Annotated in this window: 102 protein-coding genes, 2 pseudogenes and 1 riboswitch (1 of these 105 cut by a window edge); of the genes and pseudogenes, 21 read left to right on the forward strand and 83 right to left on the reverse strand. The window is 55.8% G+C overall.

Annotated features, from left to right (window positions below; translation table 11 throughout):
- Positions 1–23 precede the first annotated feature (23 nt).
- Both ADJ74_RS00885 and ADJ74_RS00890 read right to left on the reverse strand, forming a co-directional pair.
- Positions 24–1,475, reverse strand: coding sequence for a sucrose-6-phosphate hydrolase (locus ADJ74_RS00885; RefSeq protein ID WP_050341166.1), 1,452 nt, complete (start codon positions 1,473–1,475; stop codon positions 24–26).
- Positions 1,476–1,480: 5 nt separating this feature from the next.
- On the reverse strand, positions 1,481–3,346 hold the full coding sequence (locus ADJ74_RS00890; protein ID WP_050341168.1) for a glucose PTS transporter subunit IIA: 1,866 nt from the start codon (positions 3,344–3,346) through the stop codon (positions 1,481–1,483).
- Positions 3,347–3,566: 220 nt separating this feature from the next.
- On the opposite strand from ADJ74_RS00890, the gene ADJ74_RS00895 reads away from it, so the two are divergent.
- The 3 genes from ADJ74_RS00895 to ADJ74_RS00905 all read left to right on the forward strand — a co-directional run bounded on the left by ADJ74_RS00895 (position 3,567) and on the right by ADJ74_RS00905 (position 5,324).
- Positions 3,567–3,929 carry a PTS glucitol/sorbitol transporter subunit IIA gene (locus tag ADJ74_RS00895; protein WP_009754168.1) on the forward strand — a complete coding sequence of 121 codons (363 nt, stop codon included), beginning with the start codon at positions 3,567–3,569 and terminating at the stop codon, positions 3,927–3,929.
- Positions 3,930–4,008: 79 nt separating this feature from the next.
- Entirely contained in the window at positions 4,009–4,686 is a 678-nt protein-coding gene (locus ADJ74_RS00900) for a flavodoxin (protein ID WP_050341170.1), read from the forward strand.
- Positions 4,686–5,324: a DUF4405 domain-containing protein gene (locus tag ADJ74_RS00905; RefSeq protein WP_050341172.1), complete on the forward strand. Its 639-nt coding sequence runs from the start codon at positions 4,686–4,688 to the stop codon at positions 5,322–5,324. The genes ADJ74_RS00900 and ADJ74_RS00905 overlap by 1 nt, the downstream gene beginning before the upstream one ends.
- A 237-nt stretch (positions 5,325–5,561) precedes the next feature.
- Here ADJ74_RS00905 and ADJ74_RS00910 read toward each other — a convergent pair whose 3' ends face one another.
- The 5 genes from ADJ74_RS00910 to ADJ74_RS00930 are packed head-to-tail and all read right to left on the reverse strand — an operon-like array spanning position 5,562 to position 10,618.
- Positions 5,562–6,785 (reverse strand): type II secretion system F family protein, encoded by a 1,224-nt coding sequence (locus ADJ74_RS00910; protein WP_050341174.1) that lies wholly within the window; start codon positions 6,783–6,785, stop codon positions 5,562–5,564.
- Positions 6,782–7,777, reverse strand: coding sequence for a type IV pilus twitching motility protein PilT (locus ADJ74_RS00915; protein WP_050341176.1), 996 nt, complete (start codon positions 7,775–7,777; stop codon positions 6,782–6,784). The genes ADJ74_RS00910 and ADJ74_RS00915 overlap by 4 nt, the downstream gene beginning before the upstream one ends.
- The gene (locus ADJ74_RS00920; protein WP_050341178.1) at positions 7,770–9,011 is read right to left on the reverse strand and encodes a GspE/PulE family protein; all 1,242 of its coding nucleotides are present in this window, start codon (positions 9,009–9,011) and stop codon (positions 7,770–7,772) included. The genes ADJ74_RS00915 and ADJ74_RS00920 overlap by 8 nt, the downstream gene beginning before the upstream one ends.
- Positions 8,965–9,789, reverse strand: coding sequence for a tRNA pseudouridine(38-40) synthase TruA (gene truA / locus ADJ74_RS00925; protein ID WP_050344147.1), 825 nt, complete (start codon positions 9,787–9,789; stop codon positions 8,965–8,967). The genes ADJ74_RS00920 and truA overlap by 47 nt, the downstream gene beginning before the upstream one ends.
- Before the next feature lie 13 nt (positions 9,790–9,802).
- Complete coding sequence (locus ADJ74_RS00930) at positions 9,803–10,618, reverse strand: energy-coupling factor transporter transmembrane protein EcfT (RefSeq protein ID WP_039981456.1); 816 nt, start codon at positions 10,616–10,618, stop codon at positions 9,803–9,805.
- Positions 10,619–10,788: 170 nt separating this feature from the next.
- Here ADJ74_RS00930 and ADJ74_RS00935 point away from each other — a divergent pair, with 170 nt between their 5' ends.
- The gene (locus ADJ74_RS00935) at positions 10,789–12,012 is read left to right on the forward strand and encodes an EAL and HDOD domain-containing protein (RefSeq protein WP_050341180.1); all 1,224 of its coding nucleotides are present in this window, start codon (positions 10,789–10,791) and stop codon (positions 12,010–12,012) included.
- Positions 12,013–12,069: 57 nt separating this feature from the next.
- Here ADJ74_RS00935 and ADJ74_RS00940 read toward each other — a convergent pair whose 3' ends face one another.
- On the reverse strand, positions 12,070–13,089 hold the full coding sequence (locus ADJ74_RS00940) for an HD-GYP domain-containing protein (protein WP_009754159.1): 1,020 nt from the start codon (positions 13,087–13,089) through the stop codon (positions 12,070–12,072).
- Positions 13,090–13,314: 225 nt separating this feature from the next.
- Here ADJ74_RS00940 and ADJ74_RS00945 point away from each other — a divergent pair, with 225 nt between their 5' ends.
- From ADJ74_RS00945 to ADJ74_RS10705, 5 genes are all read left to right on the forward strand, one after another.
- The gene (locus tag ADJ74_RS00945) at positions 13,315–14,121 is read left to right on the forward strand and encodes an amino acid ABC transporter substrate-binding protein (RefSeq protein WP_050341182.1); all 807 of its coding nucleotides are present in this window, start codon (positions 13,315–13,317) and stop codon (positions 14,119–14,121) included.
- A gap of 103 nt (positions 14,122–14,224) precedes the next feature.
- A complete protein-coding gene (locus ADJ74_RS00950; protein WP_050341184.1) occupies positions 14,225–14,869 on the forward strand; it encodes an amino acid ABC transporter permease in 645 nt (214 codons plus the stop codon).
- Positions 14,850–15,632: an amino acid ABC transporter ATP-binding protein gene (locus tag ADJ74_RS00955; RefSeq protein WP_050341186.1), complete on the forward strand. Its 783-nt coding sequence runs from the start codon at positions 14,850–14,852 to the stop codon at positions 15,630–15,632. The genes ADJ74_RS00950 and ADJ74_RS00955 overlap by 20 nt, the downstream gene beginning before the upstream one ends.
- An 87-nt stretch (positions 15,633–15,719) precedes the next feature.
- Positions 15,720–15,992: a type II toxin-antitoxin system RelB/DinJ family antitoxin gene (locus ADJ74_RS00960; RefSeq protein ID WP_050341188.1), complete on the forward strand. Its 273-nt coding sequence runs from the start codon at positions 15,720–15,722 to the stop codon at positions 15,990–15,992.
- Positions 15,989–16,243, forward strand: a complete 255-nt coding sequence (locus ADJ74_RS10705) for a Txe/YoeB family addiction module toxin (RefSeq protein WP_071844272.1) — start codon at positions 15,989–15,991, stop codon at positions 16,241–16,243. Before ADJ74_RS00960 ends, ADJ74_RS10705 begins: the two co-directional genes overlap by 4 nt.
- A 92-nt stretch (positions 16,244–16,335) precedes the next feature.
- On the opposite strand, the gene ADJ74_RS00970 is transcribed toward ADJ74_RS10705, so the two are convergent.
- From ADJ74_RS00970 to ADJ74_RS01035, 14 genes are all read right to left on the reverse strand, one after another.
- Positions 16,336–17,481, reverse strand: coding sequence for a hypothetical protein (locus tag ADJ74_RS00970; RefSeq protein ID WP_050341192.1), 1,146 nt, complete (start codon positions 17,479–17,481; stop codon positions 16,336–16,338).
- 57 nt (positions 17,482–17,538) lie between these two features.
- Complete coding sequence (locus ADJ74_RS00975) at positions 17,539–18,651, reverse strand: hypothetical protein (RefSeq protein ID WP_050341194.1); 1,113 nt, start codon at positions 18,649–18,651, stop codon at positions 17,539–17,541.
- Positions 18,652–18,653: 2 nt separating this feature from the next.
- A complete protein-coding gene (locus ADJ74_RS00980; RefSeq protein ID WP_050341199.1) occupies positions 18,654–20,165 on the reverse strand; it encodes an AAA family ATPase in 1,512 nt (503 codons plus the stop codon).
- 29 nt (positions 20,166–20,194) lie between these two features.
- Positions 20,195–20,344 carry a hypothetical protein gene (locus ADJ74_RS11340; protein ID WP_172664495.1) on the reverse strand — a complete coding sequence of 50 codons (150 nt, stop codon included), beginning with the start codon at positions 20,342–20,344 and terminating at the stop codon, positions 20,195–20,197.
- Positions 20,345–20,588: 244 nt separating this feature from the next.
- On the reverse strand, positions 20,589–21,239 hold the full coding sequence (locus tag ADJ74_RS00990) for a class I SAM-dependent methyltransferase (RefSeq protein ID WP_050341201.1): 651 nt from the start codon (positions 21,237–21,239) through the stop codon (positions 20,589–20,591).
- Positions 21,240–21,449: 210 nt separating this feature from the next.
- A complete protein-coding gene (locus ADJ74_RS00995; protein WP_050341203.1) occupies positions 21,450–22,082 on the reverse strand; it encodes a hypothetical protein in 633 nt (210 codons plus the stop codon).
- Positions 22,079–24,865 carry a DNA methyltransferase gene (locus tag ADJ74_RS01000; protein WP_050341204.1) on the reverse strand — a complete coding sequence of 929 codons (2,787 nt, stop codon included), beginning with the start codon at positions 24,863–24,865 and terminating at the stop codon, positions 22,079–22,081. The genes ADJ74_RS00995 and ADJ74_RS01000 overlap by 4 nt, the downstream gene beginning before the upstream one ends.
- Positions 24,866–25,110: 245 nt before the next feature.
- Positions 25,111–25,599 carry a flavodoxin gene (locus ADJ74_RS01005; RefSeq protein ID WP_009754150.1) on the reverse strand — a complete coding sequence of 163 codons (489 nt, stop codon included), beginning with the start codon at positions 25,597–25,599 and terminating at the stop codon, positions 25,111–25,113.
- Position 25,600: 1 nt separating this feature from the next.
- The gene (locus tag ADJ74_RS01010) at positions 25,601–27,235 is read right to left on the reverse strand and encodes a DUF4127 family protein (RefSeq protein WP_050341206.1); all 1,635 of its coding nucleotides are present in this window, start codon (positions 27,233–27,235) and stop codon (positions 25,601–25,603) included.
- Positions 27,235–27,963 carry a hypothetical protein gene (locus ADJ74_RS01015; protein WP_050341213.1) on the reverse strand — a complete coding sequence of 243 codons (729 nt, stop codon included), beginning with the start codon at positions 27,961–27,963 and terminating at the stop codon, positions 27,235–27,237. Before ADJ74_RS01015 ends, ADJ74_RS01010 begins: the two co-directional genes overlap by 1 nt.
- Entirely contained in the window at positions 27,964–28,659 is a 696-nt protein-coding gene (locus ADJ74_RS01020; protein WP_050341215.1) for a DUF2225 domain-containing protein, read from the reverse strand.
- 134 nt (positions 28,660–28,793) lie between these two features.
- On the reverse strand, positions 28,794–29,609 hold the full coding sequence (locus ADJ74_RS01025) for an ABC transporter ATP-binding protein (protein WP_050341217.1): 816 nt from the start codon (positions 29,607–29,609) through the stop codon (positions 28,794–28,796).
- A gap of 11 nt (positions 29,610–29,620) precedes the next feature.
- Complete coding sequence (locus tag ADJ74_RS01030) at positions 29,621–30,634, reverse strand: iron ABC transporter permease (RefSeq protein WP_050341219.1); 1,014 nt, start codon at positions 30,632–30,634, stop codon at positions 29,621–29,623.
- Positions 30,631–31,692: an ABC transporter substrate-binding protein gene (locus ADJ74_RS01035; protein ID WP_253271707.1), complete on the reverse strand. Its 1,062-nt coding sequence runs from the start codon at positions 31,690–31,692 to the stop codon at positions 30,631–30,633. The genes ADJ74_RS01030 and ADJ74_RS01035 overlap by 4 nt, the downstream gene beginning before the upstream one ends.
- A 79-nt stretch (positions 31,693–31,771) precedes the next feature.
- Between ADJ74_RS01035 and ADJ74_RS01040 the strand changes: the two genes are divergently transcribed.
- The gene (locus tag ADJ74_RS01040; protein ID WP_050341222.1) at positions 31,772–32,557 is read left to right on the forward strand and encodes a Rossmann-like domain-containing protein; all 786 of its coding nucleotides are present in this window, start codon (positions 31,772–31,774) and stop codon (positions 32,555–32,557) included.
- Positions 32,558–32,638: 81 nt separating this feature from the next.
- On the opposite strand, the gene ADJ74_RS01045 is transcribed toward ADJ74_RS01040, so the two are convergent.
- From ADJ74_RS01045 to ADJ74_RS01075, 9 genes and pseudogenes are all read right to left on the reverse strand, one after another.
- Complete coding sequence (locus ADJ74_RS01045; protein ID WP_071844273.1) at positions 32,639–34,231, reverse strand: TonB-dependent receptor; 1,593 nt, start codon at positions 34,229–34,231, stop codon at positions 32,639–32,641.
- A gap of 27 nt (positions 34,232–34,258) precedes the next feature.
- Positions 34,259–34,348: pseudogene (locus tag ADJ74_RS11415) on the reverse strand (hypothetical protein); the annotation flags it as partial.
- Between the two features lie 16 nt (positions 34,349–34,364).
- Positions 34,365–34,640: a hypothetical protein gene (locus ADJ74_RS11420; protein ID WP_071844274.1), complete on the reverse strand. Its 276-nt coding sequence runs from the start codon at positions 34,638–34,640 to the stop codon at positions 34,365–34,367.
- Between the two features lie 87 nt (positions 34,641–34,727).
- Positions 34,728–34,877: riboswitch (molybdenum cofactor riboswitch) on the reverse strand.
- A 63-nt stretch (positions 34,878–34,940) separates the two neighbouring features.
- The gene (gene malQ, locus ADJ74_RS01050) at positions 34,941–38,390 is read right to left on the reverse strand and encodes a 4-alpha-glucanotransferase (RefSeq protein WP_050341224.1); all 3,450 of its coding nucleotides are present in this window, start codon (positions 38,388–38,390) and stop codon (positions 34,941–34,943) included.
- A gap of 117 nt (positions 38,391–38,507) precedes the next feature.
- Positions 38,508–39,953 (reverse strand): glycogen synthase GlgA, encoded by a 1,446-nt coding sequence (gene glgA / locus ADJ74_RS01055; protein WP_050341226.1) that lies wholly within the window; start codon positions 39,951–39,953, stop codon positions 38,508–38,510.
- Between the two features lie 89 nt (positions 39,954–40,042).
- Positions 40,043–42,490: a 1,4-alpha-glucan branching protein GlgB gene (glgB, locus tag ADJ74_RS01060; RefSeq protein WP_050341228.1), complete on the reverse strand. Its 2,448-nt coding sequence runs from the start codon at positions 42,488–42,490 to the stop codon at positions 40,043–40,045.
- A gap of 32 nt (positions 42,491–42,522) precedes the next feature.
- Positions 42,523–44,967 carry a glycogen/starch/alpha-glucan phosphorylase gene (locus ADJ74_RS01065; RefSeq protein ID WP_253271732.1) on the reverse strand — a complete coding sequence of 815 codons (2,445 nt, stop codon included), beginning with the start codon at positions 44,965–44,967 and terminating at the stop codon, positions 42,523–42,525.
- Between the two features lie 133 nt (positions 44,968–45,100).
- On the reverse strand, positions 45,101–46,207 hold the full coding sequence (gene glgD / locus ADJ74_RS01070) for a glucose-1-phosphate adenylyltransferase subunit GlgD (RefSeq protein WP_050341234.1): 1,107 nt from the start codon (positions 46,205–46,207) through the stop codon (positions 45,101–45,103).
- Positions 46,208–46,233: 26 nt separating this feature from the next.
- Entirely contained in the window at positions 46,234–47,388 is a 1,155-nt protein-coding gene (locus ADJ74_RS01075) for a glucose-1-phosphate adenylyltransferase (RefSeq protein WP_050341236.1), read from the reverse strand.
- A gap of 452 nt (positions 47,389–47,840) precedes the next feature.
- Between ADJ74_RS01075 and rpsT the strand changes: the two genes are divergently transcribed.
- Positions 47,841–48,107 carry a 30S ribosomal protein S20 gene (rpsT, locus tag ADJ74_RS01080; RefSeq protein WP_040572641.1) on the forward strand — a complete coding sequence of 89 codons (267 nt, stop codon included), beginning with the start codon at positions 47,841–47,843 and terminating at the stop codon, positions 48,105–48,107.
- 49 nt (positions 48,108–48,156) lie between these two features.
- On the opposite strand, the gene ADJ74_RS01085 is transcribed toward rpsT, so the two are convergent.
- A complete protein-coding gene (locus tag ADJ74_RS01085; RefSeq protein WP_172664496.1) occupies positions 48,157–49,320 on the reverse strand; it encodes an MFS transporter in 1,164 nt (387 codons plus the stop codon).
- Between the two features lie 135 nt (positions 49,321–49,455).
- Between ADJ74_RS01085 and ADJ74_RS01090 the strand changes: the two genes are divergently transcribed.
- Positions 49,456–50,634: an MFS transporter gene (locus tag ADJ74_RS01090; protein ID WP_050341241.1), complete on the forward strand. Its 1,179-nt coding sequence runs from the start codon at positions 49,456–49,458 to the stop codon at positions 50,632–50,634.
- 57 nt (positions 50,635–50,691) lie between these two features.
- On the opposite strand, the gene ADJ74_RS01095 is transcribed toward ADJ74_RS01090, so the two are convergent.
- Positions 50,692–52,479: a M48 family metallopeptidase gene (locus ADJ74_RS01095; protein WP_050341243.1), complete on the reverse strand. Its 1,788-nt coding sequence runs from the start codon at positions 52,477–52,479 to the stop codon at positions 50,692–50,694.
- 698 nt (positions 52,480–53,177) lie between these two features.
- On the opposite strand from ADJ74_RS01095, the gene ADJ74_RS01100 reads away from it, so the two are divergent.
- On the forward strand, positions 53,178–53,690 hold the full coding sequence (locus ADJ74_RS01100; protein WP_050341245.1) for a nitroreductase family protein: 513 nt from the start codon (positions 53,178–53,180) through the stop codon (positions 53,688–53,690).
- A 67-nt stretch (positions 53,691–53,757) separates the two neighbouring features.
- Here the strand turns inward: ADJ74_RS01100 and eno are convergent, their stop codons facing one another.
- The 8 genes from eno to ADJ74_RS01140 form a co-directional block, all read right to left on the reverse strand.
- On the reverse strand, positions 53,758–55,062 hold the full coding sequence (eno, locus tag ADJ74_RS01105; RefSeq protein WP_050341249.1) for a phosphopyruvate hydratase: 1,305 nt from the start codon (positions 55,060–55,062) through the stop codon (positions 53,758–53,760).
- Positions 55,063–55,547: 485 nt separating this feature from the next.
- Positions 55,548–56,327 (reverse strand): ZIP family metal transporter, encoded by a 780-nt coding sequence (locus ADJ74_RS01110; RefSeq protein ID WP_050341251.1) that lies wholly within the window; start codon positions 56,325–56,327, stop codon positions 55,548–55,550.
- 68 nt (positions 56,328–56,395) lie between these two features.
- Entirely contained in the window at positions 56,396–56,707 is a 312-nt protein-coding gene (locus tag ADJ74_RS01115; protein WP_006691009.1) for an immunity protein Tsi6 family protein, read from the reverse strand.
- Between the two features lie 67 nt (positions 56,708–56,774).
- Positions 56,775–57,446 carry a response regulator transcription factor gene (locus ADJ74_RS01120; protein WP_039981432.1) on the reverse strand — a complete coding sequence of 224 codons (672 nt, stop codon included), beginning with the start codon at positions 57,444–57,446 and terminating at the stop codon, positions 56,775–56,777.
- 29 nt (positions 57,447–57,475) lie between these two features.
- On the reverse strand, positions 57,476–58,762 hold the full coding sequence (locus ADJ74_RS01125; RefSeq protein WP_050341253.1) for a type II secretion system protein GspD: 1,287 nt from the start codon (positions 58,760–58,762) through the stop codon (positions 57,476–57,478).
- Positions 58,763–58,767: 5 nt separating this feature from the next.
- Positions 58,768–59,307 carry a hypothetical protein gene (locus tag ADJ74_RS01130; RefSeq protein ID WP_050341255.1) on the reverse strand — a complete coding sequence of 180 codons (540 nt, stop codon included), beginning with the start codon at positions 59,305–59,307 and terminating at the stop codon, positions 58,768–58,770.
- Positions 59,308–59,420: 113 nt separating this feature from the next.
- Entirely contained in the window at positions 59,421–60,875 is a 1,455-nt protein-coding gene (locus tag ADJ74_RS01135; RefSeq protein ID WP_050341258.1) for a glucose-6-phosphate isomerase, read from the reverse strand.
- A 17-nt stretch (positions 60,876–60,892) separates the two neighbouring features.
- Positions 60,893–62,248, reverse strand: coding sequence for a phosphomannomutase/phosphoglucomutase (locus ADJ74_RS01140; protein WP_050341260.1), 1,356 nt, complete (start codon positions 62,246–62,248; stop codon positions 60,893–60,895).
- 415 nt (positions 62,249–62,663) lie between these two features.
- On the opposite strand from ADJ74_RS01140, the gene ADJ74_RS01145 reads away from it, so the two are divergent.
- Both ADJ74_RS01145 and ADJ74_RS01150 read left to right on the forward strand, forming a co-directional pair.
- Positions 62,664–63,620, forward strand: coding sequence for an AEC family transporter (locus ADJ74_RS01145; RefSeq protein WP_050341262.1), 957 nt, complete (start codon positions 62,664–62,666; stop codon positions 63,618–63,620).
- 79 nt (positions 63,621–63,699) lie between these two features.
- A complete protein-coding gene (locus tag ADJ74_RS01150) occupies positions 63,700–64,653 on the forward strand; it encodes an AEC family transporter (RefSeq protein ID WP_050341265.1) in 954 nt (317 codons plus the stop codon).
- An 84-nt stretch (positions 64,654–64,737) separates the two neighbouring features.
- Here the strand turns inward: ADJ74_RS01150 and ADJ74_RS01155 are convergent, their stop codons facing one another.
- Positions 64,738–66,930, reverse strand: a complete 2,193-nt coding sequence (locus ADJ74_RS01155; protein ID WP_050344149.1) for a methyl-accepting chemotaxis protein — start codon at positions 66,928–66,930, stop codon at positions 64,738–64,740.
- Between the two features lie 421 nt (positions 66,931–67,351).
- Here ADJ74_RS01155 and ADJ74_RS01160 point away from each other — a divergent pair, with 421 nt between their 5' ends.
- Positions 67,352–68,863: a Na+/H+ antiporter NhaC family protein gene (locus ADJ74_RS01160; protein WP_050341267.1), complete on the forward strand. Its 1,512-nt coding sequence runs from the start codon at positions 67,352–67,354 to the stop codon at positions 68,861–68,863.
- Positions 68,864–68,950: 87 nt separating this feature from the next.
- Here the strand turns inward: ADJ74_RS01160 and ADJ74_RS01165 are convergent, their stop codons facing one another.
- From ADJ74_RS01165 to ADJ74_RS01220, 12 genes are all read right to left on the reverse strand, one after another.
- Complete coding sequence (locus ADJ74_RS01165; protein WP_050341268.1) at positions 68,951–69,760, reverse strand: SDR family oxidoreductase; 810 nt, start codon at positions 69,758–69,760, stop codon at positions 68,951–68,953.
- 41 nt (positions 69,761–69,801) lie between these two features.
- Positions 69,802–70,800, reverse strand: a complete 999-nt coding sequence (locus ADJ74_RS01170) for a PTS glucitol/sorbitol transporter subunit IIB (protein ID WP_006691021.1) — start codon at positions 70,798–70,800, stop codon at positions 69,802–69,804.
- A 19-nt stretch (positions 70,801–70,819) separates the two neighbouring features.
- On the reverse strand, positions 70,820–71,371 hold the full coding sequence (locus ADJ74_RS01175) for a PTS glucitol/sorbitol transporter subunit IIC (protein WP_009754110.1): 552 nt from the start codon (positions 71,369–71,371) through the stop codon (positions 70,820–70,822).
- A gap of 199 nt (positions 71,372–71,570) precedes the next feature.
- Positions 71,571–71,963, reverse strand: coding sequence for a transcriptional regulator GutM (locus tag ADJ74_RS01180; RefSeq protein ID WP_006691023.1), 393 nt, complete (start codon positions 71,961–71,963; stop codon positions 71,571–71,573).
- 16 nt (positions 71,964–71,979) lie between these two features.
- The gene (locus ADJ74_RS01185; RefSeq protein WP_050341270.1) at positions 71,980–72,918 is read right to left on the reverse strand and encodes a sugar-binding transcriptional regulator; all 939 of its coding nucleotides are present in this window, start codon (positions 72,916–72,918) and stop codon (positions 71,980–71,982) included.
- A gap of 197 nt (positions 72,919–73,115) precedes the next feature.
- Entirely contained in the window at positions 73,116–73,487 is a 372-nt protein-coding gene (locus tag ADJ74_RS01190) for a DUF488 domain-containing protein (protein ID WP_050341272.1), read from the reverse strand.
- 116 nt (positions 73,488–73,603) lie between these two features.
- Complete coding sequence (locus tag ADJ74_RS01195; protein ID WP_050341274.1) at positions 73,604–74,272, reverse strand: hypothetical protein; 669 nt, start codon at positions 74,270–74,272, stop codon at positions 73,604–73,606.
- Positions 74,273–74,557: 285 nt separating this feature from the next.
- Positions 74,558–75,754 carry a NupC/NupG family nucleoside CNT transporter gene (locus ADJ74_RS01200; protein ID WP_050341275.1) on the reverse strand — a complete coding sequence of 399 codons (1,197 nt, stop codon included), beginning with the start codon at positions 75,752–75,754 and terminating at the stop codon, positions 74,558–74,560.
- A gap of 25 nt (positions 75,755–75,779) precedes the next feature.
- The gene (locus ADJ74_RS01205) at positions 75,780–77,102 is read right to left on the reverse strand and encodes a pyrimidine-nucleoside phosphorylase (protein WP_050341277.1); all 1,323 of its coding nucleotides are present in this window, start codon (positions 77,100–77,102) and stop codon (positions 75,780–75,782) included.
- A 13-nt stretch (positions 77,103–77,115) separates the two neighbouring features.
- Positions 77,116–78,300 carry a phosphopentomutase gene (locus tag ADJ74_RS01210; RefSeq protein WP_050341280.1) on the reverse strand — a complete coding sequence of 395 codons (1,185 nt, stop codon included), beginning with the start codon at positions 78,298–78,300 and terminating at the stop codon, positions 77,116–77,118.
- 18 nt (positions 78,301–78,318) lie between these two features.
- Entirely contained in the window at positions 78,319–79,029 is a 711-nt protein-coding gene (deoD, locus tag ADJ74_RS01215) for a purine-nucleoside phosphorylase (RefSeq protein WP_050341281.1), read from the reverse strand.
- A gap of 63 nt (positions 79,030–79,092) precedes the next feature.
- A complete protein-coding gene (locus tag ADJ74_RS01220; protein WP_050341284.1) occupies positions 79,093–80,355 on the reverse strand; it encodes an NCS2 family permease in 1,263 nt (420 codons plus the stop codon).
- 142 nt (positions 80,356–80,497) lie between these two features.
- Between ADJ74_RS01220 and ADJ74_RS01225 the strand changes: the two genes are divergently transcribed.
- Positions 80,498–81,148, forward strand: coding sequence for a Crp/Fnr family transcriptional regulator (locus ADJ74_RS01225; protein ID WP_050341286.1), 651 nt, complete (start codon positions 80,498–80,500; stop codon positions 81,146–81,148).
- A gap of 248 nt (positions 81,149–81,396) precedes the next feature.
- Here the strand turns inward: ADJ74_RS01225 and ADJ74_RS01230 are convergent, their stop codons facing one another.
- From ADJ74_RS01230 to gap, 14 genes are all read right to left on the reverse strand, one after another.
- Complete coding sequence (locus ADJ74_RS01230; protein WP_050341288.1) at positions 81,397–82,752, reverse strand: amino acid permease; 1,356 nt, start codon at positions 82,750–82,752, stop codon at positions 81,397–81,399.
- Positions 82,753–82,775: 23 nt separating this feature from the next.
- A complete protein-coding gene (gene smpB, locus ADJ74_RS01235) occupies positions 82,776–83,249 on the reverse strand; it encodes an SsrA-binding protein SmpB (protein ID WP_050341290.1) in 474 nt (157 codons plus the stop codon).
- 9 nt (positions 83,250–83,258) lie between these two features.
- A complete protein-coding gene (gene rnr, locus ADJ74_RS01240; RefSeq protein WP_050341293.1) occupies positions 83,259–85,952 on the reverse strand; it encodes a ribonuclease R in 2,694 nt (897 codons plus the stop codon).
- A gap of 20 nt (positions 85,953–85,972) precedes the next feature.
- Complete coding sequence (locus ADJ74_RS01245) at positions 85,973–86,734, reverse strand: carboxylesterase (protein ID WP_050341295.1); 762 nt, start codon at positions 86,732–86,734, stop codon at positions 85,973–85,975.
- 90 nt (positions 86,735–86,824) lie between these two features.
- Positions 86,825–87,037: a preprotein translocase subunit SecG gene (gene secG, locus ADJ74_RS01250; protein WP_039981420.1), complete on the reverse strand. Its 213-nt coding sequence runs from the start codon at positions 87,035–87,037 to the stop codon at positions 86,825–86,827.
- 37 nt (positions 87,038–87,074) lie between these two features.
- Positions 87,075–87,200, reverse strand: coding sequence for a secretion protein HlyD (locus ADJ74_RS11435; RefSeq protein ID WP_253271734.1), 126 nt, complete (start codon positions 87,198–87,200; stop codon positions 87,075–87,077).
- Between the two features lie 123 nt (positions 87,201–87,323).
- A complete protein-coding gene (locus ADJ74_RS01255) occupies positions 87,324–88,667 on the reverse strand; it encodes a hemolysin family protein (protein WP_050341297.1) in 1,344 nt (447 codons plus the stop codon).
- A gap of 28 nt (positions 88,668–88,695) precedes the next feature.
- A complete protein-coding gene (locus ADJ74_RS01260) occupies positions 88,696–89,790 on the reverse strand; it encodes a DEAD/DEAH box helicase (RefSeq protein ID WP_050341298.1) in 1,095 nt (364 codons plus the stop codon).
- Between the two features lie 140 nt (positions 89,791–89,930).
- Positions 89,931–92,066, reverse strand: a complete 2,136-nt coding sequence (locus tag ADJ74_RS01265) for a DNA topoisomerase III (RefSeq protein ID WP_050341299.1) — start codon at positions 92,064–92,066, stop codon at positions 89,931–89,933.
- Positions 92,063–92,422: a YkvA family protein gene (locus ADJ74_RS01270; protein ID WP_050341301.1), complete on the reverse strand. Its 360-nt coding sequence runs from the start codon at positions 92,420–92,422 to the stop codon at positions 92,063–92,065. Before ADJ74_RS01270 ends, ADJ74_RS01265 begins: the two co-directional genes overlap by 4 nt.
- A 108-nt stretch (positions 92,423–92,530) precedes the next feature.
- Complete coding sequence (gene gpmI / locus ADJ74_RS01275; RefSeq protein WP_050341303.1) at positions 92,531–94,087, reverse strand: 2,3-bisphosphoglycerate-independent phosphoglycerate mutase; 1,557 nt, start codon at positions 94,085–94,087, stop codon at positions 92,531–92,533.
- 99 nt (positions 94,088–94,186) lie between these two features.
- The gene (gene tpiA / locus ADJ74_RS01280) at positions 94,187–94,936 is read right to left on the reverse strand and encodes a triose-phosphate isomerase (RefSeq protein WP_039981415.1); all 750 of its coding nucleotides are present in this window, start codon (positions 94,934–94,936) and stop codon (positions 94,187–94,189) included.
- A 33-nt stretch (positions 94,937–94,969) separates the two neighbouring features.
- On the reverse strand, positions 94,970–96,187 hold the full coding sequence (pgk, locus tag ADJ74_RS01285; protein ID WP_050341305.1) for a phosphoglycerate kinase: 1,218 nt from the start codon (positions 96,185–96,187) through the stop codon (positions 94,970–94,972).
- 150 nt (positions 96,188–96,337) lie between these two features.
- Positions 96,338–97,351, reverse strand: coding sequence for a type I glyceraldehyde-3-phosphate dehydrogenase (gene gap, locus ADJ74_RS01290; RefSeq protein WP_050341307.1), 1,014 nt, complete (start codon positions 97,349–97,351; stop codon positions 96,338–96,340).
- Positions 97,352–97,564: 213 nt separating this feature from the next.
- On the opposite strand from gap, the gene ADJ74_RS01295 reads away from it, so the two are divergent.
- Together ADJ74_RS01295 and mtnA (ADJ74_RS01300) are read left to right on the forward strand one after the other, a co-directional pair.
- Positions 97,565–98,209, forward strand: coding sequence for a class II aldolase/adducin family protein (locus ADJ74_RS01295; protein ID WP_050341309.1), 645 nt, complete (start codon positions 97,565–97,567; stop codon positions 98,207–98,209).
- A gap of 204 nt (positions 98,210–98,413) precedes the next feature.
- Positions 98,414–99,454 carry an S-methyl-5-thioribose-1-phosphate isomerase gene (gene mtnA, locus ADJ74_RS01300; protein ID WP_050341310.1) on the forward strand — a complete coding sequence of 347 codons (1,041 nt, stop codon included), beginning with the start codon at positions 98,414–98,416 and terminating at the stop codon, positions 99,452–99,454.
- Positions 99,455–99,582: 128 nt separating this feature from the next.
- Here mtnA (ADJ74_RS01300) and ADJ74_RS01305 read toward each other — a convergent pair whose 3' ends face one another.
- Positions 99,583–101,025 carry an ATP-binding protein gene (locus ADJ74_RS01305; RefSeq protein WP_050344151.1) on the reverse strand — a complete coding sequence of 481 codons (1,443 nt, stop codon included), beginning with the start codon at positions 101,023–101,025 and terminating at the stop codon, positions 99,583–99,585.
- A 67-nt stretch (positions 101,026–101,092) separates the two neighbouring features.
- Here ADJ74_RS01305 and mtnA (ADJ74_RS10740) point away from each other — a divergent pair.
- A pseudogene (gene mtnA / locus ADJ74_RS10740) lies at positions 101,093–101,290 on the forward strand (S-methyl-5-thioribose-1-phosphate isomerase); the annotation flags it as partial.
- A gap of 62 nt (positions 101,291–101,352) precedes the next feature.
- Here mtnA (ADJ74_RS10740) and ADJ74_RS01310 read toward each other — a convergent pair.
- From ADJ74_RS01310 to ADJ74_RS01325, 4 genes are all read right to left on the reverse strand, one after another.
- Positions 101,353–102,081 carry an HI0074 family nucleotidyltransferase substrate-binding subunit gene (locus ADJ74_RS01310; RefSeq protein ID WP_050341312.1) on the reverse strand — a complete coding sequence of 243 codons (729 nt, stop codon included), beginning with the start codon at positions 102,079–102,081 and terminating at the stop codon, positions 101,353–101,355.
- Positions 102,082–102,223: 142 nt separating this feature from the next.
- Entirely contained in the window at positions 102,224–103,198 is a 975-nt protein-coding gene (locus tag ADJ74_RS01315) for an SDR family oxidoreductase (RefSeq protein WP_050341314.1), read from the reverse strand.
- A gap of 79 nt (positions 103,199–103,277) precedes the next feature.
- A complete protein-coding gene (locus ADJ74_RS01320) occupies positions 103,278–103,922 on the reverse strand; it encodes a DUF4276 family protein (protein ID WP_050341316.1) in 645 nt (214 codons plus the stop codon).
- A gap of 11 nt (positions 103,923–103,933) precedes the next feature.
- Positions 103,934–105,166, reverse strand: coding sequence for an AAA family ATPase (locus tag ADJ74_RS01325; RefSeq protein ID WP_050341318.1), 1,233 nt, complete (start codon positions 105,164–105,166; stop codon positions 103,934–103,936).
- Between the two features lie 428 nt (positions 105,167–105,594).
- On the opposite strand from ADJ74_RS01325, the gene ADJ74_RS11650 reads away from it, so the two are divergent.
- Positions 105,595–105,912, forward strand: coding sequence for an ATP-binding protein (locus tag ADJ74_RS11650; protein ID WP_071844277.1), 318 nt, complete (start codon positions 105,595–105,597; stop codon positions 105,910–105,912).
- A gap of 199 nt (positions 105,913–106,111) precedes the next feature.
- On the opposite strand, the gene ADJ74_RS01330 is transcribed toward ADJ74_RS11650, so the two are convergent.
- The 10 genes from ADJ74_RS01330 to ADJ74_RS01370 all read right to left on the reverse strand — a co-directional run.
- On the reverse strand, positions 106,112–106,936 hold the full coding sequence (locus tag ADJ74_RS01330; protein WP_050341320.1) for a macro domain-containing protein: 825 nt from the start codon (positions 106,934–106,936) through the stop codon (positions 106,112–106,114).
- Positions 106,929–107,528 (reverse strand): hypothetical protein, encoded by a 600-nt coding sequence (locus ADJ74_RS10750; protein WP_216594520.1) that lies wholly within the window; start codon positions 107,526–107,528, stop codon positions 106,929–106,931. Before ADJ74_RS10750 ends, ADJ74_RS01330 begins: the two co-directional genes overlap by 8 nt.
- A gap of 338 nt (positions 107,529–107,866) precedes the next feature.
- Positions 107,867–109,183, reverse strand: a complete 1,317-nt coding sequence (locus tag ADJ74_RS01335) for a sugar phosphate nucleotidyltransferase (protein WP_050341322.1) — start codon at positions 109,181–109,183, stop codon at positions 107,867–107,869.
- A gap of 70 nt (positions 109,184–109,253) precedes the next feature.
- Positions 109,254–110,450, reverse strand: coding sequence for a DegT/DnrJ/EryC1/StrS aminotransferase family protein (locus ADJ74_RS01340; protein WP_050341324.1), 1,197 nt, complete (start codon positions 110,448–110,450; stop codon positions 109,254–109,256).
- 26 nt (positions 110,451–110,476) lie between these two features.
- Positions 110,477–110,980 (reverse strand): hypothetical protein, encoded by a 504-nt coding sequence (locus ADJ74_RS01345; RefSeq protein WP_050341326.1) that lies wholly within the window; start codon positions 110,978–110,980, stop codon positions 110,477–110,479.
- 23 nt (positions 110,981–111,003) lie between these two features.
- The gene (locus ADJ74_RS01350; protein ID WP_050341328.1) at positions 111,004–112,269 is read right to left on the reverse strand and encodes an HD domain-containing protein; all 1,266 of its coding nucleotides are present in this window, start codon (positions 112,267–112,269) and stop codon (positions 111,004–111,006) included.
- 27 nt (positions 112,270–112,296) lie between these two features.
- Entirely contained in the window at positions 112,297–113,232 is a 936-nt protein-coding gene (locus tag ADJ74_RS01355; protein WP_071844278.1) for a GDP-L-fucose synthase, read from the reverse strand.
- A 24-nt stretch (positions 113,233–113,256) separates the two neighbouring features.
- Complete coding sequence (locus ADJ74_RS01360) at positions 113,257–114,213, reverse strand: NAD-dependent epimerase/dehydratase family protein (protein ID WP_050341330.1); 957 nt, start codon at positions 114,211–114,213, stop codon at positions 113,257–113,259.
- A 49-nt stretch (positions 114,214–114,262) separates the two neighbouring features.
- Positions 114,263–115,093: a transketolase gene (locus tag ADJ74_RS01365; RefSeq protein ID WP_050341332.1), complete on the reverse strand. Its 831-nt coding sequence runs from the start codon at positions 115,091–115,093 to the stop codon at positions 114,263–114,265.
- A protein-coding gene (locus tag ADJ74_RS01370; protein ID WP_050341334.1) for a hypothetical protein crosses the window boundary here: on the reverse strand, positions 115,086–115,343 show its 3' portion. Its footprint extends 693 nt past the window's final position; 258 of the gene's 951 nt are visible here — the last part of the coding sequence; its start codon lies beyond the right edge, outside the window — the gene reads right to left on this strand; its stop codon occupies positions 115,086–115,088. Before ADJ74_RS01370 ends, ADJ74_RS01365 begins: the two co-directional genes overlap by 8 nt.

Raw genomic sequence — 115,343 nt, forward strand, 5'->3', positions numbered from 1 at the left:
CATTACTGCTCTCTTTTGTATTGTCAGCCTTGCTCGTAGTGGAACGGCTCAAGCTCCCAGAGAACGCCCGTCAGCTGCTCCACATCCACATCGGAGAAGACACGCAGCGTCGGACGCACATCCTCCTCGGGGAAGATCGCAACGGTCGCTGCCTCCTCGCCGTACTGGAAGAATGCCTCGACGGCACTGTGGTCAACGTAGATGCGCAGCGAAAGAGTACGATCGACGTAGAGCTTAAAGCTGCGCGTACCGCGTCCCCCCTGGCGCATTTTCGTGCGGTCGATGGTCATGACCTGTTCCAGACGATTGTAGCGGAACACCAATTTCTCCGCCCCATAGACCAACTCAAGCGCAACGGTGTAGGCATCCCCTACCTCGATGTCGAGCAGCAGCTCTGTGAGGTCAAAGAGCGCTGTCTCGAAATGGCTCGTTTGCTCCGCCTCCAGTGTGCGCTCTGTCTCACGGTGGCGCAGTGCCTTCAGTTCATGTACCGGCTCAGAAAAGATATGCCCCTGACGCAGTGTCAGCACGCGCGGCAGCGTGAGGCTGTGCATCCAGCCCTCCGCGCGCGTCGGGTAGTCGTCCTCACGGTCGGGCATCCCCATCCAGCCGATGAGAATATGCCTCCCCTCATGCGTCACGACCTGCGGTGCATAGAAGTCAAATCCGTGGTCGAGTTCCTTGAACCGCCCGTGCATGAGCATCTCCATCGCGTCCATGGACGCATGCCCTGCGATATAGCCAGACTGATAGAGATTCTGGCGGTCGTAGGCACGCGCGGGTACCCCCTGCGGGCAGAAGAGCAGGACGTCGTAATCCCCGAAGGAGAGGAGGTTCGGACACTCCCACATATAGCCAAAATCCTTCAGCTGTGTCTTCAGCTCGCCGCGGTAGACCCAGCCATCTGCCGTCTCGCGGTAGATGAGGACACAGCCGCGCTCTTCCTCCGTCTGCGCCCCGATGATGAGATAGCGTACGCCGTCGCGCTCAAACAGATAGGGATCACGAAAATGCGCCGTAAAGCCGGGCGGCGGCCCATCGATGATGATCTCCTCTTTTTTCACCATCCCCGTCGCCTTCGTATACGTGCCGAAGCGCTGTACGGAACTGCGATTGCCCTCCGCATCCTTCGCGTTGCAGGTGTAGAGGACGCGCAGCCGCCCGTCCTCCTCCGCAGCGCACCCCGAGTAACATCCGTCCTTATCAAGTGCGTCGCTCGGCCACAGGGCGAGCTGGGGCACGCTGTAGGTACAGAAGTCGCGCGTCTTCGTGTGTGCCCACGATTTATTTTTATGCGCACAGCCGAAGGGATTCCACTGATAGAAAATATGCCAGCCATTGTGGTAGGCGAGCCCGTTCGGATCGTTGATCAGTCCAAATGGCATTTCGAGATGAAAGCCATTGTGACGGCGATCAGTGAAGGGAAAGCCCTCCGCCAACCGTGTGTCAATGTCCCGCTTGTCAAAATTCTCCACAGCGCTCACTCCTCCGGGCGAAAGACGACAAAGGTCAGACCAAAGGCGACGGCAAAGCCGATCACGTTGACGAGGATGTAAGCGGGCAGATGATCAAGATAGAGCAGCGTCCCGGGCAGAACGGTAATACCCATGCCCGTCCCCGCGAGATGCAGGAAGCCCGCCACTGCGCCCGCGCATGCCCCGCCGACCAGACCGCAGATAAACGGGCGCATAAAGCGCAGGTTAATGCCGAAGATCGCAGGCTCTGTGATGCCGAGGAAAGCAGGAACAGCCGAGGAAATATAGAGGGCACGCTTTTTTGCATCACGCGTACGCGCTGCGACCGCAACGGCGGCACCGCCCTGTGCCACAATCGCACCGGTAATGATGGCGTTGAACGGGTCAACGCCTGTCGACGCGAGAAGCTGCACCTCAAGCGCGTTGAACACATGATGCACGCCGAACACGACGATCACCTGATGCAGACCGCCGACGACAAAACCGCCGATGCCGTACGGCAGCTCCAAAAAGGCACGTACTGCGCCGAAAACACCGATCTCGAGTGTGTGCATGATCGGTCCGATGATGAGGAGCCCGAGCAGCATAGAGACAAACAACGTAAGGAACGGCGTGACAATGAGGTCAATGATATCGGGCACAAAGGTCTTGAACCATTTCTGCAAACGCGCCGCAAAGATACCAAGTACGAGTGCGGGCAGAACCGAGCCCTGATAGCCGACCACGGGAATTGGAATCCCGAAGATCTCCATTGAGAGAGGAACGGCATCCCCCGCCGCGATCGCATAGGCGTTCGGCAGCTGCGGAGCGACAAGCATCAGACCAAGCACAATGCCGATGACGGGCGTTCCGCCGAAGCGGTTCATCGTCGACCAGCAGACGAGCGCGGGCAGGAAGGCAAAGGCCGTATCCGTCAGGATCTGACTCATGCGCAGGAGATTTTCGTTCATCTCGATGCCGAGACTCTGTGCCATCCCGCGCAGCCCCATGAAGAGTCCTGTCGCAACAAGCACGGGAATGACGGGGACAAAGACGTCGCCGAGGGTGCGTGAGACCTTCTGCAGCGGCGACATCTGCTCGTATGCCTCCTGCTTTCCGCTGCCCGCAGTCGAGCCGAGATTCGTCCCCGCGACGAAGGCGTCATAGACCTTGTCGACAAATCCCGTCCCGAGGATGATCTGATACTGGGCGGCGGCAAAGAACTGTCCCTTCACGCCGTCGATGTTCTCGATCGCCTTCTCGTCGATGATCGTCTTGTCGTTGACGATCAGTCGCAGACGCGTCGCGCAGTGCTCGGCACTACGAACATTCCCCGCTCCGCCGACATACTCCCAGATCAGCTTGGCGACGCGCTCTTCCTTTGGCAGATTCGGGTCAATGTCGTCCTCTGCCGCCTCCTCTGCCGCAGCCTGCGTCTCCGCCGTGGCTTCTGCATTGTGAGAGGAAATTTCTGCCCCATCCGACACCAGCGTGATCGTCCCATAGTCTGCCGCATTGGTCACAAGGATGGGCGTCGTCGTCTCATAGCCGGCCGCGCGGATGGCGGCGGGATCGAACTCGATCAGCAGCTGCCCCTTCTTCACCGTATCGCCCTGCGCCACATGCGCAGTAAAATGCATCCCCCCGAGCTTCACCGTATCCACGCCGACGTGGATGAGGATATCCACGCCATCTGTCCCGTGAATCCCAATGGCGTGCTTCGTCTCAAAGAGCACAGTTACCTCGCCATCCACGGGAGAGACCACACGGCCCTCCGGGTCGGCTACCGCCGCACCGCGCCCCATTGCCCCGCTCGCAAAGGCGGGATCCGACACCTCCGACAGCGGGATCAGCCGCCCCTGCAGAGGACTGTCCAAACGAATGTCCTTCATGTAAATTCCCCCTTATGGAAACGCCGATACATTCGGCACTTCCTTAGAACCCCGCGCCCCATGCGCATATCCTTCTAAAATTTTACTAATTTTTCTTTTCATTGTCAACGTAGACCGCCTATATCACGGCATAATCGGCAAAATCATTTTACAACCCAAAGCCCATGTGATAGAATAACTGTGGAAAGTTTTATTGTATACCATGGGGAGGGCATAAGAGATGGCCGTAAAGTATGAAGTCAGTGTGACTGCCATCGGCAAACTGGCGCGCAAATTCCTCGAGACCAACAGCAGCATTATCCTGCTGGACGAGGGAGCACACCCCAATCTCGCCGAGATGGTCATTGAGCACACATCAGGTGATCTGAAGAGCGACATCACCGTCGGAGATACGCTGACGTTTGGAAAGCAGAAATATAAGGTCACACGTGTCGGTGAGAACGCAAATGACACGATCCGCGACAGCGGGCACTGCACGCTGCTCTTTAACACAACAGGCTCTATGCCAGGGCAGATCGAACTGGAGGGCGGTCCCGTACCTCCGATCTCAGTGGGACTGAAGTTTTCCTTCTCCGGGAAATAAAACCAAAGAAACTGTGAGAGCCAGATCAACTGTAATGCACTCTGGCTCTTTTCTGTATGCACAATGAAGGAGAATATCCATGAAAAAAATTCTCGCCGTATTGCTTGCCGCGCTGCTTCTTCTCACGCTCGGCTGCAGGAGTAAAAATACGGCAGCCGACGACGCAGAGGAAGATCATGCTGCCCTCGACCTCTCTCAACCGCTGAAGCCCCCTGCTTCCTTTGAAGGAAAACGCGTGCTCGTCGCATTCTTCTCGCGCGCAGGGGAAAACCACGAAGTCGGCTACGTCGAAAAGGGAAACACGGCGCTCCTTGCTGAGCAGCTTGCAGAGCTTATCCATGCGGATGCCACGTTCGAGATACAGACTGTCATCCCCTACCCGATCGACCTCAAGGAGATGACAGAGGTGGCAAAAGAGGAGCAAGCCAAACAGGCGCGCCCTCTGCTCGCATCAAAATTCGATGATATGGCGCAGTACGACATCATCTTCCTCGGCTATCCGATCTGGTACCAGGATCTACCGATGCCGATCTACACCTTCCTTGAGAGCTATGACTTCGCAGATAAGGTCATCATCCCATTCTCCACCGGATCGGGCAATGCAATGAGCGGCAAAGAGGCGGATATACCGAACTATGCCAAGGGCGCGGCGGCGTTTCCGGGGATGTGCATCCGCGGCAAGACGGTGCGTGACAATGCGACAGAGACAAATAAGCGCATTGCCGTCTGGCTGGAGGGATTGGGGTACCACAACTGATGCGCACCCTGCTCTTTGTCCTCATCACGCTCCTCATGTTCTTTCTGCCAAACCGTTTGCTGACGACGGAGCCCGTGCATGAGTATCTGGGCTGTGCCCTTCTCATCCTCGGCGGCATCCACCTGTGGCTCGAGCGCGCCTATCTTCGCGCGCTCTTTTGGCGGCGCCTGCCGATGACGGCACTCAACACGGTGAACATCATCATGCTCCTGCTCCTTGCCGTGACCTTGGTATCTGGCATACTCATCTCCCTCTACGCTCTCCCCATTGTGCGTCTGCGCGGGCTCGCATCCATCTACGTCCACGCAGTCCACCTCTCTGCCGGTGTGCTGCTCTTTCTCGTCGTTGGCGTGCATGTCGGTCTGCATGCCCGCATGCTGTGGCGGGCTCTGCTGCGCCGTATCCCGCTGCATATCCCACAGGCGATGCCACGCGTTCTATATGTCGTCGGTATTCTTCTGACGGCAGCAGGCATTCACCGCTTTATCACGACGCGCATCTACGACAAGATCCTCTTTGAACATCTATCATTTGGCGGACTTACGGGAACATGGACATACCAGTGCGACCTGCTCCTCATGTTCCTTGCCTGCGCATGCCTCGCCATCTTCTATCAGTCATGGCGCATGCGGAAATAAAAACAAAGGAAGCACTGATAAATTCAGCCCGCCATCTTAGCGCATCTTTTTTGCCCGCTTTTTGTCGGCAAATCCTCCACATAGCTTTGGCTATGCGTCCAGTTTGCCTCCTCAATCGGACGAAAAATTCTACGCCAATCTGACGGACTTCATTTTATCAGCGATTCCTAAAAAGACGCTTTTCACTATACTGTGAGAAGCGTCTTTTTCGTAAGTATTGCGTATATCCCACCGCCATTACATCATCGCATCCATCGCGTCGAAGATCGGTAGGAGAAAGGAGAGTACGGCAAAGAAGATGAGCCCCGCGACAACGACGATCATCATCGGCTCGGCGAGTGCCGTCACACGTTGTCCAATGGTTTCCGCCCGGCGTGCGCAATACTCGGCTGCCTGCGGAAGAATGCGTTCCAATTCCCCCGCCTCCTCGCCTGCGGCTAGCATACCACGCACGAGAGACGGCAGATAGGGGTCATCTGCCATGATCTGTGTGAGGCTGCGGCCCTCGGTAAGTCGCTGTTCTATGCTGCTCAGCTGACGGCGAAGCGCACGATTTCCCGTTACCGTGCATGCCAGTGCAATGGCGCGGTCGAGGCGAATCCCACTGCGCAGGAGAACGGCGAGAACGCATAGGATCATCTGCCACACACGACAGCGGATGAATACGCCCACAACGGGCAGCCGCAGGATGCAGCGGTCACAGAGAAAGCGCGCCGTCGGAATGCGCAGGAGCAGCCCGATACCGAGGGGCACGGCGAAAAGGAGACATACCGTCGCCACAGGCGCATCGGCGATCTGTGCCGACACCGTGAGGAGCAGCTGTGTCGGCAGTGGAAGATCGGCATGCAGATCCGCGAGGAGTGCCGCGAAGATGGGCAGAATAAAGACGGTCATGAGGACGATGGAGAGCACGACTGCCGCCAGTAAAAAAAGCGGATAGAGGAGCGCGCTCCACAGTGCCTCGCGCATACGGTACTCCTCTGTGAGAAACGACGCTGCCGCTCCGAGCACGACATCGAGCGAGCCGCTCTCCTCCCCCGCGCGTACCATGCCGATGAGAACAGGGGAAAAGATCTGCCTCTTCGTCTCCATCGCCTGTGAAAGCGGCATCCCCTGCATGGCCGCATGATGCAGAGCATGGAGCAGCCGTCCCGACGATGATGTTTCTCCCACGCCGTCGCGCAGGCGTTCCAGTGCGCGGTGCAGGGGAAGTCCCACGGCGAGAAGGGCAGATAGCTCCTGAAAGAAGGCGATCCTCTCCTCGTCCGTCACACCGCCACGGCGCGACAGCCACTGCTGTATATGCTGCGGCAGGCGCAGCGTCCGTCGCTCCTCGATGCGCACGGCCGTCTCACCGCGCTCCATGAGCATCCGTGCCGCTGCCGGCGCGCTCTCGGCTTCAATGATGCCGTGTATCTTTCGCCCCTCTGCCGTGCACGCCGTATAAGAAAATATCGTCATGCGAGGACGCCCCGTGCACGAAGCTCGGCCTCTGCCATCTCCGCCGTCTGCATCCCCTGCGCAGCACCGCTCATCATGAGCGTCTCAAGCTGATCATAGCGTCCCTGCCGCAGGACATTTCGCACGGCGGAGGTACCAACCAGCGTCTCAAACACGGCAATACGGCCGCCGCCCCGCCGCGGCAGAAGGCGCTGAGCAAAGATGCCGCGGACGACATCGGCAAACTGTGCGCGCACCGCATCCCGCGCATCCGCCGGAAAGAAACTCTCCACGCGGCGCGCCGCCTGCGCGGCCGTCCCCGCGTGGATTGTCCCCACGACGAGCACGCCCGTCGCCGCCGCGAGGAGTGTCGCCTCAATGGTTGCACGGTCACGGATCTCACCCACGAGCAGGAGGTCGGGATCCTCACGCAGCGCACTGCGCACAGCATCGGGAAAGGAAGCAAAATCCCGCCCCTCTTCCCGCTGACTGAAAAAGGCACGATCTGCGGCAAAAACATATTCGACGGGATCCTCAAGTGTGAGGATATGGAGAGAACGCGTATGGTTGACCGCATCAATGAGCGCGGCAAGCGTTGTCGTCTTGCCTGCCCCCGTCGCTCCGCAGAGCAGCACGAGTCCATCCCTCATCTCAAGAGCCGTACGCACGGCAGACGGCATACCGATCTCATCGGGCGTCATGATGCGCTCAGGCAGGAGACGCAGGGAAAGAGCCATCCCCTCCTGCGTCCGATAAAAGTTTCCTCGAAACCGCCGTCCCTCCCAGTTCCACGCGGCATCGACATCCTGCACAGAAAGAAGAGCGCGCTGCGCATCCGAGAGCATTTGACAAGCACACGCCTCCATCAGTGCCGCTGTGGGAATGAGATCCTCCGCCATCAGCACGCCGTCACGGCGCAGCTGTATCTGCTGATGCGGTGCCGCATGGAGATCCGAGGCATTCACTGTCATCATGCGGCGCAGCAGTTCCTGCCACGCGTCCGTTTCATCCATAGAGTGCACGCTCCACCTCCTCTAACGTCGTCTCCCCTTCGATAGCCTTTGCCGCGCCGTCCTGCCAGAGAGAGCGCATCCCCTCCGCCCCTGCCGCGCGCCGCAGATCATCCCGCGATCTCGCTCCGAGGATCGCCGTGCGGATATGCTCGGAGATGGGCAGCATCTCATGTATCGCCATGCGTCCATGATAACCGCTCCCGCGACAGTGCGAGCAGCCGCGCCCGCGCACGAGCGTCATCCCTTCATGATAGAGCGATCCGAGGAGAAGAGCCTCATCTGAGCCTGCAGCGACGGTGTACGTCTCACGACAATGAACGCAAACACGGCGCACAAGCCGCTGGGCTACGACCCCCGAGAGCGTCGCTGCGAGCAGATAGGGCGGCGTCCCCATCTCGATCATGCGAAAAATCGCGGCGACACAGTCCTCCGTATGGAGCGTCGAGAACAGCGCGTGTCCCGTGAGGGCAATACGCACCGCCATCTCCGCCGTCTCACGGTCGCGGATCTCGCCCAAGAGGATCTTCTGGACATCCTGCCGCAGTGCTGCCCGCAGTCCCGCGACAAAGGTCAGCCCCGCCTCTGGACATACGGCAAACTGACTGATTCCGTCAATACGCCGCTCCACGGGATCTTCGAGCGTCATAATGTGACAGTTTGGGTCATTGAGCTCAGCGAGTGCCGCATAGAGCGTCGTCGTCTTGCCCGAGTTCATCGGTCCACAGACGAGGAGGAGCCCCGTCGGTCGATGGATGAGTCGTTCAAAAATCGCTTCGTTTTCCGGCGTGAAACCGAGCTCCCTGCAGTGAAGGAATCGCTCCGTCCCGTCCATAATGCGCACAACCATGCGCTCACCGCCCACGACAGGAAGAACCGCCACGCGCATATCGACGCTGCGCTCCCTGTGTGGATAGCGAATCTGCCCATCCTGCGGACGGTTGCGCTTCGCCGTGTCGATGCCCGCCATCACCTTTAGACGTGCAATAACTACCGGAGCGATTGCCACCGGCAGCAGGATCGGATACGCGCGCAGCAGCCCATCGACGCGGACGCGGATGCGCAGTCCTTCCTCCATCGGCTCAAGATGGATGTCCGTTGCCTCTTCATCCAGTGCTGCATCGAGGACGGCGTCCACGAGCGTCAGTACATGACTGCCGCGTCCCTCCGGACGAGACGGCAAGCGCATTTCACGTACGGCATTTGTCACAAGACGCTGCAGCATTTCCTGCTCCATCGGTATGGCTCCTTTCCGATGTGCCGTCATAATCCACCGCGAGTAGATACAGCCCGCCGGCCGGAGCCGTGGGCGGCGCGAGCCGACGATCCCGTGCCGCAAAGATCTCCGCAAAGCGATCCTTGGAGATACGCCCCGTACCGACCGCCACAGCCGTACTGACGATATTGCGCACCATGTGATAGAGAAAGCCCGTGCCGTGGATATAGAGCGAGAGACGCCCCGCCCCCTCCGCCGTCAGACGGATCGTATCGAGCGTACGGACGGGCGACATCGGCGCACCACCCGCCGCACGAAATGAGGAGTAGTCATGCGTCCCCTCAAGGAGATGCAGCGCCGCCCGCATCGCATTGTAATCGAGCGGCTGAAAAATCTGCCATGCATAGCTGCGTGTGAAGGGATCCGGCACGCGGCACTCCTTCATGCGATAGACGTATGCCTTGCCCGTTGCACTGTGCCGTGCGCTGAAATCCCGCGCTGCCTCCCACGCCTCCGACACGACAATATCCGGCGGCAGGAGGCCGTTCACCGCACGCGGCAGGCGCTCCGTCGGGATGCGTCCGTCCGTGAAGAAATTCACCACCTGACCATAGGCATGAACCCCCGCATCCGTGCGCCCCGCCGACGCAAGCTCCACCGTCTCACCGCAGACCTGGGCGAGAGCCGCCTCAAGGACATTCTGCACGGCACGGATGGGCGGCGTCTGCCGCTGAAAGCCGTGATAGTTCGTCCCATCGTAGGCGACCTTCAGCGCGATATTTCGCGCACGCGCCTTCATCATCGCCACATGCTCAGGGCGCAAAGCTCAGCCCTCCCACACTCACGGCACAGATGCCCGCCGCACCGAGGATAAAGACGGCGACAGCCGCATAGTCGACACGCCCGATGTACAGCTCCTTCATCTGCGTACGTCCTTCACCGCCGCGGTAGCAGCGCGCCTCCATCGCCATTGCAAGCTCATCGGCACGGCGAAACGCAGAGAGAAAGAGCGGCACGAGCACGGGTACAATGGCACGCATCCGCCGCACGATACTGCCATGCTCAAAATCCGCCCCACGTGCCTTCTGCGCCTTCATGATGCGATCCAGCTCCTCCAGCAGCGTTGGGATAAAGCGTAAGGCGATCGTCATCATCATCGACAGCTCATGCACGGGAACCCCCACATGGCGCAGCGGAGAGAGAAGTGCCTCCAGCCCGTCGGTCAGGCGCAGCGGACTCGTCGTTAGTGTCAGCAGCGTACTCAACAGGATGAGCAGGATTAGGCGCAGCCCGATATACACGCCGCGTGTCAGCCCCTCCCACGTCGCCGACAGGGGGCCGACGGCAAACAGTTCCGTCCCCGGCGTCATAAAGAGGTGCACGCCGAACGTAAAGAGTACGATCCAGAGAATCGGCCGAATCGAGCGCAGCTGCATCCCAAGCGGAACCTGAGAAACGATCATGAGCAGCGCAATGCTGATGCCAAGCGCAAGAAAGCCTGCCACGTTCTCGACGAAGAAAACGAGCAGCAGGTAGAAGAACAGGAGAACAATCTTGACGCGTGGATCCATGCGGTGCAGGAAGGAATCTCCGGGCATATAGCGTCCAATTTGTATGTCATTCAACAAATTACCACATCCATTTTTTCATTCTTCCTATTATATTATACCATCTGGTCTACTGTTTTTCATTTATTTTTCGAGAAAGCTATGATATAATTTCATAAAATGTCGATATAATATGTATACGAGAATGATAATTTACCGCGATCGTATACAAGATGAAGGAAGGTTCCCTTATGGAAGATGCATTCATCGGGCGTCAGGCGATTCTCGATCTGCAAAAGAATGTCTACGCATACGAGATTCTTTTTCGCAGTGGTCTGAAAAACGCCTTTGACCCCAATCTCGACGGAAATGTGGCAACACAGAGCGTCATGGTCAACGCCATGCTCAATTTCGGCATGAAAAAACTCGTCTCCAACCGAAAGGCTTTCATCAACTTCACAGAGAAGAATCTCCTGTCGCGTGCACCGAAACTCCTGCCCTCCGACAGCATCGTCGTGGAGGTACTCGAGACGGTGCAGCCGACTCCTGAAATTCTCGAAGCCGTACGTGATCTAAAGGATGCAGGCTACAAGATCGCTCTCGACGACTTTGTCCTGCTCCCGGGCTACGAGCCGCTCATCAACATGGCGGACATCATCAAGGTGGACTTTCGCATCACGACAGCTCCCGAGGAGCGTGCCAACCTGCGCAAGGTGCTCCCCCCGCAGGTGCGGCTTCTCGCCGAGAAAATTGAGACAGAGGACGAATTCCGTCAGGCAGTGGAGGATGGCTATGTCCTCTTCCAGGGCTATTTTTTCTGCAAACCCGTCGTCCTGCACCAAAAGAGACTCACCAACAACGAGCTATCGCGTATTCGCCTTCTCAAGGAGGTCAACCGTCCGAACGTTGACTTTAACGCCATCACGGAAGTGATCGGGGCGGATACGAATCTCGTGTACAAACTCCTCACCTATATCAACTCGGTCGGCATCGGACTGACCAACCACGTCTCCAACCTACGGCAGGCTACTGTGCTCCTTGGCTTCAGCGGGATCCGCAGCTGGGTGACACTCATCAGTCTCCAAACCTTCTCCGAGGACAAACCGAGCGAACTCTTCACCCTCTCGCTCCTGCGTGCAAAATTCTGCGAGCTGATTGCCCGCAGTCTGAACCGGCATGACCTCACGCCGGACACGGGCTTCCTGCTTGGCATGTTCTCCCTAATTGACGTACTGCTCAACCAGCCGATGGCGGAGATACTCAAGGAGCTCACTCTCTCCGACGAGTTGAATGCTGCTCTGCTTGGTGAGGACAACGCTCTGCGCCGTCTGCTCGACCTCGTCATCTCCTACGAACAGGGCAACTGGTCGTCAGTTGTTGCGTGCTGTGCGCATGAACACATCCCATTGGAGGAGATCAGCACGATCTATGACGAGGTTCTCGAATGGTATAACAAACTCCAGGCTGTCTGCTGACAGCGGACACCAAAAAAGCCCATTGGTTCGCGCCGATGGGCTTTTCTATGTTCTTTATTATTTCGGGTTGTACTCCAGAATCTTAATCTTCTTCTCCTCATTGAGATCGATGACCTCATCCTCCGAAATCGTCACGATCGGGAGCGGCACAACACCGTGCGGATATGCCGTGATCGTTCCCTCGCGATGATTGCTGAGGAGCACACGCGAGCCGAGGAAGGCATTCTTGATATTCATCAGGACGGGCAGGCAAACCTGCGGATCGAGCGTCGTATACATCTGCCGCGCAATCTCCGTCACCGCATCGAACGGCGTGCGGCGCGGGTAGCCCTCGCGTTCGACCGTGATATTGTCATAGAGATCCGCCACAGCGATGATGCGAGCATAGAGATGAATGTCGTCGCCCTTGCTGTTGAACGGGAAGCCGCTGCCGTCCATGCGCTCATGATGCTGCATCGCCGCAAGGCGCACGCCCTCCGTCAGTCCCGCCACATTGTTGAGGATATGCGCTCCATCTACCGTATGCTGGATGTAGTTCTCATAGTCCTCGCCCTCAAGCGTTTCTACATTCTTTTCGAGCAGACGCTGATCAAAACGCGACTTGCCGACATCGTGGAGGAATCCCGCAAGAACAACATCCTTTGCCGTCTCACGGTCGAGCTTCATCCACTTGGCAATGACCCCCGCGAGGATCGACACACGCAACGAGTGGTTATAGATGTCGCTCGCGAGATGGTTGACCTCATTGAGATAGTCAATCGTTCCGCTGCGGCGTGAGAGCGGCAGCAGATCCTCCTGCACCATCTCATTCGTCTCTTCCACGGGAACCGTGCCCGTCTTCTTTGTCTCCTCAAAGATCGACTTCGCCGTACCGATGACATTCTCATACTGCTTGATGAAGAGATTGCTGCGCGAGAAGATCGGCGAACGCTCCTCCTTCAGCTCCGATTCGTCCTTGATGTAGACAACGGGGATCTTCAGAAACTTCAGACGCGTGATGTGCGCCTTCGTCAGCTCCGTATTCTCCGACACCACCACCACGCGCTTGGCGTTGACGATCGTCCGCGCTAGGATCATCCCATTCTCAAGATCGTCTACGGATATTGCACGCAAAGCAAGCCCCTCCCTCGGTTTACGTCATTCTTCCTTACGAAATTCTCATGTCTATAAATATTTCGACCTGAAAAGAAAAAAACCTGCTTAATTAAAAAAATCTTGACATATTTTCTTCACCTATCGTATAATACACACACATCAGTACTTTATTGTATTAAAGCAGTAGAAGGATAAGGAGAAACGAAGATGAACTGGAAAGCGATTCTGACCGGAGCAACGGTACTCGCCTGCTCGGCAGCACTCCTCGCAGGGTGCGGCAGCACTGAGAAAGCCCCCTCGACGGATAATGCGGCAGAGATGGGAAAGATCATCGTCGGACTTGACGACAATTTCCCGCCGATGGGCTTTAAGGACGAGAACAACAAGATCGTCGGTTTCGACGTTGATCTCGCAGAGGAAGCAGCAAAACGCCTCGGTCGTGAGGTTGAGTTCAAGGCAATCGACTGGTCGAGTAAGGAAGCCGAGCTCAAGAGCGGCCGCGTGCAGGTGCTCTGGAACGGTCTCGACATCACCGAAAAGCGCAAGGAGAGCATGCTCTTCTCGAAGCCCTATATGGACAACCACCAGATCATCTTCGTGAAGAAGGGCAACACCGCCGTCACGGATGAGAAGAGCCTCGCGGGCAAGACCGTCGGCACGCAGAGTGCGGGCACGGCGGAGGAGTACATGGACGCCTCAGATTTCTATAGGAAGGAAGTCAAGGAGGTCAAGAAGTACCCCGACTACGTTGCGGCATTCATGGATCTTGAGAATGGCCGTCTCGATGCCGTCATCGGCGACGAGATCGTCGGCCGCTACTACATGAGCAAGCATCCCGACACACTGGATGCGCTCGACGTGGTCGTCGGTCCTGTGAGCGAGTTCGGCATCGCATTCGCGAAGGACAACACGAAGCTGCGCGACGAGGTGCAGAAGGTCCTCGACGAGATGAAGGCGGACGGCACGATCGCCAAGATCTCGACGAAGTGGTTCGCCAAGGACATCACGAAGTAAATGGCCGCCCTTCTGCCGCACGTGGCAGAGGCACAAAGAAAGAGCTGCTGTACGATGTCGAATCATCGTGCGGCAGCCCCTTTTTCTGTAAGGAATATCATTCATGGACAAAACACTGGATACCATCCGTCTCATGCTCGAGGGCTCAGGCATCACCCTCGAGATTTTCTGTGTCACGCTCGCGCTTTCCCTGCCGCTGGGGCTCTTTGTCGCGCTCGGACGACTCTCTCACTTTCGGCCGCTCAGCCGCATCCTCGAAATCTACATCTGGATTATGCGCGGTACGCCGCTCATGCTGCAGCTGCTCTTCGTCTACTTCGCCCTGCCGATGGTCGGCATCCTGCTCCCCGACATTGCAGCGGCACTGCTCGCCTTCGTCCTCAACTACGCCGCCTACTTCGCCGAAATCTTCCGTGCGGGCATACAGGCGGTGCCGCGCGGTCAATTCGAGGCGGCGCGCGTCCTCGGCATGAGCGGCCCGCTCACCATGCGCCGCATCATCCTGCCGCAGGTACTGCGCATCACCCTGCCGCCCGTCAGCAACGAGACCATCAACCTCGTCAAGGACACATCCCTCGTCTACATCCTCGCCATGAACGACCTCCTGCGCGTCGCGCGCACCATCGTACAGCGCGAGTTTGACATGACCCCCTTCCTCATCGCAGGCATCTTCTACCTTGCCATGACCGCTGTACTCACCTATGGATTCAAAAAACTGGAGGCGCACTATGGCAGATACGGAAACTAAAGACACGATGCTCAGGATGCGCGGCATCCACAAATCCTTTGGTGAGCTCAGCGTTCTCCGCGGGATCGACCTCACCCTCGCGCGCGGCGAGGTGCTCGCCATCATCGGCTCCTCCGGCTCCGGCAAGTCAACGCTCCTGCGCTGCATCAACCGATTGGAGACCATCGACCGCGGCGACATCACGATCGGCGGAGAGGTACTCTGCCATACGCCGGACGGTGCGGCATCGGCGACCTACGCGGACACTGCCGACGTGCGTCGCATCCTCATGGCGACGGGCATGGTCTTTCAGCAGTTCAACCTCTTCCCCCACATGACCGTGATCGAGAACCTCATCGAGGCACCGATTCACGTCAAGGGGATGAAACGCGACGAGATCCTCCCCTACGCCCGCGACCTCCTCAAAAAAGTTGGACTCTCCGACCGTGAGAACTACTACCCGAGCCAACTCTCGGGCGGACAGCAGCAGCGCGTCGCCATCGCGCGCGCCCTCGCCATGAAGCCGGACATCATGCTCTTTGACGAGCCGACCTCCGCCCTCGACCCAGAGCTCACCGGCGAGGTGCTGCACACCATGCGTGACCTCGCTGCCGAGCACATGACCATGATCGTCGTCACACACGAAATGGCATTCGCACGCGAGGCCGCCACCAACGTCGTCTTTATGGAGAACGGCGTCATCGTCGAGCAGGGCGAGCCGCAGACATTCTTCCGTACGCCGAAGGAAGAACGCACACGGGAGTTCCTGCGAAATATGCTCTAAACATCTTTATATCATCTTTATATCATCTTTATATCACCTTTACATTATCTTTCTTTCATGCTAAACTCTATGCAAGAGGTGATGAAAATGGCACAGGCACAAACATTGATCAATTTCCGTATGGACACTGATTTGAAACGCAGTATGGAAGAAGTCTGCCGTGATCTTGGCATGAATATGACAACGGCATTTACCATCTTTGCAAAGAAGATGAGTCGCGAGCGGCGCATTCCCTTTGATGTCTCCATCGATCCGTTCTACTCCCCCGCCAATATCGCATACCTCGAAGGCATTGTATCCGATATGAAAAGCGGCAAAGCGAAATTCGAAGAGCATGATCTCATCGAGGTTGACGAATGAAACTTCTGTGGGAAGAACGTGCTTGGGGAGACTATCTCTACTGGCAGATGCAGGATCGCAAAACGTTAAAACGGATCAATGACCTTCTCAAAGATGTGCAGCGAAATGCGTATGAGGGAATTGGAAAACCCGAACCTCTCCGCGAAAACCTCTCCGGCTGTTGGAGCCGCCGCATAGACGAAACAAATCGATTGGTCTATCGTATAGAGGATGGCAGTTTGTATATTCTCGCGTGCAGAGGACACTATTGAGTATAAGAGAAAGCACCGGGTGAAACGAAACAGGGCAGATGCAGAGGCAACGAGCCTCTGCATCTGCCTCGTTTTGTTATGTCGACAAAGAATTATAAAAACTCTGTGATGTACTGATCGTTCAGAGAATCCAAACGAACCTGACTGAGCATGTATAGCTCACTCTCTGTAAACTTATATTGGGAACTTCCAAAAATACGCGCCATGATGAGGAGGAAGAGACGAACACCAAAGAGCCCGATACATTCATCCCACAGCTTCACATCCTTACATTGATACGATCCCCCCTGTGTATCAATTTGAAAGACCATGCCCATCAAATTAGAGTCAAACACTACACGTGCAATATCTGCATAACGTACATGAATCAGCGATTCATTGTAATCTGCAACATATAAGGCTCGATCTGTAAAGACAATGGCCATCATACTGACGGCTTTTCCGTATCCTATGATGGTCTCCTGCCCCTTTGCGATTTCCTCTCCAATCCCCGTATCAGGGATGGACACATACGGATGCACCTGATAGGTAAAACCATCCTTCCAAAAGGGATTGCAGTGATCGAGAACACGCCGTCCATCCTTTAGATTGCCAAGAATCAGAACACTGCAAAGTTCCGCCAAGACCTCGGGTGTCATGTATTTTGAAGAGTCGATTCCTTTCTCCCGCACCTGTTCATACGCCTCATCAAAGTCCACATCGATGAAGCGAATCCCCAGTTTCTCAAAATCCACTGGTCGCTCGCTGTCAATCACGGCAACGGCATTTCCAACTCCGTAATAAGTACGCTGTTTTGCCACGAGAGGAATATGAAACTCTCCACCGCACAAAAGAATCTCTGTCGGATTATTTTTCAGCACATCATCCAAATCTTTTTGATCGAATGCAGCATACTCAACCATATTCAGATAACGCTCATTGCTTGTGCATTGACGTAGTTTTTGCATCTTTCGTTCACGTTCACGAACTGCCTGACTATCAACGGTATTCGTGGCAACGCCCTTGACACCGAGAATGGCGCAGAGCTGCGCGGCAAGATCAGGGGCATCGCCGTCAAGAGCCGCGACCTGCTCCGCCATCTCCGGCAAGTAGTGATCCTCGAGCCAGATTTTCAGCCGTCCGTTATGGAACTGGGCGATGATTTTTTCGAGATCAAAATGCTCACGCACCTCCTCGATATTGCTGCGCGCCAAATAGCCATCCTTTAGTTCGAGTGGGAATTTCACTTTTCGCGCCATGATACTTCCTCCACATTCCATAAACGGCGGAGCAGTTCCCTGCTCCGTCTCATTCTCTCAATCAAATATGCTCAATATTGCCTTGCCAAAGCTCTTCACGGTCTCCACTGCCTTCGTCGCGACCTTGTGAAGCCCCTCGGCAACGGTTGTTACGGCGGGTTGGATTTTCTTAAATCCCGCATGAACGGCAGAGGCGATTTTCTTGCCCGACTGACTGCTGATCGCAGAGCCGACCGCCATGCCAAGAACGGGACCGACGACGGGAATCGCAGAGAGCATACGCGCACCGATGCCCTTTGAGCAGAGGTCACCGATGGCAGCGGAGGCGATGCGTCCCACACGGTCGACTGCCGCCGCAACACTGAGTTTCTCGCTGAACACCTGCGCGGCAGTGCGTACGCCCTCAACACCCCAACAGGCGATATTCGTGAGCACGGGCAGCGGTGTCGCTTTCTTGAGGAACGGAACGATGCCGCGCTCGACGGCAACGTAGAGTGCCCCCGTTGCAATAGCCTTGATACTGCGATCCGTCTCCGATCCGATCGGCTCCTCTCCGAGATCAATCCCCGTATTGAGCGGTTCACCGTCCTGTGTCTCAGCATAGGTCAGTCCCGTATCAAGTGCCGCGCCGCCGACACCTGCAAGAACGGCTTGTTCGGTAACGCCCTGTGCAGCGACCTGCGTGGGGATGGGCTGCCACGATGCGCCGCCCGCTCCATCGGGGACACGCTCCTCGACGGCGGCGGGAAGCCTTAGATCTGCGCTTTGCTCCGCGCTGTGCAGTGCGGCATATACCTCGTTGTTGCCCGCCGCAAGCGCCACCTGCGCCTCAGCGAGATAGCGTGCCCGCTCCTCCTCGGTCGCGCCCGGTACGGAGAGCAATTTCTGCTGCAGCCACGTTTCCTTTGTCCCGCCGCTCCGACAGGTCTCCTCGATGGCGTTCATGTTCTCCGTGAACTGATCGACACCGTCCATGATGGAGGAGCTGAGTTCCTGCGCCGCCTCCACCGTCATGCCGCCGACACGCTGAATGAACTCCTCACCGAGCCAGACGGCTGTGCTCTTTTCCTGCGGTTTTTCCATCCACGAGGAGATCATGTCCTTCGCGAGAGAGAAAAGCCCCTTGGATTCCTCTGTCCGAAATCCTTCCAGATGAATGTCGCGTGCCATCCCTACACCTCCCGTGATGCGTTCGTGAATTTCTTGGACTTGTATGTCTTGTCCATCTCCTCAATGGCATCCTTCATCGTCTCGGAGATGGGATGCGTGCGTCCGATTGCCACCTGCAGATCCTCGGTGGTGACGTGATCCTTGCCCGCAACAAACGCTGCCTCGATGCCGTCGCGCACGACACTCTCGATGTCCGCACCACAGTACCCGTCCATCTTGCGCGCGAGAGCGGCGACGTCGATCTTGGCGAGATCGGCACTCCGCCGCTTGCCGATGTGGAGACTGATGATCTTTTCACGCTCGCTCTGATTTGGGAAGTCCACATAGAAGATCTCATCGAAACGGCCCTTACGCATCAGCTCGGGCGGCAGATGCGAGATGTTGTTCGCAGTGGCAACGACAAAGGCGAGGCTGTCCTTTTCCTGCATCCATGTGAGAAAGCTGCCGAAGAGGCGCGTCGTCACCTCGGAGCTGCCGCCCTGCGCTCCCGCACCCGCAAACGCCTTTTCGAGTTCGTCAATCCAGAGGACGCAGGGTGAGCTTGCCTCCGTCAGTTGGAGCGCACGGCGCATATTCGCCTCGGACTCGCCGACGTATTTTCCCATCAGCCGCCCCATGTCCATGCGCAGGAGCGGCACCTTGAACATACTCGCCACTGCCTTGGCCGTGAGGGACTTACCGCAGCCCGGCATCCCCGCAATGAGTACGCCCTTTGGTATATCCACGCCGAACTCCTTCGCGCGGCGCACGTCGCGAAAGATCTGTGCCTTTGTCCGCAGCCAGTCCTTCAGGTTCTGAAGACCGCCGATGTCCTCGACGGTCTCCTTCACCGTCACCATCTCAAGGATGCCAGATTTCTTGATCATCTGTTGTTTCTGACGGAGCACCATCGGCAGGTCACTCGCGTCAAGCTGTCCATCATCGCTCACAGCGAGGGAGAGGATGTTGTCGATCTCCGTCTCACTCAAGCCGCGCAGATGCATCGAAAAAACATCAAGCAACTCCTCCACGGGGGCAGGCATATCGTTGCTCTCAAGAAAATGAAGAATGTGCTCCCGTATCTTCTCTGGGCTTAGGTAGTCCAGACTCATAAGGGTAATGTACGGCTCAAGTGCGCGTGGAATCGTGCCGAGCGGTGAGAGAAGAACAACGGTACAATCGTCCATCGTACCGCCTGCGATCCGCTCAGCAATACAGCGCAGACGTGAAACAATCGCGGGTGATTCGAGTTCGCCTGCGATATCTTCGAGCACGAGAATCTTACGTGCAACGTTTTTTTCCGTCAGTATGGTATCGAGGGCACCACTCAGAGGAGACGGATAGCGAAGCCCCGCGCTCGCGTCCTCATAGCCGCTGTGCAAACTCCATTTGATAATGCCGCGCCCCTTCTGCGCTGCAAGCTCAGCGAGGATGTCCTGCACTTTCCCATTCTCCAACGTGTCGACATAGAGAATGGGCAAATATGCGTCCATGTACTGTTCAAGTTCCTTGCGAAATACCGGCTGATCGTTCATGACATTCCCTCATTTCTCATCCATGCAGACTAGTACGTCCGATTCACCACCCATGAATGTGGCTGATTGCCCGGTTTGCGCGGGCACTTCCCCGGCTGAGGACGCCCTGCCTGCATACTCTTTTGCTCCTTCTTTCCGCAGTAGGTACACATAAACTCGGTCATCTTTGGTGCTGCCATGATTCTTCATCCTTTCTCTGATTCTTACCCATTGGTAAGTTATCCACAGATTACTCTCATAATTATATAATAGCACTTGTCCCCCCCCCCCGTAAAGACATTGACAATACAAAAAGGCAGATTGTATCTGCCCTTTTCGTATTGTGAAATATCCAGTTACACCTTCTGTCGCATTTCCTCTCCGTCCAGAAGTAATGCGATTAGCAAAAAAGACTGCCTAAGCAGTCTTTTTGACAGGAAACTTTTACCGCACGCCCACGACTGCGATCCAGTACTCGCCTTCCTTGAGGTGAATCTGTACCTCGCGGAATCCCGCTGTGCGGAAAAGATGCTCGAACTCTGCGGGCGTCGGGTTCGTCAGCTGATACTCCGCGACCTTGGCACGCGTGCTCTCCGGCAGGTCGTCCCGCCCGCAGATCTCCGCGAGCAGGAGGAACGACCCGCCCTCCCGCACAACGCGTGCGACCTCCCGCAGGCTCTCCTCGGAAGACGGCCAGAAGTAAAAGCTCTCCACCGTTACGACGGCATCAAAATGTCCGTCCGCAAACGGGAGTGCCTCAACCGAGCCATGGAGAATCTCCATCCGTCCACGCTCGACCAATGCCGCATTGAAGGCGCGCGACGCCTCCACCGAGGTCTCGGCGTAGTCGATGCCGACGAGGTGCCCCTCCGTCACGCGCTCTGCCATGCGCGCGAGTGTATTGCCGCCGCCGCAGCCGATGTCGAGTACCGTATCCCTAGGGCGCAGGGCGAGATGCCCCAGTCCCCAGTCCACGAGATGCGCATGGCTTTCGTTCATCCGTGCGAGCATCGCACGCCCCGCATCTCCCTCAGGACGACGCGGATTCCCCTCTGCCGTTACCTGATCGGTATGCTGCCAATCTGTCTCTGCCATTCGATTTTCCTCCCCACCTGAAAGAACGTACTATTCGGGAAGCACGGATAAATCTAAGTGTTCGTCTTATCCATAATTCCCTAGAAGTTGCATATTGCTGTAATGTGTGTTAGAATAATTACGAAGTCGATGAGCGACATTCATCAACCGACAAGAAAGCCCCGGCGGGAGTGATGACCCGCAGGGGTTTTTTGTGTGCTGATGAGGCGCCTACTCTACACCCATGGTCTGCTTCGACAGGTCAAAGCCAAACTGCACAGGGTCGGCGGGATCCCAGATGCGCGTCTTTTCGTTGTAGCGGACAGGGACGTAGAACGTCGCCATCCCCATCGGCTGGAGTTCCCGATAGGCGTCTGCCGTCGCATCGACGGCTGTCTTGCGCAGCTCCTCGGGCGTTCCGTTCAGCTTCATACGGGAACGCATGAGAGATGTCGCCTTCTCGCGTGCCGCCATCATGTTGAACCGCGTCACCGTCACCTCGACCGTCGCCTGTCCTTCCCCCTGACTCGAGACAGAGGTCTCGACTGATGCGTTTTTCAGCGACTCCATATAGGCATCACCGATCTCCGCTGCCTCCTCGGGCGAAAGGTTTGCTCCCGCCGTCTGGAGGGCATTTGCGAACGCCGCTTTCATGTTGAACGCATCCGTCGGTGCACCGTAGGACGTGAGTTTCTTCTGCGCCTCCTCATCCTGCCGTACAAAAGCATCACAGTAGAGCTGGATGCTCTCGGCAGGGTCTGCCTTCGCCATGCGCCCAAAGGTCGCAAAGTAGAGTGCCGCAAGAATCGCGGCGACAAAGATCCCCACAAAGATGACGGGGAATCGTATCTTGGATGAAATCACTTTTTCTCCTCTATTCCTCTCTGTACCAGTTCCTCATATCGCTTCATCAGCTCCGCCACACACGCCGACTCCGTGAGCTTCGTCGAGAAGCCGTATGCGCGCATCACGGCGCGGTCGTTTGCGCGGTGCGCCTCGCGCAGATCGGGCGGCATCGTCACGTCATCATAGAGATCGGCGAGACTGCTCTCGGGATAGCGTGCGCGCGCATCCAGTATCCCCTGTGCCGTTCCCTCAATCGCGGCTCGCTGCTCGTCGGTCGGCGTACACCACGGGAAATTATTATACACGATATTCTTGGAATACTGATACCGCATTTCAAGACGCCCTGCTACCAACCGCATCCATGCGTTGTGAACGTTGGACATTAGTACGCCGAATGTATAGTAGTCAGCATTGGGGATGATGAGTGCACTCCCGCTGACAATCGTACTCGGATGCACGAATCCAATAGGGATGTAGCGGCGACGTTCTGACGACACTTTTGGGATAACCAGCATATCCGTATCAGGTTGCCGAATCTCACCGAACAACGTCGGACTATCTGCTAGTTTCTTCGTCTGCTCCCGTCCACTAGACAGACGAAACTGTCGGACGCTGTCAATGCGTTCCCAAATCAGTCTAGATGCTTTTAACTCCTTCGGACTTGCCCCAATCAACCAGAGACACCATTTTTTGCTGTTCCGAATGAGTTCTGCCCCTCCTATGTAAGGACGAATAAACTTAGCGTTGTCTGCACGTTCTTTTTTAATTGCCGCTACATCGTCGTCGGAAAGTGTGAAATATCCGTCGTCGATCGGCATACTGCCATACATCATTTCAGGTGCGCCACTGCAAATACTATCAACACGGCTTTGTATAATGACCATCGGTGCATCCGTTAAATACGGGCTAATATTCTGAACAGGGTGCATTGTCCCATTCTGATATAAGGCTTTTTCCTTGACGTCTAAACATTTCGCCCCAAATCCGATAATAACACAATGGACATGCGCGCGCTCTGACGCACGCGTTTCACTACTCCAAACAAAAGTCGGATAAGCGAAAATTGGCTGCAAGTCTTCGCTCAGGACATTCCATAAAACGGGTGCCTGCTCTCCCTGTGTAATGCTATTGGTAGAAACAAACGCACCAAGTACAGCAGTACCATGACAGTAACGTGCTGCTTTTTGATACCAAGCACAAACATAGTCAAGATTTCCTATGCCACGTCTATTTTCAAAAACAGCAAGCAGATCTTTTTTCTGTTCTTTTGACTGCTCCTTTTTCCCCACAAACGGCGGATTCCCCATCACACGTACCGCGTCCGTCGGCGGCAATATCGCGCGCCAGTCCATGCGCAGGGCATTCCCCTCGTGGATGTTGTCGTACGTCCGCAGGGGAAGGAAGTCGAGTGCAATGTGGACGATGCTCTCCGTCTCCTTCATCATCTGGCTCTCGGCGATCCAGAGCGCCGTCCGCGCTACGGTCACGGCAAAGTCGTTGATCTCAATGCCGTAGAACTGCCCGATATTCACCTTGATCGGATTGTCGAGGCCCCCGAGGACGATCTCCTGTCCGTAGAGCTCATGCAGCACCTCATTCTCGAGACGGCGCAGGGAGATGTAGGTCTCCGTGAGGAAGTTGCCGCTGCCCGCCGCAGGGTCGAAGTACCGCCCCGCCGCCAGTTTATCCTGAAAGGCGAGGAGCGCCCTGCGGCGCGCAGTCTCGGTCTTTAGTGCCTTTGCCGCCGCGAGCTCGTCGCGCAGAGCATCGAGGAAGAGCGGGTCGATGACCTTGTGGATGTTCTCGATGCTCGTGTAGTGCATCCCGCCCGCACGCCGTGTGGCGGGGTTGAGTGTGGACTCAAAGACCGCGCCGAAGATGGTCGGGCTGATCGCGCTCCAGTCGAAGCCCGCGCTTGCATCCTCCAAGAGGACATCGACGATCTCCTGTGTGAACTGCGGGATCTCGATGTTCTCCTCTGCGAAGAGTCCCCCGTTGACGTAGGGGAATGCGGCAAGGGCATCCGAGAGGTACGGGTCGCGGCTCTCGGTCGGTGTATCGAGCACGCGAAAGAGCTGGATGAGGGTCTGGCGGAAGTACGCGAGCGGCACGTCACGCAGGTAGTCATGGAACATGGCGTGCTTGCCGAAGAGTCCTGCGTCCTCGGCGTAGAGGGCAAAGACGAGACGGACACAGAGGATGTTGAGGCTCTTCTGGCTGTGTGGGTCGCTCATGTCGCGGTACTCTTTGGCGAGGGCGTCGTAGAGTCTGCCGACGAGCTCGCCCGCCTGGATGGAGACCTCCATTTCCTTTTGGATGTGCGCATCACCCGCATCAATGAGGAAGTTCAGGCGATATGCCTCGCGCTCGAGGTCGGCGAGGAGAATTTCCTGCGGCTCGGCATTCGGCGTCTCCATGTCGTAGACGAGGAACTGTGCGAAGTTGCAGCTGACGATCCAGCGCGGGCGCGCGGAGTACGGCAGTGCCGCCGCATAGCGGCGCGCCTGCTCGATGGGTTTGAGGAGGGTGCCGTCGCTCTGGCGGATCGGGTCGGTCAGTTTCTTTCCGAGGCTTTTCTGCTCGATCATGACGTGTGTCGTAGGGATCATAACGTCGATAAAGCTCGTGTGGTCGAGCTGTACCTGCTGCTCAAAGACGAGCAGGTCGGCAGGGTTTTCCACGCCGTAGACGCTGTGGAGGAGCTCCATCCAGAATTTCTGGCTCTCGCCCTTCTCGTAGCCCCGCCCCTTCCACTTCGCGGCAAATTCCCGCGCCGCCTGTGCCTGTGCCGCCGCATTCATCGCGCCGCCCCCTCTCTTTGCTTCCTACACTCTATTGTATCGTACAAAGCACTGTGCTGTCTAAAGAAAATTTTTCATATCGACTTGAAAATAGCGTACGAGTCCGCAGATAAGGACTTGCTATGGGAAACGATCACAAATGATATCTCGGCACTATACGCACAACTTCAAAAGATCGCCTCATGTTAATGAAGCCACGTAAAAACACGACTGCCGTGCAACGACGACAATCGTGTTTTTCTATGTCAGATCCCAAGCGCCGCGACCCATGAGTTGATCGCCATCGGGGTCTCGCCCATCTCAAAGCGGCGGCCTTCCTTGACGAGTGCCCCCTGCGCTGAGGGGCGCAGATGCGTCACCGTCTGTCCGAGGGAGCTGCCGCCCGAGGTAGCAAACGGCACGATGGTTTTCCCCGTAAGGTCGTAGCTTTCGAGAAATGTGTTGATGATGTGCGGCGCAGCGAACCACCAGAGCGGGAACCCGACGAAGATGGTCTCATACGGCGCGAGATCGGGAAGCTCTCCCTCGATCTGGGGGCGGCAGGCTGGGTCGTGCATCTCAACGTTGACGCGGCTCGTCTTGTCGTCCCAGTCGAGATCGTCCTCGGTATAGGGGATGACCGGGCGGATCTCGTAAAGGTCTGCGCCGATGACGTCGGCGATCTTATGGGCAACCGTTGCCGTGCGCCGCGAAGGTGATGCAGAAAAGAAGGCGATCATCCGTTTTCCGTACATATTATTTCCTTCCTTCCAAATAATCATGGGCAAAGCCCTGCTGCTCGGGCTGAATGTCCGCCTCAAACATACGGTTCCACGGGAATGTCACGACGACACTGTTCATCTCCGCCATGGGCGGCAGATTGTTCTCGATGAAGCGGTTCATCATGCGCGTGGAGCGCACGGAGACGGCATCCATCTTTGAACCGAGACTGCCGTAGAATCCGTCACCGCGCAGCCACGTGAGCTGCCGTGCAATCGTATTGCGCACATTCGCCTGATACGCCCAGTCGTCGAGGTAGCGCGTCGTCAGCAGCTGGTCGACGGCGTCCGCATTCATGTGACGGACGAGCATCCCCTCGCTGAGCGCATAGCCCGAGCTGTTCGTCGGGGTGTTCCACCCCGCGTAGGCACGAATCTTGTAGAGCAGACCGCGCCGCTGCAGCTCTGCCATGAGCGCGTTGTCCGCGCCGTTGGCAAAGGCAACGTCGGCAATCGAGACGGGATAGCCTCGTGCCACATAGTCCGACACGATATCGGCAAAATACGCCGTCCCCTCGCGCAGCGTTCCGTCATTGACGGGCATATTCGCCTCGTAGGTGCGCCCGTCGGGGTTCGTATTCACCGTGAGGACGACATCCGCCTTTTCCGGCGCGCGCACATTCATCCCACCGGCGGCGAGAATCGCATCGTTGATCGAGATGCCGATCTTCTCATCCGAGTACGCAGGCACAGTGTCCGCGCCGCGTCCCCAGTTGTACCGGACGAAGACAAACGGCACCTCATGACGCTGCTCGTTCACTGCGCGCGTCAGCATGAGGAGGGCGATCTCGTCGATGCCTGCCATCGTCTGAAACCGCGTCTTGCCGAGCTCTGCGCCTACTGCCGCGAGATGCCGGCTCTCAAGATGGGTCTGGGAAAACGGCGCATTATCATCACGCCCGAGCGCGAGGTAGTGGAACGTCCCATTCTTGCGCATGAGATTGATGAGGAACTCGTTGACCGCATAGTTCTTCTCGCGTCGTCCCATCCAGTCCGTGAGGGCTTCCTTCGGGATGAGGCGCGTGAGGAACTCATACTCCTTGCGCTCGCGGCGCGAGAGCCCCTCGACCTCCTCCTTGTCACGCAGGAGGGTGTAGCGGAAGATGTCCGCCCCATAGCGGCGGTAGTACTCCGGTTCCTCATGTCCCGATGCCTCGCCCGTACGCGGCGTGCGCATAATCGAGCCAAAGACGTAGAGCGGCACCTTGGGATTCGCACGGTGCAGCTCCGTAAAGCGCGACGCGCGTGCGAGGATCTGTGCACGCGACTCGTTGTGCTTGCGCGAGCCGACGAGGCTGCCGTAGACCATCGCATCCGAGGAGATAACCGCTGCCTTGACTCCGGGCTGTGCGATATTCTCGTGCACCCATGTCCAGAGCTGGTCGGGATGTCCCAGATCCTCACGGCTGCCGAGCAGCTCGGTCGGCGGAACGACGACCTCGTAGCCTGCCTTGGTTACGACATCCGCCGTCTGCGTACTCGAGATCGGGCGGCTGTCATGCGGGATGAAGATGATCTTCTCCGTCACGGGCTCCGCCTTTGCTGCGTCCGCCTGCGGCTGGATCCATACGGTGAGCATCGCGATACAGAGCAGCTGAATCAATCGCCTCATCAATGTCCGTCTCCTTCTCCTGCACTGCTTTGCAGCGCAGCCGATTTTTCCTTCAAAATTGCGCGCAGCGCATCCTTCACATCGTCGGGCACGTTCAGATGTGTATCAAACATGATGCCGCCTTCCTTCACCGTCGCGCCCTCGATCTCCACCATGCTCAGCAGCGAATGCCCGCGGAACTCTGTCGTGCCGAGACGCGACGCCGCGAGGACATCGTGAAAGTCCACCGTGACATTGTTTCCCTTGATGTCCACGGGGATGCGATCCGACACATCGAGCCGTCCGACCATGCGCTCGACCATCGACAGCGACAGCCGTGAAAAGAGCCATGAGACGAGTCCGTGATTGGGCAGTTTCTTCTTGTCCACATGGTAGACTGCATAGGACTTCTCCCCCGTATGGACAAACTCCTTGATCGTTCCCGAGAGCTCGATCCGCTTGTATTTCTTATCGGTCGTGCAGACGATGCCGAGATGTCCATCCTCATGCGAGGTGAGCTCTACGGAGCGGATCGTGCCGTCCGTACCGAGGTTATGCGCTATCGCCTCGTTCAGCACCGCGTCGCGGACGAAGAGATGCCCGTCCGCGATCTCACTGATCGTCTCACGATCCCACGTATCGCGCAGCACCGTGAGCACGGGGCCGTAGTCCGCCACTGCGGCACGGACGCTTCCCCAGTCGATGCGCTGTACCTGCTCCACCCACTGCGGAGGAATATCAATCGCCATTTAGTTTTCCTTCTCTGCCTCAGCTTTTTTCTCACGCAGATCCATCCAGAGATTCTGTGCACGCTCAAAGAGCTTTGCATCGGACTTGCGAATCTCCTGATCGCTCATGATGCGCGAGAGCATCTGCGTCGCTTTCTCAAAATCGCCGATACGGTAGTACGCCGCACCCGCGATATACATTGCCATATTGTCGCTCATGCCGTTGATCGGATAGTGCTCCGTCATGACGGACTTTTCATAGAGCTCCGCCGCACGCCGCAGGCACTCCTCCTCCTTCTCGTGCTCCTCCGTGTCACGGTAGACCCACGCCATGCCCATGCGGTAGCCCGCCTGCTTCTGCAGCGGCCAGCCCAGCTTTTCGGCGAAGAAGAGCCCGAGCTTGTAGGCGCGGATCGCATCCTCTGTCGTGCGCTCCTCCGTGTACGGGAGGTTGATCGTGCGTCCCTCGAGGAGTTCCTTTGCCTTTCCCTTGTCACGCGCGCTGAGTGCTGCGGGGTCAAAATGCTTCTCGTCCGCCGCAAAACCGCAGTGCTCGCACAGCCAGACACGATAGAGGTACGGGTTGACGTCCTTGTAGTGAACGCAGAAATCCTCATCCGTGCTGAGCGTGATGAGGCGTGCCTTCATCTTTGTCACGTGCGTCTTTTCCCCACAGACCGGACAAACTTTCTCCACGGTGTACGTGTACTCTGCCATGATTTCTTCCTCCCCTGAAAACAGTGATTGCTTCCTCTCTAGGATACCATAAAATGCAGAAAAAAGAAAGAAAGGGCAGCGGCACGAAGACCATATCGGTCACGTGCCGCTGCCCCTGAAAATCACTGGTATGGTCAACGATTCCCTCGATCTGCTTCGTACTCTGTCGATCCCATGGGCGGGAGCGGGACACAGGTGCGCGTTTCGGGAATGTTCTCATAGCCGACAATCTTTGCCGTGACCCCGTACAGCCTTTCAAGGCGCTCCTCCGTAATCACATCGTTCGTCCGCCCGACAAAGAACACGCCATCGCGCCCCATGACCGCCGTGTGGTCGGCACAGTAGAAGGCATGACTCGGCGCGTGTGTCGTCATTATCACCGTGATGCCCGCTGCGCCGAGAGCACGGATACGGTTCATCACGAGCACCTGATTGCCAAAGTCGAGACTCGCTGTCGGCTCATCCATGCACAGGAGCTGTGGCTGCTGTGCGATAGCACGCGCGAGGAGGACGAGCTGGCGTTCACCGCCGCTGATCTTCGTGTAGATCTTTTGGGCAAGATGCCCGATGCCGAGCATCTCGATCGCATCGTCCGCAATCCTGCGATCCTTTTTTCCCGGAATACCGAGACTGCCAATGTGGGCAGCCCGCCCCATCACGACGACATCGTGCACAGTGAAGGGAAACGGCGGCGTATGCACCTGCGGGACATACGCAATGCGCCGCGCACGCTCCTCCACCGTCCATGCGGAGATGTTCTCGCCCGACAGGAGGATCTCTCCTGCCATCGGTGGCAGCAGTCCGAGGATGGTCTTAAAGAGCGTCGTCTTGCCGACACCGTTCGGACCGAGCAGGCAGAGCGTTTCCCCGCGCGCGACAGAGAACGAGATGTCCTGAAAAATCGACTTTTCCCCATAGCCGCAGGATACGGATTTCAGTTCGAGCAACATCGCATCCCTCCTCAGTCCCAGCTATGATGGTATTTGATCAGCAGATAGAGAAAGAACGGCACACCAAAGAGCGAGGTGAGGATCCCGAGCGGGATCTCCATCGTCCACAGCGTCCGTGCGAGGTTATCCGAGACGAGCAGGAACAGTCCGCCCATCAGCGCCGAGCCCGGCAGGAGAAAGCGGAAATCGGGTCCGACGATAAACCGCACGAGATGCGGCACGACAAGCCCGACGAGCCCGATGATCCCCGAGATCGACACCGCTGCCGCCGTCATGAGCGTCGCACAGATGATCACCGTCAGGCGGAGCCGCTCGACGGGGATGCCGAGCGACTTTGCCTCCTCATCGCCGAATGAGAGCAGGTTGATCTTCCAGCGCAGGAAATAAAGCGGCAGGAACGCCGCCGCCATCAGAAGGAGCGGCAGGATGAGATTGTCGCGTGTGATCGACGCGAGACTTCCCATCAGCCAGTAGACAATGACGGGCAGTTTGTCATAGGGATCGGCGACGTATTTGATCATCGAGAGCAGTGATGTGAAGAGTGTACTCACGATGATGCCTGAGAGGATGATCGCGAGCGTCGTGTTCCCGCCGCGGCAGAATTTCACCCCGACCACATAGGTGATTGCTACGGCGAGCAGCCCGCCGCCAAACGTCATAAGGTGTACGACAAGGACGGGCAGGCTCAGCAGAATGGCAATCGCCGCGCCGAACGCCGCGCCTGCCGAGACCCCGAGGATGGTCGGCGAGACCATCGGGTTGCGAAACATGACCTGATATGCCGCCCCCGAGACGGAGAGTGCCGCCCCGACGAGAACCGCGCCGACAATGCGCGGCAGGCGCAGCTCCATCACGACCTGAGCACCGCCGTGCACCGTCGGCGCGAGCCCCATCCAGCCGAGGCTCGCCGCGAACACATCGGAGGCACGAACGGTGTAACGCCCAAGGAGGAAGGACACGCAGATGAGCGCGACGAGCAGGAGCAGCAGGACGGTGAGCTTATACCGCGGTGAAATGCGGCTCATGGTACGACATGATCCTGTGCCAGCAACGCATCGCACTCGGCATCACTGAGGTCATAGTGATAGAACAGATGATAGTACATCTTCATCTCCTCATGCAGATTGACGCCGGACTCCTGCGGATAGAGACGCGCAGCAAGCCACGACAGCCCCATAAAGCGGTTGACCGAGGGCGGCCGCCCCATCCAGTCATAGGGTTTTGCCGGCACGCGCAGGATGCGTTTTTCCTGAACAGCGCGCATCTCCCGCCACGGAAGCATCGTAAGATCCGGCTCCGACTCCACGCCGAGAATCAGCACGTCGGGATTCCACGTGAGCACCTGCTCCATCGACACCTGCGTCATCGCGCCCTCGGCAGGTGAGGGGACAACAGCAACATTGTCCGCGAGCAGATCGAGAACCTGTGCATGGAACGAGCCATGTGCGACCGCCATGTTCCCGAGTGGTCCGCCGAGATAGAGCACGCGGGGCTTGTCTTTCATCTTCTCAGCGAGCGCTGCACTGCGTGCATACGTTTTCTGACAGTAGTCGGCTATGGCATTCCCCTCTGCCTCGCGGCCGAGGATTTTGCCGAGCGTACGGTACGCCTCATCGGTATTGTCGAGACGTGCCTCGATAAAGATCACGGGGATGCCGAGCGACTCCTGAATCTGATCCATATCCTCAACGATGGTCGACTTCTTCTCGCCGACGTCGATGATGATCTGCGGATTGACTGAGAGCACGGCCTCTTTGTTAAAATTCTTCATCCCGTAGAATTGGCCGAGGACGGGCAGGTCACGATACCGATCTCCTACGAAGGGGAGGACGGTGTCCTTCCACTGCCCCGAGACGCCGACGAGCCTATCAGGGGCTATCGCAAAGAGTGCCATCTGCGCGAGCCCGCCCGACGGGGCGATGTGGTCGATCTGCTTTGGAATCATCACCGTGCGCCCCGCCGAGTCCGTGAACGCGTATGTCTCTGCATCCGGTGCACTCTCCTCCTTTGCCTCCTGTCCGCAGCCGACGAGCAGGACGAGGAGCAGGAGCAGTAGGGCGAGCAGCATATTTCTTTTCTTCATCAGCATCTCCTTTCGCATTGAAACCTCCGCATCCCTGTGCTATCCTATGAACACAGAGACATCGAATGGAGGTATTTTTTTGAACTATTGGAATCTGTACGATGAGAGCATCAACGGTCTGCCTGACGATATCTACATCGAGGACTACGCCGTCAGCCGTCCGTGGACATTCGTGCGCGCGGGCGATCTGGTCGGCGTCTGCATGACGATCCCCGCCTACAGCCGCCCGCGCCTGCGCAAGGAGAGCTTTCTCGGCTGCTCCCTACGCGAGGCGGGCGAATACGTGCGCTCGTGGCAGGGGCAGGAGGCGGCCATCGCCGCTGCCGCCATCAACGCCTACTACAATCAGCCGTCAAAGGTGGCGGCAATGCAGGGGTTTCACGGTGACGATGCATCTGCTGCGACACCGGAGGAGCGCAAGAAGCTCGAGGCGTTCACCCTCTATACGGAGCAGATTCGCGGGAAGAAGGTTGCTGTCATCGGACACTTCCCGAACTTTCAAAAGAGATGGGAGTCCATCTGCGACCTCTCCATCCTCGAGATGCAGCCTGAGTGGGGCGACTACCCCGCCGAGGCGGCAGAGTTCCTCCTGCCGCAGCAGGACTACGTCTTTATGACGGGGGCGACGTTCGCGAACAAGACCATGCCGCGCCTGTTGGAGCTCTCAGCGAACGCTGTGACCGTCATCGTCGGCCCGTCCGTGCCGATGCACCCGTGCCTCTTTGACTACGGAGCAGACGGGCTTTCGGGGTTCACCGTGACGGATGCCGCACTCGCTGCCGACCTCGTCCACTTCGGCTATGAGACCGACATCGCATGCTGCGGGAAAATGGCGGACGTTCTGCCGCATTCGGGCGGACGATAAACAGACCGATCAGCGATCCCAAACAACACAACAGAGTTGCCGTACGCTATCCGTATGGCAACTCTGTTTTTCATTGAACAATCAGAAGGTCATATCCATGCCAAGCAGGAAGTTCGTTCCATCGGCAGGGCTTCCCCAGCTATACTGGTAATCCGTATCAAAGAGATTATTGACGCGCAGGAATACACCCATATCCGCGATAGGCTCATAGCGCAGATCAAGATCCGCTGCAAAGTATCCGGCACTGGTCGGTCTGCCGAGCGTATCCAGACGTGCACGCATCGCACGTCCAAGGAGCGTCGAGCGCAGCTTTCCCTCGCGGTAGGTTACACCAAAGTTGAACATCTGCGTCGGGAGTCCCGAAGCAATCGTTGTCCTCTCCTTGCTCTCATCCTCGGCACGAATCCACGAATAGTTGGCAAATCCCGAGAACTTCGGGCTGAATGTCTGCCGGTAGGCAAGTTCCAGTCCACGGATATGGGTCTTATCGACATTTCCTAAGACACGGTCATTCCCAAAAGTCACAAAAGTAAGGCGATCCCTCACCTCTGTACGGAAATAGGAAACATCGAGGTCAGATTTTGGACTAAATTTATGCTTCCAGCCAAGTTCATAGCTGCTGTTGCGCTCCGGCTTTGGAACGGGATAACCATTACGGATATTTCCTGCCGCATCTTTGGAACCGACGAACACATGCGAGCGCCCTGCCGAGAAACGAACCGTATCGCGTTTCGTTGCATCATGTGTGATGTTAAAGACGGGGTCTGTCGCATGCGCATAGGAGCATGTCTTCGGCGTCGATTTATTGTCCATATAATCCTGCCTTACCCCCTCATAATAGCGAACGCCAAGTGTCAGGCGTGTCCTGCTGCTCGGGCTCCATGCATTCTCAACATAGAAACTCCTACGTGCATCATTGCCATCACGGCGGTAGGAGGTATTGTTTTCATCCGTATTCCAACTGAGCTTTATATACTTCGCACCAAAACTCAGTACGTTTCTGCTGTTATACGCAACAGATGCGTTCGCCTCGACGCCGTTGCCGCGCAAGAACCATCCACTGCGATACCACTGCGGTGCCCCATGCGTAAAGAACGGAAGAGAACCGCCCTCCGTCGCGAGCAGATTACGCACCCAAAGATTGTTCTCATCGATCATGTGGTAATACTTAACATCATACTGCCATATATCATTCGGTCTGCTTTCATACCGCAGGGCAATATTGGATTGACGGAACCCCTTAAAGTGCCAATCCGTCGCATTGTTATTCTTTACATGATTAGGGGTTATATTATTTCCTGCCTGCACCGACCATCTGGGTCCACGTGGCGCAACATACCGTCCTGTCGCGGGGTCAACAGACTGCGGAACTTCTCTGTCCATATCGGAGTAGTAGCCGTTCAATGTCAATGAGGATTTATTGCTCGTCTTGAACCGAATCTTGCCGTCAAAATATAGTTTCTTATCTGTCTGATTCTCCAGATAGCCCGCAGCATAATGCCTTGACAGATTGACGGCATAACTGATGTTCTTATCGCTGCCGCTGTAGCCGAGCTTCGTGTCGCAGGTGTGATTCGACCCACCTGCGACACTCACGCGGAACTTGCCGGGCCCCCTGCCGTCCTTCGTCGTAACGAGGATGACGCCGCCCTTGTAGTCCGTGCCGTACTGCACCGGTCCCGGTCCTTTGATGATCTCAACCTTCGCGATGCTGTCCGCCGGGATGGTCGAGAGATCAGATGCGGCATTCGATACAATACCGTTGAGTGGGAATGCCGGAATGCCGTCGATATAGACCTTTGTCTGGTCAGAACTCGCACCATCTTGCTGTCCTTTGCCGCAGGTGCCATATAGAGCCCCGGTACCTGCGAGAGGATGTCGGAGAGGTCGCGTAGCCGCGCTCCTTGATCTCCTGCTCCGTGATTGTGTTCGTCGTCACGAGATACTTGTCGACGCCGTCTGTGTCGACATTGACCGTATCCGTCGTGTAGTCCGCACCCGCTGCATACGCATGCGGGAGGAAGACAAATCCTGCCGCGACCGCTGCTGCAAATACCGTCGAATGTTTCCTGCTGTGCTTCATGAATACCTCTCCTATTCCTGCACAAAAAAGACTGTTCCCCGTACTGACCGCACGAAGAACAGTTTCTGCAAGAACACACTCAGAGTCATCCTGTTTCATCGTTCTCCTTTTCAATATGGGAAGGTCGCCGCATTTCTGCGACGGCCCTGTGAACAGACACACAGCCATGTATCTGCTCAGGCGCAATACCATAGGCATAAGCCCTTAGGATATTTTTGCTCGGAAAACGTATGTAATTTTCTGTTTAATTCTACTAAAATTCTTTTATCCTGTCAATCCGTTTCTAACAGTCCCCTATTCTCACCGCCGATAGCGCACGCAGAGTGCCTTGAGCTTCTGCGGGTCGATCTCGAGGAGGTAGTCCTTCTTGAGACACCAGCGCCAGTTGAGCCCGACGGTGCCCGGGGTGTTCATGCGTGCGCGCTCGTCGAGCCCGAGGATGTCCTGCATGGGGATGATCGCCATGCGGGCACGTGAGGCATACGCCGCCTTGATGAGACGCTGACAGATGGTCCGCGGGCGGTCGGAAGTCGTCCCCACGAGGTTGGCGAGCGATTCGCGCAGCACCTCGTCGATGTCGCGGCTGTACCAGCCGACGGTGGTGTTGTTGTCGTGCGTCCCTGTGTAGACGATGCTGTTCTCGGGCGCGGTGAAGCCGATGCGTCCCGAGCTGTTCCCTGCAATGAGGAACTGGACGATCCGCATCCCGGGGAAGCCGCAGTCGTCACGCAGGCGCTCCACGTCGGGCGTGATGATGCCGAGATCCTCCGCAACGACGTTGAGTTTGCCGAGGTCACTCTCGATCGCGTCGAAGAATGCCTTGCCGGGGCCCTTGAGCCACGTGCCGTTAAGCGCGGTCTCCGCCTTGCCGTCCACCGACCAATAGGACTCGAATCCGCGGAAGTGGTCGATGCGGATGATGTCCACCTGCTCGCGCAGTTTACGGAAACGGCGTTTCCACCATGCGTACTTCTCCGCCGCCATGGCGTCCCAGTTGTACTGCGGGTTCCCCCACAGCTGCCCGTTCACGGCAAAGTAGTCGGGCGGTACGCCCGCGACGGTGTGCGGCGTGCCGTCCTCGTTCAGGTCAAAGAGGTGCTGATGCGCCCAGACGTCCGCGCTGTCCTGCGCGATAAAGATCGGCATATCGCCGAGAATCTCGATTCCCTTCGCGCGTGCGTAGTCGTGCAGGCGGTTCCACTGTGTATGGAAGACGTACTGCTTGAAGTAGTCAAGCTCCATCGCATCGCGCTGCCGCTCACGGAGCGAGCGGAGTGCGTCAGGGTCACGGCGTTTGATCGCTGCATCCCACTCCGTCCACGCCGCGCCGCCGTACTCCTTCTTCGCCGCGTGAAAGAGCGCATAGTCCTCAAGCCAGTATGCTTCCTTCTCACAGAACGCACGGTAATCCGCATCTGCCGCCCCCTGTGCGCGGAAGGCGCGGAATGCCTTTTCCAGAATCTCCTTCTTGAACGTGCGTACGCGATCAAAGTTGATGAAGCCCGAGTTCGCCTCGTATGGCAGGAAAAGGTCTTTCTCCTTCAGCCAGCCGCGCGCAGCCAGTGGCTCGGGGTCGATGAGCATAAAGTTCCCCGCAAAGGCGGAGATGGACTGATAGGGGGAGTAGCTGCTTCCGACGGGGCTGAGCGGGAGGATCTGCCAAACCTTTTGCCCCGCATCTGCAAGGAAGTCAACAAAGCGGTACGCCTCCTTGCCGAAGTCGCCCACACCGTACTTCGAGGGCAGGGAGGTCGGATGCAGGAGGATGCCCGCCTTGCGCTCGTATCTCTGCTCCTCCTGTCGCTCGCGCAGGAGCAGTCCGAAGAGCGGTGGGATGCGGACGCGCAGATGTCCGCGCTCGACCTCGTAGGTGCGCGAGGGCTTAAAGACGTCCTCAAACACACCGCAGGCAAAGTCGCTCACGTCGAGATCGACGGTCAGCGTCTCCGTCCGGCTGCGGTTGAACGCCACGACAAAGATGCCGGGCTCCTTCTCCTCATTGAACACGTCGTAGCCCGAACGGATCGTGCGCGCGTAGGCGATGACGTCGCCCGCCCCGTAGAGAGGCAGGATGTCGCCCGTGCGCAGTGCATCGTTCCCGTTGCGCACAGCAATGAAGCGTGTTACCCAGTCACGGATCTCGAGATTGCCATGCTCCCAGTCGTAGGGGCGGCGATTGAACGGATCCTTGAACCCCTGCATCCCGATCTCGTCGCCGTAGTAGACACTCGGCACGCCGGGATAGGTCATCTGCCAGAGCGTCGCCATGATCAGGCGGCGGATACCGAGCATCGCCTGATCGAGCGTCATGCGCACGCGCGACTGCTCGATTGCGGGCATGCCCTCGTAGTATGGGACATCACCGAGGATGGTGATGGCACGCTGCACGTCATGACTGCTGATGAGGTTCATCATGGCGTAGAGATTTTCCTTCGGGTAGTTTTCGATCTGGCTCGCCATGCGCCGCACCGTCAGCGCACCGTCTGCCGCCCCCGTCAGGAAGTCCAGCATTGTACTGCGCAGCGGGTAGTTCATCGCCGAGTCCATCTCGTTACCCGAGAGATACTCGCGCGGCGTGCCGTAGGCGACCTTGTTCGACGCGTCCTCCCAGACCTCACCGATCATGACCGCATCGGGGCTGCGCTTCTTGAGCTCGGCAAAGAAGGTCTTGGAGAAGGTCGGCGGCAGCTCGTCGATGACGTCCAGACGCCAGCCTGCGATCCCCTCGTTCATCCAGTGATGGAGGACGCTGTCCTCCCCTGTGATGATGAAGTCCATGTAGGACGGATCCGTCTCGTTGACGTTCGGCAGGGTGTCAAAATTCCACCAGCAGTCATACTCGTTCGGGAAATTGCGGAAATGGTACCACGAGTAGTACGGCGATTCCTTCGACTGATATGCGCCAATCGAATCATACTGCTTCCGACGGTTGAAGTAGATGCTGTTGCTCCCCGTGTGACTGAATACGCCGTCGAGAATGATGCGGATGCCGCGCTCGCGTGCCGCCGCGACGAGACGGCGGAAATCCTCGATATCGCCCAGCATGGGGTCGATGCGATGATAGTCCCCCGTATCGTAGTGATGATTGCTCTCGGACTCAAACACGGGGTTGAAGTAGATGCACGAAATGCCAAGTTTTTCGAGGTAGTCGAGTTTCTCCATGACCCCGCGCAGATTTCCGCCGAAGAAGTCATAGGCGACGATCTCCTTCGTGTCGGGATCCTTGAGATACATCGGGTCGTCCGTCCAGTCCGTACGGATGACAGCGCCCTTCTTGCGCACGATGGTATCCCCCGCACGCGCAAAGCGGTCGGGGAAGATCTGATACATGACACTGTTCTTGAACCAGTCCGGTGTGTGCGCTCCGCGATTGTAGATCGTCACCTGATAGGAGGGCGGCTGCTCGTGATAGAGCGCGCCGACGCCGCCGAGCATCTCCGCGTTGTTCCCGTAGAAATACGTGCCGCTCTCCATCGTGATGATGAAGTAGTACCAGAGAAGGCAGCCGTGATCCGGCAGCTCGATCCACGCCGTGTAGAACCGCTGCGCGGCATTCGCATCATGCGACACGAGCGTGACGAGCTGCTCCCCCGCCTGATCCTGCCAAAGCCGCAGGAGCACCTGCCGCACCGGCTCACCCGTGCGAAGCTGCAGGCCGAGACGCATCCGGCTCCCCGCCTCTGCCGCACCGACGATGGAGCGGAAGTAGATGTTCTGCGAATTATGTTCTACCTGATAGGATTCCAGCATAGTGCCTCTCCTTTCCTATCGTTTATACACAGAAACCACCGGCGAATCGTTCATTATCGTTCAAACGAATTCACCAGCGGTTTTGTGGAAAAGCTCTTACAAATCAGCTAAAATCTGTTATTTCTTTTTCTGAAGGCGCTCATAGAGCTGCTTGTACTCCCCTGCCGAACGCGTCCAGCTATAGTCGCTCTTCATCGCCGTATAGACGAGCTGACGCCACTCACGCAGGTTCTCGTAGACGGCAAGCGCGCGTTTCACCGCGTACATCATCTCATGCGCATTGTACTCGTAGAAGAGGAAGCCGTTGCCCTTGTCAGGGTCGGAACGGTCGAACTGGACGACGGTGTCCTTCAGACCGCCCGTCTCACGCACGACAGGGATCGAGCCATAGCGCATGGCGATGAGCTGTCCGAGCCCGCACGGCTCGAAGGTTGACGGCATAAGGAAGATGTTCGAGCCAGCATAGATACGCTGTGCCAGCTGATTCGAGAAGCGAATATTGACCGATGCCTTCGTCGGATGCCGCCACGCAAGCTCCTTAAACCACTCCTCATAGTCGTGTTCGCCCGTCCCGAGCAGGACGAACTGCATATTCTCGTGCTCGAGCATCTCGTCGATGATGCGCGTGATGAGATCGATGCCCTTGTTCGGCACAAGTCGCGTGATCATCGCCACGAGCGGCGTGCGGCGTGACTCGGTAAGTCCGAGCTCTCGCTGCAGGCGTACCTTGTTGTCGACCTTGCCCTCGGCGGCGCTCTTCACGTCGTAGTTGACGTAGATCTCCTTGTCCGTCTTCGGGTCGTAGATCGTGTTGTTGATGCCGTTGACAATCCCGAAGAGATCCTTCCTCCGCTGGCGCAGGAGTCCGTCGAGATGCTCGCCATAGTACTCGTACTGGATCTCCTCGGCGTAGGTCTTGCTGACGGTTGAGATATAGTCGGTATAGATGAGCCCTGCTTTCATGAAATTCACAGCATCGTAGAACTCAAAGTCCCCATTGTTGAAGTACTTCCAGTCAAGCCCGAGCACATCTGACATGACATTTTTCGGGAAGATGCCCTGATACCGCAGATTGTGGATGGTAAAGAGCGTCTTGATCTTCGTATAGCGCGGATCATCCGGATGCTCCAGCTTGAGGAGGACGGGGATGAGCGCCGTGTGCCAGTCGTTGGCGTGGATGATGTCAGGCTGAAAGTCCAATGCGGGAATGCAGTTGAGCACAGCGCGGCTGAAGAAGGAGAACCGCTCCGCATCGTCAGGGTAGCCATAATAACCCTCGCGGTTAAAGTACTCCTCGTTGTCCACGAAGTAGTAGGTCACGCCTTCGTACTCGTAGGAGTCAATGCCGACAAATTTCTCACGCCATGCGACATGGAGTGTGCCGTCATAGATATGCTTCATTTTACTGCGGATTGCGGGGTCGATCGACCCGTACTTCGGCAGGATGACGCGGCAGTCCACGCCCGCCTTGACGAGGGCAGCAGGGAGCGATCCTGCCACATCAGCGAGTCCGCCGGTCTTTATAAAGGGTACTGCTTCCGATGCTGCGTATAGTACCTTCATCCCAATATCCTCCTTCTCATGTGGTCGGTGCCGTAATCATCCGACCGTTTCTTCTATTCCCGCCTGTGTTCGGTGCAGAGGTATGCAGGTTATACCTTAGCGGCGCGTGCCTTCTTGGGCGCGGACTCCGTATCCTGCACTGTCTTGCGCGCGGTCTTTTTAGCGGCGGTCATGCCCGTTTTCTTCTTGCCCGTTTCGGTGTCCTTCACCGCCGTTTTTACGCCGCGTGCGGATGCGGTCTTCTTCACGGTCTGCACCGCGTCCTCATCCTTCTTCGCCGCCGTACGCTTTGTTGCGGTGCGCTTCTTAGGCGCAGCCGCGGTCTCCGCCGCAGCAGTTGCCGTCTTGGCGGCAGGCGTGCGTTTCTTCGGGGTCTCCGCCGCAGCGTCGGAGGCAGCACTCTTCGTCGCGCGCTTCTTCGTCGCGGCAGATGTGGTCTTCGTCGCCGTGCGCCGCTTCGGTGCTGCCTTTGCCTCAGCCTCAGAGGCGTCCTTCTTGGCGGCAGTTTTTTTCGGCGCGGCCTTCTTCACGGCCACCTTTTTCTTGTCCACCGTCTCCGTGCCACGTCCGCCGGCACGCCGACGCTCGGCAACGACATCGGTCTTGACCGTCTCACTGATCGGCGTTCCTGCCCCGCTCTGCCCCTTCAGACGATAGAACACCGTCGCAAGAGGCGGAACAGTGATGACGATGGACTGGTCGCGCCCGTGGAACGGATAGTCCTCGCTGGCGATATCGCCCGCATTGACAACGCCGCTCCCACCAAACTCCTCCAGATCGGAGTTGAACACCTCGACGTAGGTGCCCTTCGTCGGCACACCGATGCGGTAGCCGTGGCGCACCTCAGGGGTAAAGTTATGGACGCAGACGAGGAAATCGCTGCGCTCCTCGGCGCGCCGCACAAGGGCGACGACGCTGTTCTCATTGTCGTTGCAGTCGATCCACTGGAAACCGTTCCAGTCGAAATCGACCTGCCAGAGTTCCTTGTTATCGACGTAGAATTTGTTCAGTGCTTTGGAGTATGCGAGCATCTTCGTGTGCATCGGGTACTGCTCGACAAGATGCCAGTCAAGGCTGTCGTCGAAGTTCCACTCGATGAACTGCCCGTACTCACCGCCCATGAAGAGCAGCTTCTTGCCGGGATGTGCCATCCAGTAGCCGAAGAAGCCGCGCAGCCCCGCGAATTTCTGCCAGTAGTCGCCCGGCATTTTGCTGATGAGCGAGCACTTGCCGTGCACGACCTCATCATGCGAGAGCGGCAGGACGAAGTTCTCGGAAAATGCGTACATGAGCGAGAAGGTGAGTTTGTCCTGATTCCACTTACGGTAGATCGGGTCGAGGCTCACGTAGTCGAGCATATCGTTCATCCAGCCCATGTTCCACTTGTAGTTGAACCCCATGCCGCCCATGTAGACGGGCTTGGAGATCAGCGGCCACGAGGTGGACTCCTCGGCGATCATGAGTGCCTGCGGATGATACTTGAAGATTGTCTCGTTGAGTTTCTTCAGGAACTCCATTGCCTCGAGGTTGCCCGTGTCGCCGTATTTGTTCGGCTGCCACTCGCCATCCTTGCGCCCGTAGTTGAGGTAGAGCATATTCGCGACCGCGTCGATGCGCAGGCCGTCGATGTGGAACTCCTCGAACCAGAACAGCGCGTTCGAGATGAGGAAGCTCTGCACCTCCGTGCGCCCGTAGTCAAAGTTGGTCGTGCCCCACTCCCAGTTTTCCGCGCGCTGCTCATTGTCGGACTCGTAGAGATTCTTTCCGTCGAAATGGCGCAGTCCCTGCTCATCCTTGCAGAAGTGCCCCGGCACCCAGTCCATGATGATGCCGATGCCATTCGCATGGGCGGTATCGACGAGGTAGCGGAAATCGTCAGGCGTGCCGTAGCGGCTCGTCACAGCGAAGTAGCCCGTCGCCTGATACCCCCATGACCCATCGTAAGGGTGCTCGCAGAGCGGCATGAACTCGATGTGGGTATAGTGCATCTCTTTGACATAGCTGATGAGCTGATCCGCCATATCGCGGTAGGAGAGATACTCACTGTCCAGTGTGCGCCGCCACGAGCCCGCGTGCACCTCGTACGTGAGCATGGGGCGCTCGTAGGAGGACTCGTGTGCCTTCTTTTCCTGCCACGCTGCGTCCTTCCACTCATAGTGGTTCATGTCATAGGTGCGGGATGCGGTCTGCGGTTTTTTCTCCGCATAGAACCCGTAGGGATCTGCCTTCATAATGCGCGGTCCGCCCCACTGCGGCTCGATGGCGTACTTGTAGATCTCGCCCTCGCCGAGTCCCTCGACGAAGGTCTCCCAGATCTCACCGTCTCTGATCCGCTGCATGGGCTGCGCATTGGCGTCCCAGTCGTTGAATCCGCCGACAACACTGACGGACTTTGCATTCGGCGCCCACACGGTAAAACGGACGCCGCGTTTGCCGTCCCGTTCGATGAAGTGCGCGCCTAGCATTTCCTGTGCGTGATAATTCGTCCCCTGATGAAAGAGATAAAGATCAAACTCACTGAGTGCCGACGTCTTCATAAAACCCCTCCTATTTGCCCCCGAATACGCTGTTAGGAGATGATCAAAGGCTTGATGTCCCAGATATCCCGTGCGTATTCGTCAATCGTACGGTCAGACGAGAAGCGGCCGGAGTACGCGACGTTCATCGCCGCCGTACGCGCCCAGCTCTCCTTGTCAAGGAACCGCTTCATCACCTCAACGCGTGCTTCATCGTACGCATTGAAGTCCTTCAAGATAAAGAATTCATCGTTCGCGTGCAGGAGATAATCATACAGCGAACGGAAATCTCCATAGGTACCGTCGATGAGCTGATTCAGCACATTGCGCACCTTTTCATTGGTGTTGTACTCATCCCACGCCGAGTAATTCCCGTTTGCATAGTAGTCCATGACCTCCTCGGCGCGCAGCCCGAAGATGACGCAGTGCTCATCGCCGACTGCCTCGCGGATCTCAACGTTGGCTCCGTCCAGTGTGCCGAGCGTAATGGCACCATTCATCATGAACTTCATGTTGCCTGTACCCGAGGCCTCCTTCGACGCCGTCGAGATCTGCTCGCTGACGTCCGCCGCCGGATAGACCAGCTCGCCGATGGAGACGCCAAAATTCTCGATGAAGATCACCTTCATCATGTCGTTGAGCGAACGATCCTTGTTGATGCGATCGGCAACGGCATTGATGAGACGAATCGTCTCCTTTGCGATATAGTAGCCCGGTGCTGCCTTTCCTCCGAAGAAGTAGGTCACGGGCAGCGTGAGATAGTTTTTTTCCTGCTTTGCACGCTGGTAGCGGTACATGATGTGCAGGATATTCATCAGCTGACGCTTGTAGGAGTGGATACGCTTCACCTGAATGTCAAACATGGAGTCCGGGTTCAGATGCACGCCGTTGTGCGCCTCGATGTAGCGTGCCAGCCCCTCGCGGCGCAGATGCTTGATCTCCATCAGACGCTTGCGGAAATGCGCATCCTCGACAAAGGGATGCAGTCCGTCCATCTGCTCCGGGTGGCGATGCCATGCACGTGAGCCAAGCACCTCGTCGATCAGAGCCGTCAACTCGGGGTTCGCCCCCATCAGCCAGCGGCGATGTGTGATGCCGTTCGTCTTGTTGTTGAACTTGCGCGGCGTGTACTCGTAGAAATCATGCAGCGTCGTCGACTTGAGGATGTCCGTGTGGATCTTCGCCACGCCGTTGACACTGTGCCCGCCGACAATGGAGAGCCGCGCCATGTGTACGACGCCGTCCTGGATGATGGAGAGGGCACGTACCTTCTCCTCGTCGCCCGGATAGCGGCGGCGCACCTCCTCGAGGTGACGGCGGTTGATCTCGTCGATGATCATGTAGATGCGCGGGAGCAGCGGACGGAACATATCGACATTCCACGTCTCAAGTGCCTCAGGCATGATCGTGTGGTTCGTATAGGCGATGGTGTCGCGCGTAATTGCCCACGCATCCTCCCACGTCAGTTCCTCATCATCGACCAGCACACGCATCAGCTCTGCCACGCAGAGTGCAGGATGCGTATCGTTGATATGGATGCCGATCTTTTTGCCAAAGTCGTAGATGCTCATGCCCGTTTTCTTGTAGTGACGGACGATGCTCTGCACGCCTGCCGAAACGAAGAAATACTCCTGAATGAGACGCATCCGCCGCCCCTCGAACGTGCTGTCGTCGGGGTAGAGATAGCGCGTGATCGACTCGACAAAGTCGCGGTATTGATTGCGCTGGTGGATCTGCTCCTGGGTCAATGTCACGTAGTCGGAGAAGTCGCGGTTGACCTCGGCGTTCCACATGCGCAGCGTGTTCACCGTCGCATCGTGGTAGCCGACGATCGGCACATCGTACGGTACCGCCATGACAATCATTGGATCCTCATGGACGAGCTCCAGCTTTCCGTCTACCTCACGCATGTAGGCATTTCCGTAGAACTTCACATCGACGGACTTATCGGGCTTGCGGTACTCCCATACGAAGCCGTCGCGCAGCCAGTTGTCAGGCAGCTCCACCTGATTGCCGTCGACGATCTTCTGTTCAAAGAGACCGTACTGATAGCGAATGGTGCAGCCATGCCCCGGGTAATGGTGTGCAGCGAGCGAGTCGATGAAGCAGGCGGCGAGGCGGCCGAGGCCGCCGTTGCCGAGCCCCGCATCCGACTCTTCCTTGTAGGCATCCGAGAGCTTCAAATTGAACTCCTGCAGAACCTCCTTCATCGCCTCCTCAATGCCGAGGTTGATGAGATTGGAGCGCAGGAGCCGACCGAGCAGAAACTCAATGGAAAAATAGTAGATCTGCTTGACGCACTTCTGCGTGTACTGCCGATTCGTCTTGATCCAGTTGTCCGAAATGGACTGCTTCGCCGTCGTCGCAATCGTCTTGTAAATTTCGGCTTCGGTCAGCTCGTCGAGACCCCGCCCGAAGAGAACGTGCGCCGTTGTGATAAAGCGGCTCTTCAGGATCTTCTTCATCGTTTCGTAAGACTTCCCTGCGGGTCTTACCATCTGTTCCTTATGTGCCAAAACGTCCACTCCTTTTCCAAAGCCCCGAGAGTTCCCTCACTCCGTTCCTGCCGAAGGCAGGCATCCCCTAAAGCAAACCAGAAGCCGCAAGCGGCTTCTGACAAGTCCTATACGTCTATATCGTCGCATTTTTGCGTATCACGAGCGGGTATTCCATGGCTCCCTTCAACCACTTGTCCGCTGTGATGACGACATTCTTATCGCAGATGACGTTCTCGACGAGCGCGCCATTCTGGATGTCGCATTTCTGCATGATGATCGAGTTGCGGATCTTCACCCCGCGCCCGACGGTCACACCGCGAAACAGGATGCTGTTCTCCACCTCGCCGCGTATGATGCAGCCGTTTGCGATGAGAGAGTTCTCCACCTTCGCCGTGTCCTTGTACTGGACGGGGACGCCGTCCTTGATCTTCGTATAGATCGGACGCTCGCCCATGAAGAGCTCCTCCCAGACCGACGGATCGAGAATCTCCATGTTTGCGCGGTAGTATGTGGACATCGAATCCACATGCGCCATATAGCCGTCGTGCGCGTAGGCAAACATCGTGTAGTTCGCAGCGCGGCGGATGATGCCGTCGAGCAGGAACCTCTGCCCGCCGTGCTCGTAGGCATAGCGGACGCACTCGACAAAGACAGCCTTCTCCATCAGGTAGACACCCATGGAGACCTTCATCCCCTCGTAGGCGACAGGCTTTTCAGTAATATCGAGAATCAGCCCGTTCTCCGCTGTCTCAAGGACCACATTGCTGCCCGTGTTCTCATCCTCAGTCGTATGCGAGACGAGCGTGATGTCCGCGCCCGTATTCTGATGGAAGCGCAGCACCTTGTCAAAGTCCACATTGTAGACGAAACTGCCGTTTGCGAGCAGAATATAGTCTGCCGAAGCATGCTCGATAAAGTCGAGGTTATGATAGAAATTCTTGAGATCGCCCTTGCGCTGCTGCGTATCATCAGGCACTGCAGGAAGGTAGAAGAGCCCATCGTGGCGGCGTGCCAGATCCCAATCCTTGCCGGAACGCAGATGATCGAGGACAGAGCGCGGCTCATCGGGGAGCATCACGCCCACCTTGTGTATGCCGGAATTGACCATGCTCGACAGGGCAAAGTCAATCAGGCGATATCGTCCGGCAAAGGGAATGGATTCCACCGCACGGCGGTCGGCAAGCTCACGAATCAGCGAGCCGTCCTCCTGCAGATTGATCAATCCCATGATAGTATTCATCGTTTCACCTTTCCATTCCCCGCAGTTCAGCCGACCTGTTGTTCACTCTCGGCAGCTGTCACCGTCTCCCCCTCGGGGATCACGGTGATCTGTGACTGCTCACCAGCGACCTGTGCACCTGCGTCGACCGTGACGTTCTGTGCCAGGATGGCGTAGTCCACCACAGCATCCGCACCGACGCGCGCCGAGGGCAGGAGAACGGAGTTGCGTACCACGGCCCCCTTGGCAACGCGTACACCCGGGAAGATCACAGAGTTCTCGACGGTTCCGAGGATCATCGAGCCCTCACTGATCATCGAGCGCACGATCCGTGCTTCCTTGCCGACGAACTGGGGCGGCATCGACGGATTGAACGAGTAGATGCGCCACTTGCCCGACAGCTCAAACGGAGGCTCGTCCTGCAGGAGATCCATGTTCGCCTGCCAGAGGCTCTCAATCGTACCGACATCCTTCCAGTAGCCGTTGAATGCGTACGAATACAGGCGTCCGCCATCCGTCAGCATCTTTGGAATGATGTCCTTGCCAAAGTCGTGGCTGGATGTCTCGCTCTTCGCATCCGCCGTGAGATATTTCTCCAAATAGTCACGGTTGAAGATATAGATGCCCATCGACGCAAGATTGCTCTTCGGTTTCGCGGGCTTTTCCTCGAACTCGATAATGCGCCCGGTCTCGTCCGTGTTCATGATACCGAAGCGCGGCGCCTCATCCCACGGTACCTCAAAGACACCGATGGTTGCCTCGGCCTTCGTCTTCTTGTGCTGCTCGAGCATCCACGCATAGTCCATTGTATAGATGTGATCGCCCGAGAGGATGAGCACGTAGTCGGGATCCGACATATCAATGAAGTTAAGGTTCTGATAGATGGCATCCGCCGTACCGCGATACCAGTCCGCACCCTTCTCGCGTGCATACGGCGGCAGGACGAAGAGCCCTCCGTCGCGCTTGTCGAGGTCCCATGCGCTGCCCGAGCCGAGGTACTGGTTCAGCTCAAGCGGACGGTACTGCGTCAGCACGCCGACGCGTTCAATGCCGGAATTCACGCAGTTGCTCAGTGGAAAATCAATAATGCGGTACTTCCCGCCAAACGGAACGGCGGGCTTTGCGACGCGCTTCGTCAGTGCGCCGAGGCGGCTGCCTTGCCCGCCTGCCAGAATCATTGCCAAGCATTCAATCTTTCTCATAGGACATTCTCCCCTCACGGATACCGGGCGGTATCCCCACCATGTATGCAATGGCTGATCGACAAAGTCTACGGTGCACTTGTTCGACACGCCATGTTTCTGCCGATTTGAAACGCATTTCAGCTTCTTTTCCACGCATTTCTTTTCGTATTCTCTCCCCATGCTTATTGTTTCATAGGATAGGTATTCGATACACGAAAAGAAATTTCCTGCCTTTTTCTTTCAATTTTCAAAAAAATTTTTGAAAATGCGTGACGTTTCGCCCTCTCTATATCATTTATCGTAGCATGATTATAATATATGGTTGTCGGAATGGCAAGCGCAGAAACAATAATAAATTGAATACAGCGCTCAAGACAAACCTCCCTATAGCGTCCCGAAAAAAATATTGCATTTTATCCGTCCGTATGATAGAATGACGCAGTACATTTTTCATTGAGGAGGTGAACAATTTGCCAAACATTAAGGCATCCATTCTGAGTGTAAAATCTGACGCCAAGCGCCATGCACGCAATGTTGCGGAAAAGACGCGCGTCCGCCGTGCCATCCGCAGCGTCAACGATGCTGTTGCTGCCGGCAACGCAGATGAGGCGAAAACCCTCCTCGTCGCAGCATACAAGTCCATCGACCAGGCTGCTGCAAACAACGTCTACCACAAGAACGCTGCAGCACGCAAGAAGTCACGCCTTGCCAAAAAGGTCAACGCGCTGGCACAGTAAGGATAGAAAAAACGCCATTCCATACGAAATGGCGTTTTTTTGTATCCATTTATTTGATGCGTTTGAATACATAGAACCCAATCGCTGCCTGCAGGATGCTGAGCAGGGCGAGCATGGCAAAGGCCGTCTGCAGTGTTGTGATCGAGGAGACGAATCCGATGGCGGCAGGTCCAGCGAGAATGCCGAGGTATCCCATGGTGCTGACGGCGGAGACCGCCGCACTGACCGGCATGACATTCTGTCGCCCCATCAGGGAGAAGAAGACGGGCACGATGTTCGCGCTCCCGATGCCGATGGCAAAGAAGCCAACATAGAGCAGCGCATCTGCGGGGGCAAACATGACGAGCAGAATCCCGCCAAACGCGAGCAGTGCCCCCCCGACGGCAACGGGAAGCGCACCGATGCGCTGGACGACACGGTCACCGAGAAAGCGCATCGTAAGCATCGCGGCAGAGAAGACGGAATAACCCGTGCCAGCAAGCGCAAGATCCATGCCGCGTACCGTGGTCAGGTAGACGCCGCCCCAGTCCATCACCGCTCCCTCGCTGAGGAAGGCGATGAACGCCGTCATGCCGACAAAGACGATGATGTCGCGCGGCAGTGCGAGCAGTGCGCCGCCTCCCCCGCCATAGGGAATCAAATGGCGTCCGAACACTGCCGTCAGGAGAAGGATGAGCCCCGCCGCAATCGCCGTCGACTGAAATGGCGTAAGACCGAGCAGCCCGACCCATACGCCGTAAAGTCCCGCACCGACAAAGCCGCCGAGGCTCCAGAAGGCGTGCATTCCGCTCATGATGCGCCGTCCGATGCCCTTTTCTACCAGTACGGCGACGATGTTGACCACGACGTCAATACAGCCCATCACCGCGCCGAAGATAAGCACGATCGGCACGGCAAGCGAAAGTGCGTCCACGCATGAGACGAGCAGAAGAATTGCCGCAAAGAGGATCGAGGCCGTCATGACGACGCGGCGGCATCCGAGCCGCATGGCGAGTGCGCCCGAGAGCGGCATCGTCAGGAGCGAGCCGACACCGATGCAGAGCAGCAGCATCCCGAGCACATCGTCCCCCACCATCAGCCGCTCGCGCAGGAGCGGGACGAGCGGCGCCCACGTTGCTGTGCCAAAGCCTCCGATGAAGAAGAAGGCACGTGCCGCGTGCACCTCGCGCATCCCAATTTCTTTTTTCCTTGTATCCCCCATGATGCTCCCCATTTCGCTGCACCGTCCAAAACTCACGCCATTCTATCATAGAAATAGAAAAAAGCAAGCTGCGTTTCTGGACAGATATGGTATTGCACTGTAGGATTACAATAGATATAGTATCTCACGGATAAAGAGGATGATGGCATGAACGAACCGGCAGTAAAGGAAGCACTCTGGACGCGCGAATTTCTGGGCATGAGCCTCGTCAGCTTCCTCATCTATCTGACCCAATACGCGATGATCGCGGCACTTCCCATTGTCATGATGCAGGAGTACGGAGGCGGCGACGTCGAGGCAGGTCTCGCCATGACCTTCTTCCAGATCGGAACGGTCGCTGCTCGTCCCTGTGCGGGCATTCTCATCGACGCCGTCAACAAGCGGCGGCTCATGATCGTCATCAGTGTCCTGTTCTTCATCGTTATGGCACTCTTCCTCGTCGCCTCGGCGATCTCCATGCTCTACGGCCTGCGCCTCCTCCACGGCGTCATCTTTGCCGTGGCGACAACGACAGCGGCGGCACTCGCGGCACTGATCCTCCCGCCATCGCGCAAGGGTGAGGGCATCGGCTACTTTGCTCTCTCCACCAACCTCGCGATGGTCGTTGGCCCCATGGTTGGCCTGCTCATCATGGAACATTTTTCGAGCACGGCGCTCTTCGCTGCACTCAGTGCACTCGCCGCGCTCTCCATCGTGATGAGCACGATGCGTCTGCCCGATGCCGTCATTCTGCCGCAGGGTGCACGACGCCGCCTCTCCGTCCAGACGTTTATCGAGCGACGCGCGCTCGCGCCCGCCCTTATCGCGGGGATTCTCTTCTTCGCCTACGGCAGCGTACTCACCTTTATCCCGCTCTATACGCGCAGTCTCGGGCTGTCGGCAGAGACGAGTCTCTTCTACGCCTGCTATGCGGGGGCGATTCTTGTGACGCGTCCCTTTGTCGGACGCATCTTTGACCGCATGGGGCCGGACTATACGGTCTACCCGGGTGTACTTCTCTTTGCCGTGGGTATGGCGCTCCTCGGCAGCATCACGGGGCTCACGGGACTGATCGGTGCAGCCCTGCTCCTCGGCGCAGGGTTCGGCGCGGTCACGCCTGCGCTGCAGACGCTCGCCGTGCGCAGTGTCCCCGCATCGCGTGCCGGTGTCGCTACTGCGACCTACTTCTGGTCGCTTGACATCAGCGTCGGGCTTGCTGCCGCAGGGCTCGGCATCGTCGCCGTCACGTACGGCTATGCGTTCACCTACCGCATCGTGGATGTTGTCGTCGTCATCGTCGCCGCACTCTGCTACACCATTTGGCGGCGCATGGGGAAAAAGGAATAAGGATACGTCAAAGCGGCTGTTGTACGAAGAAATCATACGTACAGCAGCCGCTTGTTACTACATCCCACTCTCCTTTTTCTGCTCCGCCTCTGCTTCCCTCGCCTTCTTCTCTTCCTTTTTGCGTTCCTTGTAGGCACGCGCATCGATTTTTTCCAAATAGCTGTCGGGGATGCGGGCGACCGCCTTCGGTTCGACCGCATAGAGTTTTTTGTAGTAGTCCTCTGCCGCATCACCGTTGCCCATCTCATCGTAGATCTCTGCGGCGATCAGATACCCATAGGGGCTCTTTGCATCCACCTCGATCGCCTTTAATGCGTCGGCGAGTGCGCCGTCACGCTCACCGAGCATGCGCCGTACATCCGCACGGTTGACCCACGTGAGAACGTCCGTCGGGGCATCGGCGACACCGCGGTCGGCATCGGCGTGGGCGCGGTCAGCGTCGCCCAGCACAGCATAGGCACGCGCACGAATGACATAGCTGAGGGCGGGCTTGTCGTCGTGCGCCGCACCGAAGACACGCGCCATCAACATGAGGGCACGCGTTCCGTCGCCATAGTCACTGTAGGCGTCGCTGTTCTCGCGTATTTTATCTATCGCCTTCACATCGGCGGCCTCAACCGCCGCACGCTCCGCCTCGCGTTCTGCTGCACGCGCCTGCTCCGTACTGCGCAGCCTCTCCCGTGCACCGCTCGCTGCCTCTCTGGCGTACGCATCCCCAACGAGAGCGATGAGCTGTGCCCCCGCCTTGGCTTTCTCCACCAGGGGCAGGAGTGCCGCATTGATCCGGGCGTCGCCGCGCATCGATACGCCGCCGCCGCGTGTCAGACCGAGCCCCCAGTCCGCCGCCGTATCATAGTCGTGAAAGGCACGGGCCAATGCGCCTGCAGCGAGATAGGCGTTCTCGGGACTGTTGTCGTAGTCCTCATCCGTCTGCGTCGCCGTGAGAAGCGGCGTCCCGTCGATGCAGATCGTCCGCCGATCCGCCACCGTCACGTGCCCCGCACTGTATGCCGTAAGCATCTCCGCGAGCTTTGCCTCACGCCGCTCTGTCGCAGGATGATCGGAGAAATCGTCCTGCGGGAGATCCTTGTCCTTTGGGTTCTGGTACTCGCGCAGATCCTGGGTCACATACGTCAGATAGTAGCCCATGCGCGCCATCGCCGCCGCCCCGCCGCCGGGGTTGAAGCCCGCACTCGTCATGATGTGGAAGCCGCCCTCGTCGGCCTCGTACTCTGTGGGAAGCGTGATATTTTTAGCAATAGAGTAGCCCGCCAGTGCATTGAGCTTGTTCCAGTCCATCAGCCCCGCATCCATGTTGAGAAAACTCAGCCCATAGTACTGCGCCGCCGCCTTCGCATAGTTGTGTGCACTATGCTGGCGGATGCCGTGCGTCATCTCATGCCCGAGCACCGCAGCGAGCTCATCCTCGCTGCCGTTCAGCCCACGGATCAGTCCGCGGTTGATGCTCACATAGTCCGTCGGATAGCACGCCGCGTTAAAGATGGGACTGTCGTTCACCGCCCAGACAAAGGGAAGCGAGTTCACGCGGAGCACATAGTCTCCGTCACGCACAAGCCGCTGCATCACACGATCGACAAGCGCAATATCACTTGCATTTCGTGCACGGCCGTTTTCCTCTATATCCTGCAGCTCGCTCTCATGCTGCGCGTGAACATCGTTGCCGAGTGCGAGCACCGCACCGAGTGCCGAGTGGTACGCGCCGAGCACGCCGAGTGCCTGCGCCGCAATCCCCCACGCGTCAATCGCCTCCGCGCGCATCGGCGAGATCAGCAGTCCGCCTCCGATCACGAAGGCGGAGCATGCTGCGAGAATTTTCTTTCGCATCCGATCACTTCCTTTGATTGGCACTATACCATAACAATCTTATTTTCTGCTGAAAGCTGTTTGGGGCAGAGGAGCGACGGAATGAACCCATGATATAGATACGTAAATCCAGTATATCCCTCCTCTCCAACAAAAAAGACAGCGCAGGGCTGTCATATATGATATAATGCATTTAGGTGCTGCCAAGACGGTAGGCGGTCAATCTTAGCCCCTGAAGGGGGGCGAAGCCTATGGAACTATACGACTTTTTGGCGTTAGTATTCATGGTGACGATTTGCATCGTTGCATTAAAGGCATAAGAAAGCCCGCCTCCGGCATCCAATCGTAGGCGGGTTTTCTTAACTCAAATCTAGGTTGGGGCTGACCGTCTACCGGCAGCACCTTTTCTGTCTCTATTATATGACACATTCCCGCTGCCGTCAACTCCTATGCGTAGTCCGTCACGCCACCGTAAGTAGTAAAGGAAGCACTGATAAATTCAGCACTACCATCTTGACGCATCTTTTTCGCCCGCACTTCGGCGGAAAATCCTCCACATAGCCTTTGCTATGCGTCCGGTTTTCCACCTTGTTCGGACAAAAAATCTACGCCAATCTGGCAGACTTCATTTTATCAGCGATTCCTAAAATAAATTAACAAAAACATATTTGTGACGCAACTATGGTATAATAAAATCATCGATAAAAAGGAGGATCACCATGGAATTTAATGAACTCATCCGCGAACGCTTCTCCTGCCGTGCGCTCTCCGACAGGGAAATTCCGCACGAATCCATGAACCGCATTTTTGAGGCGGCACGTCTCGCTCCTACGGCAGTCAACAAACAGCCATTTAAGGTCTGGGCCATCGAAAGCCCCGACGCACGTGCAAAGCTCGCTGAGACGACGAGCTACACCTTTGGCGCCGGCGTCTTTCTCGTCATTGGCAGCAAGGCGGACGAGGCGTGGGTGCGCCCCGACGATGATCTGAACTTTGCTGATGTGGACGCCGCCATCGTCGCGACGCATATCATGCTCGCCATCCACAACGAAGGCCTGCGCGCAACATGGGTTGGCAAGTTCAATACGCCGAAACTCAAGGAGCTGTTCCCCGTCATGAAGGGCTACAACCTCATCGCGCTCTTTCCCGTCGGCTATCCGACGGAAAAGGGTGTCCCCTCCCCACGCCACAAGGAGCGCAAGAGTGCCGTGGACATCGTGCAGATACTCTAGGGACAGTAAGCCGCATACAAAAACCCCCACCCTAGGGTGGGGATTTTTGTATCCGCAAAGGATCTTCTTACTTCGTGAAGTTGAACGCGCGCTTGCCCGGATAGACCGCACATGCGCCGAGCTGTTCCTCGATGCGCAGAAGCTGGTTGTACTTCGCAACGCGCTCGGAACGGGACGGTGCACCCGTCTTGATCTGTGCCGTGTTGAGTGCAACAGCGAGATCGGCGATCGTCGTGTCCTCGGTCTCGCCCGAACGATGCGACGTAACCGCCGTATAGCCTGCCTTATGCGCCATCTTGATCGCCTCAAGCGTCTCGGAGACCGAGCCGATCTGGTTCAGCTTGATGAGGATGGAGTTCGCCGCACCGAGCTCAATGCCCTTCTTCAGGCGCTCCGTATTCGTGACGAAGAGATCGTCACCGACGAGCTGGACCTTGTGCCCGAGTGCCTTTGTCATCGCCTTCCAGCCGTCCCAGTCCTCCTCGTCGAGACCGTCCTCAATCGAGTAGATCGGGAACTGGGCGATGAGCGACTCCCAATGCTTGATGAGATCATCGGATGTGAACTTCTTGCCGGACTTTGGCTGATGATAGAAGCCCTTTCCCTTCTCCTTGTCCTTCCACTCAGAGGAAGCTGCATCCATCGCGAGGACGAAATCCTGTCCGGGCTTGTAGCCGGCGTTCTCAATCGCCTTCAGGATGTGCTCGATCGTGTCCTCATCGGAATCGAGATCCGGCGCAAAGCCGCCCTCGTCGCCGACTGCCGTCGTCTTGCCTTCCTTCTTGAGGAGTGCCTGCAGCGCATGGAACACCTCAGTCGACCAGCGCAGTGCCTCGCGGAACGTCGGTGCGCCTGCCGGCATAATCATGAACTCCTGCGTATCGACGGAGTTCGTCGCATGTGCACCGCCGTTCAGAATGTTCATCATCGGAACGGGCAGGACGTTCGCCTGCAGACCGCCAAAGAAGCGGTAGAGTGGAATATCCTCGGACTTTGCCGCCGCATCTGATGCTGCAATCGAAACAGCAAGAATCGCGTTTGCACCGAGTTTCGACTTGTCTTTCGTGCCGTCCACATCGAACATCGCCTGGTCGACGGCATAGATGTCGCTCGCCTCAAGGCCGAGGAGTGCAGGAGCGATCTTCTTGTTGACGTTGTTAACCGCCTTTGAGACGCCCTTGCCGCCGAACTTCGACTTGTCACCGTCACGCAGCTCCAGTGCCTCGAACTCGCCCGTGGATGCACCCGAGGGAGAAGCACCACGGCCAATCGTGCCGTCCTCGAGAACGACCTCCGCCTCTACTGTCGGATTGCCGCGTGAATCGATGATCTCACGACCGATGACCTGAGCGATTCTTAAATAATCACGCATGAAAATTCCTCCTCATCACCATAACGAAAGGGCGCCCCTTCTGAATACGCCAATTCCCAGGCGCATCCTTCTCTGTGCTATTATACGTTCTTTCTTGCCAAAAATCAATGTGGCAACACCTCATGCCGGAACTTCCTTAAAACTTTTTAGGAAAGCACGAAATCACTCAGAAGAACCTTGATACAAGAATAAACAACCCGTATTCGACATTATTAGTGTATATTTTTTTCTATTGTGTGACTTGGGTTACAAAATTTTCAAACAAAATATGATAAAATACGAAGTATCAACGGGGAATACGAAACGTCCTCCCCGACATCTTTCCCCCCCGTTGATCATCCCTCTATGGGAACGTTTCCCTGCGTTCCTATTGTAAGGCAAAATCCTTACATCCCATTTCTCAAGCCGCAGGTATTCCCAACCTGCGAGCATCCCTTTCCAGGAAAAAGAGCCGACCACCCTGTCGGCTCTTTTTCTATGCGTATTTATCCGAGCGCGACATCGAGCATCATCATGAGCGTAAAGCCCACCGCAAACGAGAGCACGCCGATGTTCGAGTGCTCTCCCTCGCTCATCTCCGGAATCAGTTCCTCCACCACGACGTAGATCATCGCGCCCGCCGCAAAGGAAAGCGCATAGGGCAGAACGGGCACGATGAGTGCCGTTGCAAGTACTGTCAGCACGCCGCCGATCGGCTCGACCGCCCCCGAGAGGACGCCGCCCGCAAAGGCACGCCACTTTCCCATCCCCGCTGCACGCAGCGGCATCGAGATGATCGCGCCCTCGGGAAAGTTCTGGATGGCAATGCCGAGCGAGAGCGCGAGCGCGGCACCAAGCGTAATACCCTCGCTGCCGCTCAGCCAGCCCGCGTAGATTGCGCCGACCGCCATTCCCTCGGGGATGTTGTGCAGGGTCACGGCGAGGACAAGCATCGTCGTCCGCGAAAGGCGGCTGTGCGGTCCTTCCGCCTGCTGCGCATTCATATGCAGATGCGGGATAATGTGATCGAGTATGAGGAGAAAGAGCGTCCCCGCCCAGAAACCAACGACGGCAGGAACAAAAGCGAACTGCCCGAGATCGGCAGAGCCCTCCATCGCAGGGATGAGGAGGCTCCAGACCGATGCCGCCACCATGACGCCTGCGGCAAAGCCCGTCAGCCCGCGCTGCACACTGCGGTTGAGTGTATCCTTCAGAAAGAAGACACAGCCGGCACCGAGTGCCGTCCCGAGAAAGGGGATCATGAGTCCCTCAAAAACATCTGACATAGCATCACCTCTTTATGAAAAGTATATCAGATGATTAGGTTAGCATCAATGATAATTCTTCTCATTTATTACGGCATCTTATGATAGTCTATGGCCCCGCCATAGCAATCGCAGAGTTTCTGCGCGTATGGATCATGTTCCTCGTCGAAATTTTTTACGGCGATTGTGCCCAAGGAATATCGTTTGTAGAGAACAGATCTGGGAATCACCATGCCGCGGTCAATCACCTGTTCTTTTAGATCCATCAGCTGCGCATAAATCACCTCATACATGGCAACGTCAGGAGACATCCTCCGCAGCTGATCTGTTTCTGCCATCGCCTGTGCCATGATCTCCTGATAATATGCCTTGGTTCTCCGCGCACTGAGTCTGATATACATAGTTCCTTACTCTCCATCGAACAGGCAAAAAACGGCACGCTGCTCCTGTGCGTGCGTGCCGTTTCCTTTACTCCAACGAAACGATTTTATTCTTCAGTACGTAGACGAGTGCCTGCGTGCGGTCATTCACCTTCAACTTGTGAAAGACGCTGGTGAGATGGTTCTTGACCGTCTTTTCGGAGAGCCCCAGCGCCTTGCCAATGTCCTGATTCGACAGCCCCTTTGCGATGCAGCCGAGCACGTCCATCTCGCGCGGAGTGAGGCGTTCCCCGCGGCTCTCGTCCCAGATTTCCTTCGCCATGCGCCCAACGTCGCCCGAGATCGCAGGCGTGCCAAAGAGGCGCTCGGCGAGCTTCGGATAGACGAAGGGGTTGCCCTCGTTGACCATGTGGATTGCCTTGATGAGCACATTCGGTTCGACATCCTTGAGCAGGTAGCCGAGTGCCCCGTTCTTCAGCATTTCGAGCACATAGTTATCGCTGTCATGGATCGTGAGCGCGATGATCTTCACACGTGAGCGCGCCTGCTTCAGCTGCTTCGTCACGTCCAGCCCCGTCAGCCCCGGCATATTGATATCGAGCAGGAGGATGTCGGGTTTAAGCATGAGCGTGCGAGCCAGTGCTTCCTGCCCGTCCTCTGCTTCGCCGACGACCTCGAGATCGTCTTCAAAATTCAGTACGCGCTTGATCCCCTGCCGCAAGAGCGCGTGGTCGTCTGCTAAGAGTATTCTGATTGCCACCCTTGATCTCCTCTTTCTGTCGTATTTCATCACTCGTCCAACACATGTGCTGTGAGAAAAATCATCAGTTCCGTCTCGTTTCTGCTCGTCCGCACCGTGCGGAAGAATGCCCCCAAGAGTGGCAGGTCGCCGAGAAACGGAATCTTTGCAAGCGTACGCGACTCATCGCTGTCAATGAGCCCGCCGATTACCATCGTCTCGCCGTTTTTCAGGCGGACCGTGGTGTCCGCACTCCGCTTTTGGAAACGGTACGCTTTCAGATCGTCAACGAAAACGGGCGTACTGACCTCCGTGTGCACACGCGCGACGATGTTGCCATCTGCCGTGACGCGCGGCGTATAGCGCAGGATGATCCCTGCCTCGCGGTACTCGATGCCGGTCGTCGTGACATTATTCGATGTCGTCACAACCGGCACGGGCACCTCCGCACCGATATTGATCAGTGCTTCACGCCCCTGCACGGTCGTCACGTTCGGACGGGCAAGCATCTTTGCCTTGCCCTCCGAGACGAGTGCGCGGATCGCTGCCGTGTAGTAGAACTCATACGGCATGCCCTCAGGTCCGCGCCCAAAGCGTATGATCCCAGGAGCACTCGCGCCGTCCATCCCCGCATCGCGTCCGCTGACGTGCCAGCTGCCTGACGCATCGCGTGAGACGTCCGGGTACTGCGGCAGAGGCGACCATGACCAGTCGATGCCGAGTTCCTTTGCCGCCCGCTTGGAGACGGCAACAACGCGCGCCTCAAGCGATACCTGACGCGGGGCCGTGTCGAGTGCAGAAACAATCTCACGTACGGCACGAGCCTCCGACTCCGTACCGTAAAAGAGAAGCGTATTCGTCGCCGTATCCACAAGGACGCGCTGCGGCACATTGGAATCCGAGTCCTCATTTTCGCTTGTATCTTTATTACTTTTCGACACAATTGCGCGTTTTCCTTCACCCGTGAGGGATAAATTTGCCGCATGGGCGAGTTCCTCGGGATCGGCATAGCGGACGACATAGGTATGAACGCTCCGCTGTGCATCGCGCACCTCTGTGCCGACGGCCAGCCACACCTCCCCATGCCGTTCAAGGTGGATCCCGCGAGCGGCAGCAATGAGGTGCAGCACCTCCTCCGCCTCTCCTGTGAGATGCGCCGTTACCGTCCCCGTCACGCTGTCATCGACGATAAGCGGCAGATTCCCCATGCGCGCCGCCGCGAGGAGGACAGACCGCACATCGCCGCCCGTCACATCAACGGTCACGGATGCAGCAGAAACCGGTGCAGCAAAGAGCAGCAGTCCAAAGAACGCAGTCCTGATGATCCATCGCTTCATCCTATTTACTCCCTCGTAAGCGTAATGACGCCATGCGCCGTGCGCAGTGTCGCCGTTCGCTCGGTTAGTGCGTCAAGGGTATAGCCGTGCCATGTATCGCCCGCAGCAAGCGCCGCGCTGTCCTTCCCTCTAGCGAGGATGGCGATCCTCCGGCCGTCTGCCCCCGTCACAATACCGCGCAGTACGAGCGGCGTCTCTGCCTTGGGCTGCGCCTGCGGCGGCATCGGCAGAGCGGCAGGAGCGGGCTGCGCCGGCGGCTTTTCCTCGTGCGGCGTTGGCGCGATTGGCATAGTACCCGTCTCCCCCTCCGCTGCATGCGCCATGGTAAACGGGTTGTGCAGAGCTCTGCCCTCTGCCGCAGCAGAAAGCCCCTGCACCTCTGTCACGGACACATCAGAACGGCTGACCGTGGGCGGCACAGGAAGTGGCGGAGGTTCCTCATGGAGCATGGCTCCGAGGGAAAGGAGCAGGAGCAGTCCCGCGCCGACCGCCGCCTGCTGACGCCGATACCGCGCACTGAGATAGTCTTTCCAGCGTTCGAGCACGCATACCTCCGATAAGCAAAGAGGGACTGCTGCTGCAGTCCCCCCCAAAAACATATCCACACGCTCAGACGTGCGGTTCCCACGCCGCACACTTAAACGTTTTTCATCGCCGCTTAGCCCTTTTTCTTCAGCTCCTGCAGCTTCGGTCCCATGATGCGCTTATACGCCTCGACACCCGGCTGATCGAATGCGTCGACATCCGCCAACTCACCCTCGTAGGCAATGGACATCGCAAGCATGTAGAGCAGCTCGCCGAGGTGATACGGCGTCAGCTCCGGCAGCGCAAACACGGCACTGTAGCGCTTGTTCGACGCAAGTGCATCCGCGTTTGACTGGCGCGCCACCTCAAGGGCCGCCCCCATCGTCACGCCCGCCACATCCGCGAGCTTCTTGACCTCGGGGAACACGTTCGGAATGACAAGATCGTCTGCCCACTTGTCGATGCGGATGAACTGCACCACCTTGTTGAGCTTGCCCTCCTGATGCTGCTGCGTCTGCGCGTGCATATCCGTCGTGCCGACTGCAACGACAGGGGTACGACCGTAGCAGACTTCCTTGCCCTCCTTGTTGAACTGCTTGCCGAGCGATTCGGCAAGCAGCTGAATGTACCACTCGGAGACGGACTTCAGATAGTCGCCGTACGGCATCATGACCTCGATATCGCGGCCGTGCTTTTCGGATGCGGCAAACTTCAGTGCCGCATTGAGCATCGCGGGATTCTGCCAGAGATCGTCATTCTGACACGCCTTGTCCATATCGCGTGCACCCGCAAGGAAACTCTCGATATCAAAGCCAATGCACGCAGCAAGCGTCAGCCCGACCTCGGTAAAGACAGTGAATCGTCCGCCTACGCCATCCGGCACGGCGAACTGCTTCCACCCCTTCTCAATGGCGAGCTTCTTCAGCAGAGTTGGCTTCTCCTCATTCGGATCGGTGACCGCGACCACCTCGACCTCGATGTTGTCCGCCTTCGTGAAGGCATCATACATCACCATGAAGTTCGACATCGTATCGAGCGTGCCGCCCGACTTCGAGATGACGAGGAGCATGATGCGCAGCGGCTGTCCGCCATGTGTTTTCTTGATCTGCGCGACATCCTTCATGTGATTGATGATGTCGCCTGTGCGGCGCGGATCGATGTTGTTGCCGCTGAAGTAGATACGCGGATAGTTGCTGCGCTGCTCATTCGAGAGCGAATTCCAGAGCTCGCCGCAGTGTACATCAAACAGCACCTTGTTCCCGAGGTACGAGCCGCCGATGCCAAGGGAAATCACGACATCCGTATTCTCCTGTGCGTGCTTTCCAAGCTCTTTCAGCCGTGCAAGGGAGGCAGGCGAGTTGATATTGCCTTCCTTGATGTATGGCGTCTGCGAGAACAGCACCTTCTCCGGCTCCCCATCCTTCGAGAGATGTGCGCGGATAAAGCCCGTCTCGCGCATGACCTTCATTGCGGCATGTGCCTTCTTCAGATCTTCTGCATAGAAGGCAAGATCGGCATCCGTCACTTTCCCCTCGCCGTAGAGGTTGTCATAGTCAAACGTAAACCCCGACTTCAGTACAAGACTCATCCCAAAAGCCCCTTTCTTTACGCGCGGATCTCCGCGAGCAGTTCATCCGTCTTCTCCTTCAGCAGGGCTTTGTCCTGGCGCGTCTCAACATTGAGACGGATCACAGGCTCTGTGTTTGACATGCGCAGGTTGAACCGCCACTGCGGGAACTCGATCGAAAGACCATCCACCTTCGTCACCGTGCCGCCCGCACCGTACTTTGCCTCGATGCGATCCATGACCGCCTTGGCATCGGCAACCTTGCTGTTGATCTCCCCCGAGGTCGGATAGCGATCCATGCGTGCCTGCATAAGCGCCGACAGCGTCTTGCCGCCCGCCGCACTCATCAGCTCTGCAACGAGCAGCCACGGAATCTGTCCGCTGTCGCAGTAGGAGAACTCACGGAAGTAGTGGTGTGCACTCATCTCGCCGCCGTAAATTGCATTGACCTCGCGCATCTTGTCCTTGATGAATGCGTGACCGCTCTTGCACATGACTGCCTTGCCGCCCAGCTGCTCCGCGATTTCAAGCGTATTCCATGTCAGACGCGGATCGTAGATGATGCTCGCACCCTTGTTCTTTTTCAAAAATGCCTCAGCGAGGAAGCCGACCATGTAGTATCCCTCGATGAAGCCGCCCTTTTCATCAAAGAGGAAACAGCGGTCAAAGTCGCCGTCCCACGCCACACCGAAGTCCGCCCCCGTCTCACGCACGACCTTCGCCGTCGCCTCACGGTTCTCCTGCAGGATGGGGTTCGGCACGCCGTTTGGAAAGTTGCCGTCTGGCTCATTGTAGACCTTGACCAGCTCGAACGGCAGGAACTTCTCCATGGCATTGATGATGGGGCCCGCCGCTCCATTGCCCGTGTTGACGACGATCTTATAGGGCTTCAGTTTGCTCACATCGACATAGGAGAGGATATGCTTGACATATTCATCCAATATATCCTTCTTCTCGATATGTCCTGCCGCGGGTGCGGGGTCGGGATAGGTGCCGCCGACCGCCATCGCTGCGATGTCCTTGAGCCCCGTATCGCTTGAGATGGGGCGCGACTCCGCGCGGACGAACTTCATCCCGTTGTACTGCTTCGGGTTATGGCTCGCCGTAATCATAATGCCGCCGTCGAGGCCCAGATGCGCCGTCGTGAAGTAGATCATCTCCGTGCCGCACTGGCCGATGTCAACGACGCTGCAGCCCGCCTCCGTCAGCCCCTTCGCGAGTGCATCGCGCAGTGAAGGTCCCGACAGTCGTATATCATGCCCAATGGCAACCGACTTCGCCTGAAACAACGTCGGGAAGCTGCGTCCGACACGATACGCCAGTTCTTCATTCACCTCGTCTGGATAGACGCCACGCACATCGTATGCGCCAAAGCCCTTGTCTGTTACTGCCATAAACGTCCCCTCCTCATGGGGTGCCCACGCGCCCCCCGCTCCCCTCTCGGCAGCCACATAAACTGTGCCGAAGAGGCATGAAAAAATCATATATAGTAGTATTTCGCCGTTTTTTTCGCATTTCCTGTTTACTTCCCAAAATTTTGAGAACGTTTTACAAGAGCAACTAAGGAATCACTGATAAAATGAGGTCTGCCAGATTGGCGTAGATTTTTTCGTCCGAACGAGGTGGAAAACCGGACGCAGAGTGGTGCTCTGTGGAGGATTTTCCGCCGAAGTGCGGGCAAAAAAGATGCGTCAAGATGGTTGTACCGAATTTATCAGTGCTTCCTTAAGTTTACATCAATGACCTCTTGTGCTAGGATAAAAATATCACAGAATGTTATCATTTGCTTCATGAAAGTCTGGTGTCCGCATGGACGAAGTTATGCCACGGCTGATCTTGCTCGTCACCGATCTGATCCTGCCGCTCATCGTCGGCTACGTTCTCTACCAGCGCCGACTGCTCTCCGACGGGATGCTCAATCGCCTCATCCGCATCAATATCGTCGCGTTTTTTACGCTGCTCTCACTCTTCAGTTTCTGGGCTCTGCCGCTGACCAAGGACGTGCTCGTCCTGCCCTTTTTCTTTGCGTTTATCATCCTCTTTCCGGGATTTATCAGTTGGCGTTTCCTCGGACGGCGGTTCCACAGCTCCATCGACCGCGGTACACATCTCATCTCCGCGCTGCTCTCGAACATCGGCACGCTCGGCGGCATCTGCGCTTATATCATCTACGGAGAGCGCGGCTTTGCCTATGCACAGATCGGCAGCGCCTGTCAGAACCTCGTGCTCGTCCTGCTTGCCTTCCCCATCGCCCAGTACTACTATCTCCTGCACAAGAGCCACGGGCGCCGCGCCCGCCTTGACGCACGCGGCTTTCTGGGGCTCCTCATCTCGTGGAATCAGCTCAGCATCCTCGGGATGGCGGCGGGGCTCGCCCTCAATGCGGGCGGTGTCGTGCGCCCGCCCGTCCTCGCAGAGGCATTCTCCTACCTCATCCACGTCTCCGCATGGATTGCAATGCTCCCAATCGGCTCACTCATCAACTTCCGACGGGCGCGCCACTTCATCTATCTGACCCTCGACATGATCCTCCTGCGCTTTCTGCTCGTCCCCGCCGCCACCTTTACCGTGGCACGCCTCATCATCAACGACCCCATCATCCAGAACTCCCTCGTTCTCTTCGCGGGCGTGCCCGCCGCGATCAACGCCACCCTCACCGCCCGTCTCTACCATCTGAACGTCGACTACACCATCGCCGTCTTTCTCGTCACCACCGTTCTCTACCTCTGCATTCTCTTCCCCATTACCTTCTTCCTGTTTCGATAAGTGAAATGCACTTTCTGGAGAGAAGGTGCCTGCACAAACACCACCATAACAAGCCATCACAATAGAAAGAGGTTTTCCCATGGACAGTTCTGATTTCCGCATCATCTATCTCTTCACCGACCTCCTCGCGCCGCTCATCGTCGGCTATCTCCTCTATCGGCACGGGAAGATCTCCGACGCACTCATCAGCCGTATCCTGCGCCTGAACGTCATCATCATCTACACCGTCCTTGCCCTCATGAGCTGTTGGACGCTGCCGATCTCGTGGGACCTCGCCCTCATCCCGGTCTACGGAATCCTCATCGTCCTCGTTCCGGGGGTTGTCGGATGGGCGTTTTTCATCCGCAAATACCACAACCCGCTTGACCGCGGTGCCTTTCTCTGCAACGCCATGATGTCGAACATCACCACCCTCGGCGGAGTCTGTGCCTACATCATCTACGGCGAGCAGGGTTTCGGCTACGCGCAGATCATGGGCATCTTTCAGACGATCCTACTCGTCCTCGCCGTCTTTCCGATGGCGCAGTTCTACTGTCTCCAGCATGAAAATCACGGCGACACGGGCAAGGTCAGCCTACGCGTGCGCGATATCCTCCTCTCGTGGAATCAACTCAGCATCCTCGGCATGGCGGCAGGGCTCCTTCTCAACGCGGCAGGCATTGCGCGTCCGCCCGCTGTGGGCACGGCATTCGAGGGACTGATTCACTTCGGTGCATGGTTCGGTATGCTGCCCGTCGGTGCGCTCATCAACCTGCATCGCACACGTCGCTACGCGCCCTACACCCTCGACCTCTTCATCCTGCGCTTTCTCGTCATGCCCGCCTTTATGTTCGCGATCAGCTATCCCTTCGTCCACGATCCCGTCCTCCTCGGGGCAATCCTCGTCTTCTCCGTCACGCCGGGTGCGATCAACTCTGTCACAGCGGCAAAACTCTATCATCTCAACGTGGACTTTACCATCTCTGGATTTCTCACGACAAGCATTGCCTTCTTCTTCCTCGTCTATCCCGCGCTGTTCTTCCTGCTGCGATAAGCCCCTACGTATGCAAAATCCCTGCCGCATTCCTGCGGCAGGGATTTTCAATGTCAATATGCAGATAGAAGTACAAAATAACGATCAGAGGCGGAAGCGCTCAACCTCATTCTGCAGATCGGTCGCGATCTGGGCAAGGCTCTCGCTCGCCTCAGCGATGTCCGCGAGTGCCTGTGTCTGCGTGTCGACGGCGGCTTCCGATTCATTCGTCGTCGCATCGTTCTCCTTTGCCATATCCATCAGCTTATTGCTGACGGCGGCAATCGCCTTGTTCTTCTCCGTCAGCTTCTCGGAGGATTCGTTCAGCTTCGCAACAACGCTGTTCGCGCCTTCGACCGCCTCGGCAATCATCTCAAAGCGGCGCTGCGTACGCTCGAGGTTGACATTGCTCTCCTCGACCAGCTTCTTGGAGACCTCCATTGTATCGACCGCCTGCTGCGACTTCGTCTTGAGCTCGCCGATGATGCCGTTGATCTCATCCGTAAAGCCGCGCGACTGCTCCGCGAGCTTGCGGATCTCCTCGGCGACGACCGCGAATCCGCGTCCCGCCTCGCCCGCACGCGCCGCCTCGATGGCAGCGTTGAGCGCAAGGAGGTTCGTCTGCTCGGAGATGGACTGGATCATCGCGCTCGCCTCTTCGATACGCTCCGCACGCTCATTCGTCTCCTCGACCACACGCGAGACCTCCTGTGTGGCATTGGCAGTCTCGGCGGACTTCTTCATGAGGTCGGCGAGGATCTCCGCGCCCTCGGTCTGGCGCTTTTGGATATTCGCCGTCGCCTCGTTCATCTCCGTCATGACCTTGCGGTTGTCATCGAGCAGGTGGAGAATCTCGTCTGTATGATCGACCGCATCCTGCGTGTCCGCAACCTGCACGCGTGCACTCTCGGCGATGTCGTGGATGCCCTTGCGCACCGTCTCCGCCGAGTGCGCCGTGTTCTGCGCCGTCGCCGTCAGCTCCTCACTCGTTGCCGCAACAGACTGCGAGACACCGTTGATCTTGCCGATGATCTCGCGCAGGCTATTCGCCATGCGCCCGAGTGAGCGAATCATCGCGCCGATCTCATCGGCACGATCCAGATAGATCGCGGCATGCTTTCCCTTCTCGTGATCCAGATCGAGATCGGAAAAACGCGTCAAAATCCCCGTCACATCCCCAATGGGAACGATCAAGCGCCGCTGAATGAACATTGCGAGGGCGATGACGAGCACCACCGTACAGATCACGGCAAGCACAACGGAGAAGATCACCATCTCGCGCGCCGTACCAACGAATTTATCCTTATCCGTAATGGAGAAGATCGCCCACGGTGTATCAATTCCGTCATAGTGGAGCGCGTAGAAGACGTAGACCGACTCCTTGCCTGTCGTCGGCGACACATTCATCAGGCTGTATGGACCGTCTGTGAAGATCTCCTTCTTATCCTGCTCCGTCGATCCCATCAGCTGGAACGCGTCCTTCATGATGGAGTCGGGACTCGTCCCATGCGCCACGAGACGTCCCGCATTATCGATCAGGAGGTAGATGTTGTCCGGCGTACTCGCCTTCTCGAAATCCTTCTGGATCTGCTCCATGTCAAAGTCAAGTGAGATTGCACCGACAAAATGCCCATCTACAATCAGAGGGATGGCGAGCGACACCACGAGAGTCTTCTTGCCGCCGACCTCCTCATAGTACGGATTCGTCAGCGTGAGCTTGGACGTACGCTTTGGCTCCGTATACCAATCAGCCGTCTCATAGCCCGTGCTCGGCTCGAACTCTACGCTGCTGCCCTCACGGCTCACGTAGGAAATCATGCGTCCTGTGCTGTCCGAGAGCGGGTCGCTCGTATGTGCGGCGTCGTTGCCGTCAAAGGCATTCGGTTCAAAGACCACCCCCACGCCCACAAGGTTACTGTTGGACTGAATCAGATCCGCAAGGTTTTTGTTCAGTGCCTCACGGCTGCGTGCCTCCGGCGGTGCCTGCATCATCGTGTAGATGCGCTGACGCAGCCCCTCCCCCGACTGTTTGATCGAGGCATAGCGGTTGAAGACCGGGCGGATCTTGTCCCCCAGCTCGTTGTACTTCGCCTGCGTCCCCACGGTGAGGAGTTCATCATACGCGCGATAGCCGACGAACGAGACGAGAATCGTCACCATCACGACAATCCCGACGAGCGTGATCGCGTTCAGCTGAAAGCCGATACCCCTTCCCTTCTTTTGCCCTTGTTCCTGCAAAATATTCTCTCCTTTCCCTGCGCTCGGCCGTTTCAATGCAGAACAACCATCCCCTGCCATAACCGCACGCAAAAGCAACCGTATCCACTGCCATTAACAGTAGCTTTCGTCATGGTCTTCTAAATTCTCTCTAAGACGACTAATTCGCCGCATAAATATATTTTTCCTGCCTTGGCAAAATATATTTTTTATGCATGTGCTCCTGGCACAATAATTTAACGCCGTAATTTTTCATCCGAACCTTTTGCCAAATCCTGATTTTTTGCTATAATGGTAAGCAATTTCGTAAGGGAGTCGCTGATAAAATAAAGTCTGTCAGATTGGTGCAGATTGTTTCATCCGGTTATGGCGGCAAACCAGACGCATAGCCAAAGCTATGCGGGATTTGCTGACAAAATACGGGCAAAAAGATGCGTTGAGACGGCGGTGCTGAATTTATCCGTACTTTCTTAAATACTATCTTAGGGAGTGTATCTAACTCATGACAGCAACCGCATGGTCGATTCTGCCGCCAATCATCACCATCGTCCTCGCACTCTGGACAAAAGAAGTCTATATGTCGCTCATCATCGGTATCTTCTCGGGGGCAATGCTCTTTGCAGGAGGGAATTTTCTGCAGGCGACGCTCACGATGTTTCAGGTCATGGCAGACAAGGTGGGCGGCAACGTCAACATTCTTGTCTTTCTCGTCATCCTCGGCATTCTCGTTGCCGCCATCACACGCTCCGGCGCGATGAATGCTTACGGCGAATGGGCGACACGGGCGATTCACGGCAAGCGAAGCGCGTCGCTCGTCACGGTGCTCCTCGGCATCGTCATCTTCATCGATGACTATTTCAACTGCCTCACCGTCGGCACGGTCATGCGCCCCGTTACGGACAAGTTTCAGATTGCGCGGACAAAACTCGCCTACATCATCGATGCTACGGCAGCGCCGATCTGCATCATCGCTCCCGTCTCAAGCTGGGCTGCGGCTGTCGGCTCCTCCCTGCCGGAGGACTCGCCCATCGACGGCTTTATGCTCTTTTTGCAGACGATCCCATTCAACCTATACGCATGGCTGACAATTCTCTTCATGCTCTACATTATATGGACGGGGCGTGACTTCGGAGCGATGCGCAGAAGTGTCGAGAAGTCCAATGTGGAGTTCGAGATTCCGAAGGAGTATCAGGACACGGCGGAGGCATCGGCAAGTGCAGCGAGCGAAGGACGCGGCAAAATGATCGATCTCGTGCTCCCCCTGCTTGTCCTCATCGCCGCCTGCATTTACGGGATGCTGTATACGGGCGGCATTCACGAAGGCAAGAGCATTGCACAGTCGTTCGCCGACTGCGACTCGTCAAAATCTCTCGTGCTTGGGTCGTTCATCGCCTTCGTCTTTACGGGGCTGCTCTACCTGCCGCGCCGCGTCGTCTCGTTCAACGTGTTCTGCGACAGCTTCGGCTGGGGATTCAAGGCAATGACCCCTGCCATCTTCATCCTCTGCCTTGCATGGACGCTCTCGGGGATCTGCAGCAAGGAGTACCTCAACCTCGGCGGCTTCGTCGGCACGATTGTCACCGCCAATGCGGGCGTTGTCATGTTCCTGCCGCCGCTCTTCTTCCTCGTTGCAGCAGGGCTTGCCTTCGCGACGGGCACGAGCTGGGGCACATTCGGCATCCTCATCCCAATCGCCATCGCCGTCCTCGGACAGACGGCGCCCGACATTCTCGTCGTCTCTGTCGCCGCTATCCTCTCGGGCGCGGTCTGCGGCGACCACGCCTCACCCATCTCCGACACCACCATCCTCGCCTCGGCAGGGGCACAGTGTCACCATCTCGACCACGTATCGACCCAGCTGCCCTACGTTGCTGTCGTCGCTTCCTGCTCCCTCATCGGCTACATCACCGACGGACTGACCGAAAACGGCTATATTGGACTCGCCGTGGGCATCGCAGCCCTCGCCATATTCATGGTCGTGCTCTCCTCACGCGTCACATCGGCAGAGCAGTGAACAAACTACAAACTGTATCGTATACGAAAACGCCGCCAACAGGCTCTATGCTTCGTTGGCGGCGTTTTGTCACATGCTGTTTTCTTGTCAGCCCCGCGTCTTTCCTCCCGCCACATTATATGTGACGCCGTGGATATAGGAGGCGCGGTCGGAGGCGAGATAGGCGACGAGGTCGGCGACCTCACTAAGCTTTCCACTGCGCCCAAGCGGCGTGGTCTTGGTGCTCGCATATCCCTTGCGCAGGTCATCGACGGTGATGCCGCGCGTGTAGGCGAGAGCCTCCTCATAGGCCAGAGTACGCAGCCCCGTCGCCTCAAGGATACCGGGCGCAACGGCAACAACGCGCACGCCCAGCTTGCCGAACTCCTTCGCCCACGAACGCGTAAAGGAATTGACTGCATTCTTCGTTGCCGCATAGATGCTCTGCCCCTCGGAGCCCTCGATGCCGCTCTCCGAGCTCATGTTGATGATAACGCCGTGTCCCTGTGCGACAAGCTCTCGCCCGACTTCCTGTGCACAGATATAGACGCCCTTGAAGTTAACTGCCGTTACCTTATCAAAGACAGCATCGTCCAGTTCATACTTACCATGCGGATCCTTCGGATCAACGAGGAGACGCGGAATATTGATGCCTGCATTGTTGACGAGGATATCGATATGTCCAAACTTCTCCTTCGCCGCAGCAACCATCGCTGCAACACTGGCACGCTTCGTCACATCAGTAACGACGTAAAGCACCTTTCCATTCTTTTCATCAAAGGCAGGTGCCTGCGGGTTCATATCGCAGACGACAACATTCGCACCCTGCGCCAAAAACTCCTCGGCGACCGCCTTGCCGATCCCCGACGCGCCGCCCGTAACAATCGCCGTCTTTCCCTCGAGATTCAACCAGCTCATATCGTATTCTCCTTTTCCCTTACGAAAGAAAGCAAAATATCTCAGTTCTCATACAGCCCCGCACTGGCGATCCACGCAATGATAACGGCGAGCGGGCCTGTCATGAAGCGAGAGTAAAGGACAGCGGGCACACCGATCTCCACCGTCTTGGCATCTGCCTCGGCAAGACCGAGGCCGACAGGAATAAAGTCGCAGGCGCACTGCACGTTGATCGCAAACACAGCAGGGAGAGCAAGATTCGGCGGGATATGCCCAAGCCCGATCTCCACACCAATCAGCACACCGACCACCTGTGCGATGACTGCCCCCGGCCCAAGAAACGGAGAAAGAAGCGGAAACGAGCAGATAAGAGCTAAGATAACCAATCCAATCGGAGAGGATGCAAGCGGCGAGATAAAATGCGCCACGAAGTCGCCAAATCCCGAACCGAGGATAACGCCAATCAGCATGGAGACAAAAGCCATGAATGGAAGGATCGTCGTAATCATGGTATTGACGGACTCGCGTCCCGCCTGATAGAACGTAGCGACGATGCCGCCCATCATCTGCCCGATCTTTGCCATAAGGCCGCCGGACTGCTCCGTGATTTTCTTCGTCGTATCGTACTTCGGAGCGGGTGCCGCCGCAGCTGCATCGGATGCAGCCGGCGCAGCAGGCGCTGCCGAGCCGTCGCTGAATGCGATATTGTTCGGCTTGACCGCCGAGACGTAGATATCCTCCTTGATGTACTGGGCAAGCGGACCAGAGGGTCCCGTCTGCTTAACGTTCACCGTAAAGATGCGCTTCTGCGGGTAGATGCCGCAGCGCAGCGTGCCGCCGCAGTCAATGACCACGGCGAGGATTTCCTCCTCCGGGACACTGGTCTTGAAGCCATCCACAACCTCTGCGCCCGTCATTTCGCCGAGACGAAGGGCAACATCCGAGATGACCCCGCCCGTGATATTGACGATTTTATTTCTCTTCTCGTCCGGCGTCAGCGTGAGCGGGCCGCCAAAGCCGCCCGAACCTGCTGAGACGACAACACTTTTATACTCTGCCATGGTATTGCTCCCTTCTTCCTTACTTCATCACAGCGGGCTCTTTGCTGAGCTCAACGCCCTGCTGACGCTGCACATACGCCGTCGTGAAGTCCGTCAGCCAGCCGCGCAGGAAGTTGACCACGAGACCGACGAGCAGATAGCGGACGGCAAGATCCGTATAGGGCAGTCCGAGCGTCGTAATGCCGTTGGCAACGCCGAGGAACACGAACATCTCACCGGGATTGACATGCGGGAACATACCGTTCATCGTATGGCATGCCGAAGACGATGCTGCATAATACGAGGGCTTGTAAAATTCCGGGAGGAATTTTCCCAACGAGAGTGCCATCGGGTTGCAGAGGAAGAACACCCCGATAAACGGAAGAATGACATAGCGGGAAAATGGATTGCCTGCACAGAAATGTGCAAATCGCTCCACGCGCTCATTTCCGACGAAGAGAACGATTGCGTTCATCGCGACGAGCAGACAGAGCAGCGTTGGGATAATACCCGTCACCCAGCTGATGAGTGTCTCACCGCCCTTGTTGAACATCCCGATGAATCCCTGTGCGAAAAGAATGAGTGTGTCCATGCGTTTGTCTCCTTTCACATGGAAAAAGTTAGGGAATCGCTGATAAAATGAAGTCTGTCAGATTGGTGTAGATTTTTTGTCCTGTCAAGGAGACAAACCAGACGCATAGCCAAAGCTATGTGGAGGATTTGTCGACGATGGCAGGGCGAAAAAGATGTGCCAAGATGACAGGGCTGAATTTATCAGTGCTTCCTGAGTCTTATGCTGAACCGGCAAATGCCGTGCCCTGCTCCTGATAGATCATATATTCCTCACGCGCGCCAAGCACGGCGCGGCGCGTTTGGCGATCATAGCGGGCGACATGCTCCTCATCGAGATCGAGAAGATTCACCCCGTTGAAATCATCAAAGGGTCGGAACCCCGCGAATACGGTGACGCCCTTCATGATCTCTCCACGCAGGATATTGCAGTCCCCATCGATCACAAAGAGCACAATCGCCCCTGCGGCAAAACGCCCCTTTGCCTTGCCGATGGCGACGCGCCCCTCATGGCGCAGTTCACGCACATGTGCGGCAAAGCGACGAAACTGGAGGATACTCAGCACGAGCTGAAGGACCCACATACTCACCGCAATAACGATCAGCCAAAACATTGTTCTCACCTCCGAATTATTCATTGAGTAAAATCTTTGCTGTCTCCTCATCCGTGATGAGAACATTGATATAGCGGCCACGCAGTGCGCCGAGAATGGCAGGCACCTTCTCACGCGATGCCGCCATGCCGATGCAGTACGGCAGGCTGCGGAGGCGCTCAAGCTGCACCGCGATGATGCGGTCATGGAACTCGTTCGTCACGGGGCGGCCGTCCGCATCGTAAAACACGGAACAGATCTCCCCCACAGCACCGCTGTGCAAGAGGCTCTCAATCGCCTCTCTGCCAAAACTTCCCATCCAGACCAGATTGGATGATTTTACAGGCGCACCGATGCCGACAATCCCAATATCAAGCTTTTCCCAAAGTTTTGAAATCTGCTCGAAATTGATATCCTGCCGAATCGCCTCTGCGATCTCGCCCGTGCGCGCAATAGCAGGGGCATAGATATAATGACTGCGCCCGCCAAAGGCGTTTGCGAGTTCATAGCAGAGCGTATTCACATGAAGTTCGCTGTCGAGGCTCTCAGGCCCTCCATCAAGCGGAACAAAATCCGCACGCACCGCACGAATTTGCTCCTCGGACGCGCAGCGCGTCAACTCGCGGATGCTCGTCCCCCACGCCAGACCGATGGTCTGTCCATCGGCCGCAATTCGGCGCAGCAGGCTGAGCCCCGCCTGTCCCATGCGCTTCTTGACCTGCTCGAGGTCAATGCTGTGTGCGACGACGCACGCCTCACGCAGGCCGAAGCGGCGCTCCAAGGCACTCTCGAGTTCCTCGTTGCTGTCCATCTCAACGGTGATGCGAACGATGCCCGATGCGAGCGCACGCCGCAGGTACTTGCTAACCGTCGTGCGGTCAACGCCAAGCCGCTGTGCAATCTCGCTCTGCTTCAAGCCTTCTGTATAGTATAGATTTGCCGCCTTGATAAGGATCCGTTTATCAACGGCCTGCATCATCATCCCCCTGTCCCATCAACCTTCACATTTGTGACGAGCCGGCTCACATGTTGCCGTTACGGATAGAATATAGCGTGTTTTCTCCCTGAGCGCAAGAAAAAAAGACCATGATTTGAAATAATCACAGTCTTTTCCCGATGATTAAGCAAATATCGTCACATAAGTGACATCACTATATCAAAAGTGACAATGTATCACTTATCCATCATTCCGTTCATCCAGTCGCGCAGAACAACGGCCTGATTGAGCTGCGGATCCTTTGCCCCATAGAGGAGTGTGACGTTCTCCCCCTTTGCGAGGTGCTCGGCAACCGTCTTTATATGGGCAGGGGCAGCCGTCCCCGTCGAGAGCTCCGTCCGATACTTCTCGGTAAACGCCGCAAAGTTCTCCGCCTTGTGGCCGAACCACTTGCGCAGCTCCGGCGTCGGCGCGATGTCCTTCCACCAGTCCGAAAGAGCGGCGTGCTCCTTCGAGATGCCGCGTGGCCAGAGGCGATCCACGAGAACGCGGAACCCATCATCCGCCGCCGGTGCCTCATAAACGCGTTTGATACGAATTTCTGCCATGATAACGCTTCTTCCTATAGCATAGAAAATACGACCGTTGTTATCTTAGCACATTTTTACAGCCGCGTCAGAAAATCTTTCGCATCTGCTCATATCTCTCACCGATAAGCCCTGCCTCACGCCGAACGGGCAGCCCTCATCGGTGCATCCATACCGATATAGTCCTGAATGGAGCGCACCTCGCCCGTGCGCAGTGCCGCAATCATGCGGTTGATCCGCGGCGGCGGAGTCCACTCGAGTGGGAGGAAACAGCCCTCGCAGTGATTATACATGACGTGCAGATCGTTCTCCGCCTGCCGCCGCAGCACTGCATACTCTGCCGCACGCCGCTCATAGCGCCGCCCCGCACGCAGATAACCGATCACGCTGACCGCCGCCCACAGGACAAAGTAGTACGTCCAGACGAAATGCGGCAAAAAGGGCGACAGCGGGAAATAGACGAGCGCGGCAGCGAGCCCGCCTGCCAGTCCCCAGAACAGGAAAGACGGATGCGAAAAGCCGCTCTCAATATACCGCAGATCATCTGCCACCTGATAGAGATTGCTGTACTCCACAAAGTAATCCCGCAGCCGCTCAAGTCCCGCCAGCTGTGCTGCCATCGTCTCCGGCGGCGGACACGGTGCATTTAGTGCGACTTCCTGCGGCATCGCATGGCGTTTACTTGCAGCTGTATCGGCGATGAAGCTCCATGTCTCAAGCTCGTCATCGACGAGGGCACGCCCCCCGCAATGCGGACAGATGCGCGTCAGATTCTCGATCTTCGCGCCGCATTCCTTGCAGATCATCCGTCTCTCTCCTTTCTGAAAAAATAATTGCTGGTTGTTATATCTGAATCGTTTATAATTATTGTATCGCTAATCAGGTGGGACTTTAGAGATATTCTATCACAAAATATCATCTTTGTCTAATAAATAGATTGTATTCATAGGAGGTTCGTCGTTAGCAATCGCGGATAAAATGAAGCCCGTCCGATTCGCACAGCTGATTTTCTCCGTGTTTCCCTAAGGAAAACAATGATAAAAAGATGCTGCTGTACATTGATTTCGTACAGCAGCCCCCAGAGTCCCCGCCTACCAGACAAACAATCCGCAGATTGCGGCAGAAAGTAAGGAGACCAGCAATCCGGACAGTATCATGTAGGATACGTTGCGCGCGACGATCGTGTTGCGTTCGCCGTCAACGAGCCCCTTAAAGCAGCCGAGGATGATGCCGATCGTCCCGAGGTTGGCGAATGACGTGATGAATACGGTCATCACCGCCTGCATATGCGCGGGCCACGTCCGGACGATATCCTGGATCTGCAGCATGACGACAAACTCGTTCGTGATGAACTTCGTCCCCATGTACTGGGCAATCTGGAATGCCTCTGTCGGCGCGAGACCAAGCAGCCACGCGAATGGGAACAGCACGACACCGAGGATGAGCTCGAGCGAGAGCGATGGGTGCAGAATGCCGAGGAGGAGGTCGAGGCACTTGAGCAGTGCAACGATGGCGATGACATTCGCGCAGATGATAAGCACGAGGCGGCCTGCACCGATGATCGACTCTGCAAGGTAGGAGAAGAACGGCTCGCGCCCGCCTCCTTCGTGGATCGTTGCAATTGTGTCCTCCTCCGGCGCAACCTTTACGGGATGAAGGAGCGAGGAGACGAGCAACGCGTTAATGACATTCAGCGGGATTGCCGTGACGACATACTCCGCCGGCATCATCTTGACATAGACGGCGATGAGTGCCGCCGTCACGCAGCTCATCGACATGAGACCGATGGTCAGCACGCGTTCCTTGCTCATCTTCATGAGCTGGAGTTTCGACACAGCGAGTGCCTCCGTGTTGCCGAGGAACATCATCTCGATGGCGAAGAACGACTCGAACTTCGGTGCACGCGTGAGGAACGTGAGCAGCTTGCCAACCCAGCGGATGATGAACGGCAAAATGCCGAAATACGTGAGGATGTCAAAGAGCGGCACGACGAAGAGGATCGGCAGGAGCCCTGCCGCAAAAAAGTTCATCTGCGGTACGTTGACCCAGTCAGGGAACACGAACGCGATACCGACATACGAGATATTAATCAGCTCCGTGAATCCGCCTGCGGCGGCTGTAATCATCTCACGACCAATCTCGAACGAGGTCAGGAACCACGCGAGCATGAGGTTCAGTGTGAGCAGAGAGGCGACCGAACGCCACTGGATCTCCTTGCGGTTCCGCGATGCGAGCACCCCAATTCCGAGGAACACAACAAGGCCGAGCAAGTTGACGAAGAAAAACATACGAACCCCCCATAGGAATTTATGCTTAGTACCGAACGACCTTGTCTTTCTCCACACGGGCGTAGACGAGCGGACGGACGGGCGGCACCTCTTTTCCAATGGTAATCGCCGCACGGAAGAGCTTTGCTGCGCTTTCTCCGCGCTGCGCGCTCTCGGTATAGAGCGTTGCGATGACATCGTCCGACGTCATTGCATCGCCGTACTTCTTATGTAGGATAAGCCCGGCGGCGAAATCAATCGGACTGTCCTTCGTCTCACGTCCTGCGCCGAGCACAACGCTCGTCTCACCGATTTTCTCCGCATCCATGGCCGTGATGTAGCCGTCCGCCCCCGCGCGAATCTCCACCTGCACAGCCGCCTGCGGGAACTTCGATGCGTCGCGCAGCACGGCATCGTCGCCGCCCTGCCGCCGTACCATCGTACAGAACGTCTCGAATGCCGATCCGTCCGCAATCGACTGCTCCGCCATGCGGCGACATTCCTCGATCGTCCCCTTGCCGACGAGGTAAAGCATGTTCTCCGCGAGCTGGAGCGATACCTCCGTCAGATCATGCGGCCCCTTGCCGCGCAGCACGTCCATCGACTCTGCGACCTCGATGCTGTTGCCGATGCCGTGACCGAGGGGCGTATCCATATCCGTGATCAGCGCAACCGTGCGCCGACCTGCCCCCTCGCCGATGGCGACCATCGTCTGCGCGAGCGCGATGGCATCGTCGAGCGTCTTCATAAACGCGCCCGAGCCCGTCTTAACATCGAGCAGAATGCAGTCCGAGCCTGCAGCAAGCTTCTTGCTCATAATCGAGGACGCAATCAGCGGGATGGAGTCAACCGTCGCCGTCACGTCGCGCAATGCGTAGAGCTTCTTATCCGCTGGCGCGAGATTGCCCGACTGTCCGATGACCGAGACGCCGCACTCGTTCACGATGGAGAAGAATTTCTCCCGCGAGATCGCCGTCTCATAGCCGGGGATTGCCTCCAGCTTGTCCACAGTGCCGCCCGTATGACCGAGACCGCGCCCGCTCATCTTTGCGACGCGTCCCCCGCAGGCGGCGACAATCGGGGCGCAGATGAGCGTCGTCTTGTCGCCGACGCCGCCAGTCGAGTGCTTGTCCACCTTCTTGCCGGCAATCGCCGAAAGATCGACACGGTCGCCCGAGTCTGCCATGGCAATCGTCAGTGCGGTCGTCTCCTCCGCCGTCATGCCGCTGAACCAGATCGCCATCAGCATGGCGGACATCTGGTAGTCCGGAATCTCCCCCGCGACATAGCCCTCGACCATACAGCGCAGTTCCTCGACAGTCAGTTCGCCGCCGTGCTTCTTCTTCGTAATCAGGTCATACATGCGCATGGGTACATCCTCCTCAGCGGGCAAGAATGCGCGGCAGCAGGCTCTCGCCCTTTGTCGTCAGCGGTGCATCGAACATATCCGCCACCGTCGCGCCGATCATGGCGAACGTCGGATACGTCCCGAGGTTCGTGTTCGGGCGGATCCGCGCACCATAGACGAGGAGCGGCACATACTCGCGCGTGTGGTCAGTTCCGGGTGCGCCGGGGTCGCAGCCGTGATCTGCTGTGATCATCAGCACATCGTCCTCGCGCATATTCTCCATGAACGTGCCGAGCTGCACGTCGAACTCTGTCGTCGCCCGCGCATAGCCCGGGATGTCGCGCCGATGTCCATACGCCATGTCGAAATCGACGAGGTTGACAAAGCACAGCCCCGTGAAGTCCTCCTGCTGGATGCGGAGCGTCTTTTCCATACCGTCGGCGTTGCTCTCGTTGACGCCCGTGCTGCGCGTGATGCCGCGCCCCGCAAAGATGTCACTGATCTTGCCGACTCCGATGACCTCATAGCCCTTCCGCACGAGCGCATCCATCATCGTATCGCCCGTCGGATCGAGGGAGAAGTCATGACGATGCGCGGTGCGCTTGTAGTTCGGATAGCTGCCGACATACGGGCGTGCAATGATGCGCCCGACGCCGTGCTCGCCCTGCATGATCTCGCGCGCCGCACGGCAGTAGTCATAGAGGCGCTCGACGGGCACATCGGCTTCGTTCGCCGCGATCTGCAGGACGCTGTCCGCCGACGTGTAGACGATGAGACCGCCCGTCTCCTCCTGCTCGCGCCCATAGTCGTGGATCACCTGTGTGCCGGAGTAGGGCTTGTTGCAGAGGATCTTCTTTCCATCACATGCTGCCGAGAGACGCGCGAGGATCTCGGGCGGGAATCCATTCGGATAGGTCGGCATGGGCTGCTCGGAGACGATGCCCGCGATCTCCCAGTGTCCGATCGTCGTATCCTTGCCGCGCGAGAGCTCCCGCAGGCGGGCAAAAGCGCCGATGGGGCTGTCTGCCGGCGTACCGCAGCCGACACCGTCGATGTTGAAGAGCCCCAGTTTCGTGAGATTCGGCGCGTGCAGCTCCGGCGAGGTCGTCAGCGACGCGAGCGTATTGCATTTCCCGTCGCCAAAATCCGCTGCGTCCGGCTCATTCCCGATGCCGAAACTGTCGAGCACAATGATGAATACGCGTTTGATACCAGCCATTGCTGTCTCCTCCCTCCGTTAGGCGATGGACGCCTCCAGTGCAATCTCGATCATCTCGCTGAACGAGGTCTGACGCTCCTCCGCCGTGGAGGGCGGCTCGTCGCTGACGAGGTGGTCGCTGACGGTAAATAGTGCGAGCGCACGCACGCCGAATTTCGCTGCGATGAGGTAGAGTGCCGCAGCCTCCATCTCGAGGCCGAGAACGCCGTAGCTCGCGAGCTTCTGGATGTCCATTTCGTCATCGTAGAAACGATCCTGCGACATCACGTTGCCGACGCGCACGGAGATGCCCTTGTCCGCCGCTGCCTGATAGGCGTGACGCAGCAGGTCAAAATCCGCCACCGGTGCAAAGTTGACCGAAGCGCCGAAGATGTTGCGCGGCATGGAGGAGTCGGTCGTCGTCGCCTGCGCAATGAGGACGTCGCGGATGTGGATATCCTTGTGGCACGCGCCGCAGCTGCCGATACGAATCAGCGTCTTGCAGCCATACTCACGGATGAGCTCGTTGACGTAGATAGAGATCGAGGGCATCCCCATGCCTGTCCCCTGCACGGAGATGGGATGCCCCTTGTACGTGCCAGTGTAGCCGAGGATATTGCGGATGTTCGTGTACTCCTTCGCGCCCTCGAGGAAGTTCTCGGCGATGTACTTGGCGCGGAGCGGGTCGCCCGGCAGGAGAATGCGCTCGGCGATTTCGCCCTTCGCTGCGGCAATGTGTGGAGTTGGCATAATGTGTACCTCTCTTTCGTCATGATAGAAAATTTTTATCGTAAACCGCCATAGCGGTCTATGTCACTGTGCTGCCTCAAAGACGAGCTGCAGGAGAAACAGTACGCCGAGGACGTAGGAGAGCGTTCCGAGCTCATGGCGGCGTCCCGTGAACACTTTCATCATGGGGTGTGCGGCAAAGCCAAACGCGAGCCCCGTTGAGATGCTGTTCGTCAGAGGGATGAGCACAATGATAAGGAACGCAGGGAACCACTCGGAGAAATCCTGAAACTGGATGTTTTCGAGGTGCTGCATCATCAGTGCACCCGTGATGATGATGACGGGCGCGACAGCCGCCTGTGGAACGTAGGCGAGCAGCGGAATAAAGACGAGTGTGAGCAGGAACAATGCGCCGCCGATGAGTGCCGTCAGCCCGCTCCGCCCTCCTTCGACAATGCCCGCCGCACTCTCTGCGGCAGCGACGGTCGGGCTCGTTCCGAGCACCGAGGACAACACCACCGTCAGGGACGAGGCGCGGAACGCATTGCGGAACTTTGCCGTATCGGGCAGCAGTCCTTCGAGCAGGCCGATGGACTCAAAGACGAGGATCATCGTCATCGAGAAGACCGCGAGCCAGAACGAAACGGTCAGCATAGAGGAGAAGTCCTCTGCAAAGAGCAGTGCACCGTACTCACCGAGCCGCGTCATATCGATCTCAATCGTATTGGCTTGAACCAGACCGATCGCATTGGCAATGGTTGTCACGATGAGGATGGCGATGAAAAATCCGCCCTTCACCCGCCGCTGGTAAAACAGCAAGCTCAGCACGAGGCCGAGGAGCGCGAGCAGCGCAGAAGGATTCCGCAGATCGCCGAGCGCGAGAATCGAGTTCTCGCCGGCGCGGATCAGCTCAGCCTTCTCTAGGCCAATCTCCACGAGGAACAGTCCGATGCCCGCCGTCACAGCGTATTTCAGCGATTTCGGCACGGCATCCGCCAGGATCCTGCCCGCACGCGTCACCGCCAGCGCAAAGAAGATGAGTGCTGAGACGAGCGAAATGGCAAGGGCCTCCTGCCAGCGGAATCCCATGTTCACCACGACGGTATACGTAAAGAATGCATTGATTCCCATGCCGGGCGTCAGAATGATCGGTGCATCCGCCCAGAAGGCCATCAGCAAGCACCCGATCGCCGAGGCAAAGATCGTCGCGAACACGCTCAGCTCCGCCGGAATGCCCCCGTCCGCGAGGATCAGCGGGTTGACGATGACGATGTACGAGATGGCAAAGAACGATGTCAGCCCCGCCATCACCTCCACGCGCCTATTGGGCACGTTGTTCGAACTCATATCTCATCCTCCCTTTAATCCGAGTATATCAAATAAAATAAGCGAAAAAAAAGGACATGTGACTTTTCAGCACGAAATTTTTTCGTTAAAATAGAGGAGAAATGATACATCCAGCGATTTCCATACAAAGAGGAGCATCACCATGCTTTTGCCGTCATTTCCCGAAGTGCCGCCGCACCTCCTGCGCACGGCACGTCCGCTCACATTCCAGCCCGACGAGATCATCCGCTGTAAGGGAACGCACGCCGACACGGTTTACATCCTCCTCGCGGGGCGCGTGCGCATTATCAACGAGTTCTCAAGCGGCGATCGGTATGTGTTTGCCATCGCCGACCCGCCCACATTCCTCGGTGAGTACGAGGCTCTCGCGGGTACGCCGTACTATGCCGCGACATGTGAGGCAGAAACGGTATGCGATCTGCTCGCCATCAGTATCGACGCGTTTGGCGCATGGCTCCAGCACGACGCGGCAGCAGCGTTTTCCGTTGCCTGCATGATCGCACGAAAATCCTGGCCCATCTCGGACGAATACGGTCAGATCAAATACCTGACGGTGCAGTCGCGTCTCCTCGCCTACCTGCAAAAGCAGCTGCCTGCGACCGATGCCGCCGTGCGTCTCCCCATGCGGCGGCAAGACATCGCCGATGCCATCGGTACGAGCCTGAAGACGGTCAACCGCAGCGTCGAACGCCTCCGTGCAGAGGGGATACTCTCCCTCGACCGCGGCAAGATCGCCCTCACGCCTGACCAATGTGCAAAGATGCGGACAATGGATGTGCACCAAAAAACATAGAGATGCTGCGACACAATCACTGCACCACATGAAAAGGGCGCTGCACGAAGCCAAAGACTTCGTGCAGCGCCTTTTGTGTGCCCCTTCCACCGCTTGCTGACCTGTCCAAGAAGCAAGCCCATAGGGCGCAGCTGATTGGGAAACAGGTCGTATGCGAAAACGTCCCAAGAACACGAGCGTTAGCGACGTGTGATTGGTTGACGTTGACCGCTCGCGGTCCACCTTCCCCGTCATAGCGGGGAAGGCGATTATGCTTTTTCACTCTTTCGCTTCGACCGATAGCCGAGCCAGAGCACGATCAGCCATACGGGCAGGATCGGCACGGCAATCTGCATCCCGGGGATCTGTGCCATCATGATGACAACCCCTGCGAGGAAAATGAGGCAGAGGTAGTTGATCCATGGATAGAACGGCGTGCGGAATTTGATCGGCTTTCCCTCATGTGCACATTGCTCACGAAACTTCAGATGCGTAACGACGATGATCGTCCAGCTGATGACCGCCGCGCAGGTTGCAATCGCGATCAGGTAGAGAAACGCGTCCCCCGGGAAGAAGTAGTTGAGAAAGACGACAATGAGCGTCATCCCCGAGGAAATGAGGATGCCGCGCACGGGCACCCCGCGATGCGAGAGCTGGCAGAGTGCCTGCGGTGCATCGCCGCGCTGTGCGAGTCCGTAGAGCATACGGCTGTTGCTGTAGATCGCGGAGTTGTAGACCGAGACCGCCGCCGTGAGCACGACGAAATTCAGGATATGCGCCGCCGCAGGGATGCCGACGTTGCGGAAAATCTGGACAAAGGGGCTCGCATCCGCGCCGACCTCGTTCCACGGCCAGAGTGCCATGAGGATCGCCATGGTACCGACGTAGAAGATGAGGATACGCCAGATGACCTGATTGATCGCCTGCGGGATGGTACGGTCGGGATCCTCTGCCTCGCCTGCCGTGATGCCGATGAGCTCGATGCCGCCGAACGAGAACATGACGACCGCCGTCGCGAGGAGGAAGCCCCACCAGCCATTCGGCAGGAAGCCCCCATGCGCCCAGAGGTTGCTGATGTTCTCGGGGAACGGTGCGCCCGTCACGAGCAGCCAGCCGCCGAGCCCGATCATGAGCACAATCGCCGTAATCTTGACGAGTGCCATCCAGAACTCCATCTCGCCATAGGCACGCACATTCGTGAGATTGAGGATGGTGATGACCGTGAGACAGACGAGCGCAGAGAGCCACTGCGGCAGATCGGGCAGCCAAAAATTCATATAGATGCCGACCGCCGCCAGCTCCGCCATGGAAACGATGATGTAATTGAACCAGTAGTTCCAGCCGGAGAGGAAGCCCGGAAAGTCGCCCCAGTACTTTCCCGCATAGTGACTGAAGGAGCCCGAGACCGGTTCATCCACCGCCATCTCGCCGAGCATCCGCATGATGAAGAAAATCATGACGCCGCCGAGCAGATATGCGAGCATGACCGCCGGCCCCGCGAGCGCGATCGTCGAGACAGAGCCGTAGAAAAGCCCCGTACCGATTGCGCCGCCGAGGGCGATCATCTGGAGATGCCTGTTCTTGAGCCCGCGCCGAAGGGCGGGCGATGCTTCCTTTTCCTGCATAAATCCTCCGTCCAAAAATACTGCTATCCGCGCTGACGCGATTTTAGTGCCTGTTCCACCTCGCGTTTTGCCGCCTTTTCCTTCAACGACTGACGCTTGTCGTAGTTATGCTTGCCGCTCGCGAGTGCCAGCTCGAGCTTTGCACGTCCGTGCTTGAAATAGACCTTCAGCGGGATGAGCGTCATGCCCTTTTCCTGCGTCTTGCCAAAGAGCTTCAGAATCTCCGCCTTGTGCATGAGCAGACGGCGCACGCGCAGCGGGTCATGGTTGAACTGATTGCCCTGATCGTAGGGGCTGATGTGCATGTGGTCGAGGAATACTTCCCCGTTCTTGATGTAGGCGTAGCTGTCGCGCAGATTTGCCTTGCCGGCGCGCAGGGACTTGACCTCCGTACCGACCAGCTCCATTCCCGCCTCATAGGTCTCGTGGATAAAGTAGTCGTGCCGCGCCTTGCGGTTCTCACAGGCGATCCGTACGCCATCGTTTTTCTTTCCCATTGATGTTCCTCATTCGGTGCCTCGCGTGCCGCCCTCCGTCTTGCGGTTCATGCGGCGTGCGGGGCGCGGCGCACGGCGCGGCTTCTCCGTCCGCTCCGGCTCCTCACTCCGGCTGCGGTAGCCCGGCGGATCGGGCCAGACCGCACTGTTGAGCCCCGTCACCTTGACGCGGTGATAGTCGCGTCCACTGCGCTCATCGTCACGACGGCTCTCGCTGCGCCCGCCGCGTGGCGGGCGGTCTGCGTTTGGCTTTCCGCCGCGCTCACTGCGCCACGAGGCCGGCTTGCCGTCCGTCCGTGCCTTGCGCGGCACGCTCTCCGCCGCCGCATGGGCGGCGCGGTCGCCCTTCTGGGCGTGGCTGCCGCTCGTACCATGTGCGCCGCGCGTTTTCCTGCGCCGTTCGCCATGGCTTTCGCCGGCTGCAGCGGCGGGAACGTCGCGGCGCTCGCCCTTCCTGCGGCGCGGGCTGCGCGTCTGCTCTGCCCCCGCATCCTTCTTCGCGGGGCGCGGGGCAGCGCCGCGTTTCGCAGGAGCGGCCGCGTTCGGGTCGTAGACGCCGTTGTCCTTCAGGACGAAGTCGAGCGTCCGCGCCTGTACGTCGGCGCGCGTGATGATGATGGTCACCGTATCGCCGAGGCGGTAGCGCGTGCCCGTGCGCTCGCCCACCATCGCATACTGATCCTCGACGTAGGTATAGTAATCGTTGACCATGGTCGAGACGTGGACCAGCCCCTCGACGCCATTCTCGAGCTCGACGAAGATGCCGAACGCCGTCACGCCGCTGATGACACCCTCGTAGGTCTCGCCCACGAACTGCGCCATGTACTCGATCTTTTTCATATCGGTCGTCTCGCGCTCCGCCTCGATGGCAATGCGCTCACGCGCTGAGGAGTGCTCCGCCGCCTCGGGGAGGAGCGCACGCAGACGCTCGCGTTTCTCCGCCGCGATATGTCCCGTGGCAAACGTCTCGCGGAGGAGACGATGCACGAGGAGGTCGGGATAGCGTCGGATCGGCGAGGTAAAATGCGTATAGTAGCGCGCCGCAAGGCCAAAGTGCCCAAGGCTCGCCGTCGAATAGCGCGCCTGCTGCATCGAACGCAGGGCGACCGCCCCGATGATGCGCTCCTCGGGCTGTCCCTTAACGCGGTCGAGCACCTGCTGGATGTCGGAGGGGCGCACCTTGCCGTCCTCATCGACATGGAGGCGCAGGCCGAGCGCGGCGAGGAGGCTCTGCAGACGCTCGATCTTCTCAGAGGTGGGCGTCTCATGCACGCGGTAGACGAACGGCTCTTCCTTCAGCTCCATGTGACGCGCCACGGTCTCATTTGCCGCGAGCATGCACTCCTCGATGATGGACTCGCCAATCGAGCCTGTACGCTTTTCGAGCGCGACAGGATGTCCATCGGCATCGAGCTTTACCTTGACCTCGGGCAGCTCAAAGTCAATCGAGCCGCGCCGATGACGCTTGGCACGCAGCACCTCGCGCAGACGGCGAAGCGTCTCAAGCATCGGGCGGATGTCGCCGTTGTCCGAGACGAACGGCTCATCACCGGCAAGGACGCGGTTGACGAGCGTATAGGTTAGGCGACGCGCAACATGGATCACGCACGGCACGATCTCATAGTTCTTGACCTCGCCGTCCATGCCGATCTCCATCTCGCACGCCATCGAGAGACGATCTACGCCCTCGTTCAGGCTGCAGATTCCGTTCGACAGCTCCTTCGGGAGCATCGGAATCACGCGGTCGACGAGATAGACGCTCGTCCCGCGCCGCGCTGCCTCACGATCGAGCGGCTCGCCCGCACGGACATAGTGGCTGACATCGGCAATGTAGACGCCGAGGAAGAACCCGCCGTCCTTCTCATAGGCGTAGACACCGTCGTCGATGTCCTTTGTATCCTCGCCGTCAATCGTGACGATGGGGAAATCACGTCGATCCCGCCGCCCTGCATACTCCTCGGGAAGCGGATCCTTCGGGCAGTGCGCCGCCGCCTCTGCAACATCGGGCGGGAACTTCTCATCGAGATCGTAGGCGCGCATGACAGCAAGCACGTCCACGCCGGGGTCACCCGTCTTGCCGAGCACCTCGACGACGCGTCCCTCAGCGCTCCTGCGCTGCTCCGGCCACTTCGTGATCTCGACGACGACCTTGCTGCCCGTCTTTGCCCCGCCAAAGTCCTTTTTCAGCACAAAGACATCGCGCCCGATCTTCGTGCTGTCGGGTGTGACAAAGCCGAACGCCTTGCTGCGCTCGAACGTGCCGACAATATGCGTATTGACGCGCTCGAGGATGCGGATGATCTCCCCCTCACGCGCGCGTCCCGGCTGCTCGGACGGCGTGACGCGTGCGACCACGCGGTCACCGTGCATCGCCGTCCCCATCGCACTGCCGGGGACAAAGACATCCGTCTCCTCCTCCGTCTCACGCACATCGGGGATGATGAAGCCGAACCCCTTCGGCGACATGGAGAGCCGCCCCACCACGAGATTCATGCGGCTCGGCAGCCCGTAAAGGCCGCTGCGGTTGCGGATGACCGCACCCTCGGCCTCAAGCGCGGCAAGAGCATCGGAGAGCTCCTTCCCTTCGCTCTCCGGGAGCCCCAGCCCCGTACGCAGCTCCGCCTCAGGCAGCGGGCGATAGGCGTCCTCCCGCATAAAGGCGTAGACCCTCTCCTTGAGCGTATCCAGTTGTTCCTGTTCCATATTTTCCTCTTTTTTCGTTTCTACGATCTTCTTCCCTGCACAGCCTTCTCCAAAAAATCTGCCGTGCGCTCAAATACGCGCTCCCTGACCCCCTCATCGAGCGGAAGCAGATGCCCCGCATCAGGGAGAATCACCGTCTCACAGTCCGTGCTTGCCACGTGTGCGCGCAGCTCCTCGGCACTCTTTGGATCCGCCGTATGGTCACGCGCTCCGTGGACGATCAGGAGCGGCGCGCGCACCTTGCCCAGCTCGCTGCGGGCAGCGGCGATCACATCCATCATCTCATGGACGGAGACGAGCGGCATACGCCGATAGGTGTTGTTCGCTCCCTGCGGGACGTTCTCCAGTTTGCGGCGCGCCTTCGGCACATAGCGGCCGACGCTCGCCGCGCGCGTCGGCAGATGCTCGATCCCCTGCTCACGCGCAATGATCAGTGGCGCACCGAGGCTCACAACACAGGTGACCTCCGCCTCGACCGAAAGCAGCAGGGCAAAGATCGCCCCCATCGAGTGCCCCACGACGGCGATGTCGTCACACGCACCACGCAGAATCGCGTAGCCGTCACGCATAGAGTCCATCCAGTCCTCATGCTCCGTACGGCTGAGATCCTCTGCTGTCGTCCCGTGCCCCGCAAGTCGTATGGCGAGCACCGTAAAGCCGCGCGCATGAAGGTACTCCCCCATGAGTCGCAGCTCAGCGGGAAGCCCAGTAAATCCGTGAATGAGGAGGACACCATGCCGTCCGCCCGGCAGAAAAAAAGGCTCTGCGCCCAGTAAATGCATGACGTATCCCCCTTTCACAAAATGATTCCATGCATCCCAAAATAAAGCCCTGCCCCGCAGAGCGGCAGCAGGGCTCCTGCACGGATACGGTCAGCTCGACAACCGCGCGATAATGATCGTAATCACCCCGAACAGTATCGCGAACACGACGGTCACGCGTGCGAGCAGCGCGTCCATGCCGCGTGCCTTGCCCGAGAACACCGTATCCTCGCCGCCGTCCAAGCCGCCCATGCCGGCAGACTTTGCCTCCTGTCCGAGCACAGACGCGATGAGGATGATCGCGACGATTGCATCCAGTACCATTAAAAGCGTGAGCAAGAAAAAGCCCCTTCCTTCTTACTTAAGGAAGCACTGATAAATTCAGCACCGCCATCTTAGCGCATCTTTTTTGCCCGCTTTTTGTCGGCAAATCCTCCACATAGCTTTGGCTATGCGTCCGGTTTGCCTCCTCAATCGGACAAAAAATCTACGCCAACCTGACGGACTTCATTTTATCAGCGATTCCTTAAACGAACGATATTTTGTAATCATAACACAGAGAACGCAAACGTGGCAAGCGAAATGTATCCGCACCGCCATGCGGATTCCGTCACTTCTCCCCGCTGGCGGCCGGGAGCTCCTGTACCACGAGCATCGTATGCGGCATACGCAGCAGTACGCGTGTAATGCGGATGCCCTCTACCTCCTCCACATAGAGGAGTGCGCCCGCATGCGCCGCCATCTGCCCGACGCGCGGTGCCTCGCCGAGCTGGTCATAGAGCCAGCCGCCGATACTGTCCACATCCTCATCCACGATGCAGACGCCGAGGAGATCGTCGACCTCCTCGAGCAGCAGCTTTGCGTCGATGGAGCAGATATCGAGCCCGCGCCACTCGACGCTTTCGCGCTCGACGTCGAACTCGTCGCGGATGTCGCCGACGATCTGCTCGATGATGTCCTCGACGGTCACCATGCCCGCCGTTCCGCCGTACTCATCGACGACGATAGCCAGCTGCGAGCCCTGCTCCTGCATCGTGCGCAGGAGGATACTGCCGTCCATACTCTCGGGTACGATGAGTGCCTTGCGGATGTAGCGGCGCAGATTCAGCCGCTCCCCGCGCATGAGCGGCGGCAGGAGATCTTTCACATGGATAAAGCCGATGATATGATCTTTATCCTCATAGCAGACCGGGTAGCGCGTCTGCTGCTCCTCGAGGATGGTCTTGATGCGCTCCGCGGGCGAGTCATCCAGATAGAGACAGATCATATCCGTGCGCGGCACCATGATTTCACGTGCATTCAGTTCCGTAAAGGAGAACACCTTGTCAACAAAGTCCGCCTCCGTGCTGTTGATGAGCCCCTGACGATAACTCTCCTTCATCAGGAGGCGAATCTCCTCCTCCGTATGGGCATCCTCGTTTTCGCCTTTGGCCTCGTAGCCGAGCTTGCGGCTGATATGATTGGCCACCGTGTTGAGCACCCAGACAAAGGGGCGCATCACGCGGCCAAAAAGTACCATGGGAAAGGAAATCGCGAGAAGAATGCGCTCCACGTTGGCGATGGCCATGGACTTCGGCGTCAGCTCGCCGAGCACGATATGGAGCGAGGTGATGAGCGTAAAGGCGATCGCGAGCGCGACCGTGTGCCCGACCTCATCAGGGAGTCCGACACTCTGCGTGACAGGCAGGATCAGCACGGCAATCGCCGGCTCACCCACCCAGCCGAGGCCAAGTGAAGCAAGCGTGATGCCAAGCTGTGTCACAGACAGCGAGGAATCGAGATGATCGGTCAGCTGCTTCGCGTACTTTGCACGGCTGACGCCCTCGGCGATCAGGGTCTCCAGACGTGACGGACGGATTTTGACACAGCAGAACTCTGCCGCGACGAAGAACCCATTCATGAAAATCAGAAAGACAACGAGCAGTAAATCGAGTAGTGTGGGCAATATGTCCACGAGTCAAGGCCTCCTTTGGGAAGGAACATCAATTGATCTTTTTCAAATCAAGTTTCATGCGGACAGCGAGGGCTTTCAGCCGCTCCACTTCCTTCGCATCGACAAGCGAGATGACTGTGCCCTCCTTGCCCGCGCGTGCCGTCCGTCCTGCACGGTGACGATAGGTGCGCACGTCCTCGGGCAAATCGACCTGAACGACATAGTCCACATCCTCGATATCCAGGCCGCGCGCAGCAAGATCGGTGGAAATGAGAAGCTGTACACGCCCCGTGCGGATTGCATTGAGAGCGGCGCGCCGCTGATCGCGCCGCTCGCCGCCGAGCAGGGCGGCAACACGAATGCCTTCGTACTGCAGCTTCTCTGCCGCTTTTTCTGCGTCAAAGCTGCGCCCGACAAAGACCAGTCCCCGCCGAATCGGCAGGCGGCGCGTCAATTTCTGCACAGCCTTTATTTTATCACGAAACGGCACAATATGATAGTAGTTTTCACACGTCGTCTCCTGCACTGCCGCACGGATGATGCGCAGTGCGCAGAGTTCCTCTGCCGCATGCACAGCCGCCGCAGCCGCTGTCGCCGAGAGGAAGAGCATCTGCCGCTCACGGGGCAGGAGGTGCAGGACGGCACGCACCTCCGCACTGTGCTGCTTGTCGAGGAGGCGGTCGAACTCATCGAGCACACAGAGGCGCACCTCCTGCAGTTTCAGTTTGCGGAGGCGGTGCAGCTCCACGATGCGCGGCGCAGAGCCGACGATGAGCGCCGGCTTTTTCTTCAGCGCGTCGATCTGCCGCTGTACATTCGCCCCGCCGATGAGGGCCTGCACGCCGACAGAGAGCCCTGCCGCCTGAATAAGATCCCGCGCGGCGCCCGCGATCTGCATCGCGAGCTCATGCGTCGGTGCGAGAACGAGTACCTGTGCCGCGCGCACGGCGGGGTCAATGCGCATGAGTGCGGGCAGGAGGTAGGCGAGCGTCTTGCCCGTCCCCGTCGGAGCCTCGCCGATCAGGTTCTCGCCTGTGCACGCGGCAGGAATCACCTCCCGCTGGATCTCCGTCGGCTCCGTGATGCCGCGCGCAGCCAGTGCCGCCGCGAGCGGCTCGGGCACGCCAAGTGATGTAAAGTCCATCGTATCCTCCTAAGCTTCAGCAGACGTATCCTTCAAACGCCTCCATCGCCGCGCATTCGCACGGCAGTCCTCGTTCCCCAATGCCTTGGAGGAGGATCTTTGCGGTGGTGGGGCGCCATGGACGATACAGGAGGCTCACCTTACTGGTCAAAAAACAGCGCATCCATCTCCGCCTGCTCATCTGCCGTCGGTGTGTAGCTGCGGCGCGCCGTCATCGCGGCGGCAGGGGGATGTGCCCCCATCCCGTCCGCAGAACCGCGCGGCACACGCCGTCCCGCAAAGTTCGGCTTGCCGCCCGCATCATCCGCCGTCATGCGGCACTGCGGGAACGCCGAGCAGCCCCAGAAATCGCCGTGCTTTCCCTTGCGTTTCAGCATGACGCCGCGCCCGCAGGCAGGACATGGTATCCCCTCGCCTCCCGTGATCTGCGCCGTCCGTGCCGCTTCGCAGAGATCACGTGCGAATGCCGCCTGCCCCGCGAGGAATTCCTCGGGCGTCCCCACGCCGTCCGCCATCGCGTGCAGCTGATCCTCCCAGATCGCCGTCGCATCGGGATACGTCATCGTATCGGGCAGCGCGTCGATAAGGAGATATGCCTCCGCCGTCGGCGTCAGCACCTTCTTCTTTCCCGCAGCATGGAGGAATTTACGGCGGATGAGATCCTCGATGATGCTCGCACGCGTCGCCTCCGTCCCAATGCCGGACACATCGCGCAGCATCTTTTTCGCCGCCTCGTCCTTGACGTACTTGTGAATCTCCTTCATCCCCTGGAGGAGCGTCGCGGGCGTAAACCGTGCGGGCGGCTTTGTCTGCCGCTCCTTCGTCTCTGCCGAGACGAACGCCGCCGCGTCGCCCTTTTTCATCGGCGGGAGTACCGTACTCTCCTCGTCCTCCTTCTCCGCATCCTCGGACTCATTCTTCCCCGCACGGTACATCGTGCGCCATCCCGCCGTACGTTCCGTACGTCCGCGCGCCGTGAACGTCTCACCGTGATGCGTCACTTCTGCCTTCGTCTGATCGTAGACATAGTTCGGACAGAACTGCGCAATGTAGGCACGCGCGATCAGCTCGTAGATATTGCGCTCCACCGCTGTGAGCCGCGCGAGGTTCACGGGCACGGTTGTCGGGATGATCGCATGATGTGCCGAAATCTTTGCGTCGTTCCACGCGCGCGACTTCTGCGCGGCATCGGCCGCCCGTGCCCACCCCGCAAGCGGCGTATCAGAGAGCGCGGCAAGGTTGCCGAGAATCTTTGCCGCATCCTTGTGCTGACTCACGGGCAGATACTCTGCATCCGAGCGCGGATAGCTGGTCAGTTTTTCCTCGTACAGCTTCTGTGCCGTATCGAGCACCTGCTGCGGTTCATAGCCGTAGCGTTTGCCTGCGAGCACCTGCAGTGCCGAGAGCGAAAAGGGCAGCGGCGGCGGCTCCTCCTTTTTCTTGCGCTCATACTTTGTCACCACGCCGTCTGCGGGCGGCTCGCCGAATGACGCCGCAGCAGCATCTGCTGCTGCCCGATCCACGAGGCGCCCCTCAGGATCGAGCGGCGTACGCTCCTCCGACGGTTTCCACCGCGTACGAAAGGGCTCCCCTTCCTCTGTGCGGAACAGTGCATCGACAAGATAGTAGGTCGCGGGCGTAAAGTGCTCGATCTCGCGCTCCCGCCGCACCACGAGTGCCAGCGTCGGCGTCTTGACCCTCCCGATGGGCAGGACGAGCCGCGCATGCCCGGCCCGCCGCGCCGCGAGCGTATAGGCGCGTGAGAGATTCATCCCGATGAGCCAGTCCGCACGTGCCCGTGCAAGTGCCGAGAGCTTCAGCGGAAGGAAATCCTCGTTGTCGCGCAGATCATTCAGCGCATCGTGAATGCTCTTATCGTCAAGTGCATTGATGAGAATACGGCGCACGGGCTTTGTATTGCCGAGGAAGTCCAGCACCTCATCCACCAAGAGCTGGCCCTCTCGATCAGGGTCGCCGGCATGCACGATCTCATCGGCACGCGCGATCAGCCCTTTCACCACCGCGAACTGCTGCGCCGCGCTCTCATTGACAACGAGATGCCACTCCTTCGGCAGGATCGGCAGATCCTCCGCGCGCCAGCGTTTCAGCGCGGGGTTATACTCCTCGGGCTCAGCCTGACGCAGCACGTGACCAAAGAGCCACGTCACCACGCCGCCGCCCGTCTCAATCCACCCGGAGCCTTTGCGGTGCGGCGCAGGAAGACATGCGGCAAGCGCGCGGCCGACGCTCGGCTTCTCCGCAATATAGAGCCTCACGAAAACACCTTCACGAGTGCCCAAACAAAGATGACAATCCACAGGAGCATGAGCACAGAGGCCCCTACAAGCAGCCACGTGCCGTAGCGCTCCACACGGCGTTCGCCCTCCATGCGCGTATGCGCGGGCAGCATGCGGATCAGCAGCGACGTCGCCGCAGGGAGAATCACCATATCATCCATTGCACCGAATAGAGGAATCGTATCCGGGATAATATCAATCGGGCTGATAAGATAAAGCAGTGAAAGCGGAAAGAGAACCTTCACGGCGCGCGGCGTATCGCGCTGCAGCATCGCGTAGAGCAGCAGGGCAATATTGCGCCGCATGGCACGCAGAAGCACCAAAAATCGCAGCATAAAGACCTCCGATCATGAAATGAATAGATTTAGTATACCATTCCGCCCGCTTTCTTTCAAACGAAAAAGACAGGTGCATACGCACCCGTCCTTTCAAACAAAACGATCTTACTTCAGCGTTATGAGCGGTTTGCCCGTCATCTCCTTCGGAATCGCAAGACCTGCGAGTGTGAGGAGAGTCGGTGCAATATCACAGAGCGCGCCCTTGTGGATGTCCTTCACGCGGTCAGAAACGACGATGAACGGTACGGGGTTCGTCGTGTGCTTCGTAAACGGCTGATTGTTGTCGTAGTCCCACATCTTGTCTGCATTGCCATGATCCGCGGTAATACAGACCTCACCGCCGACCTCGCGGATGGCATCAACGAAACGCCCAACGCAGGTATCCACCGTCTCGACCGCCTTGACAACTGCCGGGACAACCCCCGTATGTCCGACCATGTCGCAGTTGGCATAGTTGAGGATGATGAAGTCATACTTGCGGGACTTGATCGCCTCGACGACCTTGTCCGTGACCTCGATCGCGCTCATCTCAGGCTGCAGATCATAGGTCGCCACCTTCGGGGAATGCACGAGAATGCGGTCCTCGCCCTTGTACGGCTGCTCGACGCCGCCGTTGAAGAAGAATGTAACGTGCGCGTACTTCTCCGTCTCCGCGATGCGCAGCTGGGTATAACCGAGATCCTGCACATACTGGCCAAAGGTGTTGTCGATCTCCTCGGGCGGGAACGCCACGAGTGCGTTCATCCCTGCCTCGTACTCCGAGAACGTCGCAAAGGGAATTTTCAGCGATTCGTCGCGCGCAAAGCCGTCGAACTTTGCATCGACAAAGGCATGCGTCAGCTGACGCGCACGGTCGGGACGGAAATTGTAGAAAATCGCGCCGTCGCCGTTCTTCATGCCGTGATAGCCCTCGACCACGAACGGCACGACGAACTCATCCGTCACGCCCTCGGGCTTCTCGCTCGTATCCGCGTACGATGCGAGCAGTCCTGCCACAGCGGACTTCGCCACGGTCTTTGCCTTGGCGTGGGCAATCGCCTCATAGGCGAGCTGCTCACGCTCCCAGCGCTTGTCGCGATCCATCGCGTAGTAACGCCCGCTGACCGTAGCGATCTTGCCGACGCCGATCTCCGCCGCCTTTTTCTCGACCGCCTCGAGATACTCCTGTGCGCTCTTGGGCGGCACGTCGCGCCCGTCGAGGAAGGCATGAATCCAGACCTCGGTCAGTCCCTCGCGCTTAGCGAGTTCGAGCACGGCGAAAAGATGATCATCGTGGCTGTGCACGCCGCCCGGAGAAACCAGTCCCATGACATGCAGCGCACCACCGTGCTCCTTGACCCCGCGCACGATGGTGAGCAGCGCCTTGTTCTTGAAAAAGTCACCGTTCTTGATGTCACGCGTGATGCGCGTAAGCTGCTGATAGACGATGCGCCCTGCGCCGATATTCGTGTGGCCGACCTCAGAGTTGCCCATCTGACCGTCCGGCAGACCGACGTACTCACCAGATGCCTGGATTTCCGTATGACGGAACTCCTTCATCAGGCCATCGAGCACAGGCGTCTTTGCTATCGCAATGGCATTGTACTTCAGATCGTTTGGATCGCCATCGCCGAATCCGTCCATGATGATGAGTGCAACAGGTGCGTTCTTTAGTTTTGCCATAATATTGACATCTTTCTAAGAGCTTTTGCTCAAAACTCGTATGGCGCTTCATTCCCGCCGAGCGGAAAATCCACGCCATACAAAATGAGGGTACGATCATCAGAAATTCACGATTGCCGCGAAATCCTGTGCCTTCAGCGAAGCGCCGCCGACAAGTGCACCGTCGACATTCGGCTGCTTCATGAGATCCTTGATCGTCGCCGGCTTGACACTGCCGCCGTACTGAATGCGGATCGCGTCGGCTGCCTGCGCATTGAACTTCTTCGCGACTGCCTCGCGGATCGCCTTGCAGACCTCCTCAGCCTGCTCGAAGCTCGCCGTCTTGCCCGTGCCGATCGCCCAGATCGGCTCGTAGGCGATGACGAGCTTTCCTGCCTCATCTGCCGTAAAGCCCTCGAGCGCGGCGTTGATCTGCGCAACGACGTGCTCAATGTACTTGCCTGCCTCACGGACCGCAAGCGACTCGCCGCAGCAGATGATCGGCGTGATGCCTGCCGCGTATGCAGCACGGGCACGCTTGTTGACGCCCTCATCCGTCTCACCAAAGTAGTCGCGGCGCTCGCTGTGTCCGAGGATGACGTAGTCTGCGCCGATCTCCTTCAGCATATCTGTCGAGATCTCGCCCGTATAGGCGCCGCTCTTCTCCCAGTGCACATTCTGCGCACCAATGTGGATGTTCGTTCCCTTGACCGCATCGGCGACAGCGGCGAGTGCCGTTGCTGTCGGGCAGGCGACGACCGTGGCCTTTGCATCCTTAACGAGCGGGATGAGCTCCTTGACGAGCGAAACACCCGCTGCGATCGTGTTGTTCATTTTCCAGTTTCCGGCGATAATCGGAGTCCGTGCCATAGTTTTCTCCTTCTGTATCAAACGTAAATGTTCTTACTTGTCTGCGATGGCCGCGATGCCCGGCATCTCCTTGCCCTCAAGGAACTCAAGCGTCGCGCCGCCGCCCGTCGAGACGTGGGAGATCTTGTCCGTCAGCCCCGTCTTCTTGAGCGCCGCGATGGAGTCGCCGCCGCCGACGATGCTCGTCGCACCGGCCTCGGTCGCATCCGCAACCGCCTTTGCCACGGCCAATGTGCCCTTTGCAAACTCGTCGCACTCAAAGACGCCCATCGGTCCGTTCCAGATGATCGTCTTTGCGCCCTTCAGCGCATTGACGTACTCCTCGGAGGTCTTCGGACCGCTGTCGAGCGCCTGCCAGCCATTTTCAACCTGGTCGACGTCGACGATCTTGACCTTGCCCTCGGCCTTCCACTTTGCCTCGTCGGCGAGCGGGAACATATTCGCGGCGGCAACGTCGAGCGGAAGGACAACCTTGACCCCCTTTGCCTCCGCCTTCTTGAGGAGGTCACGTGCGAGATCCATCTTATCCGGCTCGCAGAGGGAGTCGCCGATCGGCAGCCCCTTCGCCGCATCAAAGGTGTGTGCCATGCCGCCGCCGATAATGATCGTGTCGACCTTCTCGATCATATTGCTGATGACGCCGATCTTGTCGGAGACCTTCGCCCCGCCGATGATCGCAACGAACGGATGCTGCGGCGTCTCAAGCGTCTTGCCGATGTAGTTGATCTCCTTCTCCATCAGAAAGCCTGCAACGGTTTCAATGTACTTCGGCACGCCCGCATTCGATGCATGCGCACGATGCGCGACACCAAACGCATCGTCCACAGCGACATCGGCGAGCGACGCGAGCTGCTTTGCGAAGGCAGGGTCGTTCTTCTTCTCTTCCTTGTGATAGCGCAGGTTCTCGAGGAGCAGCACCTCCCCCGGCTTCAGTGCCGCCGCGAGCTTTTCCGCCTCGGGGCCGACGCAGTCAGATGCCCACTTGACCTCGCGGCCGAGGAGCTCCGCGAGATGCTTCACGAGGTGCTTCGTGCTGAACTTCTCCTCGCGTGCCTCGGTCGGGCGGCCGATGTGGCAGGCGATGATGAGCGCCGCGCCGCCGTCGAGCAGATAGTTCAGCGTCGGCAGTGTGCGCACCATGCGCGTATCGTTCGTGATGTTCATCTCGGCATCAAATGGAACGTTGTAGTCCACGCGGACGAATACTTTCTTCCCCTTGACGTCGATATCCTTGATTGTCTTTTTGTTCATGCTGTCTCCTCCATAAAGGAATCGCTGAATGGATCAGTGCTCCCTAAAAGAAACGAGGTCCGGCCCAAACATCGGCCGGACCTCGAAAGATCGTATGCTGAGGGAGTGCAGAAAAGACCTCTGCCCACCCAAGAAAACAATGTTTACTTATCAGCCGAGTTCAGCAAAGTACTTGATCGTGCGAACCATCTGGCTCGTGTAGCTGTTCTCGTTGTCATACCAGGAGACAACCTGGACGAGCGTATTGCCGTCGCCCGTATCGCTGACCATCGTCTGCGTCGCATCGAAGATCGAGCCATAGGTCGTGCCGATGATGTCGCTGGAGACGATCTCGTCCGTATTGTAGCCGAACGACTCCGTCGACTCCTTCTTCATCTGTGCGTTGATCTGATCAACTGTGACCTTGCCCTCGACCACTGCGTAGAGGAGCGTCGTCGAGCCCGTCGGGGTCGGAACACGCTGTGCCGAGCCGATGAGCTTGCCGTTGAGCTCGGGGATGACAAGGCCGATCGCCTTTGCCGCACCCGTCGAGTTCGGAACGATGTTGACTGCTGCTGCACGGCTGCGGCGCAGGTCGCCCTTGCGCTGCGGGCCGTCAAGCGGCATCTGGTCGCCCGTGTAGGCGTGGATCGTCGTCATGATGCCGCTCTTGATCGGAGCGAGATCATTCAGTGCCTTTGCCATCGGCGCAAGGCAGTTCGTCGTGCAGGATGCTGCTGAGATAACCTTGTCCGCCTTCGTCAGCGTTTTGTGGTTGACGTTGAAGACGATCGTCGGGAGATCGCTGCCCGCAGGAGCGGAGATAACAACCTTCTTTGCGCCGGCCTTGATATGTGCCTCAGCCTTTGCCTTTGCCGTGTAGAAACCCGTGCACTCGAGCACGACATCGACATCATGCTTGCCCCAGGGGATCTGCGTTGCATCCGCCTGTGCATAGATGTTGATCTTCTTGCCGTTGACCGTGATGGAGTCCTCACCGGGCTCAACGGAATCTGCATACTTATAGCGACCCTGCGTGGAGTCATACTTCAGGAGATGGGCGAGCATCTTCGGGCTCGTCAGATCGTTGATTGCGACGACTTCATAGCCGGGCGCATCGAACATCTGACGGAAGGCAAGACGACCGATACGACCGAATCCATTGATAGCAACTTTTACTGCCATTGAAATACCCCCTGTGCGTTCCCTAAACATCATGCGCTGCAGGACCTGCCTGCCGCGCGCTCATTACGCTTTATATTATAAACCATTCCCAATAAAAGTCAAACTGTTTATCCTTATATCGGCACTCATTTTCACTATTTTCTGCGGGAAAATACTTGCACAATCCCGTAAATTTTCGCTAAAATATAGACTGTACGAAAAGGGGGAGAAGCCATGTTGGAAACGATCAAAGAAACGGTACTCTGCTGCGCACAGCAGGCAGAGCGCGACGGACTGTGCCGGCACCGTGCGGGCAATTTCAGCATCCGCGACGCAGAAAGCGGCTATATTTGCATCACACCGACAGGCATGGACCGCATGGAGATGCAGACAGACGACATCGTCGTCATCGACGGTGCAGGACATACGGTCGAAGCGCGCAGCGGAAAGCGTCCAACCAGCGAACTGATGATGCACTGCGCCATCTATCGGAACCGCAGCGACGTGCACGCTGTCGCACATACACACTCGCGCACAGCAACTGCCTTTGCCGTCATGAATAAGCCCATCCCTGCCATCGTCTACGAACTCTCCCTCCTTGGCTGCCGCGAGGGTTACGTGCCTGTCGCGCCCTACGGGCGACCGGGAACGAAGGCCGCGGCAGAGAACGTCCTCGCCCCCCTCTCCATCGCAGACGTTGCCCTCATGCAGGCACATGGTGTCGTCGCCGTCGCCGCCGATCTCAAGGAAGCTCTCCTGCGTGCAAACTACGTCGAAGAACTCGCCGACATCTACTACCGCACCCTCACCGTCCTCGGGAACGAGCCGGAGACCATCCCGGCAGACGAGCTGGCAAAGTGGAAGTATCCGACGGTGTAATCTTTTTAGCCTCCCTCGCCGCAATGGGGGAGAGCGGTCAATGACAACCAACCGCACTTCGCTGTCGCTCGTGTTCTTGGATCGTTTTCGCATACAACCTGTTTCCCAATCAGCTGCGCCCTTTGGGCTGGCTTCTTGGACAGAGCAGCAGGGCGGCCGCTTGCGGTGGTGGGAGCACATCTGTTTTAGGAAAAGAGGCACACAATGAACACAAACATCCTCGACATGGAAACCGTCGCCCTCGACGACAGCGAATGCGCCCTCGTCATCATCGACCAAACACAGCTCCCCAGCCGTGCCGAATATCTCCATCTCAAAACGCAGGGTGAAATCTGGACGGCAATCCGCGAGCTGCAGGTGCGCGGTGCGCCTGCCATCGGCGATGCAGCCGCCATCGGCATCTACCTCGCCGCCCTTGAGATTGACACCAACGACTACGCCGAATTTGCGCAGCGTTTCCACGAAGCAGCCGACTACCTGAACTCCTCCCGTCCCACCGCCGTCAACCTCTCGTGGGCACTGAACCGTATGGAAACCGTCGTCAAAAACGCAGAGGGCAAATCCATCCCCGAAATCCGTTCACTGCTGCATGACGAAGCCCTTCGCATCAAACAAGAGGACATCGACATCTGCAAAAAAATAGGCGAGCACGCGCTCACCCTCGTAAAACCTGGTATGGGACTCCTCACCCACTGCAATGCCGGACAGCTCGCCACCGCCAAATACGGTACCGCAACCGCCGTCATGTACCTCGGGCACCAAAAAGGCTACCACTTCAAAATCTACGCCGACGAAACACGTCCCCTCCTGCAGGGCGCACGTCTTACCGCATACGAACTCAGTGCCGCCGGCATGGACGTCACTCTCATCTGCGACAACATGGCATCCACCGTCATGAAGAACGGCTGGATCGACGCCGTCTTCGTCGGCTGTGACCGTGTCGCCGCCAACGGCGACGTCGCCAACAAGATCGGCACATCAGGTGTCGCCATCCTCGCCAAACACTACGGCATCCCCTTCTACGTCTGCGCCCCCACCTCCACCATCGACATGAACACCCCAACAGGTGCCGACATCCACATCGAGCAGCGCCCCGCCGCCGAAGTCATCGACATGTGGTACAAAGAGCGCATGAGCGCAGACGGCGTAAAAGTCTATAACCCCGCGTTCGATGTCACCGATCACGAACTGATTACAGCAATTGTGACGGAAGATGGAATATGGGGTACTTCCAAAGAACCTTAAATAAGTAACCGAAACAACATTTCAGTTTTTAGTTTCACATTTCAGTTTTCTACTAAAAAAGAAATACAAAACTAAAAACCAAAATGATATTTCAGTTTTAATTTCATTTCTTGATTCTTTTCTCTCGCCTATTCACTATAGTATAACTGTTTTGGACTCGTAGGCTTCTCTGGAATACTGAGCTTAATTAAGCCTCGTTTCACAAGCGGCGTTACGTGACGTTTAATGACATAGGTAACAGATGAGAGCCCTAAGAAATCACAAATTTCCCTCCTCGTTCGAGGCGTCTTACAGAATACGATAAGGCTATTTTCAAACTCATCAAATTGTGCTTTATTTTCTGTGGGCCTTCCTCCTTTGTATAGTTTCACCAGAAAGCTTCCACGATCATCAATAAATTCTGGCTCAGGCAAATCAGCCCGCGCCATCTCCCTGCGTATAGTAGGTATTCCAGAGTACCTGTTCTCCGTTATATGCAAAGATTCCAAAATAGATGTCAGTACTGGATTTCTAGTATCTGGCTGCACCTTTCCTAACTGATCAACACGAATTCGCCCATATAGACCTCCGGGGTTACGTATCTCCATACGATTCGAAAACATAAGAAGTTGTATGAATTGACCTTCCGTGTGAATACTGTAATCCCGATGCACTAAAGCATTTAGAACGGCTTCACGCACAGCCGTAATAGGATATTCAGGTTGATCCTCTCTACGCCCTGTATCAGGATCAATCACCGTTTTTACCCCCATATTCTTTTTTACAAACCGAATTGCTCCATCAAGCAAATCCGATATATTCCCTTCAATGCGCTGGTTATCTACAAAGCGCTCTCCAGATTCTCCCGTATCGCCCATCTCCATGCCTGGAACCACCACAGCCGTAATACAAAGTTGTGGGAAGTATGCTTGCGGATACGGGCTAAAAATCAATGCCGCACTAAGCGTTATTTCACCATCACGGCGAATACTCATGAGCTCGTAAATATCATCGTCCTGTATTTGAGACAAATTCGGTCTCCCGTTTTTTAGTTCCTTGACATAGCTTTCCAACAGATCTCGATTAAGAGCAGAAAAACTTACGCGATTGACCACACGAATATCATCTTGATACTTCTTACGATAAGCTTCATAACTATATATCTCGTACTCCGTCATCGGCTCATCACTATCACCGACACGAATATATGAAGATTTCAGGCGACCCTTCCCCTGGTAATGGCAAGGACGTTCTGCTAAATCAATCCCTGGAATCTCAGCCGATACAAACGTCTTTCCATCTTTCATCACAACAGTAAGTAAGGGGCGAACTTTAGGCTCCATCTGCAAGCATTGCTCATTGATCTTCTTCTGTATATCATGGGGGTCGTATACGCCAACCTCTTTATACCCTTCCTCCTCTGAAACGCCAAAAATAATGACACCGCCATCATCCTGATTCGAGAAGCTGGACAATGTATCATACAAACGTTTCGGACAAGAAGTTGCAGCACTTTTCAACTCCAGTGTCCGAGTTTCACATTTCATTTCTTGGACGAATTCCAGTTTCTCTAAAAGTTCTTCTTCTGTCATCTTGGGACTCCATACATTCCTATAATAGGACAACATCTTTCTTTGACCAAACATATCATGCCCCGCCACCGGCGCCGACATCCACATCGAACAACGTCCCGCCGCCGAAGTCACCGACATGTGGTACAAAGAGCGCATGACTGCAGACGGCGTGAAGGTCTATAACCCCGCATTCGACGTCACCGATCACGAGCTGATTACCGCAATTGTGACGGAGGAGTGTGTTATCACAGACTTCGTACGCGGTCTTACGCGTAAACAATAGAATTTTTCCAATATCAAAGCCCGTCAGCAAACGAAGCTGACGGCTTTATTGTCAGAAATTCTTTAGGTGGTTTTACTCTCGGTATCCCTCAGCCAATCATTCATCGTTCGATCAAAAGACTCCAACAAACCGATATACCTCTCTTTCACATCATGATAAATCTCCCGCGCCACATTTTCATCATATGTATGCGAGGACAGATTTCGCTTTTCCATCATCTCCAGCCACGCTTCCGCATTTGAAATCAGCCTCTGTTTCCACCCTTCACGGATGCAGCTGCGCGGACTGTTCGCCTCGATTCCGTCGTATTCCAGCACAGCCTTCATCAGTTTCCACGCAAGCTCAAAACAAAATTCAAACCGCCGAATCGTTGCATCCAAATACATATCATCTGAATCCGCATCTTTTTCAAGCGCAGCTTGCAGTCGCCCCAATGCACGGTGATAGTCTTCCCATTTCAGACGAATCCTCTCCACTGTCATAACACGTCTCCCCTCGTCAATGCAAAAAAGGAGCTTTCCCTCTGCATCAATTGCATCACGCAATTTTTTGCTCACTTGGTTATTATAAAGAACAATATCAAACGTATAGGGCAGCTTGCTCTGCTCAAATGCCCCCCATAGCACACCTCTCAGATCACGCCCACACCCGATTGCCAAATCAATATCAGATGTCTCACGATAATCCCCTCTAGCGCGCGACCCAAAAAGTTTGACCCAACGAATATCGTCACGATGCTCATCTAAGATATGATAGATCTGCTTCCATTGTCCACTGGTTAATCCATGCACACCTTATCACCTCAAACAATTGGTTTTCACAGTATATATTCTCTCCACAAAACGTTTTACCTTCTCCATGAAGATCTGCGCATGCAAAAAGGCAATATCGTATTCCACACTATCACTGAACACGATACTGCCTTTTTCATTCCTACAGATTCTCTTTATACCACTGGATCGCCTCTTTGATTCCCTTCTCGAAATCATACTCCGGCGCATAACCGAGGTTCTTACAGATCTTTGAGATGTCCGCTCCACTGTGACGGATATCGCCCTTGCGCTCAGGACCAAATACAGGCTTCAAATCCTTCTCGAACAGTGCACTGAGCACCGCATACATCTCATTGAGACTTGAACGCTTGCCCGCCGCGACGTTGTACGCCTGCCCTGCCACCTCATGCGGCGCGGCGCACGCAAGGAGATTCGCCTGCACGACATCCTCCACATAGACGAAGTCACGCGACTGCTCCCCATCGCCGTTGATTGTCGGCGGCTCATCACGCAGGAGGCACTCAATGAACTTCGGAATCACCGCCGCATATGCACCATTCGGATCCTGCCGACGCCCATAGACATTGAAGTACCGCATTCCATAGCAGTCCAGCCCATAGTGCATTGTATACTGATGCGCATACTCCTCCGCGACGAACTTCGTCACCGCATAGGTCGAGAGCCGCCGCCCGACAATCTCCTCGCGCTTCGGCATCGTCTCATCGTCACCGTAGACTGCCGCACTCGACGCATAGGTGAACTTCTTCACCCCGTTTTTCGCCGCCGCCTCCATCATATTGACCGTGCCAACAATATTCGTCAGCGTATAGTCCACCGGCTGCTCGATACTCTCGGGTACACTCACCGCCGCTGCCTGATGAAGCACATAATCTGCTCCCTCGCACACACGCATACAGAGCACCGCATCCCGAATATCGCCCTCCACGAACTCGAACTTCGGATTCCCCCGAAATCCCGCGATATTCTTCGCATATCCCGTCGACAGATTATCGAGCACGCGAACCCTATGCCCCATATTGAGCAGCGCTTCGGCTAGATTTGAGCCGATAAAGCCCGCGCCACCTGTGACAAGGAATAAACTGTTCTCCGGAAATACGATTGTACGATAGTTCATGATATTCTCCCGCTTTCCACGCCAAGATCACTGGAACATAGCAATATTCTCTCCACTCCTCCTTATCGGCAGAACACTTCTAAAACTGCATCTTCTTTAGTCCGTTACAAAATTCCTGAAAATTCGCAGAACAATTCTTATCCACGAGCATATGTCTCGAAATATTCTTTGCCACATCTGTTTTTTTATGCATCAACCCCAGTGAACGATGCTGTCGCAGAGCCCCCTCTCCATACACAGCGCGTATTAAAAGTTCCCACGTACCGCACTGAGAATCTTGAACATACGTATCTAAAATCTCTAAATTTATATCTGGATAGGCAGCAATCAAAGCCTCGCGATCTCCAAGCATCCAAGCTTCCAGTTCCTCAATTGCAATTCGAAACAAACACCGTGGCCGTTGTGGGCAAAAATCCAGAGTGCGGAGCAACATCTGCTTCAGTATTCGACAATCTGAATGATCATCCAAATCCACTAGAACAACAACCGTTAATTGATCATCTGTACGACGTCCATACGCTCGTAATTTCGCAGGCAAATTATGCAATAAACTCGGATTGGTCGGGTTTGGATTTGCAGCCATATCTTGTGGTAATTTGCCAATACCTCGGTGTTTATGTATTTTCCATGTATGCGGCTCGTTATATGCTCCAAGGATCTGCGGCATAATAGTGGAAAGCAGAGTCAGCTCAGATTGTCCCTCCACCAAAATCTCATAATGCATAAATTTCCTCTTCAGTCCAGATAGTCACTATACCATAATGCACCTAAAGGTTGACCTTCCGCTACCATTTCTTTTACATAAGGAATTTCACTAACACGTTGTATAGACGAAAATCCATTTTCTCCCTTTTTTAAAATCCACACTTCTTCCGGTTGCATTGCATCAACCAAGTAGGGTTGGTGGGTTGTAATAAAAATCTGAGAACCGTTCTTCCTCCCAGTAGCATGATCTCGCAATTCATTCACCAAAGCTGACACCAACTGATGATAGAGACCATTTTCAGGTTCCTCGATGCAAATAAATGGAGCCGGATTCGGATCGTAAATTAAAAGCAAATAACAAAGCATTTTTAATGTTCCATCCGACATCTGTCGTTGATTAAACGGTTTTGCGAAACCTTTATCCCTAAACAAAAGATAAAGATTATTTGTCACTTCATCTCGATATGGCTCAATTCTGCCAATTCCAGGAATCTTTTCTGAAATACTTTCCAGTATTTTTCGAAATGTTCGTTCGTGTTTCCGTGCCAAATACTGAACAAAATTTCCCACATTATCTGCATGCAAATTCAAATGTTCCTGCATCCCCGCCTGTGGAATCTGCCGTGCTGCATCAGGAGTAAAATAGCTTAAATACCAACTTCGTATAAAGCGCTTAAACTTCGCAATACGGGGATTTTCCTTTACTTGCTCTGCCAAAGATGCAATTGCCAGACGATGCGGGTCAAGTTCAACGTCCTTTCTTTCCAGATTGTCCCCCTCTACTGCCTCATCTCCGATCCAAACAGAGCCTTTTCCGTGATCTAGATATAAAAAGGATAGAGGTTTTCCCGTCTTATTGCTTTTAGGCCTTTGTCTTAGCCGTTCTGTTTTTACGATAGGAAGACCATCATCATCTACACGTCCAATAGAAACTTCATACGTAATCGGCCGATCGTTATGAGACTCGCGATAATATACGGTGATACTGATATTCTCAGACTCTTTTCCGGATGAGATTAGTTTATCAAAACCGCCTCTGCCACGTGCATTGCAAGCAGACTCAATATCTTTTTCCATACAATCTGCCAAAAAGCCAAATGCATCGAAAATAGAACTTTTCCCTGCTCCATTTTTTCCTATTACTACTGTCAAAGGTGTAAGCGCCTCAGCATCACGATACTCCGGTATTGTTCCAATCCTCCCCAAGGTAATGTCTCGTAATGCACAATAATTTTGAATGCGAATTCCTTCAATAAGGGCCATAATCCTTCTCCTGATAAAAATACAAACGAACCTTTCACTGTTCACTATGGGCAACGCCTAAAAACGGCGTTTTATTCGACGTGGAGGGAAGTTTCCCTGCCCGCAAGGCCATTGCGGCAAAAGCTATCCTGCTTACGACGCCGCACCGAGAACCTGGCGCCATCTCAAATTCGTCCAGATTGCTCGTATATCTAGAATGTGGCAAACTGAACCTAGACGTCCAAAACCCATAATCTGTCCACTATCAGGGAAGTATACGAGCACAAAGAACATTCGTTTCTTTTCGGCTATCCATATCAAACAGCGCGGAGCCTCATTTCCTTTATACTTTTACTAAAATTCGATAATTTTCACTTTTTTCCTGCAACAGCTCTAGGCTTATTTTACACTTTGATGCCATCGGTTGACGATGGAATGAAATACAAACCATGTCGCGAGTGCCGCTGGAAATCAATACGGCACTCGCGGCACACTACTGCTTACAAACGAACTTCTGCAATGCCAGGAGCGGCAACGAAAAAGGGACTCATGGAAACCCTCATCGACCAGCCCCTCTTGCCACTACCCAAGCATCCCTACGACGCAGATGCACGGAAGTCCGCCGCATATCCTCCCAGACGACCGGCCACGACCAGCACGAGAACCTCGTGCTGATGGGCAACCCCGGCACAGGCAAGACGCACTTGATGACGGCATTCAGCATAAACGCGCCTGCCTACTCGCTACAAGAAATGCAGCGCCCTTGACAAGCGAAATTGAACGGTGAATCTTACCGTCTGTCGAACCAGCAGCAACGTCTGAATATGTCTTAATGACTCAATGATTCATGATCACATGGCTCACTTTTTCTTGATCAAATGTGGCTCAAAAATTCGTGATCAAGCGGCTCACTTTTTCATTGACATTCACAATTGTATAATAGGTCGAGTCATTGAATCGTTATTTTCAGTCTGCACCAAATATATTATTCAAAGAAAAGCCTTCACACTTTTTGCATATAATATGTAACGTATATTGACTTTGCATTTTCTTTGGGCTTAATCTGTAAGAACTAATCATTATATCCAAAAGTTGTTGCTGAGTAAGTTCCATATCAAACCGCGTTATTTTAGATCCGAGAATCGTGATGTAAACATCATCTGTCCCATGATAAATATCTATCTGTTCCCAAAGTTTCTCAAGGCAACCTAAATAATCCTCATATGTCAAATAACCTCGTCCATTTTCATCCAATTTAGTAAATGCCATTAAAAGGAATTCACCATTAGGTACTAGCGTTCCTAATCCGTATCTTGTTTTCCCATTAAATGCTGATTTGCTCTCTGTAGGTTTTATTTTCGCAGCATCAATCAATTCTTGAATATTCAACATCGGAGATCTTCTCAAATACTGTCCACAAACAGAATTTTCCTTTACATCTTCAGGTCTATCGCCAATTTTAACCGTAAAGCACTCATCAAACGCGATTACTTTTTTACCACCAGTTATATTAAAAATATCTCCGTATTCGATTTTAATAGAAAAATTATGTCCTCTCACGGAAACCTTTCTCCGCTTTCCACGATAAACGCAATATAGAATATTCACTAGAAAAAAGATAAATGCGCCAACGATTAGTCGATTAACCATACAGCTCATGACGTCTGACCAATCAGCATAAACCTTAAATGATGAAAATGCTCCTTCCGGCACGAAAGTAAAAACTGCTGTAATTATTGCATATGCAAGAGAACTTCCCCTATTAAAGAAGATTTTTACAAATTTATTCATAGCCTAATTTTCTCTTTATAAATCCATAATTACCAATCTTCCTTCCTGCTTCATTTTTTATCCAAAACGGTCCTGCCAGAGGTGCATATTCACTCATATAATCAGGCAGCCAACAAGTTTTTTTATAGAGAGAATTATATACAACTATTATCTTCTTTTTCTTTTTCTTAGCTTGCTCAAATTCATGACGAAGATAAGAATAATCATTAATACATCCAACATCGTCAACTGCGGGACATGTATCGTATACTTTACACTGACACGGTCCATTGATATTCTGCTTATATGGTGTACAGAAACAATCTCGTTGACACTTTTTATTGCGCTCGCATTTACTCCCGGCCATTCGTTGAGCCGTTCTATCCCCAATCACAATAATAACATGCGAAGATACATTAATTTGTCGATTAAACTCCGCCTTCAAATCACAAATTCGACAATCCGACTTCTTTGAAACACTACCCGAATTAACTTTTGCAGTATCTACAAACTCAACTTTATGTAGAGCATCCTTTCCCCAAGCATTCAGAATATCAACCACCTGCCGATCACCACTATATTCAGCATAATCAGCACTAATATAAACTCTCATCGTTATTATTCTCCCATATAATCTTGAATTTTCTCCAAATATCTCCGTAGGCACAAGGTCTTCTCAGCTAGAAATTTTCATCCTTGAAATATCCCTCTTCACGGCATCGTCATTTTTTGTGATTCTTCGCTGTTTGATACGGGCAATTAAAGAAAGCATGTGTTCTTTTAGCTCATATACCTTTCTTCGCATAGACAAATTGTAGGATTTAGTGCGACTATGTATCAAGTATTTTTTGTAAACAAACTCAACCTTCGCATATCAAAAGCATTCATCACAGCTTGAAAAATATGGTTTTGTAGCTCTCCCCTGCCGTATGCTCATGAAAAATCCTCCCACTACGCCTTTCCCCACACAATCTTATCCTCCGCATCGATATCCTCGCCCGTCTGGATCTCCATCACTTTCAGCAGCGTTTCCGCGCGTATCGTATGGAACGATCCCCTCGGAATACGCACCGTCTGCCCCTCAGCAACAGCGAACTCATTGCCGTCGAGCTTCACCCAGCCACGGCCTTCGATTACCGTCCATGTCTCATCGCGCCGTTCATGCAAATGATAGGTAAGTGCACGTCCTGGACTCAGCGTGATCTTGATGGTGAGACTCTCCGTTTCTGCATCTATAATACGGAACTCCCCCCATGACTTTTCTGCATACATCACTGGCGTATGCAGCCGCTCTGCATAGGGCTTCATCGCACTGGAGCGTTCCTTATCCGAAATAAGAATGCCTTCAGGGCTTGCAGCGACCACAACATCCTTCAATCCCATGCAGAGGATCGGCATGGGGAGCGTATTTACGACATGAACATTCGTGCAAGCTTCATCGAGCGTAACGCGACCGATCGTATGCTCCGGCATCACCTCAGCGAGCGTATTCCATGTGCCTATATCAAGCCAAGTGCCACTGTAACGTTGAACTGCAATATTTTCCTCTTTCTCAACTACAGCATAATCAAAGCTGATCTTGGAAAGCTCTTCATAGCGGTTGAAAAGATCCTCGTAATCCGTATAATCCAGCAACTCACGAGCCTTATCAAGCGCATAGCCGAGCTTGAACGCAAAAACACCGCTGTTCCACAAAGCGCCCTGTTCGATGTATTCTGCAGCCTTCTCCTTATTCGGCTTCTCTTTGAACGACTGCACCATGCTCTGCGACTCTTGCGAAACAGGCATGATATAGCCATACTTCTCGCTCGGATACGTCGGCTCGATTCCCATCAAAATGAGATTCGCAGAACCTTCCCTCTCAGATTCCTGAAGTAACTGCACAACGGCACGAAAATATCCTTCATCAACATAAGGATCGGCAGGACAAATCGCCACAGCCTCATCGAGAGGAACACCGCGCACCTCATGCAAATAGGCGGAGACCAACGCTATCGCAGGAAACGTATCGCGCCGGCACGGCTCTACCGAAATGTTCACACCAGAACCAAGCTGACGGCGAATCAACGAGACTTGCTCGCGACCTGTCGCAACAGTGATGGGCGTATCCGGCGCAGCGCACTGCACTTGGCGGCAAACACGCTGAATCATCGATTCCAGCGTCCCATCCTCGCGTCTCAAGATGCGGAGAAATTGCTTGGAATAAAGATCATTGGAAAGCGGCCACAAGCGTTTGCCTGCTCCGCCAGAAAGTAAGACAATCTGCATATCTATCCTCGCTTTCATATGCTGAAATACGGGAAACCTTCACAGAGGTTTCCCGTATTCCTCATTTTATTTATCCCTTATCCTGCAAAAACTCTTTAATTGTCTCCACAATCTTATCCAGCTGCTCCCTGTTCAATCCATGATGACAGCCCACATAAAGACCATAATGATCCAACCACTGAGCAACAGGGTACTCTCCCTCGATATTACCAAACAACTTTTTATAAACCGGCTGATTCAGCAACGGAAGCATCGGACGAGTCTCAATATTGTTCTTCTCCAAGAAATGCGTAAACTCATCGCGCGTGAAAGGAGCGTCTTTCTTTATGACAATCGGATACATCATAAATGAGTGATCGACATAGTCTGGATATTCGGGAAGCTGCAGATACTTCTCTGTTCCCTGTAAACCCTCGCTGAGATAATGCGCGTTCTCCTTGCGCGTGTTCATGATATGATCGCGATTTTCCAGCTGGCCAAGCCCCAACGCGCCTTCCAGTTCCCCAATGCGGTAGCTATAGCCCATACGCACCATCATAAAGCGCTTGTCCATCTCGGTCTGCATCCGCAGCTTGCACACCTGTCTCGGATCAGATGCTAGGCAAGTCTCACAGGTACAGGCACGTCCATGCGCGATAAGTGAGCGAGAAATCTCCGTCAGCGTCAGATTATTTGTCGTGATAACGCCCCCGATGCCTGTGGTGATCGTATGCGCAACATAGGTGCTGAATGCAGCCATATCACCAAAGCTGCCGATCTTCTTATCTTTGTAGGTGGCAAAATGAGCTTCCGCACAGTCCTCCAAAATACGCAGACCATGCTTTTCTGCTACAGCCATGATCGCATCCATCTCACACGGCTGACCAAAGGTATGCACCGGAATGGCTGCAACGGTTTTCTCTGTAATGCGCTCCTCCATTTTAGAGGCGTCCATATTATAGGACAGCGGATCAACATCCACAAATACAGGTCTCAATCCTGCATGAATACAGGCATTCGATGTGGCGATAAACGTAATCGCCGGAACGAGAACCTCACTACCGTCTTCCCAACTGTACACTTCTTTCATTGCCTCTAGGCAAACGTGCAGAGCAGATGTTCCACTATTACAGGCAACGCCATACTTTTGGTCGTGAAGCCGCGCGAACTCTTTCTCAAACTTATGAACCATCTTCCCCTGCGAAAGACGCCCTGCATCCAATGCCTCATTGACATAGCGTTTCTCAGCATCACTGACATACGCATATCCTACGCCAATCTTTTCCATATTTGTGCTCTCCTTCTAAAATATGATTATGCAGAAAGATATCCTTGCTCAATCAAGACATCATATTCTTTCTCTAGCTCCTGAGAAGAAAATTTCTTCCCCTTTATTATCTTCACCTGTTTAATTACATCGTCTCGCGTAGCTGTACCATGCAACAAAGTAGTTGCTACATAATCAATCGTTGTCAATGCTTCAAGTTCCATAGGGGATTTATCGTAAAAAGCTTTACGCACCATATCGACGAGAGAAGCTTCTCCCGCTTCCAACGGCTCACTCATCGGTTCTTCCATAATAATTCGATGTGTCTGCCTGGATGTGTCAATTTCCAAACGGCCTTCATTTTCAAGGATATGGATTGCCTGATCAAGTCTTGAACTATACGGTCCAAAAAAATGAATAGAATATCTTAAATCCAACTGAACCCCTTTTCGCTCAATTAAATACATGATCTTCTGGAGCTTTTTCTTTCCTGTCTTTTTGTCCGCACATATATCTCCAATAAGGAGTGCATACTTATCAAGCAAGTTCATTGTAACCCCTCCTGCCTTATATACTATCTATTATGATTCCGCACAAAATCCCGCGCCGACTCAGCAATATCAGGATGTGCGTACAAACGCCTTATTCCAATTTTATTGGCAAGAGCCTTAATAATATATGATTCATCGGAAATAGACACACGCTTTCCCATTCGTTTATTTAATAAGACAACAGCTTTTTCATGCTCAACATCACATTGTACAGGTATTTTATGCGGCAGCTTATCAGAAGTATCTGCTATAAAGGACGTTTTTCCGAACTTTTCATAGAGAAGACTTTGCATAAGCTCATATAAATCCACAGAATCCCTCGTCGCATGTGTAGAGGTTTCATAAACACATGGATACACTCTTCTTTCTATGATAGAGGAGCAATATTGACTTTGTTTCATCTTCTTGCGACATTCTTGCAATACGCGTAGATCATCCCATCTCAAATAAGATTCAACATCTTGTGGATACATTCCTTTAGGCAAAATCTTCTCAAGCGCTTTTCCCAAAACAAAGTCAAAATAGCGTCTTGTTCGATGGAAATAAACTTCCGTAAACATAAAGTACCGTGCAAGCACAAATTCCTCAAAGACCTTAAGTCCACCATAATCTATTGCAAGTCTTGGAACATCATCCTTGACATCAATCGTCAGAGAACACAAAAGTCTATCGATATCATACTTCCCATAATTAACACCACAGTAAAGAGAATCACGTAAAAGATAATCCATCTTATCACAATCGAGTTCCCCATCCATAAAGCTTTTAAGGAAGGTGAACTCTGAGTTCTCACCAGGATTTCTTCCTCTGTAAATATCACAGATCAACTCTGGGGTGATATCACACTGCCCCGTTCTCGTTTTAAGCGTATCACCAATGGCACGAATATATCCAGCAATCTCCGTTTCTTTGATAATTTTCTCAGTAAAATCCTCATGCTCAATATTATCAGGGAAAACGGATTCTGACGCATGGGAAAATGGCGCATGTCCAATATCGTGTGTCAGAGCAATTAGTCGAAGAATCTGTTCATACCACTCTATTTTCTTCCGCGAAAATTTATACTCATTACCAGCATTTTCAACAGCCATATGAAAGGCTTTCGTCACCAAGTGCATCACACCAAGTGAATGACCAAAACGCGTATGCTCCGCACCATGAAACACAAGGTGCGTCATAGCAAGCTGCTTGATGTGACGGAGGCGCTGAAATGGCGCAGAATCGATAATCTTCTTCTCCAGCGGCCGTACCTCAATAAAGCCATGAACAGGATCCCGATATCGCTCCATATACTACACCACCTTCGCAAAAAACACTTACTTATCTACACAGTGATTTAAAAAATACTGATACGAACGTTCAAGCCCCTCACGCAACTCCACCTTATGCTGCCACCCAAGTTCATGAATATGGGTAGAATCCACAAGACGGCGAGGTGCTCCATCCGGCTTCTCCGTATCATATATCAGTTCTCCATTAAAACCAACAACGGATGCAATCTCCTCGGCCAGCTCCTTCATGGACACTTCCTCTCCGCTGCCGATATTGATATGCCCCTCTTCATCATAATTCTCCATAAGGAAAACACAAGCATCTGCAAGGTCATCCACATAGAGGAATTCACGCAAAGGGCTTCCCGTCCCCCAGAGAGCAACAGAATCCGCGCCTTCCAGTTTTGCCGTATGGAATTTACGAATCATCGCAGGGATAACATGTGACCCCTGCAAATCGAAGTTATCATTCTCACCGTAGATATTCGTTGGCATACAACTGATAAATGGATCATTGTATTGACGGTGGAAGAATTTCACCAATTCCATCGCCGAAATCTTCGCAATGGCATACCCCTCATTTGTCGGCTCGGGCTTACCGTCCAACAACGCATCCTCATGGATTGGCTGCTCGGCAAACTTCGGATAGATACAGGAACTCCCCAGAGCTAGGAGTTTTTTCACACCGACTTCATGTGCTGCATGAATGATGTTCGCATTGATCATTAGATTCACATACAAAAAATCTGCAGGAAACGTGTTGTTTGCCTGTATTCCGCCGACCTTCGCTGCGGCGATAAACACATAGTCCGGCTGTTCCTGTTCAAAAAAGTTCCTTGTTGCCTGCTGGTCTGTCAAGTCAAGCTCGCCATGTGTTCTCAAAAGCAAGTTGTTGTATCCACTCTTCTGCAGATGGCGCACAATGGAGAGACCAACCATCCCTGTATGGCCTGCGACATAGATCTTATCTGAGATCCTCACCTAATTCCCTCCTGTTGTTTTATTTTATGACACCTGTTTTCCTTTTTTCTGAAGTTCATCAAGATACCATGTATAGAAAGATTGGATTCCCTCCCGCAATGTATAACGGGGGTTCCACCCCTGCTTCTGCATATATGTTACCGACATGAGTCGATCATCGGCCTTTTCAGGCTTATCTGTCTGATAATGCAACGTCCCCGTATAACCGACAACTTCTTGAATAATATGCGCTAATTCATCCAGAGAAACCGCTTCCTTCGGGGCAATATTGACTGGTAAATTCTCATCATAGTTGACCATCATATAAATAAGTGCGTCCACCAAATCATCTAAATAGATAAATTGCCGAATACACTTCTTTCCCGTCCCCCATATGTCTAAATCAAGCTCTTTTACGCCTTCTTGCTTTGCTTGGTGCATTTTTTGCAATATTTCTTCGACCAGAGTGTTCTTGATACGAGAAATATTCTTCGTTCCATACACATGCGTGGGTAAAACGGAGATACATTTTCTCCCATCGATACCATGATATTGTTTGCACAATTCAAGCCCTACAATCTTGGCAACAGAATACGCCTCCATTCCGCCCTGTTGTATAGAGTCTATCGCTGCAGTTTCTTGAAATGGTGGAGAAGCATGGCTACCATAAACGGATCCACTGCCTACATAGAGCAATTTTTTTACATTATTCTTGACAGCAGAGTGAATCACATTAGCCTGCATAATAAGATTATTGTAGATGACCGCAGTTCTTTCATGCACAAAGTAATCAATACTGCCAAGTACCCCAGCACAATAAAATACATACTCCGGCTTCTCTTTTTTAAAAAAATCCCATACGCTCTTTTGGTTTAATAAGTCTAGAGAATCATGCGTTCTTAAAATTATGTTTTCATAACCATCCGATTGTAATTTTTTTGCCAATCCATAACCAATTTGACCAGTATGTCCGGCTATATAGATTCTACTATCCTTGTTCATAAACAGCTCCTAGTCAGCAACGAACAATCTGTTACATACAAATATACCCCTAATACCTCTTCAATTCCCTAAATGCTTTTTCGACATCCTCTGGTTTATTGGGCATATAGCCATGCATTAAAGGCTTGTCATAAAGATATTCGAGCCCTTTCCCTTTGATGGTATTAGCAATAATACAACGCGGTCTAGATCTACGAGGAGAATGACTCGCTTTCAGAACAGGAACAAGCTCTTCATACGTATGTCCATCGACCTCCTGCACATCCCAATTACAAGCACTCCATTTCTCAGCAAAAGGTTCCATACGTAGCATGCGCTCAGTAAAATCTGAACATCCAAGCGCATTGCGGTCTACAATGACGACAAGGTTGCTCAGACCTTGATGCCCCGCAAACATAGCCGCCTCCCAAACAGAGCCTTCACAACACTCCGCATCGCCAACGAGGCAATATGTGTACCAATCCTCTCGGTTCAAACGTGCACCAAGTGCCAATCCTGCTGCAATCCCTAAGCCGTGCCCGAGAGAACCGCCATAAAAATCATAGCCGGGCAAAAACAAACTGCGAATATACTCGTAGTCTCCTCCAATGCGGATCATGTCATTGGTCTGTTCGGGGGAAAGATAGCCAATCTCCTCGAAGATTGGAAAAAGCATACCCGCACCATGTCCCTTACTCAGGACGAACCGATCCCTGCCTCCCCAGTTTGGATTTTCTGCTTGGTAACATAAAACTTCCTTATAGAGTGTTACCAAAATTTCCGTTGCCGAAAAAGCAGTCGTCACGTGACCGAATCCGAGTCGCGTAAAAATTTCCAAAAAACGCTTTCGCATCTGATAGGACAATGCGTACAACGATTCAAATTCACGTGCTTCAGCCATTATCCATCATCTCCTCAAAGGTCTTTTGCAGTCGTTTTCCAAGCGATTTTATATCATATCCCATTTCATCATAGATCGCATTGCGGTTCATAATACGCCCTTCCCAGTGCTTCGGTTCAACGCCCAAAGACCGAATCGGCTTTACGATCCCATGCTTAGAAAGAATTTCCATAATAAGTGAACCAAGCCCCGCGCAAACTGTTTGATCTTCCAGTGTCACAATGCACGAGAACTGTATCAAACGTTTCAC

The sequence above is a fragment of the Selenomonas sp. oral taxon 478 genome, assembly GCF_001189555.1.
In the GTDB taxonomy this organism is placed as follows: Bacteria; Bacillota; Negativicutes; order Selenomonadales; family Selenomonadaceae; genus Centipeda; species Centipeda felix.

Coding starts and splice junctions, on each gene's coding strand:
- ADJ74_RS00890 (WP_050341168.1), bottom strand. CDS start 3,346: ATGAAGGACATTCGTTTGGACAGTCCTCTGCAGGGGCGGCTGATCCCG.
- ADJ74_RS00895 (WP_009754168.1), top strand. CDS start 3,567: ATGGCCGTAAAGTATGAAGTCAGTGTGACTGCCATCGGCAAACTGGCG.
- ADJ74_RS00900 (WP_050341170.1), top strand. CDS start 4,009: ATGAAAAAAATTCTCGCCGTATTGCTTGCCGCGCTGCTTCTTCTCACG.
- ADJ74_RS00905 (WP_050341172.1), top strand. CDS start 4,686: ATGCGCACCCTGCTCTTTGTCCTCATCACGCTCCTCATGTTCTTTCTG.
- ADJ74_RS00910 (WP_050341174.1), bottom strand. CDS start 6,785: ATGACGATATTTTCTTATACGGCGTGCACGGCAGAGGGGCGAAAGATA.
- ADJ74_RS00915 (WP_050341176.1), bottom strand. CDS start 7,777: ATGGATGAAACGGACGCGTGGCAGGAACTGCTGCGCCGCATGATGACA.
- ADJ74_RS00920 (WP_050341178.1), bottom strand. CDS start 9,011: ATGGAGCAGGAAATGCTGCAGCGTCTTGTGACAAATGCCGTACGTGAA.
- truA (WP_050344147.1), bottom strand. CDS start 9,789: ATGAAGGCGCGTGCGCGAAATATCGCGCTGAAGGTCGCCTACGATGGG.
- ADJ74_RS00935 (WP_050341180.1), top strand. CDS start 10,789: ATGGAAGATGCATTCATCGGGCGTCAGGCGATTCTCGATCTGCAAAAG.
- ADJ74_RS00940 (WP_009754159.1), bottom strand. CDS start 13,089: ATGATCCTAGCGCGGACGATCGTCAACGCCAAGCGCGTGGTGGTGGTG.
- ADJ74_RS00945 (WP_050341182.1), top strand. CDS start 13,315: ATGAACTGGAAAGCGATTCTGACCGGAGCAACGGTACTCGCCTGCTCG.
- ADJ74_RS00950 (WP_050341184.1), top strand. CDS start 14,225: ATGGACAAAACACTGGATACCATCCGTCTCATGCTCGAGGGCTCAGGC.
- ADJ74_RS00955 (WP_050341186.1), top strand. CDS start 14,850: ATGGCAGATACGGAAACTAAAGACACGATGCTCAGGATGCGCGGCATC.
- ADJ74_RS00960 (WP_050341188.1), top strand. CDS start 15,720: ATGGCACAGGCACAAACATTGATCAATTTCCGTATGGACACTGATTTG.
- ADJ74_RS10705 (WP_071844272.1), top strand. CDS start 15,989: ATGAAACTTCTGTGGGAAGAACGTGCTTGGGGAGACTATCTCTACTGG.
- ADJ74_RS00970 (WP_050341192.1), bottom strand. CDS start 17,481: ATGGCGCGAAAAGTGAAATTCCCACTCGAACTAAAGGATGGCTATTTG.
- ADJ74_RS00975 (WP_050341194.1), bottom strand. CDS start 18,651: ATGGCACGCGACATTCATCTGGAAGGATTTCGGACAGAGGAATCCAAG.
- ADJ74_RS00980 (WP_050341199.1), bottom strand. CDS start 20,165: ATGAACGATCAGCCGGTATTTCGCAAGGAACTTGAACAGTACATGGAC.
- ADJ74_RS11340 (WP_172664495.1), bottom strand. CDS start 20,344: ATGGCAGCACCAAAGATGACCGAGTTTATGTGTACCTACTGCGGAAAG.
- ADJ74_RS00990 (WP_050341201.1), bottom strand. CDS start 21,239: ATGGCAGAGACAGATTGGCAGCATACCGATCAGGTAACGGCAGAGGGG.
- ADJ74_RS01000 (WP_050341204.1), bottom strand. CDS start 24,865: ATGAATGCGGCGGCACAGGCACAGGCGGCGCGGGAATTTGCCGCGAAG.
- ADJ74_RS01005 (WP_009754150.1), bottom strand. CDS start 25,599: ATGTACGGAAAACGGATGATCGCCTTCTTTTCTGCATCACCTTCGCGG.
- ADJ74_RS01010 (WP_050341206.1), bottom strand. CDS start 27,235: ATGAGGCGATTGATTCAGCTGCTCTGTATCGCGATGCTCACCGTATGG.
- ADJ74_RS01015 (WP_050341213.1), bottom strand. CDS start 27,963: ATGGCGATTGATATTCCTCCGCAGTGGGTGGAGCAGGTACAGCGCATC.
- ADJ74_RS01020 (WP_050341215.1), bottom strand. CDS start 28,659: ATGGCAGAGTACACGTACACCGTGGAGAAAGTTTGTCCGGTCTGTGGG.
- ADJ74_RS01025 (WP_050341217.1), bottom strand. CDS start 29,609: ATGTTGCTCGAACTGAAATCCGTATCCTGCGGCTATGGGGAAAAGTCG.
- ADJ74_RS01030 (WP_050341219.1), bottom strand. CDS start 30,634: ATGAGCCGCATTTCACCGCGGTATAAGCTCACCGTCCTGCTGCTCCTG.
- ADJ74_RS01035 (WP_253271707.1), bottom strand. CDS start 31,692: ATGAAGAAAAGAAATATGCTGCTCGCCCTACTGCTCCTGCTCCTCGTC.
- ADJ74_RS11420 (WP_071844274.1), bottom strand. CDS start 34,640: ATGAAGCACAGCAGGAAACATTCGACGGTATTTGCAGCAGCGGTCGCG.
- malQ (WP_050341224.1), bottom strand. CDS start 38,390: ATGCTGGAATCCTATCAGGTAGAACATAATTCGCAGAACATCTACTTC.
- glgA (WP_050341226.1), bottom strand. CDS start 39,953: ATGAAGGTACTATACGCAGCATCGGAAGCAGTACCCTTTATAAAGACC.
- glgB (WP_050341228.1), bottom strand. CDS start 42,490: ATGAAGACGTCGGCACTCAGTGAGTTTGATCTTTATCTCTTTCATCAG.
- ADJ74_RS01065 (WP_253271732.1), bottom strand. CDS start 44,967: ATGGTAAGACCCGCAGGGAAGTCTTACGAAACGATGAAGAAGATCCTG.
- glgD (WP_050341234.1), bottom strand. CDS start 46,207: ATGAATACTATCATGGGATTGATCAATCTGCAGGAGGACGGCTCGCTG.
- ADJ74_RS01075 (WP_050341236.1), bottom strand. CDS start 47,388: ATGAGAAAGATTGAATGCTTGGCAATGATTCTGGCAGGCGGGCAAGGC.
- ADJ74_RS01085 (WP_172664496.1), bottom strand. CDS start 49,320: ATGGGGAGCATCATGGGGGATACAAGGAAAAAAGAAATTGGGATGCGC.
- ADJ74_RS01090 (WP_050341241.1), top strand. CDS start 49,456: ATGAACGAACCGGCAGTAAAGGAAGCACTCTGGACGCGCGAATTTCTG.
- ADJ74_RS01095 (WP_050341243.1), bottom strand. CDS start 52,479: ATGCGAAAGAAAATTCTCGCAGCATGCTCCGCCTTCGTGATCGGAGGC.
- ADJ74_RS01100 (WP_050341245.1), top strand. CDS start 53,178: ATGGAATTTAATGAACTCATCCGCGAACGCTTCTCCTGCCGTGCGCTC.
- eno (WP_050341249.1), bottom strand. CDS start 55,062: ATGCGTGATTATTTAAGAATCGCTCAGGTCATCGGTCGTGAGATCATC.
- ADJ74_RS01110 (WP_050341251.1), bottom strand. CDS start 56,327: ATGTCAGATGTTTTTGAGGGACTCATGATCCCCTTTCTCGGGACGGCA.
- ADJ74_RS01115 (WP_006691009.1), bottom strand. CDS start 56,707: ATGTATATCAGACTCAGTGCGCGGAGAACCAAGGCATATTATCAGGAG.
- ADJ74_RS01125 (WP_050341253.1), bottom strand. CDS start 58,762: ATGAAGCGATGGATCATCAGGACTGCGTTCTTTGGACTGCTGCTCTTT.
- ADJ74_RS01135 (WP_050341258.1), bottom strand. CDS start 60,875: ATGAGTCTTGTACTGAAGTCGGGGTTTACGTTTGACTATGACAACCTC.
- ADJ74_RS01140 (WP_050341260.1), bottom strand. CDS start 62,248: ATGGCAGTAACAGACAAGGGCTTTGGCGCATACGATGTGCGTGGCGTC.
- ADJ74_RS01145 (WP_050341262.1), top strand. CDS start 62,664: ATGGACGAAGTTATGCCACGGCTGATCTTGCTCGTCACCGATCTGATC.
- ADJ74_RS01150 (WP_050341265.1), top strand. CDS start 63,700: ATGGACAGTTCTGATTTCCGCATCATCTATCTCTTCACCGACCTCCTC.
- ADJ74_RS01155 (WP_050344149.1), bottom strand. CDS start 66,930: ATGGCAGGGGATGGTTGTTCTGCATTGAAACGGCCGAGCGCAGGGAAA.
- ADJ74_RS01160 (WP_050341267.1), top strand. CDS start 67,352: ATGACAGCAACCGCATGGTCGATTCTGCCGCCAATCATCACCATCGTC.
- ADJ74_RS01165 (WP_050341268.1), bottom strand. CDS start 69,760: ATGAGCTGGTTGAATCTCGAGGGAAAGACGGCGATTGTTACGGGCGGC.
- ADJ74_RS01170 (WP_006691021.1), bottom strand. CDS start 70,800: ATGGCAGAGTATAAAAGTGTTGTCGTCTCAGCAGGTTCGGGCGGCTTT.
- ADJ74_RS01175 (WP_009754110.1), bottom strand. CDS start 71,371: ATGGACACACTCATTCTTTTCGCACAGGGATTCATCGGGATGTTCAAC.
- ADJ74_RS01180 (WP_006691023.1), bottom strand. CDS start 71,963: ATGTTTTGGCTGATCGTTATTGCGGTGAGTATGTGGGTCCTTCAGCTC.
- ADJ74_RS01185 (WP_050341270.1), bottom strand. CDS start 72,918: ATGCAGGCCGTTGATAAACGGATCCTTATCAAGGCGGCAAATCTATAC.
- ADJ74_RS01190 (WP_050341272.1), bottom strand. CDS start 73,487: ATGGCAGAAATTCGTATCAAACGCGTTTATGAGGCACCGGCGGCGGAT.
- ADJ74_RS01195 (WP_050341274.1), bottom strand. CDS start 74,272: ATGATCTGCAAGGAATGCGGCGCGAAGATCGAGAATCTGACGCGCATC.
- ADJ74_RS01200 (WP_050341275.1), bottom strand. CDS start 75,754: ATGTTTTTCTTCGTCAACTTGCTCGGCCTTGTTGTGTTCCTCGGAATT.
- ADJ74_RS01205 (WP_050341277.1), bottom strand. CDS start 77,102: ATGCGCATGTATGACCTGATTACGAAGAAGAAGCACGGCGGCGAACTG.
- ADJ74_RS01210 (WP_050341280.1), bottom strand. CDS start 78,300: ATGGCTGGTATCAAACGCGTATTCATCATTGTGCTCGACAGTTTCGGC.
- deoD (WP_050341281.1), bottom strand. CDS start 79,029: ATGCCAACTCCACACATTGCCGCAGCGAAGGGCGAAATCGCCGAGCGC.
- ADJ74_RS01220 (WP_050341284.1), bottom strand. CDS start 80,355: ATGAGTTCGAACAACGTGCCCAATAGGCGCGTGGAGGTGATGGCGGGG.
- ADJ74_RS01225 (WP_050341286.1), top strand. CDS start 80,498: ATGCTTTTGCCGTCATTTCCCGAAGTGCCGCCGCACCTCCTGCGCACG.
- ADJ74_RS01230 (WP_050341288.1), bottom strand. CDS start 82,752: ATGCAGGAAAAGGAAGCATCGCCCGCCCTTCGGCGCGGGCTCAAGAAC.
- smpB (WP_050341290.1), bottom strand. CDS start 83,249: ATGGGAAAGAAAAACGATGGCGTACGGATCGCCTGTGAGAACCGCAAG.
- rnr (WP_050341293.1), bottom strand. CDS start 85,952: ATGGAACAGGAACAACTGGATACGCTCAAGGAGAGGGTCTACGCCTTT.
- ADJ74_RS01245 (WP_050341295.1), bottom strand. CDS start 86,734: ATGCATTTACTGGGCGCAGAGCCTTTTTTTCTGCCGGGCGGACGGCAT.
- secG (WP_039981420.1), bottom strand. CDS start 87,037: ATGGTACTGGATGCAATCGTCGCGATCATCCTCATCGCGTCTGTGCTC.
- ADJ74_RS01260 (WP_050341298.1), bottom strand. CDS start 89,790: ATGGACTTTACATCACTTGGCGTGCCCGAGCCGCTCGCGGCGGCACTG.
- ADJ74_RS01270 (WP_050341301.1), bottom strand. CDS start 92,422: ATGCTGCGATTTTTGGTGCTTCTGCGTGCCATGCGGCGCAATATTGCC.
- gpmI (WP_050341303.1), bottom strand. CDS start 94,087: ATGGCAAAACTAAAGAACGCACCTGTTGCACTCATCATCATGGACGGA.
- tpiA (WP_039981415.1), bottom strand. CDS start 94,936: ATGGCACGGACTCCGATTATCGCCGGAAACTGGAAAATGAACAACACG.
- pgk (WP_050341305.1), bottom strand. CDS start 96,187: ATGAACAAAAAGACAATCAAGGATATCGACGTCAAGGGGAAGAAAGTA.
- gap (WP_050341307.1), bottom strand. CDS start 97,351: ATGGCAGTAAAAGTTGCTATCAATGGATTCGGTCGTATCGGTCGTCTT.
- ADJ74_RS01295 (WP_050341309.1), top strand. CDS start 97,565: ATGTTGGAAACGATCAAAGAAACGGTACTCTGCTGCGCACAGCAGGCA.
- mtnA (WP_050341310.1), top strand. CDS start 98,414: ATGAACACAAACATCCTCGACATGGAAACCGTCGCCCTCGACGACAGC.
- ADJ74_RS01305 (WP_050344151.1), bottom strand. CDS start 101,025: ATGACAGAAGAAGAACTTTTAGAGAAACTGGAATTCGTCCAAGAAATG.
- ADJ74_RS01315 (WP_050341314.1), bottom strand. CDS start 103,198: ATGAACTATCGTACAATCGTATTTCCGGAGAACAGTTTATTCCTTGTC.
- ADJ74_RS01320 (WP_050341316.1), bottom strand. CDS start 103,922: ATGCATTATGAGATTTTGGTGGAGGGACAATCTGAGCTGACTCTGCTT.
- ADJ74_RS01325 (WP_050341318.1), bottom strand. CDS start 105,166: ATGGCCCTTATTGAAGGAATTCGCATTCAAAATTATTGTGCATTACGA.
- ADJ74_RS11650 (WP_071844277.1), top strand. CDS start 105,595: ATGTCGCGAGTGCCGCTGGAAATCAATACGGCACTCGCGGCACACTAC.
- ADJ74_RS01330 (WP_050341320.1), bottom strand. CDS start 106,936: ATGAATAAATTTGTAAAAATCTTCTTTAATAGGGGAAGTTCTCTTGCA.
- ADJ74_RS10750 (WP_216594520.1), bottom strand. CDS start 107,528: ATGAGAGTTTATATTAGTGCTGATTATGCTGAATATAGTGGTGATCGG.
- ADJ74_RS01335 (WP_050341322.1), bottom strand. CDS start 109,183: ATGCAGATTGTCTTACTTTCTGGCGGAGCAGGCAAACGCTTGTGGCCG.
- ADJ74_RS01340 (WP_050341324.1), bottom strand. CDS start 110,450: ATGGAAAAGATTGGCGTAGGATATGCGTATGTCAGTGATGCTGAGAAA.
- ADJ74_RS01345 (WP_050341326.1), bottom strand. CDS start 110,980: ATGAACTTGCTTGATAAGTATGCACTCCTTATTGGAGATATATGTGCG.
- ADJ74_RS01350 (WP_050341328.1), bottom strand. CDS start 112,269: ATGGAGCGATATCGGGATCCTGTTCATGGCTTTATTGAGGTACGGCCG.
- ADJ74_RS01360 (WP_050341330.1), bottom strand. CDS start 114,213: ATGAACAAGGATAGTAGAATCTATATAGCCGGACATACTGGTCAAATT.
- ADJ74_RS01365 (WP_050341332.1), bottom strand. CDS start 115,093: ATGGCTGAAGCACGTGAATTTGAATCGTTGTACGCATTGTCCTATCAG.